95 protein-coding genes and 1 riboswitch (1 of these 96 running past the window's edge) are annotated in these 115,343 nt (G+C 69.3%); of the genes, 36 read left to right on the forward strand and 59 right to left on the reverse strand.

Going from position 1 to position 115,343, the window contains the following annotated elements; all coding sequences use genetic code 11:
* Positions 1-136: 136 nt before the first annotated feature.
* From DFR74_RS20195 to DFR74_RS36080, 4 genes are all read right to left on the reverse strand, one after another.
* Entirely contained in the window at positions 137-979 is an 843-nt protein-coding gene (locus DFR74_RS20195) for a hypothetical protein (protein WP_067512355.1), read from the reverse strand.
* Between the two features lie 2 nt (positions 980-981).
* A complete protein-coding gene (locus DFR74_RS35470; protein WP_147265859.1) occupies positions 982-1,335 on the reverse strand; it encodes a hypothetical protein in 354 nt (117 codons plus the stop codon).
* A gap of 395 nt (positions 1,336-1,730) precedes the next feature.
* Complete coding sequence (locus DFR74_RS20200) at positions 1,731-1,925, reverse strand: hypothetical protein (protein ID WP_067512353.1); 195 nt, start codon at positions 1,923-1,925, stop codon at positions 1,731-1,733.
* A gap of 1,442 nt (positions 1,926-3,367) precedes the next feature.
* Positions 3,368-3,544 (reverse strand): hypothetical protein, encoded by a 177-nt coding sequence (locus DFR74_RS36080; protein ID WP_157115863.1) that lies wholly within the window; start codon positions 3,542-3,544, stop codon positions 3,368-3,370.
* Positions 3,545-5,095: 1,551 nt separating this feature from the next.
* Here DFR74_RS36080 and DFR74_RS35475 point away from each other — a divergent pair.
* Entirely contained in the window at positions 5,096-5,443 is a 348-nt protein-coding gene (locus DFR74_RS35475) for a hypothetical protein (RefSeq protein ID WP_147265860.1), read from the forward strand.
* A gap of 879 nt (positions 5,444-6,322) precedes the next feature.
* A complete protein-coding gene (locus tag DFR74_RS37250) occupies positions 6,323-7,297 on the forward strand; it encodes a transcriptional regulator (protein ID WP_232331854.1) in 975 nt (324 codons plus the stop codon).
* 35 nt (positions 7,298-7,332) lie between these two features.
* On the opposite strand, the gene DFR74_RS35480 is transcribed toward DFR74_RS37250, so the two are convergent.
* Both DFR74_RS35480 and DFR74_RS20210 read right to left on the reverse strand, forming a co-directional pair.
* Positions 7,333-7,752, reverse strand: a complete 420-nt coding sequence (locus DFR74_RS35480) for a hypothetical protein (protein ID WP_147265861.1) — start codon at positions 7,750-7,752, stop codon at positions 7,333-7,335.
* A 79-nt stretch (positions 7,753-7,831) separates the two neighbouring features.
* On the reverse strand, positions 7,832-8,665 hold the full coding sequence (locus DFR74_RS20210) for an exodeoxyribonuclease III (RefSeq protein WP_113975212.1): 834 nt from the start codon (positions 8,663-8,665) through the stop codon (positions 7,832-7,834).
* A gap of 69 nt (positions 8,666-8,734) precedes the next feature.
* On the opposite strand from DFR74_RS20210, the gene DFR74_RS20215 reads away from it, so the two are divergent.
* Positions 8,735-9,616, forward strand: a complete 882-nt coding sequence (locus tag DFR74_RS20215) for an alpha/beta fold hydrolase (RefSeq protein ID WP_084538003.1) — start codon at positions 8,735-8,737, stop codon at positions 9,614-9,616.
* Positions 9,617-9,956: 340 nt separating this feature from the next.
* Here DFR74_RS20215 and DFR74_RS20220 read toward each other — a convergent pair whose 3' ends face one another.
* The 8 genes from DFR74_RS20220 to DFR74_RS20255 all read right to left on the reverse strand — a co-directional run bounded on the left by DFR74_RS20220 (position 9,957) and on the right by DFR74_RS20255 (position 19,131).
* Positions 9,957-11,183: a serine hydrolase gene (locus DFR74_RS20220; protein ID WP_067512347.1), complete on the reverse strand. Its 1,227-nt coding sequence runs from the start codon at positions 11,181-11,183 to the stop codon at positions 9,957-9,959.
* A 255-nt stretch (positions 11,184-11,438) separates the two neighbouring features.
* Positions 11,439-12,686 (reverse strand): acyl-CoA dehydrogenase family protein, encoded by a 1,248-nt coding sequence (locus DFR74_RS20225; protein WP_067512345.1) that lies wholly within the window; start codon positions 12,684-12,686, stop codon positions 11,439-11,441.
* A gap of 27 nt (positions 12,687-12,713) precedes the next feature.
* The gene (locus DFR74_RS20230; RefSeq protein WP_067512343.1) at positions 12,714-13,592 is read right to left on the reverse strand and encodes an SDR family oxidoreductase; all 879 of its coding nucleotides are present in this window, start codon (positions 13,590-13,592) and stop codon (positions 12,714-12,716) included.
* Positions 13,593-13,712: 120 nt separating this feature from the next.
* Positions 13,713-14,588 carry a MaoC/PaaZ C-terminal domain-containing protein gene (locus tag DFR74_RS20235; RefSeq protein WP_067512341.1) on the reverse strand — a complete coding sequence of 292 codons (876 nt, stop codon included), beginning with the start codon at positions 14,586-14,588 and terminating at the stop codon, positions 13,713-13,715.
* Positions 14,589-14,597: 9 nt separating this feature from the next.
* Positions 14,598-15,032, reverse strand: coding sequence for a type II toxin-antitoxin system Rv0910 family toxin (locus DFR74_RS20240; RefSeq protein WP_067512339.1), 435 nt, complete (start codon positions 15,030-15,032; stop codon positions 14,598-14,600).
* Between the two features lie 42 nt (positions 15,033-15,074).
* Positions 15,075-16,280: a lipid-transfer protein gene (locus DFR74_RS20245; RefSeq protein WP_067512372.1), complete on the reverse strand. Its 1,206-nt coding sequence runs from the start codon at positions 16,278-16,280 to the stop codon at positions 15,075-15,077.
* A 1,043-nt stretch (positions 16,281-17,323) separates the two neighbouring features.
* The gene (locus tag DFR74_RS20250; RefSeq protein ID WP_067512336.1) at positions 17,324-17,962 is read right to left on the reverse strand and encodes a TetR/AcrR family transcriptional regulator; all 639 of its coding nucleotides are present in this window, start codon (positions 17,960-17,962) and stop codon (positions 17,324-17,326) included.
* A complete protein-coding gene (locus tag DFR74_RS20255; RefSeq protein ID WP_084538006.1) occupies positions 17,959-19,131 on the reverse strand; it encodes an MFS transporter in 1,173 nt (390 codons plus the stop codon). The genes DFR74_RS20250 and DFR74_RS20255 overlap by 4 nt, the downstream gene beginning before the upstream one ends.
* A gap of 456 nt (positions 19,132-19,587) precedes the next feature.
* On the opposite strand from DFR74_RS20255, the gene DFR74_RS20260 reads away from it, so the two are divergent.
* Positions 19,588-21,012: an FAD-binding oxidoreductase gene (locus DFR74_RS20260; RefSeq protein ID WP_084538002.1), complete on the forward strand. Its 1,425-nt coding sequence runs from the start codon at positions 19,588-19,590 to the stop codon at positions 21,010-21,012.
* Between the two features lie 114 nt (positions 21,013-21,126).
* Here DFR74_RS20260 and DFR74_RS20265 read toward each other — a convergent pair whose 3' ends face one another.
* Positions 21,127-22,344 carry an NADP-dependent isocitrate dehydrogenase gene (locus DFR74_RS20265; protein ID WP_067512329.1) on the reverse strand — a complete coding sequence of 406 codons (1,218 nt, stop codon included), beginning with the start codon at positions 22,342-22,344 and terminating at the stop codon, positions 21,127-21,129.
* A gap of 342 nt (positions 22,345-22,686) precedes the next feature.
* Positions 22,687-22,799, forward strand: a riboswitch (SAM riboswitch).
* Between the two features lie 90 nt (positions 22,800-22,889).
* Between DFR74_RS20265 and DFR74_RS20270 the strand changes: the two genes are divergently transcribed.
* Together DFR74_RS20270 and metX are read left to right on the forward strand one after the other, a co-directional pair.
* Positions 22,890-24,218, forward strand: a complete 1,329-nt coding sequence (locus tag DFR74_RS20270; protein WP_067512370.1) for a bifunctional o-acetylhomoserine/o-acetylserine sulfhydrylase — start codon at positions 22,890-22,892, stop codon at positions 24,216-24,218.
* A gap of 71 nt (positions 24,219-24,289) precedes the next feature.
* Positions 24,290-25,393 carry a homoserine O-acetyltransferase MetX gene (metX, locus tag DFR74_RS20275; protein WP_067512368.1) on the forward strand — a complete coding sequence of 368 codons (1,104 nt, stop codon included), beginning with the start codon at positions 24,290-24,292 and terminating at the stop codon, positions 25,391-25,393.
* Positions 25,394-25,514: 121 nt separating this feature from the next.
* Here the strand turns inward: metX and DFR74_RS20280 are convergent, their stop codons facing one another.
* Positions 25,515-25,760: a DUF3017 domain-containing protein gene (locus tag DFR74_RS20280; RefSeq protein ID WP_228790757.1), complete on the reverse strand. Its 246-nt coding sequence runs from the start codon at positions 25,758-25,760 to the stop codon at positions 25,515-25,517.
* A 142-nt stretch (positions 25,761-25,902) separates the two neighbouring features.
* Between DFR74_RS20280 and DFR74_RS20285 the strand changes: the two genes are divergently transcribed.
* Complete coding sequence (locus DFR74_RS20285) at positions 25,903-26,367, forward strand: tRNA (cytidine(34)-2'-O)-methyltransferase (protein WP_067512325.1); 465 nt, start codon at positions 25,903-25,905, stop codon at positions 26,365-26,367.
* Between the two features lie 154 nt (positions 26,368-26,521).
* Here DFR74_RS20285 and DFR74_RS20290 read toward each other — a convergent pair whose 3' ends face one another.
* From DFR74_RS20290 to DFR74_RS20305, 4 genes are all read right to left on the reverse strand, one after another.
* Positions 26,522-26,752 carry a DUF167 domain-containing protein gene (locus DFR74_RS20290; protein WP_067512366.1) on the reverse strand — a complete coding sequence of 77 codons (231 nt, stop codon included), beginning with the start codon at positions 26,750-26,752 and terminating at the stop codon, positions 26,522-26,524.
* Between the two features lie 319 nt (positions 26,753-27,071).
* Complete coding sequence (locus DFR74_RS20295) at positions 27,072-28,136, reverse strand: DUF4349 domain-containing protein (protein WP_067512323.1); 1,065 nt, start codon at positions 28,134-28,136, stop codon at positions 27,072-27,074.
* 60 nt (positions 28,137-28,196) lie between these two features.
* The gene (locus DFR74_RS20300) at positions 28,197-31,631 is read right to left on the reverse strand and encodes an error-prone DNA polymerase (RefSeq protein WP_067512321.1); all 3,435 of its coding nucleotides are present in this window, start codon (positions 31,629-31,631) and stop codon (positions 28,197-28,199) included.
* Positions 31,632-31,647: 16 nt separating this feature from the next.
* Positions 31,648-32,100, reverse strand: a complete 453-nt coding sequence (locus DFR74_RS20305) for a hypothetical protein (RefSeq protein ID WP_067512318.1) — start codon at positions 32,098-32,100, stop codon at positions 31,648-31,650.
* 156 nt (positions 32,101-32,256) lie between these two features.
* Here DFR74_RS20305 and DFR74_RS20310 point away from each other — a divergent pair, with 156 nt between their 5' ends.
* Positions 32,257-33,225 carry an SDR family NAD(P)-dependent oxidoreductase gene (locus tag DFR74_RS20310; RefSeq protein ID WP_067512316.1) on the forward strand — a complete coding sequence of 323 codons (969 nt, stop codon included), beginning with the start codon at positions 32,257-32,259 and terminating at the stop codon, positions 33,223-33,225.
* A gap of 170 nt (positions 33,226-33,395) precedes the next feature.
* Here the strand turns inward: DFR74_RS20310 and DFR74_RS20315 are convergent, their stop codons facing one another.
* Positions 33,396-34,820, reverse strand: a complete 1,425-nt coding sequence (locus DFR74_RS20315; RefSeq protein ID WP_067512364.1) for a carotenoid oxygenase family protein — start codon at positions 34,818-34,820, stop codon at positions 33,396-33,398.
* 312 nt (positions 34,821-35,132) lie between these two features.
* On the opposite strand from DFR74_RS20315, the gene DFR74_RS35485 reads away from it, so the two are divergent.
* Positions 35,133-35,957: a hypothetical protein gene (locus tag DFR74_RS35485; RefSeq protein WP_147265862.1), complete on the forward strand. Its 825-nt coding sequence runs from the start codon at positions 35,133-35,135 to the stop codon at positions 35,955-35,957.
* A gap of 98 nt (positions 35,958-36,055) precedes the next feature.
* On the opposite strand, the gene DFR74_RS20325 is transcribed toward DFR74_RS35485, so the two are convergent.
* The 4 genes from DFR74_RS20325 to DFR74_RS20340 all read right to left on the reverse strand — a co-directional run bounded on the left by DFR74_RS20325 (position 36,056) and on the right by DFR74_RS20340 (position 40,618).
* Positions 36,056-36,982, reverse strand: a complete 927-nt coding sequence (locus tag DFR74_RS20325; protein WP_067512312.1) for a sucrase ferredoxin — start codon at positions 36,980-36,982, stop codon at positions 36,056-36,058.
* Positions 36,979-37,731 carry an alpha/beta fold hydrolase gene (locus tag DFR74_RS20330; protein ID WP_067512362.1) on the reverse strand — a complete coding sequence of 251 codons (753 nt, stop codon included), beginning with the start codon at positions 37,729-37,731 and terminating at the stop codon, positions 36,979-36,981. The genes DFR74_RS20325 and DFR74_RS20330 overlap by 4 nt, the downstream gene beginning before the upstream one ends.
* Positions 37,732-37,966: 235 nt before the next feature.
* The gene (locus tag DFR74_RS20335; RefSeq protein ID WP_233444447.1) at positions 37,967-39,529 is read right to left on the reverse strand and encodes a DNA polymerase Y family protein; all 1,563 of its coding nucleotides are present in this window, start codon (positions 39,527-39,529) and stop codon (positions 37,967-37,969) included.
* A gap of 354 nt (positions 39,530-39,883) precedes the next feature.
* Positions 39,884-40,618 (reverse strand): hypothetical protein, encoded by a 735-nt coding sequence (locus DFR74_RS20340; RefSeq protein WP_113975214.1) that lies wholly within the window; start codon positions 40,616-40,618, stop codon positions 39,884-39,886.
* 419 nt (positions 40,619-41,037) lie between these two features.
* Here DFR74_RS20340 and DFR74_RS20345 point away from each other — a divergent pair, with 419 nt between their 5' ends.
* Entirely contained in the window at positions 41,038-42,162 is a 1,125-nt protein-coding gene (locus DFR74_RS20345) for a serine/threonine-protein kinase (RefSeq protein WP_067512308.1), read from the forward strand.
* Between the two features lie 23 nt (positions 42,163-42,185).
* On the opposite strand, the gene DFR74_RS20350 is transcribed toward DFR74_RS20345, so the two are convergent.
* Together DFR74_RS20350 and DFR74_RS20360 are read right to left on the reverse strand one after the other, a co-directional pair.
* Complete coding sequence (locus DFR74_RS20350; RefSeq protein WP_067512361.1) at positions 42,186-42,821, reverse strand: response regulator; 636 nt, start codon at positions 42,819-42,821, stop codon at positions 42,186-42,188.
* A gap of 244 nt (positions 42,822-43,065) precedes the next feature.
* Positions 43,066-44,445 (reverse strand): ATP-binding protein, encoded by a 1,380-nt coding sequence (locus DFR74_RS20360; RefSeq protein ID WP_084537999.1) that lies wholly within the window; start codon positions 44,443-44,445, stop codon positions 43,066-43,068.
* Positions 44,446-44,801: 356 nt separating this feature from the next.
* Between DFR74_RS20360 and DFR74_RS20365 the strand changes: the two genes are divergently transcribed.
* The 5 genes from DFR74_RS20365 to DFR74_RS20385 all read left to right on the forward strand — a co-directional run bounded on the left by DFR74_RS20365 (position 44,802) and on the right by DFR74_RS20385 (position 52,117).
* Positions 44,802-45,440, forward strand: a complete 639-nt coding sequence (locus DFR74_RS20365) for an MspA family porin (RefSeq protein WP_067512303.1) — start codon at positions 44,802-44,804, stop codon at positions 45,438-45,440.
* Between the two features lie 110 nt (positions 45,441-45,550).
* Positions 45,551-49,447 (forward strand): WD40 repeat domain-containing protein, encoded by a 3,897-nt coding sequence (locus DFR74_RS36085; RefSeq protein ID WP_067512301.1) that lies wholly within the window; start codon positions 45,551-45,553, stop codon positions 49,445-49,447.
* Positions 49,448-49,616: 169 nt separating this feature from the next.
* On the forward strand, positions 49,617-50,255 hold the full coding sequence (locus DFR74_RS20375) for an MspA family porin (protein ID WP_084537998.1): 639 nt from the start codon (positions 49,617-49,619) through the stop codon (positions 50,253-50,255).
* 82 nt (positions 50,256-50,337) lie between these two features.
* Positions 50,338-51,912 carry a PspC domain-containing protein gene (locus DFR74_RS20380; protein WP_067512297.1) on the forward strand — a complete coding sequence of 525 codons (1,575 nt, stop codon included), beginning with the start codon at positions 50,338-50,340 and terminating at the stop codon, positions 51,910-51,912.
* Positions 51,905-52,117, forward strand: a complete 213-nt coding sequence (locus DFR74_RS20385; RefSeq protein ID WP_067512295.1) for a hypothetical protein — start codon at positions 51,905-51,907, stop codon at positions 52,115-52,117. The genes DFR74_RS20380 and DFR74_RS20385 overlap by 8 nt, the downstream gene beginning before the upstream one ends.
* Before the next feature lie 144 nt (positions 52,118-52,261).
* Here the strand turns inward: DFR74_RS20385 and DFR74_RS20390 are convergent, their stop codons facing one another.
* Positions 52,262-54,841 carry a hypothetical protein gene (locus tag DFR74_RS20390; RefSeq protein WP_067512293.1) on the reverse strand — a complete coding sequence of 860 codons (2,580 nt, stop codon included), beginning with the start codon at positions 54,839-54,841 and terminating at the stop codon, positions 52,262-52,264.
* Between the two features lie 39 nt (positions 54,842-54,880).
* Positions 54,881-56,461 carry a glutamine-hydrolyzing GMP synthase gene (guaA, locus tag DFR74_RS20395; protein WP_067512290.1) on the reverse strand — a complete coding sequence of 527 codons (1,581 nt, stop codon included), beginning with the start codon at positions 56,459-56,461 and terminating at the stop codon, positions 54,881-54,883.
* Between the two features lie 60 nt (positions 56,462-56,521).
* Between guaA and DFR74_RS20400 the strand changes: the two genes are divergently transcribed.
* Positions 56,522-57,322, forward strand: a complete 801-nt coding sequence (locus tag DFR74_RS20400; protein ID WP_067512358.1) for an alpha/beta fold hydrolase — start codon at positions 56,522-56,524, stop codon at positions 57,320-57,322.
* 72 nt (positions 57,323-57,394) lie between these two features.
* On the opposite strand, the gene DFR74_RS20405 is transcribed toward DFR74_RS20400, so the two are convergent.
* Complete coding sequence (locus tag DFR74_RS20405; RefSeq protein ID WP_067512288.1) at positions 57,395-58,555, reverse strand: GuaB3 family IMP dehydrogenase-related protein; 1,161 nt, start codon at positions 58,553-58,555, stop codon at positions 57,395-57,397.
* A gap of 382 nt (positions 58,556-58,937) precedes the next feature.
* Entirely contained in the window at positions 58,938-60,482 is a 1,545-nt protein-coding gene (guaB, locus tag DFR74_RS20410; protein WP_113975215.1) for an IMP dehydrogenase, read from the reverse strand.
* Positions 60,483-60,716: 234 nt separating this feature from the next.
* Here guaB and DFR74_RS20415 point away from each other — a divergent pair, with 234 nt between their 5' ends.
* Entirely contained in the window at positions 60,717-61,130 is a 414-nt protein-coding gene (locus DFR74_RS20415; protein WP_011207424.1) for a DUF5319 domain-containing protein, read from the forward strand.
* A gap of 196 nt (positions 61,131-61,326) precedes the next feature.
* Here the strand turns inward: DFR74_RS20415 and DFR74_RS20420 are convergent, their stop codons facing one another.
* The 3 genes from DFR74_RS20420 to DFR74_RS20430 form a co-directional block, all read right to left on the reverse strand.
* Positions 61,327-62,376, reverse strand: a complete 1,050-nt coding sequence (locus DFR74_RS20420) for an anti-sigma-D factor RsdA (protein ID WP_084537997.1) — start codon at positions 62,374-62,376, stop codon at positions 61,327-61,329.
* Positions 62,369-62,947 (reverse strand): sigma-70 family RNA polymerase sigma factor, encoded by a 579-nt coding sequence (locus tag DFR74_RS20425; protein ID WP_067512282.1) that lies wholly within the window; start codon positions 62,945-62,947, stop codon positions 62,369-62,371. Before DFR74_RS20425 ends, DFR74_RS20420 begins: the two co-directional genes overlap by 8 nt.
* Before the next feature lie 126 nt (positions 62,948-63,073).
* Positions 63,074-63,934, reverse strand: coding sequence for a hypothetical protein (locus DFR74_RS20430; RefSeq protein ID WP_113975216.1), 861 nt, complete (start codon positions 63,932-63,934; stop codon positions 63,074-63,076).
* A gap of 648 nt (positions 63,935-64,582) precedes the next feature.
* Here DFR74_RS20430 and DFR74_RS20435 point away from each other — a divergent pair.
* From DFR74_RS20435 to DFR74_RS20445, 3 genes are all read left to right on the forward strand, one after another.
* On the forward strand, positions 64,583-64,876 hold the full coding sequence (locus DFR74_RS20435; RefSeq protein WP_067507208.1) for a WhiB family transcriptional regulator: 294 nt from the start codon (positions 64,583-64,585) through the stop codon (positions 64,874-64,876).
* 424 nt (positions 64,877-65,300) lie between these two features.
* Complete coding sequence (locus DFR74_RS20440; RefSeq protein ID WP_067507211.1) at positions 65,301-65,876, forward strand: sigma-70 family RNA polymerase sigma factor; 576 nt, start codon at positions 65,301-65,303, stop codon at positions 65,874-65,876.
* A gap of 1 nt (position 65,877) precedes the next feature.
* A complete protein-coding gene (locus DFR74_RS20445; protein WP_067507214.1) occupies positions 65,878-66,129 on the forward strand; it encodes an RskA family anti-sigma factor in 252 nt (83 codons plus the stop codon).
* Between the two features lie 257 nt (positions 66,130-66,386).
* Here DFR74_RS20445 and groL read toward each other — a convergent pair whose 3' ends face one another.
* Both groL and groES read right to left on the reverse strand, forming a co-directional pair.
* Positions 66,387-67,997, reverse strand: a complete 1,611-nt coding sequence (groL, locus tag DFR74_RS20450; RefSeq protein ID WP_067507217.1) for a chaperonin GroEL — start codon at positions 67,995-67,997, stop codon at positions 66,387-66,389.
* Between the two features lie 180 nt (positions 67,998-68,177).
* Entirely contained in the window at positions 68,178-68,480 is a 303-nt protein-coding gene (groES, locus tag DFR74_RS20455; RefSeq protein WP_014349218.1) for a co-chaperone GroES, read from the reverse strand.
* Between the two features lie 664 nt (positions 68,481-69,144).
* Between groES and DFR74_RS20465 the strand changes: the two genes are divergently transcribed.
* Positions 69,145-70,749 carry an Hsp70 family protein gene (locus DFR74_RS20465; protein WP_067507454.1) on the forward strand — a complete coding sequence of 535 codons (1,605 nt, stop codon included), beginning with the start codon at positions 69,145-69,147 and terminating at the stop codon, positions 70,747-70,749.
* 260 nt (positions 70,750-71,009) lie between these two features.
* Here DFR74_RS20465 and tsaD read toward each other — a convergent pair whose 3' ends face one another.
* The 7 genes from tsaD to DFR74_RS20500 form a co-directional block, all read right to left on the reverse strand.
* Complete coding sequence (gene tsaD, locus DFR74_RS20470) at positions 71,010-72,053, reverse strand: tRNA (adenosine(37)-N6)-threonylcarbamoyltransferase complex transferase subunit TsaD (protein WP_067507225.1); 1,044 nt, start codon at positions 72,051-72,053, stop codon at positions 71,010-71,012.
* Positions 72,050-72,523, reverse strand: coding sequence for a ribosomal protein S18-alanine N-acetyltransferase (gene rimI / locus DFR74_RS20475; protein WP_067507456.1), 474 nt, complete (start codon positions 72,521-72,523; stop codon positions 72,050-72,052). Before rimI ends, tsaD begins: the two co-directional genes overlap by 4 nt.
* Positions 72,524-72,561: 38 nt before the next feature.
* Positions 72,562-73,248 carry a tRNA (adenosine(37)-N6)-threonylcarbamoyltransferase complex dimerization subunit type 1 TsaB gene (tsaB, locus tag DFR74_RS20480; protein WP_067507229.1) on the reverse strand — a complete coding sequence of 229 codons (687 nt, stop codon included), beginning with the start codon at positions 73,246-73,248 and terminating at the stop codon, positions 72,562-72,564.
* A 76-nt stretch (positions 73,249-73,324) separates the two neighbouring features.
* Positions 73,325-73,771: a tRNA (adenosine(37)-N6)-threonylcarbamoyltransferase complex ATPase subunit type 1 TsaE gene (tsaE, locus tag DFR74_RS20485; protein ID WP_067507232.1), complete on the reverse strand. Its 447-nt coding sequence runs from the start codon at positions 73,769-73,771 to the stop codon at positions 73,325-73,327.
* A 295-nt stretch (positions 73,772-74,066) separates the two neighbouring features.
* Positions 74,067-75,122: an alpha/beta fold hydrolase gene (locus DFR74_RS20490; protein ID WP_067507235.1), complete on the reverse strand. Its 1,056-nt coding sequence runs from the start codon at positions 75,120-75,122 to the stop codon at positions 74,067-74,069.
* Positions 75,123-75,246: 124 nt separating this feature from the next.
* The gene (alr, locus tag DFR74_RS20495) at positions 75,247-76,398 is read right to left on the reverse strand and encodes an alanine racemase (RefSeq protein WP_067507238.1); all 1,152 of its coding nucleotides are present in this window, start codon (positions 76,396-76,398) and stop codon (positions 75,247-75,249) included.
* A 175-nt stretch (positions 76,399-76,573) separates the two neighbouring features.
* Complete coding sequence (locus DFR74_RS20500; protein WP_067507459.1) at positions 76,574-78,007, reverse strand: NAD(P)H-hydrate dehydratase; 1,434 nt, start codon at positions 78,005-78,007, stop codon at positions 76,574-76,576.
* A gap of 240 nt (positions 78,008-78,247) precedes the next feature.
* Here DFR74_RS20500 and DFR74_RS20505 point away from each other — a divergent pair, with 240 nt between their 5' ends.
* The gene (locus DFR74_RS20505) at positions 78,248-78,667 is read left to right on the forward strand and encodes a cupredoxin domain-containing protein (RefSeq protein WP_067507462.1); all 420 of its coding nucleotides are present in this window, start codon (positions 78,248-78,250) and stop codon (positions 78,665-78,667) included.
* A gap of 45 nt (positions 78,668-78,712) precedes the next feature.
* Here the strand turns inward: DFR74_RS20505 and glmS are convergent, their stop codons facing one another.
* Entirely contained in the window at positions 78,713-80,593 is a 1,881-nt protein-coding gene (glmS, locus tag DFR74_RS20510) for a glutamine--fructose-6-phosphate transaminase (isomerizing) (protein WP_067507240.1), read from the reverse strand.
* Between the two features lie 36 nt (positions 80,594-80,629).
* On the opposite strand from glmS, the gene DFR74_RS20515 reads away from it, so the two are divergent.
* Positions 80,630-81,490, forward strand: coding sequence for a poly(ethylene terephthalate) hydrolase family protein (locus tag DFR74_RS20515; RefSeq protein WP_067507243.1), 861 nt, complete (start codon positions 80,630-80,632; stop codon positions 81,488-81,490).
* 5 nt (positions 81,491-81,495) lie between these two features.
* On the opposite strand, the gene DFR74_RS20520 is transcribed toward DFR74_RS20515, so the two are convergent.
* The 6 genes from DFR74_RS20520 to DFR74_RS20545 form a co-directional block, all read right to left on the reverse strand.
* Positions 81,496-83,166 carry a serine/threonine protein kinase gene (locus DFR74_RS20520; protein WP_067507246.1) on the reverse strand — a complete coding sequence of 557 codons (1,671 nt, stop codon included), beginning with the start codon at positions 83,164-83,166 and terminating at the stop codon, positions 81,496-81,498.
* A 97-nt stretch (positions 83,167-83,263) separates the two neighbouring features.
* Positions 83,264-83,650, reverse strand: a complete 387-nt coding sequence (locus DFR74_RS36705) for a hypothetical protein (RefSeq protein WP_067507249.1) — start codon at positions 83,648-83,650, stop codon at positions 83,264-83,266.
* A 41-nt stretch (positions 83,651-83,691) separates the two neighbouring features.
* Positions 83,692-85,269: a hypothetical protein gene (locus tag DFR74_RS20530; protein ID WP_067507251.1), complete on the reverse strand. Its 1,578-nt coding sequence runs from the start codon at positions 85,267-85,269 to the stop codon at positions 83,692-83,694.
* A 61-nt stretch (positions 85,270-85,330) separates the two neighbouring features.
* Entirely contained in the window at positions 85,331-85,630 is a 300-nt protein-coding gene (locus DFR74_RS20535) for a hypothetical protein (RefSeq protein ID WP_067507259.1), read from the reverse strand.
* Positions 85,631-85,919: 289 nt separating this feature from the next.
* A complete protein-coding gene (locus DFR74_RS20540) occupies positions 85,920-86,228 on the reverse strand; it encodes a DUF6802 family protein (RefSeq protein WP_067507262.1) in 309 nt (102 codons plus the stop codon).
* A gap of 119 nt (positions 86,229-86,347) precedes the next feature.
* On the reverse strand, positions 86,348-86,539 hold the full coding sequence (locus DFR74_RS20545; RefSeq protein ID WP_067507265.1) for a PspC domain-containing protein: 192 nt from the start codon (positions 86,537-86,539) through the stop codon (positions 86,348-86,350).
* 169 nt (positions 86,540-86,708) lie between these two features.
* On the opposite strand from DFR74_RS20545, the gene DFR74_RS20550 reads away from it, so the two are divergent.
* The gene (locus DFR74_RS20550; RefSeq protein ID WP_067507268.1) at positions 86,709-88,361 is read left to right on the forward strand and encodes an ABC-F family ATP-binding cassette domain-containing protein; all 1,653 of its coding nucleotides are present in this window, start codon (positions 86,709-86,711) and stop codon (positions 88,359-88,361) included.
* Between the two features lie 68 nt (positions 88,362-88,429).
* On the opposite strand, the gene DFR74_RS20555 is transcribed toward DFR74_RS20550, so the two are convergent.
* From DFR74_RS20555 to DFR74_RS20580, 6 genes are all read right to left on the reverse strand, one after another.
* Positions 88,430-89,278 (reverse strand): type IV toxin-antitoxin system AbiEi family antitoxin domain-containing protein, encoded by an 849-nt coding sequence (locus tag DFR74_RS20555; protein ID WP_067507271.1) that lies wholly within the window; start codon positions 89,276-89,278, stop codon positions 88,430-88,432.
* Between the two features lie 197 nt (positions 89,279-89,475).
* Positions 89,476-90,852 (reverse strand): phosphoglucosamine mutase, encoded by a 1,377-nt coding sequence (glmM, locus tag DFR74_RS20560; protein WP_067507274.1) that lies wholly within the window; start codon positions 90,850-90,852, stop codon positions 89,476-89,478.
* A 208-nt stretch (positions 90,853-91,060) separates the two neighbouring features.
* On the reverse strand, positions 91,061-91,573 hold the full coding sequence (gene rpsI, locus DFR74_RS20565) for a 30S ribosomal protein S9 (protein WP_084537476.1): 513 nt from the start codon (positions 91,571-91,573) through the stop codon (positions 91,061-91,063).
* Complete coding sequence (gene rplM, locus DFR74_RS20570; protein WP_067507465.1) at positions 91,570-92,013, reverse strand: 50S ribosomal protein L13; 444 nt, start codon at positions 92,011-92,013, stop codon at positions 91,570-91,572. Before rplM ends, rpsI begins: the two co-directional genes overlap by 4 nt.
* 177 nt (positions 92,014-92,190) lie before the next feature.
* Complete coding sequence (locus DFR74_RS20575) at positions 92,191-93,618, reverse strand: hypothetical protein (protein WP_232331700.1); 1,428 nt, start codon at positions 93,616-93,618, stop codon at positions 92,191-92,193.
* 163 nt (positions 93,619-93,781) lie between these two features.
* Positions 93,782-96,307 (reverse strand): ATP-binding cassette domain-containing protein, encoded by a 2,526-nt coding sequence (locus DFR74_RS20580; protein WP_067507280.1) that lies wholly within the window; start codon positions 96,305-96,307, stop codon positions 93,782-93,784.
* 179 nt (positions 96,308-96,486) lie between these two features.
* On the opposite strand from DFR74_RS20580, the gene DFR74_RS20585 reads away from it, so the two are divergent.
* A complete protein-coding gene (locus DFR74_RS20585; protein ID WP_407675227.1) occupies positions 96,487-97,851 on the forward strand; it encodes a neutral zinc metallopeptidase in 1,365 nt (454 codons plus the stop codon).
* A gap of 4 nt (positions 97,852-97,855) precedes the next feature.
* Here the strand turns inward: DFR74_RS20585 and DFR74_RS20590 are convergent, their stop codons facing one another.
* Complete coding sequence (locus tag DFR74_RS20590; protein WP_067507286.1) at positions 97,856-99,163, reverse strand: FHA domain-containing protein; 1,308 nt, start codon at positions 99,161-99,163, stop codon at positions 97,856-97,858.
* A gap of 108 nt (positions 99,164-99,271) precedes the next feature.
* Between DFR74_RS20590 and DFR74_RS20595 the strand changes: the two genes are divergently transcribed.
* From DFR74_RS20595 to DFR74_RS20645, 11 genes are all read left to right on the forward strand, one after another.
* Entirely contained in the window at positions 99,272-100,510 is a 1,239-nt protein-coding gene (locus tag DFR74_RS20595; RefSeq protein ID WP_228790604.1) for a DUF7373 family lipoprotein, read from the forward strand.
* Between the two features lie 71 nt (positions 100,511-100,581).
* Positions 100,582-101,823 (forward strand): DUF7373 family lipoprotein, encoded by a 1,242-nt coding sequence (locus tag DFR74_RS20600; protein WP_067507292.1) that lies wholly within the window; start codon positions 100,582-100,584, stop codon positions 101,821-101,823.
* A 2-nt stretch (positions 101,824-101,825) separates the two neighbouring features.
* Positions 101,826-103,013, forward strand: a complete 1,188-nt coding sequence (locus DFR74_RS20605; RefSeq protein ID WP_067507295.1) for a DUF7373 family lipoprotein — start codon at positions 101,826-101,828, stop codon at positions 103,011-103,013.
* 196 nt (positions 103,014-103,209) lie between these two features.
* Positions 103,210-104,385 carry a DUF7373 family lipoprotein gene (locus tag DFR74_RS20610; protein WP_232331701.1) on the forward strand — a complete coding sequence of 392 codons (1,176 nt, stop codon included), beginning with the start codon at positions 103,210-103,212 and terminating at the stop codon, positions 104,383-104,385.
* A gap of 5 nt (positions 104,386-104,390) precedes the next feature.
* Positions 104,391-105,584, forward strand: a complete 1,194-nt coding sequence (locus DFR74_RS35490) for a DUF7373 family lipoprotein (RefSeq protein ID WP_147265863.1) — start codon at positions 104,391-104,393, stop codon at positions 105,582-105,584.
* A gap of 286 nt (positions 105,585-105,870) precedes the next feature.
* Positions 105,871-107,076: a DUF7373 family lipoprotein gene (locus DFR74_RS20620; protein WP_067507303.1), complete on the forward strand. Its 1,206-nt coding sequence runs from the start codon at positions 105,871-105,873 to the stop codon at positions 107,074-107,076.
* Between the two features lie 10 nt (positions 107,077-107,086).
* Positions 107,087-108,289 carry a DUF7373 family lipoprotein gene (locus tag DFR74_RS20625; RefSeq protein WP_067507306.1) on the forward strand — a complete coding sequence of 401 codons (1,203 nt, stop codon included), beginning with the start codon at positions 107,087-107,089 and terminating at the stop codon, positions 108,287-108,289.
* 86 nt (positions 108,290-108,375) lie between these two features.
* On the forward strand, positions 108,376-109,605 hold the full coding sequence (locus tag DFR74_RS20630; protein ID WP_232331702.1) for a DUF7373 family lipoprotein: 1,230 nt from the start codon (positions 108,376-108,378) through the stop codon (positions 109,603-109,605).
* Positions 109,606-109,714: 109 nt separating this feature from the next.
* Positions 109,715-111,367 carry a serine/threonine-protein kinase gene (locus tag DFR74_RS20635; RefSeq protein ID WP_067507312.1) on the forward strand — a complete coding sequence of 551 codons (1,653 nt, stop codon included), beginning with the start codon at positions 109,715-109,717 and terminating at the stop codon, positions 111,365-111,367.
* 346 nt (positions 111,368-111,713) lie between these two features.
* Positions 111,714-112,043 carry a WXG100 family type VII secretion target gene (locus tag DFR74_RS20640; RefSeq protein WP_084537478.1) on the forward strand — a complete coding sequence of 110 codons (330 nt, stop codon included), beginning with the start codon at positions 111,714-111,716 and terminating at the stop codon, positions 112,041-112,043.
* A gap of 33 nt (positions 112,044-112,076) precedes the next feature.
* The gene (locus DFR74_RS20645) at positions 112,077-112,367 is read left to right on the forward strand and encodes a WXG100 family type VII secretion target (protein ID WP_067507318.1); all 291 of its coding nucleotides are present in this window, start codon (positions 112,077-112,079) and stop codon (positions 112,365-112,367) included.
* Between the two features lie 797 nt (positions 112,368-113,164).
* Here DFR74_RS20645 and DFR74_RS20650 read toward each other — a convergent pair.
* Together DFR74_RS20650 and eccCa are read right to left on the reverse strand one after the other, a co-directional pair.
* The gene (locus tag DFR74_RS20650; RefSeq protein ID WP_067507321.1) at positions 113,165-114,616 is read right to left on the reverse strand and encodes a type VII secretion-associated protein; all 1,452 of its coding nucleotides are present in this window, start codon (positions 114,614-114,616) and stop codon (positions 113,165-113,167) included.
* Positions 114,616-115,343, reverse strand: partial view of a type VII secretion protein EccCa gene (gene eccCa / locus DFR74_RS20655; protein WP_067507324.1) — the end only. The gene runs 3,316 nt beyond the window's last position; only the last 728 of its 4,044 coding nucleotides appear in the window; the start codon falls outside the window, past its right edge — the gene reads right to left on this strand; it ends in the stop codon at positions 114,616-114,618. Before eccCa ends, DFR74_RS20650 begins: the two co-directional genes overlap by 1 nt.

Here is a 115,343-nt window from a genome sequence, read left to right on the forward strand (position 1 = left end):
AACAGGAGGACACCACCCCCGCAGAACTCACCGCCTGACCGAACAACCGATCACGCGGTGACCAACTCCGTTACACCACACCCCAGGACTTGACCAGGAATTCTGATCGCTCAGAGGAGGCGAATACAGGTATGAATCACTGCTTATCCACCTTGATACTGTTGTCCTCGGAGTCAACCAAGAACTGTTGCATGCCGCCCCATTCTGCCTGAACCGTCTTCCACTCCGAGGTAGGCCGGTCGTAAGCCGTGTATTCACGGACGGAGCTAATAGGCTTCAAGTCGATACCCGCCTTGATGAGAGCACCCCAACGACCCGTGCGCTTATCCGAGTCCCATGCGTCCCACAGCTCGCGACGTTCGGCACCTGTGCCTGTAGTCGGGCACACAAGCCCGATAGCCTGATCATTCCTGGTCAACACGCGACCCTCCAAAGCTGCGGCAGCTTGGAACGCAGCGAATGCCTTGTCAATCCCATTGACGATGTCGCCGGCCTGCATCCACGCTTGCTGAATCTTCATCGGTTGGCCAACAAGCGCCGATGGATCGGCATCGATATCGACTACATCAGACAACACCTTAAGTTCTGTGATCTTATCGAGCAGCCGAGCACCAACAGCCTTGAAGTTCTGGGCACCGGTCTTGGCGTACTCCTGTACCAGAGCGTTCGTAACCTGCTGCCTTACCTCACGATCGATCAGCGCTTCCGCTGTGCCTGCTACCGAGTAGCGGTCTGTGCCCTGCTGACCACCCATAGCCGAAGCGATTGCCAGCGTATGCAGCTGGTTGAGCGTGGCTTCATCCTCGCCGTTGATCACCGCGTGTGTCAGATCATGCACAAAAGACACCTGGCGATACCTGAACGCCTCGTAGTTAGCATCGATGGCCAGCCATTCCTTACTCAGGGTTCCACCGTTGGTGGCAACCAGACGCGCGTTATCGGTGTGGGTAGCATAAGCATCGTAGAATTCGTTAAGCATGTTCAGTATCCTCCGTTATTGTTCAGGTAGTTCTCAAGATTCTTGAATGAGCTGTTCAGATCGCCTTCACCGGCGATGCGGTGTGCCAGCTGTCCGGGTTCCGCCTCCCGCTGACGGCGAATGCTCTCGGCAAGATCCAACAGGTTGTCCACCGCCGGATTGGCTACCGGAACGTCACGGCTGTGGACGTGGTTATTCGTGCTCGCTCCGGTGTCAGCAAGGGCGTCCAGCAATTCTTGCCGGAGACTCTGTCGAGAACCTTTCGATCGCGTGTTGGAGCGGTCGGGCTTGGGTTGACCGTCGTTCAGCATCTGTTCCAGCATGCTTTTCAAGCCGCTTGCTTTGTTCTCAAACATTGTTGTTCTCTCTGTTGGGGCAGGAATCGGAATACCATCCCGCTGATTCGCCACAACGGTTGCATGGTTCCTGCCATCGCACTGGTTCGCGGGTCATGTCCTTGACGTTGTCTGCATGCGAGAACACCGGCGCTAGGGCGGACTGGATATCGTCAGCGCGTCTCCCCACCTCCTCCGCCGGCGGCGAATCTGACTCGCCCCGCATACGGCGGGAGCACTCGCGAAGCGCTTCCGCGAAGTCGTCCCTACTACTCATCTCGCCACCCTCTTCTTGGCCCATATCGGTTTCAGCGCCTGCCGACGCTGTTTTTCGATCTCTCTCGCCTCACGAAGCCGAAGTTCCTCTGCCTCGCGCCGTAGCCGTTTCTGGTTGCCGATGTCGTGCCGCTGACGGCTCATTGCTCCCTGTTCCGTTCTTCGTATTCATCGATGAGGTCTTGCGCCGCGTCCATGAGTCGGTACACGTCATGCATGCGCAGCATCACCCGCGCCCGGGTTTGATAGTCGAAAACATAAAGACCGGGCGCGGTGCCTCCGCCCGGATGGCGCGGCGCGATCCAGATACGCTCCCGGCGCTGATACTCGGTCATGCCGCTTGCTTCTTCCGGCATCTACCCGACGCATGCCGGGTTAGCTCCGTGGCGCTTACGTTCGTGTGCGTGTAGTAGTGCGCCATGCAGAACGGGCACTGAGACGATCCCGGGGATTCTTGAATACGACACGATGGGCAGACCGCCTGATTGATCCGGCGAGCCTCAAACCCTTCCTCGCATCGCTCGCATTCTTTGACGATCAATATTCAGCCTTTCTAAGCGCTTCCAAGTTTCTAGGTAGTAGGGGGTGGATTTGGCGATTTCGCGCGTCAGCGTGGACGCTAGGGGGCAGCAAACGGCCACCAGGAATCGCTATCGTCAAGTGGCGGAACCGGGCGGACCCATCGCCGGAAGAACAACGCCCGACGCTCCCCCTCGCTGGAGAACCACGGCGACCCACCACGCTCCGCGATCGCCCGGAAGTACGGTTCAGATCGTTCGAGATAGTTTTGGTACGCCGCTTCTCTGTCGGCGGTGGTCGTCGCCTTCCAGTGGGTCATGTACGGCTGTGTCATCGATTCCTTTCCCCGGACACGACAAAGGGCCCGACAGCCGAAGCTGTAAGGCCCTGATGGTTGATTAGTGGCGGAGTGCCCTTTGGCTAGAACGGCGCTTGGTCAGAAGCGGTGGCGTGCACCTCGCACCACGGGTCACTACACGATGAACGGATGCACTTCGACCTACGCGGCCAGGGCGACGAGCCCGTTGCACTGCCCGTGTTGGGTGAGTCCCACGGCGAACCCATCTCCGTTGACACTCGGTCGTTTCCTTCGGGGTTGATGTTTTCCAACCATCCATCGGTCTTATCCCAGTCTGGGACGCCCGGGAGGGACCTACGAAGTAGGGAAGGTCCCTCGCGGGTGTTCGAGGGATCACCAGATCCCATCGCCTCTGCGCTGGTATCAGGGTCCATAGACCCAATCTCCTCTACTACTTTCTCTACTTCTTCTGAACTACTACATCTACTACTATGGTGGCCGTTTTCTCCCCATGGGGGTGGGGAGTTCTTCCCCATGGGGGTGACCGCTTCTTCCCCATGGGGGGTGGGGATTTTCTCCCCATGGCCGAACTCGACGCGGCGGGACAAAGACCCGATCTGCCCTGGAGTGAACGGAGTGTTAGACATCTGAAGGTGCCACACCTCAAACGATTGACGCCCCTGCCCCGTCCTAAAGTACGACTGTCGAACCAACCACCCGTTGTCCTGCAAATCCCCCAATGCCTTAGCGACGGTCTTCCGGTCCATCGCCAGATCGTCCGCAACGACCTTCGCGGACTGATGACGCGACGGCTTATGAGACCAGACGTACAGAGCTACCGACCTAGCCGCGTGGGATAGCCTCGGATCACGGGCAAGCCCCATCGGCAACGAGGCGTATAGCTTGGTGCCATCCGGATTGGCCCCCAGGCCACCATGGTGAACAACATCGAATCGGGCGTTACTGGGTCGATTGGTCATTGCGGGTGCCTCCCAGGGCATCGATGGATTGGTTCGCTAGTTCGAACAGTTCTTCAGGGCTCAACAGCAAGAAGGCTGATGTTCCCTCGCGGGTCACCTTGAAATAGATGCCCCCGGTCTCACGGTTGACCCGGCGCTCAACCTTCGGTTTCTTCATCACTCGCCCTTCCAGCGGTTTATAGCGTCTTCGGGGATCTCTCGCCCCTTGCTCAGAGCGTCTACGATCTTCAGCGCTGCCGAAGCTCGTTGGCGTTGTCGGGATAGGTGTCCGTTGTGGCACTTGCGGCATCGACCTTCCTTGGTACGGTCTGCGCTGCTGCGGATCTCGTGGTTATGCAGGCAGTACTCCACGCGGGGTTCCTTTCCTTAGCAGTAGGGCTACTGATGAGAGGGCATAAAAAATCCCGGTCGCCTTAAGACGCCGGGTGCTTCACTTGTATATGCATGAGTATTTCGAGGTTTCCACAGGGATGTGAGTCACCTCACAGAGGTGGGTACGCCTCTCCCTCACTTATATAATGGTGTGATAATCATGGTTCTGACCCCTACTGTGAGCGAGGTCACAGAGGAACCCTTGACCGTTTCTCGATCGTTGAAATTTAGGAAAAACAACCCTGTTTCGATGTCGCCAGAATCGACCGCGCCGTCAGCGACTGGATTGCCAGCGAAGCAGCTAAGGGGCTTTGATCCCCTCTCACCCTTGCCGAGGGGGTCAAAGTCTCTAGGGTGATTCGATGGGATTGAGGCGGCGACCAACAAGAGACCGCCACGTTGCCCGTGGCTTCAAAGGGTCCAAAGGACCCGTCTAGGTAGTTAGAGTTAGAACCCCTAAAGGGGTTCTTTAACGCGTGCGTACGCGCGGGCGTTCGCTCGCTCTATGCGCGCGGGGGTAGTCCCCCGGGCGTGTCGGACGGGTGAGGGGCCGGTTCCACGTGCAGGCTTCCGCCGTCCATCGCGGCAGCAACGACCAGGCCACGACCGGTTTGCAGGAAAATCTACCCACTCTGACCAGCGGGGATGCCGTAGCGAGGCGTGCAAAACACCAGGTCGCGCGATGACTCCCGAAATCATGGCTCTGTGTCGGCACCAACTACCGAAACCGTCCACGGGTGCCACCTAGCCCCTATTCGTCGCTCTCCGTGGACGCTGGGCGGGTGTATCGATGTCCCCGCTTCCGAGCGCGGCCGGTATGTAGGCCGATTCGACGGATCTGGGCCGGCGAGGCGGGCAGGACGGCCACGCCGCGAACCGGCGGCTCGGAGCCCGTCGAAGGGCTCGGCAACTGCTCATGCGGCCCCGCCGGGAGGGTTCGCCGATACAGCGGCGGCCTACTGCGGTGCCACCAATCCGACCCGAGATTGGAGGTAGTTTCTTCGCGTGGCCGGTCGGAGTCTTTGTAACACCTATCTCACGCCGGCCGGCCCCGACCGGCGAGACATATTCGCAGTTCAGGATCTTTCCCGCGAACACTCACCCGATCAGGGTTAAGCATCTGCCACACATACTAGGCGACGCTGAACTTCGCTCGAGGGCTTCCGGTCGGGCTGGTTCTTCGATGGCGTTCGTCACCGACACGCGGTTATGCGACCGGGTTCACGGCGAAGTGGCCGATGTCCGAAAGCGAGAACGGACCGCGCCCGCAATAATTGAGACTCCAGGCGGAATCGAGAGTTTCTTACCGCCGCGAACAACAGAAGGAAGGTGGTCCGTGAAATCGAGCGAGACCCCTGTCTTGAAAGAAATCCACAACCTCCGGCGGATGGTGGAGCGCGTGGAGCAGCAACGGAGGTGGGTGGAAAGCCTCCCCGCCGTCCAGGAAGCTCGGCGATGCGACAACATGCGGCGGAATCTCCAGACTCTGGCGCTAGAAGAAGCGCGCCGTCGAATGCGGCTCATCGAGCAGATCGAGCGGACCTGGATCGCCCCACTCCGGCGAACCGAACCCCCGACGCATGAGGCGGCTCACCGCCGCTTCGCGGACGAGCAACACGAGCGATTCGCGGAATCCGTGCGCAAGCTGGAAGAGCTGAGGAAGGACAACCCCCGCATCCGGTAACCCGGAAACCAAGAAGCCCCCAGCTTTCGAGCTGGGGGCACCTCGGGGGTATTCAATCAGTGTCAGGCCGAACATGGGTTGTTGGTAGACCCGGCAAGCTTAGCCGTCACCCGGCCAGAGAATCGCGGCCACCAGGACGACGGCAGGCACAGCGAACGCAACCAGTAGACCGAAGCTCATCAATGATCCGCGCTCATCCCGGGTACACGCATCGGACACGCGGCGTCTCGTTGCTCCGCAGCAGTCAGCCACGCATCCAGGTTGTCCAACGACCCTCGACACACCACCCGATACGGAGAAGCCAGCTCCCACCCATACGGCGGCTCAGGGGCCCGCCGAATCGAGAGTGACCGCAGTGCCGCCCGCTGGGTCAACGCATCCAATCGAGCCCGTATCACTGCGCTCATGACGCCTGCTGTTTCGGCTGCCACTTGTCGAGCGCTTCCAACAGCCGGCGTATGACAGCCGGCGGGGCAACCTCGATCGGGTGTGGACGTTTCGTTTTCGGTGTGCGTTGCGGCAGTGGCACGGTTACCCCTCCAAGCTGTGGCCGGGCTCCACCCGAACAACCAAATCTCAAGTCGTCCGGGCGGCCCGTTGAGTGTCGCGCCCTCTCTGCGCTCCGCTGTCAATCGTTCAGCGCATACAGGTTCTGAGGCAGTGGCACACCTAGTGCCATGGGGTGGCATTCCTAGTGGCACACAAGCGAACAGACACGCGCCGGGGCATCATGGATTCATGCACACGGGCAAGCTCATTCGCGATCTGCGGCAGGCTCGCGGGTGGTCACAAGGTCGCCTTGCTCACGAACTCGAAAAGCACTCGGGGCAACCGATCACGCGCGAATACATCTCGCGCCGGTGGGAGTCGTGTAAGTCGGTGCCGTCGCCGTTCTGGCTCAGGCACCTCGCCGCCGTTCTAGATGTGCCCCTTGCTGTGATGGAGTCCGACACCGTGCAACGCCGACAGTTTCTATCCTCGATGGCCGCTACCGTGGTGGCCCCCGTTGTGGCGTCTGATCTGCTCGCTGAGGGGTTCTCAGCGCGTCTGAGGGGTAAGGGCCCCTCGGTCGACCAGTGGGCCCACACGCTCACCGGATACGGAGCCGATTACATGACCTCCGGGGCGGCTGAGATTCAGCAGCGGCTAGCCGTTGACCTGGCAGTGATCCAACAACAATGCGACACCCCCCAGATGTGGACACACGCCGCCCGACTCATGACCCTTTTCGCCAAGACATTCCCCGGCTCGGATGGATCGAAAGCTGTTACGTGGTACCGGATGGCGGCTGAGTCCGCCGACCATTCCGGCGACGTGGATACGCGGGTGTGGGTACGTGGCCGGGCGGCAATCGCCCTGGGCTACGAAGGTGCCTCACTGCCGGTTGCAACGATGTTCGCCGACCAAGCGCTAGCCATCTCAGACAAGCCATCTCTTGGCCGATTGAACGCCATCTACGGCAAGGCTCATGCCGCAGCGATCACCGGCGACGTAGACACTGCAAGAGCGCTTGATACCGAAGGAAGACGAGTGTTCGACCAGGCAGGCTCAGACGATGCCGAAGCATCGGATTACGCCGTGCCGTATTGGCGTCTCGGGGTGTTCCGGTCGCTGCTCCGTGCACGTCTCGGTGACGAAGCAGAAGCCGTAGATGCTCAAGACGAAGCACGGCGGTACCTCCCGCCGACACTCCCTAGGTTCGCTACACACCTCGAGATGCACCGGGGATTGATGCTAGTCCGTGCCGGAGACCGCGAGGGAGGCACGACGTATGCCCGTGCAGCGCTGAATGCGCTACCGCCGGAGAAGCACTCTCTTACGCTCCGGATGCTCATGGATGAGATAGAGGGGTAAGAACTGGTTCCAAAGGTCCACCCCACGGGGCATATCTACCGATTAAACAATTGCTCCCTTGCGAGGCGGAGCGACTTCAACGCACCGTGTTCCACAGTCGCTTGGTCGGCAGGGCTGCCAGTGACTCCGTAGTGCGTCCAAAGTGCTTCCATAGAGGTGGCGGCATCGTCAAACCCGAAAAGCGACAACATCTCTCCCGCGTTGCGAAGTCGGTCTAGTGCCTCCTCGTGACACTGACGCGCGGCCGGAGAGCCCTCCATAATCAGGCGTGCGTTGGAATCCCCCACCGAGTTCTTTGCAGCCAGGGCCTCAGTGAGTACATCCATCGCCGCTTTTCGGTGTTCGCTTCGACGCTGTTCACGGATGTTCATGAGCACACCGCGATATGCGATGGATGCCGCGAGGATGGCAAGAAGCGCTGCGATTATGGTTGCCCAGGGCTGCGTCAACGTCACCCTTCCAGGGTATCCGCCTAAGCCACCGTTCGTGCGTAAGCCGTTCTGGGACAGCGCCATTGGGCAACCTTCATCACCCCTAAGCCCGGCTAGCCACCAGGTCTGAAGTCTTTCCACCGATCAGCCCCGGCAACCCGTCGAACCGCACCGTGACGGGGGCATGGTCTGACCAACGCTGGTCATAGGCAGCAGCACGCTCTACCTGCGCCGCAGTTGCGTGCGGTGCGATATCCTCTGTAGCCAGAACCAAGTCGATGCGCCAGCCCGAATCGTTGTCGAAGGCGCGGCCGCGGTAGGACCACCAGCTGTACGGACCGTCCACGCCGGGGTGCAACCGCCGCACCACGTCGGCGTAGCCCGCGGCCAGCAATTCATCGATCCAGGCGCGCTCCTCGGGCAGGAAACCCGCCGACTTCAGGTTGCCCTTCCAGTTCTTCAGATCGAGTTCGGTGTGGGCGATGTTCCAGTCGCCACACACCACGACGTCGCCGGTGCGCACCTTCAGGTAGGCGCCGAGTTCGGCCATGAACCGGTACTTCTCGTCCTGGCGCGGCGTGCCCGCGTCACCGGAGTGCACGTAGACGCTGGCCACGGTCACCTCGCCGAATTCGGCCTCCACGTAGCGGCCCGCGGCGTCGAACTCCTTGCTGCCGAATCCGATTCGCACGGCGGTGGGTTCGCGCCGCGAGAGCAGCGCGACACCGGCGCGGCCCTTCGACTCCGGTTCGGCGTTGGTCAGAAACCAGCCGTCGGCGAGCGCGGGAGCCAGCGCGGCACGGGTCTGGTCGTCGGTCGCGCGGGTCTCCTGCACGCAGACGACGTCGGCCTCGGTGTCCGCGAGCCAGGCGAGCATGCCCTTCCCCGCGGCGGCGCGGACGCCGTTGACGTTCACTGTAGAGATGATGTGCGGCACGTATCGACCGTACAATGCTGGTCAGACATACCGCCCCCGGACACCGCCGTCCAGGAAGGGGTGCCGACGATGAAGTCCGACGCCTCCAAGTCCCCGGCCGCCCGCGCACACCGCGCCCCGGCCGAAGTCGCCCGGCCGACCCGCGCCCTGCACCTGGGTTCCGGTGATCCGCTGCTGTTGCTGCACCCGTTCATGCTGTCGCCGCATGTCTGGGAGCGCACGGCCGCCCGGCTCGCCTCGCACTGCGAGGTGTACGCGCCCGCGCTGCCGGGACATTGGGGTGGCGCACCGCTCACCGGCCGCACCACCGACCCCCATGCCCTCGCCGACGCGATCGAGCGGCAGCTCGACGAAATGGGTTGGCGCACCTGCCATATCGCGGGCAACTCGCTCGGCGGCTGGATCGGCGTGGAGCTGGCGCGCCGCGGCCGGGCGCGCACGCTGACGTTGATCGCGCCCGCGGGCGGCTGGCATTGTCCGTCGTTCGCCCAGTTCCGCATCGGGGCGAAGTTCCTGTCCCTGGTGCCGGCCGTCGAGCTGGGGAAACGGCTGGGCTCGTTCGCCACCGACAATCCGGCCGTGCGGCGGCTGGTGTTGTTCCTGCTGAACAAGAACGCGTCGGTGGTGCCGCGCCACGAGGCCGCCACCACCATTCGCGCCGCCCTGCACTGCCAGGCCATGCTGCCGCTGATCGTCGGCGGCCTGTTCGCCGACGCCATGCCGGACCTGTCCACCCTCACCACCCCGGTCCGCCTGCTGCTCGCCGAAACCGACCGCATCATCCCCAACCGCGTCTACGCTCGCCGCTACCTGCGCGAACTCCCCGACTCCGCCGACCGCATCCTGGTCAACGGCGTCGGCCACGTGCCGATGCTCGAGGCCCCCGACCGGATCGCGACGCTCATCGCCGAACACGTCTACGCCAGCCGCACCCGCTTGCGCGCGGTGTAGGGAAGTCGTTGCACCGCAACGCCGATCGAGCACGGAGTTCGGACGCCGCGTGATCGTGTCGGACTGTCTCCTGGAGAACGCCACGCCGTCGGCGGAGAAGTACCGCCAGTACGTGGGCGGAAGTTCCACCGCCCGGACAGCTGCGTGCACCTCGGATCTCCGAGACCGGACTCGGTCACCGGGCGGATAGTCGTCCCGTTGTCACGTCCGGCGGCCGGTAGCCGGTAGCCGGTAGCCGGTAGCCGGTAGCCGAGCATCATCGGGCGGCCCGAGGTGATCAGCTCGCCGGGGGCGCTCCATCGATCAAGTGCGCCGTCGATCGGGTATTCGGCCCGCGGAATCATGTCCGGCGGGTGAGGTCGGAGATCTGGGCGACGAGCCGCCAGGGTCGGTCGGTGTCGATGGTCGCCTTGCCGCTGGTGAGTACCGCGCCCGACAGGCCCCTTTCCTGGTCGGCCCAGCCGTACTGCGTGGTGAGGCCGCTGCGACCGAAGTGCGCGCGGGTGTCGCGGCCGAATTTCGAGCGGCGCCCGCCCAATTCGAAGCCGGCGCGCGAGACCCGCCCCGCCGCACCGGGGATGCGCGGCGCCGGTGCCACCGCGTCGCGCAGCGCTTCGGGTGAGAGGATCCGTACGCCGTCCAGTTCGCCTCCGCGCGCGAGTATTTCGTAGAAGCGGGAGAGCTCGGCGGCCGTGGTCACCAGGTTCCCGGACGGGAGTTCCGCGGTGAGGAATGCCGTCAGCGCCTCGTCGGACATGGCTCGGCCCATGCCGCCGCCGAGCGCCTTGCGCGCCAAGAACTTCGAGATCCGCGAGGGACCGGGGCCGGTCTTGACGCTCGGGATCACCTTGTCCACGTCCTCGGGCCGGACGCCGAAGTTGTTCCAGCGGAAGCCGAGTGGCTCGAGGACCTGTTCGGCCAGGTGCGCGCGCAGGGGTTTGCCGGTGGCCCGGCGGACCAGCGAGCGCTGGATGAGCCCGCCCGTGAGCGCGTGGTAGACGCGGAAGCGGCGCGGCGGCCAGCTGGGTTTCAGGTCGGCCAGCGCCCGCACCGCCAACTCCTCGTCGGTGATCACGTCGAGCGCCCGGTAGGGCGGTGGCAGAAACGGGATGCCCGCCGAGTGCGAAAGCACGTCGCCGATGGTGATCGCGGCCTTGCCGTTGGCCGCGAACTCCGGGATGTACTCGCACACAGGGTCGTTCATGCCGAACGCGCCCTGTTCGGCGAGCATCGCCAGCACCGTCGCGGAGACGCCCTTGGCGGTGGAGAAGCCGCAGAACGGCGTATCGGGCGTGGCGAGCACCTTCTCGGTCTCCGGCCCGTCACCGGGCGCGTTACCCCACCCGTGCCCGATGGCGCGGTTCAGGACGACCGCCCCGTCGCGCCGTACGCAGAGCTGGATCGCCGGGGTGGTCCCCAGCCGGTACCAGTCCCGCACGGATTCCCACACCGCCTCGACCCCGGCCCGGTCCAACCCGGCCGCGGCGGGCTCGTCCTCGTGCCCGCGCGTGGTCACCGCGTCGAGGTCGTCGGCGACCGTGATCAGCGTGTCCGCTTGTGCGTCCATTCGCCCGAGCCTAACGACCGCACCTGAAAGTCCACTGAGTCGCGCACGGCCCCGACCGGCTGTTATCCCCAGGCCGCGAGTTGTCCACATCCGCCGGTCGGGCGGGCATCGCCGCGGTCGCGGCGGCCTACCGTCGGTGGCATGACCAGCACAGACGAGCGGCACCCGCACGGTCCGCGAACGTCCGTACGGGTGCCGTCCCGGCCACGGGCCGCGCTCCCGGCGCGCCACCCCGCCCACCTGGGCGCACGTCGGCTAGGCCAGCAGCGCTTTGGCGATGTGGGTGACCTGGATCTCGTTGCTGCCCGCGTAGATCATCAGCGACTTCGCGTCGCGGGCCAGCTGCTCCACGCGGTACTCGGTCATGTAGCCGTTGCCGCCGAACAGCTGCACCGCCTCCATCGCCACGTCGGTCGCGGCCTCCGAGCAGTACAGCTTCATCGCCGACGCCTCGGCCAGCGTGGGCGGTTTGCCCGCGCGGCCACGCTCGAGGGCGTTGAAGACCATGTTCTGCACGTTGATCCGCGCGATCTCCATCTCGGCCAGCTTCAGCTGCACCAACTGGAAGCGACCGATCTCCTGCCCCCACAGCTTGCGGCTCTTCGCGTACTCCACGCAGAGCCGGTGACATTCGTTGATGATGCCCAGCGCCATGAACGCCACACCGATGCGCTCGGCGGTGAAACTCGACCGCGCGCTCTCGCGCCCGTCACCGCCCTTGTGCTCCTCGGTCTCGCCGAGCAGCCGGTCGCGGCCGAGGCGGACGTTGTCGAAGAACAGCTCGCCGGTCGGCGAGGCGTGCAGGCCCATCTTCTTGAACGGCTTGCCCTGGGTGAGCCCCTCCAGGCCCTTGTCCAGCACGAAGGTCAGCACCTTGCGCTCGCGCTTGTCGGCGCCGTCGCCCTCGTCCAGCTTCGCGTACACGATCATCACGTCCGCGTACGGGCCGTTGGTGATGAAGGTCTTCTGGCCGTTGAGGATGTAGTCCTCACCGTCGCGCCGCACGTAGGTCTTCATGCCGCCGAACGCGTCCGAGCCCGAATCGGGTTCGGTGATCGCCCAGGCGGCGACCTTCTTCATCGTCACGATGTCGGCGAGCCACCGCTCCTGCTGCGCGAGCGTGCCGCGCGAGAGTATGGTGGTGGCGCCGAGACCGATGCTCACGCCCATCGCGGTGACCAAACCCATACACACGCCGGACAATTCGCCGACCAGCACCGCCATCAGCGATTCCTGGCCCGCGAACGGGCTGGCGCCGGAAGACTTCTCCTTCTTCTCCGCGCGCGGCTCCCCCGCCTCCTTGGCGCGTTTGCGCGCCAGCAGTTTCTCCACCGCTTCCGCGCCGAGGGCGTCGATCCCGAACTCCGCGAACAGCTTCCGGATGATCGGGTACGGCAGCATCTCACCGCTGTCGAGGGCGTCCAGGTGCGGCCGGACCTCCTTGTCGATGAACGCCCGCACCGCGTCGCGGATCATCACATCGGTTTCGGACCATTCGAACATCGTTGTCCTCCCAGCCTTTCCGGACGATCAGGGCAGCCGCGCGGCGATGTCGTCGATCTCCCACGGCCCTTCGGTCTCGATGGTCTTCACGTCGTGCCAGCCGGCCAGTTCGGAGATGGCGCCGCCCTGCACGGCGAACACCTTGCCGGTGATCTCGCACTTGGCGCCGGCCAGGTAGGCCACCAGCGGGGAGATGTTGGCCGGGCTGAACGCGTCGAACCCGCCCTCGTCCACCGACTCGGCCTCGGCCGCCATCATCTCGCCCATACCGGGCGTGGCCAGCGTGAGCCGGGTCCGCGCGATCGGCGCGATCGCGTTCACCCGCACGCCGTAGCGGGCGAGCTCGTCGGCGGCCACCAGGGTCAGCGCGGCGATGCCCGCCTTGGCGGCGCCGTAGTTGGCCTGGCCCGCGTTGGGGATGGTGGTGCCGGAGGCCGAGGCGGTGTTGATCACCGACGCGTCGGGCTGGTTGCCCGCCTTGCTCTGCGCCTTCCAGTAGGCGGCGGCATGGTGCAGCACCGCGGCGTGACCCTTGAGGTGCACGGCGATCACCGCGTCCCACTGGGCTTCGTCCATACCGGCGATGAACGCGTCGCGCAGGATGCCCGCGTTGTTCACCACCACGTCGAGCCCGCCCAGGTCGGAGACGGCCTGCTGCACCAGGTTCCGCGCGCCCTCCCAGGTGGCGACGTTGTCGGTGTTGGCCACCGCGGTGCCGCCCGCGGCCCTGATCTCGTCCACCACCTCCTGCGCCGGGCCGCTGTCCGCCCCCTCCCCCGCGTTGCTGCCGCCCAGGTCGTTGACCACGACCGAGGCGCCCTCCCGCGCGAACAGAAGGGCGTGCTCGCGTCCGATGCCGCGGCCCGCGCCCGTGATGACGGCGACACGTCCTGCCAATGCGCCCATGTGTGTTGCTCCTCTTGTGCTGTCTACTGTCCGCCCTCCGCGCGACGAGCGGAGCGGAACGGGGGAAGGTCGGGGGCCCTGTGTGGTCACGCCGCACTACCGCCGTCGGGCCCGGCCCGGTCAGTCGGCGATCTCGGCGAGTCCGTCGCTCAGGACCACGTCCGTGCCGCGCACGGTCTCGAAGGCGTAGGTGGTCACGCCGTCGGCCGAGCCCGCCCGCCACACGCGGGTCTCGAGATCGTCACCGGGGAAGACCAGGCCGGCGAAGCGCACCGTGAACCGGCGCAGCCTGGACACGTCGGACCCGGCCACCTCGGTGAGCACCGCCCACGACGCGAACGCCATGGTGCACAGCCCGTGCGCGATGATGCCGGGCAGCCCGGCGTCCTTGGCGACCTGCTCGTCCAGGTGGATCGGCACCGGATCGCCCGAGGCGGGCGAGTACCGGAACGTCTGGTCGTCGTCCACGTGCTGGGCCACCGCGGCGAGCGGTTCCCGCTCCCGCAGCGCCTCGTCGAACTTGTGCGGCGGTGCGGCCTCGCCGACGGACTTGCCCGCGTCGATCCCGCGGAAGAACGCCGTGAGGTACTGCTCGTTGACGAGTTCGCCGTCCTCGGCGCGGCATTCGATGTGGATGGTGATGGTGCTGCCGTTGGACCGCGCCGCGTAGCCGATGGCCCTGGCCCGCGACACCAGCTTGTCACCGGGCCGGATCGGGCGGTGGAAGTGGAAGTCCTGCTCGCCGTGCACGACCCGGCCGAAGATGTCCATCGGCGCGACCTCGATCACCGGCATCATCATGGCCTCGAAGACCGGGACGATCGCGAACACCGGGGAGGCGATCGCGCCCGCGCGGTGCGCCTCGATCGGGTCGTTGGTGGCGGCGGCGTATTCGGCGATGCGCTCGGCGGTCACCTCGAAACTCTCGTCGTCGGACCAGGTGTTCAATCCCGCGTCGTCGAATTCGACGACGCGGGCGGTGGTTTCGGCGGTCATCGCGCGCCCCTACGCCGAGGCCAGCGCGTCGAGTTGCTCGAGCGAGCGGTCCAGCTGCCGGATGCCGTCCTTCTCGACCGCCTTGCCGAGCGCGCCCTTGATGAGGGCGCCCTCGAAGTCGCCGGACACCACGATCACGCTGCCGTCGCCCTTGGGCTGGATATCGAAGGTGAATTCGGTCTTCACCCCGGCCATGCCGGTGCCGCCGAGGGTCAGCTTGCTCGGCGCGTCCACCGACTTGATGGTCCACTCCAGCTTGTTGGCCATTCCGAGCATCACGATCTTGGCGACCAGCTTCGAGCCCTCGGTGAGCGTGGCGGGCGGCTCCTCCATGAACCGTTCGTGGATGGTGAACCACTTGTCCCAGGTCTGCGGGTCGGCGACGACGGCCCACAGGGCCTCGGGGGTGGCGCTGACGTCCTTGGTGGCTTCGATGTGTCCCATGGCGTGACTCCTGTGTCGAACGATGCTGGGGTACTGGAGGTTTCAGCGCTCGGCGCGCTGGTAGGCGGTGACGACGGCGGCGCCGCCGAGGCCGATGTTGTGCTGGAGCGCGGCGGTGACGCCCTCGACCTGCCGCTTGTCCGCGGCGCCGCGCAGCTGCCAGGTGAGTTCGCTGCACTGGGCCAGGCCCGTCGCGCCGAGCGGGTGCCCCTTGGAGATGAGCCCGCCGGACGGGTTGACGACCCAGCGGCCGCCGTAGGTGGTCTGCCCCTCGTCGATGAGCTTGCCGGCCTCGCCCTCGGCGCACAGGCCCAGCGCCTCGTAGAGCAGCAGCTCGTTGGCGGAGAAGCAGTCGTGCAGCTCGATGACCTGGAAGTCCTCGGGGCCGAGGCCGGCCTGGTCGTAGACCTTGCGCGCGGCCTGGACGTTCATGTCGTAGCCGATGAGGTTCTTGGCGGTACCGTCGAAGGTGGAGCCGAAGTCGGTGGTCATCGTCTGTCCGACGATCTCCACGGCCTGCCCGGCCAGGCCGTGCCGGTCCACGAAGGCCTCGCTCGCGAGGATCACCGCGCCCGATCCGTCCGAGGTGGGCGAGCACTGCAGCTTGGTGAGCGGGTCGTAGATCATCCGCGAGCCGAGGATGTCGTCGAGGCTGTACTCGTCCTGGAACTGCGAGTACGGATTGTTCACCGAATGCTTGTGGTTCTTGAACCCGATCTTGGCGAAATGCTCGGCGGTGGTGCCGAATTCCTTCATATGCTCGCGGCCCGCCGCGCCGAACATCCACGGCGCCACGGGGAACAGCACCTCGGAGATCTCGGCCAGCGCCATGATGTGCTTGGCCATCGGCTGTTCTCGGTCGTCCCAGGTGGACCCGAGCGACCCTGGCTGCATCTTCTCGAAACCGAGCGCCAGCGTGCAGTCGGCGAGCCCGCCGCGCACGGCCTGCGCCGCGAGATAGAGCGCGGTGGATCCGGTGGAACAGTTGTTGTTCACGTTCACCACGGGGATGCCGGTCATGCCCAGCTCGTAGACGGCGCGCTGCCCGGAGGTGGACTCACCGTAGACGTACCCGACGTAGGCCTGTTCCACCTCGCGATAGTCGATGCCCGCGTCGGCCAGGGCCTTGGTCCCCGACTCGCGCGCCATATCCGGGTAGTCCCAGTCGCTGCCGTTCTCGTTCTTGCGGCGGCCCGGCTTCTCGAACTTCGTCATGCCGACGCCGACGACGTAGACCTTGTTCGCCATCGAACTCCTCATTTCCCGCCCGCGCGCCCTGCCGCAGGCGGAGATCGCTGCCCGATCCCGACCGGATCGACTGAAAACAAACATACGGATATGTATGTAAGTGCGCAAGGGTGCGCGGCCGACACACGCCCGAGATCGCGAGCATCCTGCGAGTTGCTGGACCGACACGACGTACAGATGACCTTGTTCTGGAAACCATCGGCCGGAGTCAAGCAACGCGCCGACCGGATGCGACCTTCAGCCGGGCGCCACCGGCTTCCACCACGGCCCCGACTCGCGACCCCTGCGACGCGCGCGACGCTCGCCGCAATCGAAACCGCCGCCGCGCCGATCGCCCGCGGGGCGAGTCCGCGCGGGCGCAGGCTCAGGCGCAGGACGCCGCCGTCCGCATCTCGCCACCCGCCCGGCCCACTCCCGAAGCAGATTTCGCCCGAGCGTCCGAGTCCCGGTGGGCCGGTACGGCCACCGTTGCACTATGTCCCGCATCCTCGAGGCTTGCGCCGAGATCGTCGACGGAATCGGCTTCCGTGCGCGATGGCACCGAGTTCGTCGACGGGGCGGAGGGATCGACAGGTACCGTCGCGCACACATGGCCGTGGACGCGGCCCGCACGTTCCAGCGACGGGCACCCGCATCACGTACGCGTTCAGGAATGGGCTCGGCCGAGCGCTATCCCGCGCGCACCGGAGCGCCCACCGCCGGATCCGGTGCGACCGGGCGCAGAGGGCGTCCATCAGCTGCGGGGCCACCGCGCGCAAGGGCGTCCGCTGCGGCCGGGTGAAGTTCTCCGGGCCGGTTCTTCCATTTCGCGGGCGAGATCAGGTCAGCGCGATGTACTCGGTCGAGAGGTACTCCTCGATGCCGGGTCAGAGCATCGAACGAATCACGAAAGGCCGCAACCGATCTCGGGCCTGCCTCGATCGGACTCGATCACGATCCACGCCGGGATGCCGAACTTCGGCGATCTGCCCGATGCGGCGGAAGCGCCCGCCCGATCGGGCGGGACAGGCAACCCGAGCCGGCGGGCAGCAGCGAGTGGTAGCTCAGTCCGTCACCCGGACGAAGGCCGCGTCGGCGGCCGCGCGGAGGTTGGCGCAGGCGCGGGACCAGCGGCGGCGGGCGCGGTCGGGATCGGGTTCGATGAAGTTGGAGATGAGGATGCCGCGCAGGGCGTCCATGGCGGTGTACACGAAGTCGCGGGCGTCCTTGCGGCGCACCTCGTCGGGGACGAACCGGGCGACCGCCATGAGCACCGCGTTATTGACGAACGGCTCGACCTTCTCCATCGCCGAGGCGAGCGCCGGGTCGGTTCGGCCCGCCACCCACAGCTCGACCGTCGCGATGTACAAGGGCCCCTGGTGCAGTTCCCACAGGAAGTCCAGTGCCGCGCCCACCGGGTCGGCGCCGTCCTGCACCCGCGACATCTCGCGCATCGCGGATTCCGCGCGCCGCTGCGCGAGGTGGCTGATGGCGGCGATCACCAGGTCGGTCTTGGAACCGAAATGGTGCACCTGGGCACCGCGGGTGACGCCGGCGCGTTCGGCCACGCGCGGCGTGGTGGTGCCCGCGTATCCGTACTCGACCAGGCAGTCGATGGTGGCGTCGAGCAGGCGCGTGCGCATCTCGCTGCTGCGCTGCTCCTGGGTCCGGCGCTGCGGCCGGTCCGCCGCGGTCCTGGTCATTCCGACGATTCTACGCTTACATGCACAGCTGTATGTGTTGGGCGGCGCGCGGCCAGCACGGTCACGGCGAACAGCGCCAGCCCGGCCACCGCCAGAGCGGCGCCCACGGCGGCGGGCGCGGTGTAGCCGAGTCCGGCGGCGATCACCACGCCGCCCAGCCAGGCCCCTGCCGCGTTGGCGATATTGAGGGCGGCGTGGTTGAGCGCGGCGGCAAGGGTCTGGGCATCGGCGGCCACGTCCATCAGACGGGTCTGCAACCCCGGCGCGAGCGACGCGCCGGTCGCGCCCACCAGGAACGCGCCGATCCCGGCGGTGACCGGGTGGTGCGCGGCGGCGATGAAGCCGGCGAGCACCACGGCCATGGCGATCATGGCGTAGAACACCGCGCGGTCGACGCCGCGGTCGGCCAGCACGCCGCCGACGATATTGCCCGCGACCATGCCCAGCCCGAACAGCATGAGCACCACCGGCACCAAGCCGAGGGACATGCCCGCCACATCGGTGAGGGTGGTGGTGATGTAGGTGTACACGGCGAACATGCCGCCGAAGCCGATGGCGCCGACGCCCAGGGTGAGCAGCACCTGCGGGCGGCGCAGCGCGCCGAGTTCGGTGCGCGGGTCGGAAGTGCGCAGGCCGGTGAGGTCGGGCACGTAGCGAACGAGCGCCGCTACCGTGGCGACGCCGATCACCGCGACCACCACGAACGCGTCCCGCCAGCCGAGGTGCTGACCGAGCCAGGTGGCGGCGGGAACGCCGACAACGTTGGCGGCGCTCAACCCCAGCATAACTGCGGCAACCGCTTTCGCGCGCTGCCCCGCCGGTGCCAGAGAGGCCGCAGCCAGGGAGGCGACACCGAAGTACGCGCCGTGCGGCAGCCCGGAGACGAACCGCGCCGCGATGAGGGACTCGAACGTCGGGGCCAGCACGGTGGCCGCGTTACCCAGGGTGAACGCCACCATCAGTGCGATCAGCAACCGCTTGCGCGGCACCCGCGCGCACAGCGCGGCCAGCAGCGGCGCGCCGATCACCACGCCCAGCGCGTACGCGGAGACGGCATGCCCCGCGGTGGGCTCGGAGACGCTCATGGCCGACGCGATATCCGGCAGCAAACCCATGGTGACGAACTCGGTGGTGCCGATGCCGAAGCCGCCGAGCGCCAACGCCAGCATCGCGGGGATGTGCCAGGAGGTGCGCTCGAGCTCGGGCGGGGCGGTGGGCTGGGTGGTGGCTGCCGGACTCGTCACGGGTTCTTACAACCACCCCGCCCTCGCGTCCGCATCCCCGGATCGACGTGAGTTCCGACACCGCCGACCAAGATCATTCCCGCAGCTCACCGACATATCCGGCAAACCGGACGAGACCGCGACACTGTCGGCCACCGCCGGCGGCCACTCCCAACCCAGCTGAACCGTCGAGGCGACTCGACGACATCGGCACACCACGGCGGGCACGGTTTCCAGCATCCGGGCCGACGGGCCCGTATCCGCGCCGCCCCACGCTCCGTGCCCCCACACAAGAATCCACCCTCACCGACCGGACACCCCTCCGGATTCCCCTCGGAATGACGCGATCCTGCGCCGCGCGCCCCTAGACTCCCGCCCATCGTCACTCGATTCTCTCGCGGCGTGTTCCTGCGCGCGGCGCTCGGAGCCGGGGCGGCCACGGCGGTCGGCTCGGTGCTCGGCGCGCCCGCGGCGGGCGATCCGGTCACCTCCGGGTCGGGCGGCATGCCGGACTGGGAGGGCCTGCGGCGCGGACTGCGTGGACGGTTGCTGCTGCCGTGGGAGCCGGACTACTTCCCCGCGAAACTGCTGCACGACACCCGATTCGACGCCATGCTGCCCGCCGCCGTCGTGCGCGCTGCCGACGAGGATGACGTGTCGGCGGCCGTATCCTTCGCCGCCGCCCACCACCTCACGGTCGCGCCGCGCGGCGGCGGCCACTCGTATGTGGGCGCGTCGGCCGCCGACCGGACGCTCGTCCTCGACCTGCGTGACCTGAACGCCGTTCGTCTCGACTCCGGGAACGCGCACCTCGGCGGCGGCGCGCTCATCGCCCAGGCGCAGGACGCCCTCGGCGCGCACGGGCGCACGATCCCGCTCGGCACCTGCCCGACGGTCGGCGTGACCGGGCTGGCGCTCGGCGGCGGCATCGGCGTCGATTCCCGGGCGCGCGGCCTCACCTGCGACCGACTGCTCGGCGCGCGGGTGGTACTACCCGACGGGACCAAGGCCGAGGTGTCCGCGACCGACCATCCTGACCTGTTCTGGGCGTTGCGCGGCGGCGGCCGCTGCGCAGTCGTCACCGAACTCACCGTCGCCACCCATCCCGCCGAATCGAAAGACCTGACGCGCCTGAGCTTTCCGGGTGAAGCGGCCGCGCGGACGCTGCTCGGCTGGGCGAACTGGCTCGCGACGGCGAGCCGCGCACAGTGGGCCAACGTGGAGGTCCGCGCCGACGGGCACGGCGGCGTGGCGTGTGTCGTCCTGCTGGTCGGCCCAGCGGGAACGGGCTCCGGCGCGGCGGCGGGCCTGGCCCGAGCGATCGGTGCCCAGCCGACTACCGCCGAAACGCGCACCCTCGAACACGCGGCCACCGCACTCGAATTGGCCGGCGGCACCCGCACCCCGTCGCGCACCAGCCTCGCCGCCGGATCGGACGTCCTGACCGACCTCACCCCCGACGCGGCGGACGCTCTCGTCGCCGCCGTGACCGACCGCTCCCGCACCGGCGGCTCCGGCGGCGCGCTGGTCGACCCCCTCGACGGCGCGGTCCGCGACATTCCGGCGAACGCCACCGCCTTCCCTTGGCGCACCCACACCGCCCTGGTCCAGTGGATCGTCTACAACCCCACCGACCACGCCGCGGCCACCGAATGGATAGCGCGAGCGCATCACAGAGTCGGCCCCCACTCGGCGGGCGGATACCTCAACTACCCGGAAGTGAGCCACCCCGCGCACCGCTATCTGGCCGGTAACCACGCCCGCCTGCGCGATATCGCGAACACCATCGACCCGGACCACCGCATCGGCGTCCACCCCGCACTCTGATCAACCGGCAACCGCTCCACCCCCGAAAACACGTCGGGCACCCGTTCGCCGCAAGGGCGGGCGGGTGCCCGGTTCACCCGGGGTCGGGCGCACGGCCCGGCCCCGGTGCACAGATCAGCGCAGTGCGCGCGCCAGGTTCGCGTCGAGCGCGCCGAGGAACTCCTCGGTGGTCAGGTACCCCTGGTCGCCGCCGACGAGCAGCGCGAGGTCCTTGGTCATCTGGCCGCCCTCGACGGTCTTGATGACAACGTCCTCGAGCGTCTGCGCGAAGCCGATCACCTCGGGGGTGTTGTCCAGCTTGCCGCGGTGCTCGAGACCGCGGGTCCAGGCGAAGATCGACGCGATCGGGTTGGTCGAGGTGGGCTTGCCCTGCTGGTGCTGGCGGTAGTGCCGGGTGACGGTGCCGTGCGCGGCCTCCGCCTCACAGGTCTTGCCGTCCGGGGTGAGCAGCACCGAGGTCATCAGGCCCAGCGAGCCGAAGCCCTGCGCGACCGTGTCCGACTGCACGTCGCCGTCGTAGTTCTTGCAGGCCCACACGTAGCCGCCCTCCCACTTCATGGAGGAGGCGACCATGTCGTCGATGAGGCGGTGCTCGTAGGTCAGGCCCGCGGCGTCGAACTGGGTCTTGAACTCGGCGTCGAAGATCTCCTGGAAGGTGTCCTTGAACATGCCGTCGTAGGCCTTCAGGATGGTGTTCTTGGTCGACATGTAGACCGGGTAGTTCTGCTGCAGGCCGTAGTTGAACGACGCCCGCGCGAAGTCCACGATCGACTTCTTGAAGTTGTACATGCCCATGACGACGCCGCCGTCCTCGGGCATCTTCACGACCTCGTGCACGATCGGCTCGCTGCCGTCCTCGGGGGTGAAGGTCAGCGTGACCGTGCCGGCCTGGAACACCTTGAAGTCGGTGGCGCGGTACTGGTCGCCGAAGGCGTGACGACCGATGATGATCGGCTTGGTCCATCCGGGCACCAGGCGCGGCACGTTCGAGATGATGATCGGCGCGCGGAAGATGGTCCCGCCGAGAATGTTGCGGATGGTGCCGTTGGGCGAGCGCCACATCTTCTTGAGGCCGAATTCCTCGACCCTGGCCTCGTCCGGGGTGATGGTGGCGCACTTGACGCCCACGCCGTGGCGCTTGATGGCCTCGGCCGCATCGATGGTGACCTGGTCGTCTGTCTTGTCCCGGTACTCGATCCCCAGGTCGTAGTACTCGAGGTTCACGTCGAGGTACGGGTGGATCAGCTTGTCCTTGATGAACTGCCAGATGATCCGGGTCATCTCGTCGCCGTCGAGTTCTACGACGGTGCCTTCAACCTTGATCTTGGACATGGATCTTCGTGTCCTCCTAGGATGGTGCCCTCATTGCACGGCCAGGCGAACACGCTTGTGAGCGGACCCCAGCTGTTCAACAGACAACGTATATGCCCCGCGGTGTTTGCGGGACGCGTGGTGCAAACAAGACAAGCGTACTGCTGTCGGAGTCCTCACCGCTCGGGGAGGGCCCGTTGTGCGGACTGTGACGAACCTCCGACCCGCGGATCACCTGTGATCCGCACCACCTTCACCATCATGACATCCGGCCGCGACCTGCGCGTCGCGGGTGCGGCCGGTGCGCGGCCTATCCGGGGAGGGATTTCGGCCGACGGCGGGCGCCAGCTAACATGTCGGTCAGGTCATGAGTGCCAACGCCAAGCCCCGGCTCGTTGGCCGGCAACCCTCCAGCTGCGGTGGGGTGCTCCGGGTGAGGACCTGGCCACCCGACGGCCGGGTGGCAAGCGCACCAGCAGGAGGTTCCCGGAAATGTGTTGCTGTAGTCGATAGACCGCATCCTCGATTCCCTTGAATTCCGGCGAAACTCCGTGGAGACCAACACCATGACCGACAACGCATCGGCCGAGTTCGACCCTGCCCAGTGGTCCTTCGAGACCAAGCAGATCCATGCGGGCCAGGCCCCCGACGCCGCCACCAACGCCAGGGCGCTGCCGATCTACCAGACGACGTCCTACACCTTCCGCGACACCGATCACGCGGCGGCGCTGTTCGGCCTGGCCGAACCGGGCAACATCTACACCCGCATCATCAACCCCACCCAGGACGTGGTGGAGCAGCGCATCAACGCGCTCGAGGGCGGCGTCGCGGCGCTGCTGCTGGCCTCCGGCCAGGCCGCGGAGACCTTCGCCATCCTGAACCTGGCGAACTCGGGCGACCACATCGTCTCCAGCCCGCACCTCTACGGCGGCACCTACAACCTCTTCCACTACTCGCTGCCCAAGCTCGGCATCGAGGTGTCCTTCGTCGAGGATCCCGATGATCTGGAGCAGTGGAAGGCCGCGATCCGGCCGAACACCAAGGCCTTCTTCGGCGAGACGGTCGCCAACCCGAGCAGCTCGGTCCTCGACATCCCCGGCATCGCCGGTGTCGCGCACGCCGCGGGCATCCCGCTCATCGTGGACAACACCGCCGCCACCCCGTACCTGATCCAGCCGCTGAAGCACGGCGCCGACATCGTGGTCCACTCGGCCACCAAGTACCTCGGCGGGCACGGCACGGCCATCGCGGGCGTGATCGTGGACGGCGGCACCTTCGACTGGACGGTCACCGACGAGCAGGGCGACGCCCGCTTCCCCGGCTTCACCACCGCCGACCCCAGCTACCACGGTGTGGTGTTCGCCGACCTCGGCGCGCCGGCGTTCGCGCTCAAGGCGCGGGTGCAGCTGCTGCGCGATCTGGGTTCGGCCGTGTCGCCGTTCAACGCCTTCCTGATCAGCCAGGGCATCGAGACGCTGAGCCTGCGCATCGAGCGCCACGTGCAGAACGCCAAGGCCGTGGCCGAGTTCCTCAGCGAGCACCCCGCCGTGGAGAAGGTCCACTACGCGGGCCTGCCGTCCTCGCCGTGGTACGAGCGCGGGCAGCAGCTGGCGCCCAAGGGTGTCGGTTCGATCGTGTCGTTCGAGCTGCGCGGCGGCGTGGACGCGGGCAAGAAGTTCGTCAACGCGCTCACCCTGCACAGCCACGTCGCCAATATCGGCGACGTGCGCTCGCTGGTGATCCACCCGGCGTCGACCACGCATTCCCAGCTCACGCCCGAGGAGCAGGTCACCACGGGCGTCACGCCCGGCCTGGTGCGCCTGGCCGTGGGCATCGAGGGGATCGACGACATCCTGGCCGACCTGCGAGCCGGTTTCGAAGCGGCCACGACGTGACCGTGAGCACCGATCAGGGCTACGCCCGGCCGTCGCGGCCGGCGGACGGTTCCGCGCCTTCGGGTGCGGAACTGCTGCCGCCGCCCGACGGCAGGCTGGGTCTCGTCGAGATCGGGGACGTGCGGCTGGAGAGCGGCGCGGTCATCCCCGATGTGCATCTCGCGGTGCAGCGGTGGGGCGAGCTGTCGCCCACGCTGGACAACGTGGTGCTCGTCGAGCACGCCCTGACCGGTGACTCGCACGTGGTCGGCCCGCCCGGCGGTGTCCACCAGCAGCCCGGCTGGTGGGACGGCATGGTCGGGCCGGGCGCGCCCATGGACACCGGCGAGTGGTGCGTCATCGCGGCGAACGTCCTGGGCGGCTGCAAGGGCAGCACCGGCCCGTCTTCGCTCGCGCCCGACGGCACTCCGTGGGGTTCGCGTTTCCCGTCCATCTCCATCCGCGATCAGGTGCGTGCCGAGGCGGCGCTCATGGACCGGCTGGGCGTCGAGCGGCTGGCCGCGGTGGTCGGCGGCTCGATGGGCGGGATGCGGGTGCTGGAGTGGATGATCGGCGCGCCCGAGCGCGTGGCCGCCGCGCTGGTGCTGGCCGTCGGCGCGCGCGCCACGGCCGACCAGATCGGCACCCAGACCACCCAGATCGCCGCCATCAAGGCCGATCCGGACTGGCAGGGCGGCGACTACCACCACACCGATCGCGCGCCGACGACCGGTATGGGCATCGCGCGGCGCATCGCGCACCTCACCTACCGCACCGAGGGCGAGCTCGACCACCGCTTCGCCAACCAGGCGCAGGAGGGGGAGGATCCCCTGGCGGGCGGCCGGTACGCGGTGCAGAGCTACCTGGAGTACCAGGCCGAAAAGCTGTGCAGGCGTTTCGATCCCGCCACCTACGTGTTGCTGAGTGAGGCCATGAACCGCCACGACGTGGGGCGCGGGCGCGGCGGTATCGAGACCGCGCTCGCCGGCACCCCCGTGCCGTGCGTGGTGGGCGGTGTCGACTCCGACCGCCTCTACCCGCTGCACACCCAGCAGGAGCTGGCCGATCTGCTCCCCGGCTGCGCCGGCCTCGAGGTGGTGCACTCCCGCGACGGCCACGACGGATTCCTCACCGAGGCCGCCGCCGTGTCGAAGCTGCTCACCGAGACCATGCGGCTGGCGCGCGAGAACCGCTGAGCGCCGGACGTTTTCGTCAGCTCGTCGCGCGAGTTCCGTTCGGCGCACGATGGTTTTCCCGAGACCGACGTACCCGCCGATGGTGGGTGGCGATACCTGGCGTGGGCGCTGACGCCCGGATTCAGCCGACGCCGAGAGTGTTGATCGTCGCCGCGAGGAAGACGATCGAAGAGCCGAGCAGGCTCAGAGCCGCCACGTCGAAGGGCTTGCTGCGCACCGCGAGCAGGCCCACCCGCACGGTCGGCAGGCAGAGCCGGAAGGCCGCGGCGAGCAGGGCCGCGCCGCCGAAGAACAGCGCGCCGCGCCGCCAGCGGTCGGAGGCGACGAAGACGATCGCGACCACGATGACGAGCGAGACCACGACCATCGGCAGGTGACAGCGCAGGAAGTGCGCGGCCCGTCCGCCGCCCGTGTTGCGCCCGGCCGGCGCGTCGAGATCGGTCACGGCACCGATTCTCGCAGACGCCCACCCGAGACCCGTCCCGCCCCGCATGACAAGCTGATGTGCTGTGCTGAAGCTGATGTTCCACGAGCCGTGCATCCCGGGCAACACCGGTAACGCGATTCGGCTGGCCGCGGGCACCGGGTGCGAGTTGCACCTGGTGGAGCCGCTGGGGTTCGACCTCTCGGAGTCGAAGCTGCGCCGCGCGGGCCTGGACTACCACGACCTGGCCTCGGTCACCGTGCACAAGGACCTCGAGGCCGCGTGGGCGGCGCTGCGCCCCGACCGCGTGTTCGCCTTCACCACCAAGGCCACGACCCGCTACACCGATATCGCCTACCGGCGCGGTGACGTGCTGCTGTTCGGCGCCGAGCCCTCCGGCCTGCCCGATCACGTGCTCGCCGACCCGCACATCACCGACGAAGTGCGCATCCCGATGCTGCCGGGGCGGCGGTCCATGAATCTGGCCAATGCCGCATCGGTCGCCGTGTACGAGGCGTGGCGGCAGTTCGGGTTCCCCGGCGCGGTGTGAACGGCGGACGATCTCCGTCGCCCCGACGCGTGCTCCTCGTGCGCTGCACGGTGCCTGGCTTCTACCGCCCGGTCCGGTGCCGCGCGTCAAGGGCTTCCGCGAAAGCCGGACTCGACATCGTCGCGCGGGTTGTGGCGGCCCCGCCGGGGGCCCGTCAGTCGGCGATCTCGAAACGTTTGAAGCGGGAGGTGGCGCCCGCCGCGAGCCGGATGGACGACTTGGGCACGCCGAAGTGCTCGGCGAGGAGTTCGATGGCGGCCTTGTTGGCCTTGCCCTCCACGGCCGGGGCGCGAACATAGAGCTGGAGGGTGCCGTCGGGTTGCGTCTCGACCAGCGGGCCCTTGCGACTGTTCGGCTTGATCGTCACCCGCACTACGGTCGGCACCAGGGGCTCCTTGATTCGTGCTCGCACAGGGGGAATCGGCGGGTGCGCCCGTGATTCAGCGCGCCCGTGATTCAGCGCGTCCGCATTTCGGTGCGGTCGCCGCCGTTGCGGTCGGTGCTCCGGCAGGTGAGGCGCCTTCTCGAAGCCGGCGTCGGCGGGCCGGCGGGGCAGCGGCCTGAACCGCCGTGTGCCCGCGTCGGCGCCGCCGTTGGCGTGGTGCGCGTCCGCGGCATGCCAGACCGTGCGGCTGCCGGATTCGACCGGCATGGTGGCGATTTCGGCGTCGGCACGTCGGTGCCGGTGGGGCGTCTTCGGCACGTCAAGACTTTTCGGTGCGGTTCTCGCCGTTCTCCTGGTCCGCGCCGGAACCCGCCGCATCACCTGCGGCAGTGCCGGATTCGGCGGGGGCGGTGCCGGACTCGGCAGGCGCGGTCCCCGACCCGGTAGGCGTCGCCGTGCCTGATCCGGCAGGGGCACCGGTTTCGGTGGGCGCGGAGGCCGGGGCGCCCGCACCCTGCGCATGAGCACCACGCGACGACCGCGACTTGCGGCGGATCACGCGGACGAGGGCGTACCCGATCGCGCCGAGGACCGCGAGGAAACCGACCCACGGAATCGCCTTGCCCACGAACACGATCGCGTCCTTGCCCCAGTCCACGAACGAGTTCCAGCCCGCGGCGAGGCCTTCGAAGAAGTTGCTCGGATCGTCGGAGGAGGTCTCGGCGTCGGTGGTGATCTGAATCGTGAGGGTGGACAGCGCGACCTGGTCGTCGAGGCGGCGCTTCTGCGCGACGAGACTGTCGAGTTCACCCTGCCGATCCGACAGCGCCTCCTCGGCGGCGAGGAGATCGGCGGTGTCGGCGGCGGTTTCGATGAGGGCGCGCAAGCGGTCCACCGAGGCGCGCAGCGCGGCGATCCTGGCGTCCAGATCTTCCCACTGCATGGTGACGTCGTCGCGGTTGACGGTCACGCTGGTGAGCGTGCCGAGGCCGCCGAGCCCGTCGAGGAACTCGTCGGTCTTGTCGGCGGGCACGCGCACGGTGAGCGAGGCGCTGGGATCGAGGTCGTCGGTGCCCGGCTGTTCGGTGCGGCTGTCCACCCGCCCGCCCGCCCGCCGCACCTGGTCGATCACCTGCGCGGCGGCGCCGATCGGATCACCCGAGGTGATCTCGACGTTGCCGCTCACCACCTCCTTGCGGTCCACGGTCTCGGGCGCCTGCTGCCGCTGGTCCGGCACCCCCTGCTCGCGCAACCCGGGCGGTGCGACGGGCGCGACCGTGGCGAGCCCCGGCGCGCTCCCGTCGGACCGCTCGTCGTCCCCACCGCACCCGACCAGCAGCCCCATCCCGAGCAGTCCGGCACACACCACCGCAAGCGTTCGCATACTCGCAGGGTAACCGCCCCGGCGAACCCGGTCACCGATCCGCGCGCAATCCCGTCCGCATCACTGGAAGTCGCGAGATTTGGAGTGGATGCGCAGGTCGAGGGGCTGGAGGTGTTCGGCGAGGACGCTCACCGCGCCCTCGGCGTTCTGGACGCGGCCGCGGATGAGCAGGGCGGGGGCGTGCTGGGCGAGGCGGCGGTGGCGCGCCCACAGGCCGACCGAGCAGACGACGTTCACCATGCCGGTCTCATCCTCCAGATTGAGGAAGGTGACGCCCGCGGCGGTGGCGGGCCGCTGCCGGTGCGTGACCGCGCCGCCGACCAGCACGCGGGACCCGTCGCGCACCGCGAGCAGTCCGGACGCGGGCACCACGCCGAGCGCGTCGAGGCGGGCGCGCAGGAATTCGGTGGGATAGCTGTCCGGGGAGACGCCGGTGGCCCACACGTCGGCGGCGGCCATCTCCAGATCGCTCATGCCGGGCAGGGTGGGCGCGGTGGTCGCGGCGCCGGTGCCGGGCAGCAGGCCCGCGCGCTCCCCCGCGGCCGCGCCCGCCGCCCACAGCGCCTCACGCCGGGTGAGGCCGAGGCTGCCGAGCGCGCCCGCCGTGGCCAGCGATTCCGCTTGGGCGACACTGAGTTCCACGCGTCCGGTGAGGTCGAGGAACGAGGTGTAGAGGCTGCGGTCGCGCGCCGCGACAATGCGTTCGGCCAGGTCGGATCCGATGTGACGAACGGCGGCAAGTCCCAGCCGCACCTGCTTCCCGCCCCCTTCGAGGGTGGCCTCGGCGAGGCTGGCGTTGATATCGGAGCCGTGCACCACCACCCCGTGCCTGCGCGCGTCGGCCACCAGCGACTGCGGCGAGTAGAACCCCATCGGCTGCGCGCGCAGCAGCCCGGCGAGGAACGCGGCGGGATGGTGCAGTTTGAACCAGGCCGAGTAGTACACCAGCGCGGCGAAGCTCTGCGAATGGCTTTCCGGGAAGCCGAAATTCGCGAAGGCATAGAGCTTCTCGTAGATGCGGTCGGCGACCTCTCCTTCGATGCCGTGCCGCTCCTTCATCCCTTCGTAGAGGCGGGCTTTGAGCCGCTCCATGCGTTCGGGCGAGCGTTTGGAGCCCATGGCGCGGCGCAGCTGGTCGGCTTCGGCGGCGCTGAAACCGGCCACGTCGACGGCGATCTGCATGAGTTGCTCCTGGAACAGCGGCACGCCGAGGGTGCGGCCGAGCGCGTTGATCAGCGACGGATGGTCGTAGTGCACCTTCTCCTGTTTGTTGAGGCGGCGGATGTAGGGGTGCACCGAACCGCCCTGGATCGGACCCGGCCGGATCAGCGCCACCTCCACCACCAAGTCGTAGAACTTGGTGGGCCGCAACCGGGGCAACGTCGCCATCTGCGCGCGCGACTCCACCTGGAACACGCCCACCGAATCGGCGCGCGAAAGCATCTCGTAGACAGCGGGTTCGGCCAGGTCGAGGGCGTGCAGATCCACCTCGACGCCCTCGTGCTCGCGCACCAGATCGATCATGTAGTGCAGCGCGGAGAGCATGCCCAGCCCGAGCAGGTCGAACTTCACCAGGCCCGCGGCGGCGCAATCGTCCTTGTCCCACTGCAATACGCTGCGCCCCGCCATGCGCGCCCACTCCACCGGGCACACATCGGCCACGGGCCGGTCACAGATCACCATGCCGCCCGAATGGATGCCGAGATGCCTTGGCAGGCCCTCCAATTCGGCGGCCAGTTCGAGCACCGGGGTGGGGATGTCGGTGCCGGCCTCGGTCTCGACACCGGTCCAGCGACTCACCTGCTTGCTCCACGCGTCCTGCTGGCCGGGCGAAAAGCCCAGTGCGCGTGCGGCATCACGCACCGCGGACTTACCGCGATAGGTGATCACATTGGCCACCTGCGCGGCGTAGGCGCGGCCGTACTTGGCGTAGACGTGCTGGATCGCTTCTTCCCGGCGGTCGGATTCGATGTCGATATCGATGTCGGGCGGGCCGTCGCGCTCGGGCGAGAGAAACCGCTCGAACAGCAGCTCGTTGCGCACCGGGTCGACGTTGGTGATGCCGATGGCGAAGCAGACGGCGGAGTTGGCCGCCGAACCCCGGCCCTGGCACAGGATGTCGTTCTCCCGGCAGAACTCGACGATGTCGTGCACCACCAGGAAGTAGCCGGGGAAGCCGAGCTCGGCGATGACGCGGAGTTCGTAGTCGATCTGCCGGTAGGCCACGGGGTTTCCGGACGGCGGTCCGTAGCGACGGGCCGCGCCCTTGTAAGCGAGATCGCGCAGCCAGGAGTCCTCGTCGTACCCCTCCGGCACGTCGAACGGCGGCAGCTGCGGCGCGATGAGCCGCAAATCGAACGCGCATTCGCGGGCCAGGGCCGCGGCGTCGGCCACCGCGTGCGGCGCGGCCGCGAACAGCCGCGCCATCTCCGCGCCCGACCGCAGGTGCGCGCCGCCGGTGGGCGCGAGCCAGCCCGCGATGTCGTCCAGGCCGCGCCGGGCCCGGATCGCGGCCAGCGCCATCGCGCGGCGGCGCTGCGCGGGACTCGCGAAATGCGCGCCGGTGGTGGCGACGGTGGGCAGGCCGAGCCGCCCGGCCAGGGCGAGCAGCAGGGCGTTGCGTTCGTCGTCCTCGGGGATGCCGTGGTGGGTGAGTTCCACCGCGACGCGGTCGAGGCCGAACCGCTCGGTGAGCTCGCGCAGCGCCGCCTCGGCGCGCGGCAACCGGGCGGCGCCCTCGGCCAGGTCCCGCGCCAGCGCCCGGCGCAGATGTCCTTTGCGGCAACCGGTCAGGATGTGCCAGTGCCCGCCCGCGGCGGCGGTGAGCGCGTCCAGGTCGTAGCGCAGCACGCCCTTCTCCCCCGCCGCCAGGTGCGCGGCGGAGATCTCGCGGGACAGACGGCGATACCCCTCCTGGCCGCGAGCCAGTACCAGCAGGTGCGGGCCGGACGGGTCGGGCTCGCCGGTGCGCGGCGCGGAATCCGGCGCGGCGGCGTGCACCTCGAGATCAGTGAGACCACCGGACAGGAAACCCGTTGCGGCGGAACTGTTCACACCGGAGGTGAACCGGCTCTGCGCACCGGCCTTGCGCTCCCCCGAAACACCCTCGCCCAGTGACAGTTCCGCCCCGAAGACCGTCGGCATCCCCCATTCCTTCGCGGCCTCGGCGAACCGCACGGTGCCGTAGAAGCCGTCGTGATCGGTGAGCGCGATCGCCTCCAGGCCGAGCCGCACCGCCTCCTCCACCAACTCCTCCGGCTGACAGGCGCCGTCGAGGAAGCTGTAGGCCGAATGGGCGTGCAGCTCGGCGTAGGGCACGACCGGGCCGTCGGGGCGGCGCACCGGATCCGCTTCGTACGGTTCACGTTTGCGCGTCCACGCGGGACTGTCGCCGCCGTCGCCGGGGTACATGATGTCGGGGTTCGTCCGGCCCGGCCGGCCCGAGAGCACCCGTTCCATCTCCGCCCAGGAGGGCGGGCCGTTGCCCCAGCCCACGCGTCGCCACCTCCGCTCAATCGGTGAACCGCTCGGTCGATCCGCTCCCGACCGCCGCATCCACCCGGTCCAGGCCGGAGCGGATCATCTCGCCGTAGGCGTCGTCGGCCAGGATCCGCAGGTGTCCGCGCGCGATCGCCAATTGCATGCGGGCCGAGTCGAATTCGCCGAGCCTGCGGTGACTGTCGGCCAGGTTCAGGTAGAGCGAGGGCAGGAAGCAGCGCAGCCCCTCGTCGAGCGGGATACCGGGGCCGAAGACGGCGGCGAGCGCGCGCTGATCCCAGGCCAGCGCCTCCGCGTCGTTCTCTTGCAGGACGGCCAGATGGTGGGCCACCACGCACCGCTGTAGCGGGTAACCGGAGGGGTCGAGTTCGTCCCAGAGCGCGCGCAGCGCCCGCCGGGCCGCTTCCGGGTTCACGCCGCCGAGCCGCACCGCGGCAAAGATGTCCGCCATCCGATCGTCCGCCATGCGCACGAGTATCGCACATATGTTCGATTGTTTCGAGGTCGATTCGCACACCGGAATGACCCCTCGAGTATGTGACGATCGCCACTTGGCAGGTAAACTTACTTCGGAGTAAGTTCGTGCCATCCGGGCAGTGCCGCCGACCGAAGGAGCAGCGAGATGACCCAGGCTTCCGACGAGGCCGCCCGCGGGCGGCGCGACCGTCGCGATCTCACCGGCAGGCACGTCGTCATCACCGGCGCGTCCTCCGGCATCGGCCGGGCCGCCGCGATCGCCGTCGCCGAGAAGGGCGCCACCGTGTTCCTGCTGGCGCGGCGCGGGGAGGAACTCGACGCCGTGGTCGCGGAGATCCGGGCGGCGGGCGGTTCGGCGTACGGATACCAGTGCGACGTCACCGATTCCGATTCCGTCGACCACACCGTGAAGACCATCCTCGACGAGCACGGTCACGTGGACATGCTGGTGAACAACGCGGGCCGTTCCATCCGCCGCGCCATCCACCGCTCCACCGACCGCCTGCACGACTACGAGCGCACCATGGCGGTGAACTACTTCGGCGCGCTGCGCATGACGCTGGCGCTGCTGCCGCAGATGCGCGAGCGCAAGTTCGGCCACATCGTGCAGATCAGCAGCGCGGGGGTGCAGGTCGCCACGCCGCGCTTCTCCGCCTACCTGGCCAGCAAGGCGGCGCTGGACAAGTTCACCGAGGTGGCGGCCGTGGAGACGCTCGCCGACGGCGTCACCTTCACGACCATCCATATGCCGCTGGTGCGCACCCCGATGATCACGCCCAGCGGCGATCAGGGGCCCGCGGAGTCGCCGGAGTGGGCGGCGGCCACCATCGTGCGCGCCCTCACCGAGCGCCCCAAGCGCATCGACGTCCCGATCGGCACCATCGCCGAATACGGCGCGCTGCTCACCCCGAAGATCCGCGACCGCATCCTGCACCGCTACTACCGCGCCCTCCCTGACTCCCCCGCCGCCAAGGGCGAACCGGGCGACGAATCCACGGAACCCCCGAAACCCGTTGCCCCCCAACCCCGACCCCGCCCCCAATCCCCCGTCCGCAAAGCCACCGGCGCCGCCCTCCGCCGCGCCGCCCGCTGGGTCCCGGGGACCCATTGGTGAACCTCGGCCGGTTCCGCTTCTCATGCAGCAACGAAATCAGCCGAGCAACAGTGTGATGGGGCCCGGCCCGTGACCAGGCCCACCGCTACCTACCCGAACCCGGCGCCGTCCTGAACTGACACTCCGGGCCGGAACGGCCGCTACGAGGAGCGCGTCGCTGATTCCCTCGCTCACTCGCGCGGCGACAACAGGTCACTGTCGGTGGGGAGCCAGGTGCCGTGGAGGCCGGCGGGGACTCGGAGGGGCACGCGGATCGAGGCGAGGGGGCCCGAGGCGGGGTCGTCGGCGGGGAGGATGTGGAACCAGGACGTCATGTCGGAAGGGTCGGTGCCGAGGGTGCCCCAGTAGGCGCGGTCGGTTCCGGGGAGGAAGACGGGCTCGCCGACGGCGAACTCTCCGGCGTTCCACCATGTTTCGGTACCCGCGTGGGTGTCGAGAAACATCAGGGCGTTCTTGCCCGGCCCGGACGCGCCCGCCCCGCCCACGGTGGCGATCACGCCGTGGTCGCCCGTGAGCCTGCGGTCGTCGATCCGGGGGAACTCGATCGAGGCCACCGCGAGATCGGTGCGATCTGCCGCGCCGGTCGCGGGGTCGATGACCGCGCGCACCAGAGCGCCGCGCTGCGGGGTGTCGACGTCGGCGAGCCCGCCGGGGTACGCCCACTGCACATAGTCCACGACAACCTCGCCGTGCTCCCCGTCGAAGGCGTTCGCGAAGTGCCACACCCAGAACGGGTCGGTCTCGGTCCAGCGCACCGGCCCGCCGTCGCGGGGAATGAGCGCGATCCGGGTCCCCCGCGCCGGGCGCCAGTCCAGCAGCGACCCGCCCCGCAGCAGACCGGGGATGTCGAACACCAGCGGGCACAGGAACAGCACTATCCAGCGCGCGGTGAGCGCCATGTCGTGCACCATCACGGGTTCGTCGACACCGTCGAGCGGAGTCGGGGCGCGACGCTCGGTGCCGTCCGGAGCGACCACCGACCAGGCCAGGTACGGCGGTTCCAGCCGGTAGGTGAACAGCACCAGCTCGCCGGTGCGCGGATCGACCTTGGGGTGCGCGGTGCTGCCGAGCGCCATCGCGCCCCCGCAGTCGTCGCGGCCGAGGGTCGCCAGATCGCCGGGGTCGATCCGGTACGGCAGATCGCTCTCGGCCATGGCGAGTAGTTTCCCGCCGTGCGCCACCACGTTGATGTCGGGCAGTTCGCGGGTGGTGCCCGCGAGTTCGGGGCCCACCTCGTCCGCGCCGGGCGTGTACGGGTCGGTGACGCCCGCCCACAGCGCGCGACCGGCGCGTTCCTCGGCCAGCACCATCGGGGTGCGGACGAAGCGGTTGGTGTAGCGGACGCGTCCGTCCTCGAGGTGGACGCGATGCACCATGGCGTCGCCGTCGATCGGGTACAGGTAGCGCCCGATCGGGTCGAAGCGCGGATTGGGACCGTTGCGGTAGTAGGTGCCGTTCAGGTCGGCGGGCAGTTCGCCGACAACCTCGAGTCCGTCCACGTCCACCTCCTCGCGCTGCGGGGTGAACACGCCGGACAGGTGCGCGTGATGCAGGGTGTCGACCGGAGCGGGCGGCGCGGTGGTGTAGGGAACCATCGGGTCCTCCTCGGGTGGGGTGCCGGATTTCACGATCCTCCGCCGCGGAACGGACGACAAGCCCCTGCATCGGGCGGCACCCGGTGCCACGGGCGCGCGGTGATTCCGGCGGAGGGCGTAGGGTGCCCTGGTCACCACAATCGCGGCCGTGTCAGGGAGGGAGCGCCGATGTCGACACCTTCGTGGGGTTCGCCCCAGCATCCGGGTTCGCCGGGGTATGCGGGCGGAGCGCATGCCGGAGCGGGCGGACAGGTGCCGGGCGCCTCGGGAGGACATGCCGTTCCGCCGGCACCCGGCGCGCACCCCGGGCACGTGAGTCCTTCGGCGGGAGCGTCATTCGCACCGCAGACGCCGATCGGCGCGCGTTACCCGGGTGGGCCGCAGTATCCCGGTGGTCCGCAGTACCCCGGTGGTGGACCCCAGTACCCACCGCAGTATCCGGGTACGCCGCAGCAGCCGCACTATCCCCAGCAGCCGCACTACCCCGCTCCCCAGCATCCCGGGTACCCGGCTCCGCAGTATCCGAACGCCCCGTATCCGGCTGCGCCACAGCACCCGAGCGCCCCGCACCCGCAGGCCGCGCCCCAATACCCCGGCGCCCCGCAACAATCCGCCGCACCCCAGCCGGGCAGCCCGAAAGACGAACTGTCACAGCGCTATCTGGCGGCCGTCACCCACCACATGATGCGGGGGCAGCTCCAGATCTCGCAGAACTGGCTCGGCCCGCTGTGGGGATTGATCGGCGTGGGTTCGGTCATCGCGAACGCGTTGAACCCCATCGAGCTGGCGGTGTGCGTCACGGCGCTGGACGAGATCACGCCCGACGCGGTCAACGCCTTCCCCCGCCACGTCGACGCGTTCGCCAAAACGCTGCGCAGGCAGAGCGCGTTCATCGTGAAGGGCGGCGCGTTCGGCGTCGCCGCCCTGGTGGCGCCGCGCGTGCACCCGGCGGCCCTGCAAGCGGTGACGAACCGGCCCATGAGTTTCGGCTCGGTGATCGTCCCCGCCGTCGTCGACCTCGGCACGCGCCAACTGCACGTCGCCTCCAACACGCCGTTCGTCGGCATGGCGACCTGGGGTGCGGTGCGCAGCCAGGCCCGCATCTACCTGCCCGAACCGCGCGCGGTGCTGGGCTGAGGAGCGCGGCGCCCGCGGTCGGCCTCGCATCTAGTTATTGCTAGCACGCAGCGCCCGCAATCGGCCATGCACCGACGGGATCGCACGGGCTCGGACGCTCAGGCGCCGACGGCTTGCGCGGTCAGCTGCTCCACACTGTCGGCGACCAGGGCGGTGGCGGGTTTCGGCGCGGCGCCGCAGCTGGCTTGGCGCGGGGCGAACGGCACCGTGCGGGCGGTGACGCGCCAGACGCGACCGTCGCGGTGGTGGACGAGTGCCGCGCCGGCGTAGGTGGGGTCGCCCGTGGCGTCGATGTGCTCCGAACGGACGGTGAGATCGTCGAGGTTCGCGGTGATCTCGGCGCGCACGGCGAGTTCGGCGACCTGCTCGACGGGTTTGTGACCGGCGCGTCCACGCAGCCCGGCCAGGGAAACCTCTTCGCGCGCAACGGCTTCGACAGCGGCGATCGCTTCCGCCGCGTCCACGCGACCGTAGGTGAGCCCGGAGGGCAGCACCACCATGGCGGGCGCGAACCGGTGCCCACCGGTGTGCGAGCACTCCCACACCCGCCCCGGATAGCGCCGCGCCAGCGTCGCCGCGATGGGCCGCCCGAGGCGCGCGCAGCACTGATCGCGCTTGCCGTGCGCGCACACCAGCACCGGAGGTTCCTCGACGCGCTCACCGAGACCCGGTGGCGCGCCGTTGATCAGGTGCGGGTCCAGATCCAGGAGCTGGGCGAGGTCGGTGATCTCCAGGCGTTCGCACCAGCCGCCCTCGGCGTGCGAGTTGACGAGCAGAACCGTTCGCGCGCCGGTGAATTCGTACCGTCCCGGCCTGCGGATCAGGGTGGGGCGCACCTTCGCCGCCGACGTGCGCGCCGCGAGTTCGGCGGTGAGTTCCGGGCCGAGCACTTCATCGCCGATCACGTCGCGCCCCCACGCGCCGGGGTGTTCGACGCACAACCACGCGCCGATCCGGGTCGCGGACCCGGGCAGCGGCACCTCGGCCGCGGCGGTCGAGCAGGGCAGTCCGTCGAAGGCGCTCACGGTTCGGCGAGGAACGGCAGGACCGTGGCCTCGAACTCGCGGTAGCGGTCGCGGTGGATGCTGTGGCCGCAGGTGAACGGGACGGCGGTGACGTCGGGGATCGCGTCGAGCAGCACGGCGAGCTTGTCCGGGTCGACCATGCCGCCGGGGCCGCCGCGCAGGATCAGGGTGGGTGCGGTGATGTCGGCGAGGCGGTCCCACCATTCCGGGTTCGGTTTGCGGAACTGTTCGAGCGCGGTCCCGGTCATGGAACGGTCGAAGGCGAGTACCGCGCGCGGGTGACGGATCAGGCTCGACGTGGCGTGCCACAGTTCGGGGACGGTCGGGAAGCGCCTGGTCAGCCGCAGTTCTTCGGTGCCGGACCGCAATGGGAGCGGGCACTCCTCGATGACCAGCCGCCGCACCAGATCGGGCCGCTCCTGCGCCACACACGACACCGCGTACCCACCGAGCGAATGCCCCACCAGGTCCACCCGGTCCAGCTCCAGCCGCTCACACAGCCGCAGCACGTCCTCCCCGAACTCCCCGAACAGGTACGAGTCGGTGTGCGCACTCTTGCCGTGCCCGCGCAGGTCCGGCACGATCACCCGCCGCCCGTCCCGAATCAGCCTGCGCGCGAACCGGTTCCACGTATGCCCATCCCCGCCCATGCCGTGCACGAGCACGACGGGCGTCCCCCCGGCCACCCCCGAGTCCCGGTAGGCGACCCGCACCGCCCCCACCGTAACCTCGGAAAACGTCAGATCCACGATGTTCGAGAGTACCGACCGGCACCGGGGTCCCGCCCGGGGTCTGTCGGGAGGATCACAGGGTGCCCGGGACGGACGGGCCACGATCGCCCGGTCGGAGCGTTGATCCGGCGGGTTGAACGCGCGGATGTTCTTGGTGAGTCCGTAGCGGACGCGTTCGTCGGCCCCGCGCCCACAGTCCCCGACCTGCGCCGCGCTGCCCCGCATGTCCGAGGCGATCCAGGCGAAGAACGCTTCAGTCGTAGAGCCCTTCGGCGTGCCAGCCCTCGGCGCGGTACAGCAGGAGCAGGGTGCGGCTTTCCGGGGATTCGAGGTGTACTTGGACGCGGGCGACCGGGGTGGCGCCCGGCGACCACCAGTGGTCGTCCACGGGCCAGGGGCCGGCCCAGCCGAGCAGGGGCCAGGTGCGGCGTCCCCAGCGCAGGAGGGCGGGGTCGGCGCTGAACAGGCCACGCTCGTCCACGAAAACCGTTGTGCCGTCGGCGGTTTCGAGGAAGACGGGGGGATACTCGGGAAACAGGACGACCGGGGAGGGCTCGGGGAGGCGGCCCGGCCACGGGAGAGCGGGGTCGGCGGTGGGGACGTGTTCGTCGCCGAGCGCGACCAGGGTGACGCGTTCGGCGGGGCCGCGACCGCCGCTGAGCACGCCCACCCGCACCGCTTCCCCGCCCAGCAGGCCCTGCACCCGGATCAGGGCGCGGCGGGCGCGTTCGTCCCCCTCGCCGACGCCGCCCCACAGGCCGAGCTGGAGCGCACCGGCCCGCACCACCTCGACGGGCTCGAGGCGCAGCAGCGTCACGGGGGCGGTGGGGCGAGCGCGGTGGGTCAGCCAACCGTCGAGTTGCCAGCGCACCCGGTCGGCGGTGCCGTCGGGGGTGAGGGGTTCGGCGCAGCGCCAGACCCGCGAGAGTTCTTCGCCGGATTCGGTTTTCGCCGACACCGCCAGACGCGTGCAGGCCAGTCCGGCGGCGGCGAGCCGTTCGTGCAGGCGCACGGCGAGCATGCGGCCCGCGAAAGCGGCGGCGTCGACGCGGTCTACGGGCGGGTCGCAGTGCTGCTCGACCGCCAGGTCGGGCGGGGGGCGGCGCGCCGAGGGCGGGCGGCCCGGCAGCGCGCGGGCGATGCGGTGCGCGGCGACGGCGTCGGCGCCGAAACGAGAGGCGACGTCGGCCGCGGACACCGCCGCGAAATCGCCGATGCGGCGCAATCCCAAGCGGTGCAACAGGTCCGCGAGTTCTTCACGTTCCGGCGGGGCGAGTGCCGGTTCGAGGGCCAGCTCGCCCACCGGGAGCGGGGCGAGGAAGCGGGCGTCGCCACCGGGCGGGACCAGCGCGCCGCGCCGGGCCGCGATCACCGCCGTGGCGAGTTCGTCGGCGACACCGATCTGCGCCTCCACACCCAGCGCCGCGACCGCGTCGACGAGCCGTTCGGCGGCCACCTCCTCGGAGCCGAAGAACCGCGCCGCACCGCGCGCGCCGAGCACCAAGAGCCCCGGGCGCAGCACTTCCACCCCGGGCACCGTCTCGTCGACCGCCGCGACCACCGGTTCGAACAGCCGGGCGTCTCGATCCGGATCATCTTGCGCCAGAAACAGATCCGGGCACACCGCCTGCGCCTCGCGTCGCCGCAGGCCCCGCCGCACCCCTTCGAACCGCGCGACCGCCGAACTCGCCACCACCCGGCTCCCCGCCAGCACCGCCACCGGCCGCGTCGACGGCAACTCCGCCAGCACCGCCGCCGCGACCGCGGGCCAGTCCCGGCACCACACCGCGACCACCCGGCTCCGCGACCGGCTCACGGCGCACATCTCCCGCGGGCCGGCAGCGCATGGCCGGGGCCCGACGGACACGCCGCCGAGCGGGACACCCGGCCCATCACCGCGCCCCCGAACGGGTCCGCAGCCGGCGGATTCCGGCACCGGCCGAACACACCAGCCGGCCCGGCACCCTGCGCCGCGCCCCGCTTCACGACGCACCGGTCGGCAGCTGATGAACTCCGGGCACCCTGACGACCGCACCCAACGGCGTGATCACCGCCCGAACCCGATGCCCGGCCGCAGCCGGATCGCGGCGCATGTCGCTGGAGCACCGGCAGCCGACCGTGCCGGGCGAGGCCACACTCCGACGCCGCCGACCGGCACAACCCGCCCAGCTCACGACGCCACCTCCCGCGCGATCGAACTCACCGCCGCACCCGGGGCGACCCACTCCACCCGCCCGCGCTCCGGTCGCAGTTCGACGCGGGCGCGGCGGGCGGCGCCGGCTCGGTGCCGCACCGCGATCTCCAACCCGAGCGAGCGCAACCGCCCGTGGCCGCGCCCGAGCCCCTCCTGCCCGGTGACGCGGGCATCCACGCGCAGGGTGGGGTTGGGCCAGGACCCCTCGGTGACCACCAGCGCCGAGCCCTTCGCGCGGGCGCGGGCGGCGAGCACCCGGGTGCGCGCCGGGGGCACCGCCGCGCCGCGCAGGCCGAGCACCACCAGGTCGAGGCCGTCCAGCAGGACCGCGGCCACCTCGACGGGGTCGGGTCCGGGGTCGGCGACCACGGCCAGCCGCTCCAGCGCGGCCCCCATCTCCGCCGCCGCGAGCAGGCCGAACCCCGGCATCCCGACCAGCGCCGCGTGCCCGCCCCGCTCGGTCACGCTGGCGAGCAGGCCGGCCAGCAGCGACCGCGCACCCGTGTGCACCACCACCGACCCCTTGCCGAGCCCGCCGCCCGGCAGCAATTCGGCGAGCGGCGCGGGCACCGGCAACGGCGCGCGACCGGGGTCGTCGGCGAGCGGGGAGCGCGCGGCACGTTCACCCCGCGCCGGGACGGCGGCCATCGCGGCGCGCAGTTCCTCCAGCTCACGCCGCTTTTCCGCCGCCGGCCACACGTCCGAACCCATCACAACCACCTACTTCCCGCGATCGACTCCGAGGCGAAGCGAGCGGACCCGGCACCCATCCAGCTATCGATCTGCAATCGAATATACGTTCGATTGTCGCTCCAGTAGACCCCGCCCCCCGAACCCCGTCAAGACGCGGTCGATCACCCCCGGCGTGGCGGCCCAGCCACCCGCTTCACCCGCGCCGCGAGTGCCGCACAGTCGACCGGCCGGCTCGTATCGGCGAACACGGTCGGCGCGAGCCCGAGCGGCACCGCCCCCTCCACCCAGCGGTCCCAGTCCTCGGCCGAACGCTGCCCGTCACGGCCGACCGTCCTCCGCGCGATCGGGCGAGTGCCGCAGGGGGATTCGCTGGGAGACCTCCTCGAGCCGATCGAGTTCGCGGAGGTGTGGCGAGATATTCGGATACCCTGCACAGCATGATCGATCGCCCCCGTCCCATCGTCGGCCCGGACTATCTGGTCGCAGGCCGCTACCGTCTCCAGTCGAAGATCGGCGGGGGCGGTATGGGCGCGGTGTGGCTGGCGCACGACCGGTTGCTGGACAGAGACGTCGCCATCAAGCAGGTGCTCTCCACGGCGGGCCTGCCCGAGGCGGAGGCCACCGAGATCCGCAACCGGATCCTGCACGAGGGGCGGGTCGCCGCGAAACTGTCCCATGAGCACGCCATCGCCGTGTACGACGTGGTGCTGGAGGCGGGCGAACCCTGGTTGGTGATGGAGCACTTACCCTCGCGCAGCGTCGCGCGGGCGCTCTCGCTGGCCGACACGCTGCCGGTGATCGAGGTCGCCCAGATCGGCGCGCAGGTCGCCGACGCGCTGGCCGCCGCGCACGCCGCGGGCATCGTGCACCGCGACATCAAGCCGGGCAACATCCTGGTCGCCGACCGTGGACCCGCCGTCGGCATGGCCAAACTCAGCGACTTCGGCATCTCGCGCGGCGCGGGCGAATCCTCCGACGAGCCCGATGGCATCATCACCGGCACCCCCGCCTACCTGCCGCCGGAGGTGGCGCGCGGCGCGCAGCCCACCGAGGCCAGCGACGTGTTCTCCCTCGGCGCCACGCTCTACACGGCCATCGAGGGGCAGCCGCCGTTCGGCATGGAAGAGGACAGCGACATCCTGGTGCAGCGGGCCGCGATGGCGCAGATCATCCCGCCGGAGCGCAGCGGCGCCCTCACCAACGCCCTGCTGCACATGATGGAACCCGCCCCGCAGCGCAGGCCGACCATGGCCGAGGCGCGCGACGAAATCCTCACCGCCGCTTTCGGTCCCGGCACCGCCCCCTACATCCTCGGTGCACCGGTGCGCACCGAGGACGGCACCATCCCCGCCTGGGCGGCCCGCAATTCCGCCGCCGGACTGCGCAGCCCACACTCCGCGCCCCTGCCGCGCCCGCACCGCCCCGTCGCGGGCCCGGTCGCCACCCCCGCGGCCCCGCAGCGCCCCGCACCCCAGCAGCCGAGCAACGCCCCGCTCGCCATCGCCGTCGGCCTGCTGATCGGGTTGCTCATCATCATCGCGGTCATCGTCGTCGCTATGTGAGAAGTGCTGCGCCGCAACACTTCTCAGTCGATGCGGCGGCGGTGCGCCCAGCGGGTGAGCGCGTTGCGATTGGACTGCTGGGTCTTGCGGAGGACGTTGGAGGCGTGGGTTTCCACGGTTTTCACGGAGATGAACAGGTTTTCGGCGATCTCGCGGTAGGTGTAGCCGCGGGCGAGCAGGCGCAGCACCTCCAGTTCGCGCGGGGTGAGGGAGTCGAGTTCGGGGTCCAGCGGCGGTTCCGGCACGGGTGAGCGCCCGGTGAAGGAGTCGAGCACGAAACCGGCCAGCCGCGGGCTGAACACCGCGTCGCCGCCCGCCACGCGGCGGATGCCGTCGGCCAGTTCGGCGCCGGAGATCGTCTTGGTGACGTATCCGCGCGCGCCGGCTCGGATCACGGCGATCACGTCCTCGGCGGCGTCGGAGACGCTGAGCGCCAAGCACACCGGGCCGTCCTCGATCCCCGCCAGCACCGCGACGCCGCCCCCGTCGGGCATGTGCACGTCGAGCAGCACCACATCGGGTTTCGCGGCCTTGATCCCGGCGATGGCCTCGGCGACACCGCCCGCCTCGCCGACCACCTCCATATCGGGTTCCCTGCTCAGCTCCGCGCGTACCCCCGACCGGAACACCGCGTGATCATCGACGAGAAAGACCCGCACGCTCACCTACTTCTCCTCACCACTCGGTGGACCTCGAGTACACACCGACCGTCCCCCATCGGTACCACATCCGTGCCCCGGACGCCGCGCACCTCGGGCGCGCCCGTTCCGCGAACCGATCGAGGAGGGGAAACCCGCGCCTCCCGACTCGGAGCACGCCGCCCGCATCGCCGATAACCGGCACCGCGCCCAACGCCGCCACGCCGATCCCGCTCGGAACCGCGCGCATCAACCCCGCGCACCCCTACTTCCCCGTCGACACCGACTGCCGCAGCACCTCGGTGTCGGCCTCCTCGGCCTCGTCGACGGCTTCGGTCTCGGAGTCGTTGCGGGGCATGACGATCCGCACCTCGGTCCCGCGCCCCGGATTCGAGATGATCTCCACCTGTCCGCCCCGGCGCTCGATGCGCCCGCGAATGGACTTGGCCAGGCCCTGCCGGTCGGCGGCGACGGCGGCGACGTCGAACCCCGCGCCCCGGTCGCGCACGAAGACGCTCACCTGGTGCGGTTCCACTTCGGCGAACAGATCCACGGTCGGCACGCCCGCGTGTTTGGCGGCGTTCACCATCGCCTCCCGGCTCGCGCCGAGCAGCGCCGTGAAATGTTCCTTGGGCAGGCCCGCGCCGGTGTCGTCGACATCCATCGACACGTCGCCCACCGTGACCGGTGTGACCTTCACGCCGTGCTGGTCCTCCACCTCGCCCGCGATGGTGCGCAGGGCGGCGGCCAGGCTGGACTGCGCGGGCCCGGTGTCTTCGAACAGCCAGCGGCGCAGTTCCCGCTCCTGGCTGCGGGCCAGGCGCGTCACCTCCTGCGGGTCGTGCGCCTGGCGCTGGATGAGGGCCAGCGTCTGCAACACCGAATCGTGCAGGTGCGAGGCGATCTCCTCGCGCTCCTCGTTGCGGATGCGGGCGGCACGCTCGGTGTTCAGCGCGCGCATCATGCGCAACCACAGCGGCACCGTGAGCAGGCCCGCGCCGACCAGCGTGACCGCGACCGCGATCAGCGCCGACCCCAGCGAACCCAGGTCGATCCTGGCCAGCACCACCACGCCGAGCCCGAGCACCACCATCGTGGTGCCCGCGACGATGCGCGCCCACGTCACCACCGTCGGGCGGGCGGGCAGGCCGAGCAGCGAGCGCGGGCCGTCGGTGTCGTATTCGCGCCAGACCAGCGCGGCGCCGACCGCGACGACGACGATCGGCACGATCACCTTGGCCGCCACGGTGCCGTTCATCAACCAGGACACCGCGACCGCGAGCCCCAGCCCGAGCATCGCCAGGCCGATGGCCTGCCTGCGCTCGGCGGCGGACGCCTCGGTGGAGTCGCCGCCGCCCGGGGTGAACACCCACAGCAGCCCGTAGGCGAGGATGCCCGTGCCCGCCAGCGCCGACAGCAGCACGAACGCGATGCGCACCTTGAACACGTCGACGCCGAGGTGGTCGGCCAAGCCGCCCGCGACGCCGCCGACGATCCGGCCACCGGACCGCCGGGTCAGCCGCAGCCGGGGGTGGTGGCCGATGTCGAGGACGGGCGCGGGCCCGCCGAGTCCGGGCCCGCCGGTGAATCCCGGCGCGACCGAGGGCCCACGGGCGACGTCGAACGCGGGGCCAGTCGGGTACATGCTTTCGATACTGGCACGCTGCCCCCGCACCCGGCCATCAGGAATCACCCTGATCTCGCCCCGGAGCGCCCCCAACCGGCGAAACGCCGTCCGGTCCGGACAGAAAACCCTCCTGAACTGCACGGATGAATCCTGGACCTGCCGCGCTCCGGCCCCGAGGAACCGGCCGGTCGCCGCCGGACCGGACATTTGCCCTCACCCCGCTCCACCAGGGCTTTTCCCCGATTCGAGCCCTCCGGCGGCTCGTCCGCGGCACCGCCCCGCTCCTACGTTTTCGGTGGGCCGAGAACGCCCCGCCGGACCCCGACAGCCCGGCACCCGCCACCCGGCGGCCAGCAGATCCAGGGGAGGAACGCATGAACACATCGACAGTCCGCAAGGCGCTGGGCACCATCGCCCTCGCACTCGGCCTCACCGCCGTCACCCAGGCCGGCGCCGCTCCCATGGCGCCACACGAGAAGACGGTGCAGGCCCCCACCGGGTTCACCTTCACCGTCGGGCACACCGATCAGGCGTTCCGTCCGATCGCGCCGCTCAACGGCATGCCGACCAACCGCGAGGTGTTCCTCGACGACACCTTCTACGGCCGGGTCGATGCCGGCGGCACGGGCACGCTGAAGGCCGGCTACCTGGTGGCGTGCGCCGTCGACCTCACCGTCGGCATCACCCTGGGCGCGGGCGTCGGCTTCGACGCCGGATTCCAGGTCGGCCTCGGCGGTGCGACCGAGCCGACCCTGCACGCCGGCTTCGGCCCCGACCTGAGCGCGGGCGCCGGGATCGATCTGTCGATCGCGCCGGGCGAAGTGCAGCCGTTCGAGGTGGGCGTCAAGGAACTGGCGCCGGGCGGCACCGGCTATCTGGTCAGCCGGGACTTCCACGTCTCGGTGCACCGGTGCGGAGGACCTCTCACCATCCGGTCGTACACGATCCTCGAGGTCGATTCGCCGGAGGTGAGCGGCAGGGAGGCGGTCTACGGGGACCCGATCTTCCTGTGACGGAGGGGAGGTGGCGGTGCGGCCGAAAACCGCACCGCCACCGCGTTTCCGGTGGGCGGGCGGTAGATTGGGCGGGTGTTCGCATTGCCCGGATTCGGCGGGCACACGGGGTGAGCGGGGACGTCACGGCTGCGAGCCGGGGGGAGATCCGGTCGCCGCGTGCGGTTTTCGCCGAACGTTTCGCCCAGCTCCACGCGGCGGCGGGGAACCCGACCCTGCGCCGGGTCGCCACCCTCGCCGAACAGCGGATGCGCGCCGCCGCGGGCAAGAACCCGAATTCGCCGTCCGCCCAGCGGATCAGCGATTGGAAGGCGGGGCGCAATGTGCCCGCGCGCTTCGAATCCCTGCTGCCCGTGGTGCTCACGCTCGCCGACCTGACCAAGAAGCGCGGGAACGCCGCGCCCGCGGTATTGCTCGACCCGCAGGAGTGGCGGCGGCTGTGGACCGCGTCGAACTCGTGGACACCCGCCGACCCCGAGGACATCGCCTGCCCCTACCCGGGATTGCAGCCCTACCGGAGCACCGAGCGTGACTCGTTCTTCGGAAGGCGGCGCGCCACCGAGGAACTCGTCGATCTGGTCCGCACCGTCGAGGGCATCGTGGTCCTGGTCGGCGCGTCGGGGGCGGGGAAGTCCTCGCTGCTGGCGGCCGGGCTCGCCGCGACTCTCGCTGCGCCGCCGGACAACTGGGGCGTGCTGTCGATCACGCCGGGCAGCCGTCCACGCGACACCCTGGCCGAGGCCCTGGCTGCGCAGGAGGGCACCGCGCGGCTGCTGATCGTGGACCAGTTCGAGGAACTGTTCACCGTCTGCGCCGACGAACACGAGCGCGACGCCTTCCTCGCCGACCTCGACCGCCTCGCCACCGACCGCGCGGTCGTCCTGGCGCTGCGCGCCGACTTCTACGCCCGCTGCCTCGACTACCCGGTCCTGCAGGAGTCGCTGGAGAAGCGCAGCTATCTGCTCGGCCCGATGCGGATCGACGAATTGGCCGCCGCCGTCACGGGTCCCGCCGAGCACGCGGGCCTCGAACTCGAACCCGGGCTCGACGAACTCGTGATCACCGAACTGTGCGGCCTGGGCGATCACGAAGCCCGCCAGAGCTACGACCCGGGCGCCCTGCCGCTGCTCTCCCACGTCATGGCCGCCACCTGGCAGCACCGGGAGCGCCGCAAACTCACCCTCGGCGGATACCGCAAGGCCGGCGGCGTGGTGGGTTCGGTCGCCGCCACCGCCGAACAGGCGTGGAGCGAACTGTCCGACGCGCAGCAGGAAGCCGCCAAGGACCTGCTGCTGGGATTGGTCACGGTGGCGAAGGATTCGCGCGACACCCGTCGCATCGCCTCCCGCCCGGCCCTGCTGCGACGCGGCGGCGATCCGGACGCGGCCGCGGCGGCGCTGGAGGTGCTCTCGCGCGCCCGGCTGGTCACGCTGGACGCCGACTCGGTCTTCCTCACCCACGAGATCGTCCTCGACGCCTGGCCGCGCCTGCGCACCTGGATCGAGGAGAACCGCGTCGGCTATCTGGTGCGCCAACGCCTGGAAAGCGATGCCGCCGAATGGGATTCCGCTGGCCGCGATCCAGAGCTGCTGTACGGGGGCGCTCGTCTGCAAACGGCCGCCGACCACGCGGGCCCCGCCACCGAAGGGCAGGTGCACGACTTCCTGCACGCCTCCCGCTCCGCCCACCGCCGCTCCCGCCTGCGCAACTCGTCCACGAAAGCCCTGCTCGCCCTGGCCGGGGTGATCCTGCTCGTGTTCGGCCTCGCCGCGTACACGCAGACGCGGATCGCCGAACAGCAAAGGAACGAACGGAATTTCGCGGCGGTCCTGGTGGAGGCGCAGCGGTTGCGCGAGAGCGACCCGTCCCTGGCGGCCCAATTGCTCATGGTCGCCGAACGGATGAAACCCGGGGACGAGACGGTGTATACGAATCTGCTGGGGACGCAGAGCTGGCCGCTGGCGAGATCCGTCGCGGGTCACACGGAAGCCATCCGGGAGGTCGTCCGCAAACCCGGTGGAACACTGCTTCTGACAATCGACTTCCAGGACCGAGCGACACTGTGGGATACCTCGGCACCGCTGCATCCGGCACGGATCACAGACCTGCCAGGAGTCGTCGCCGACGCGGAATTCGGACCAGGAGACGGAATCCTCGCCGTATCGTCCAGGGACGACGTGCGTTTGGTGGACATTCGCGATATCGACGCACCGAAGACCTTGTCCGCACTACCCGGCGAGGGGCCGCACTACAACATCAGCATCAGCGCCGATGGCCGGGTGCTGGCCGCAGGCGGGGATCGCGGTATCACCCTCTGGGACGTAAGCACTCCGCAAGAGCCGAAACCCGGGGTGACGCTGGCCGCAGGGGAAAACAGGGCGAGCAACCCGCGATTCAGCACGGCCGGGAGGATGCTGGCCGTCACGACGTTCGACAGTTCGACTGCGGCTGAGTGGGTACAGCTGTGGGAGATCGACAGCCACCAGAATGCCACGCAGGTCGGCCCGCCGCTGAGCGCTGCCACAGAGCTGGTCCAAGCCACGACGTTCAGCCCGGACGGCGAGATCCTGGCCATCGGAAGCGGACACGGCTCCGTCTCCACCGACGGCAGGACACACGTGGCGACCGTGCAACTGTGGCGTGTTACGGCACAAGGACCCACACCGATCAGCGGTCCGGTGACCGTGGGCCGGACCGCGCTGGAGTCGCTCGAGTTCGGCGCGGACGGCCGCACCATGGTGGTCGGTACGGATGACAGCGCAACGCTGTGGAATATCGACGAACCATCGCGGCCGGAGCAGATCGGCGCACCGCTGGCCGTCTCTCCGGTCATGTGCCGTTCGATCTACGAGAGCTCGACCCCCTGCGGCGGCGGCCCCACCTCCCTTGCTATCGACCCCCACACGACTGCCCTATACGCCGGCGGAATGGATGGCGCCCTCCGAGTATGGTCGTTGCCGCCCGCGCTCGTACCGAGCACCGTGGAGAACGGTTTACCGCCCTTGTTCGACGCGCACGGCAAGAGAATGGCCGTCGTCGCGAGCCCGGACCGCGTAGACCTCTTCGATACCGGCGTACCCGGCTCCTGGAAGCGGATCGGCGCTGTCGCCGTGAACACCACCCGCACGATGCCACTGCTCAGTCCGGATGGGAACACTCTGTTGGCCATCGGTCACTACGACCTCAGCTTGGCGGCGTTCGACTTGACGGACCCGCGTGCCCCGCGCCCCCTCGGCGATTGGCGTACAGCGCTCGGCGGCAACAGCTTCGCCATAGCCTCCGATTGGACGATCGCGGCCACCAACGACGACACCGTGGTCCGGCTGTGGGACATGTCCGATCCGGACAACCCCGAGCCCGAAGGGAAACCGATTGAACCGCATGGACAACCACTGCGGATGCAGTTCAGTATCGACGGCAGACTCCTGGTCGTGACGACCTACCTCCTCGACGGCGAGAACTCTGATTTCGCACAGGAGTTATGGGATCTCGAGGACCCGGAACGCCCGTACCGGTTGGACACCGAGATCCCGCAGCTGTCGAACGGGAGGAACAGCCTCGTATTCGCGGACGACCACACCATGGTGGTGACGAACAACGAGATCGCCCAATTCTGGGATGTCGGTGACCCCCGACGGATGCGGATCCTCAGCGATCCGGTCGCCATGGACAGCACGCTGACCAAGCACGTCCGGTATTCCGCGCAGTCGGGTAGGGCGGTGATCGTCGGTCACGACAATCGAATATCGCTGTGGGACATGCGAAGCACCGAAGCACCACGACGCATCGGGTCCGAATTGACCGTACCCGCCTACGACGCGATCCTCAATGCGCAGCTCCTGCCCGGTAGCGATGGTCTCCTGATCTCAGGAGACACTCTCCATCTCTGGGATCTGAACGTGGACACCGTGATCGCCCGAATCTGCGACGTCACCGGCGACCTGCTCACCCCCGAGATCTGGCAGCGCCACCTCCCCGACCTTCCCTACGCCCCGCCCTGCGACTGAATTCCCCTCTCCCCCAGCGACTCACCGAACTCAACGCCGAAACTCAGTCCCCCGCAGGGACTTTCCAAGGTTCCTATCAGTCCCTCTTGACAGGATGAGTCCATCGCCGCGCGGGCAGTGCGCGGCGGCCTCGCGTAGGGAGCGCGAGGGTGAGTGAGGGGGAAGCCCGATGATGTGGAAGTCCGGGTTGGTCGCTGTCGCGATCGGCATGGGATGGGTGTCGGCGGCCGGGCAAGCGGTGGCCGTCGACGGGGCCGGGCACGAGAAGACCTACTCGGCGCCCGGCGGGCTGGAGTACACGGTCGGGCACACCGAGCACGCGGCCCGGCCGGTGGGATCGCCGAACGGGATGCCGACGAACCGAGTGGTGTACCTCGACAACACGGTGTACGGGGAGGTCTCCGACGGCACCGGCTGGTTGAAGACCGGGTACTTCGTGGCGTGCGCGGTGGATCTGTCGGCGTCGCTGAACGTGGACGCGGGGATCGGGATCGATGCCGGGTCGGGTGCGCACGTCGGGCTCACCCCGGCGGGCCTGCTGCCCGGCCTCGATGTGAGCATCGGCCCGAGTCTGGGCGCGGGCGTCGGCGTCGACCTGTCGATGGCGCCGGGCGAGGTGGTCGACGTGCCGGTCGGCGAGCGGGAGCTGGTTCCCGGGAGCACCGGATACGTCGTCAGCCGGGACCGGAGAATCCAGGTCCAGGACTGCGCAGGCCCGCTGACCGTGCAGGCGTACGCGCTGATCACGGTCGACACGATGGACGTGACCGCCGAGGGCGCGGTGTTCGGGGATCCGTTCGTGCTCTGAGCGGCCCCGACACGATGATCGGGTCGATTTTCAGGGTTCCCCCCGATGCGCCGGGGCACCGATCCGGCCCACCATGGGAACCATGACGAGAACGAGCTTCGGCGAGCAGCTTCAGCAGATGTGGCACACCCGCCCGGTGCGGTTGTCGCGGCACGGCCCGATCGCGGGCGTCGCCGCGGGATTCGGGCAGCGCTACAACGTCGATCCGGTGCTGGTGCGGGTGGCGTTCGTGGTGTCCACCTTCTTCGGTGGGGCCGGCATCGTGCTGTACCTGCTCGCCTGGCTGCTGTTCAACGAGGCGGGCGACCGGTCCTCGGCCGCCGAATCGCTGTTCGGGCGCGGGCAGAGTTCGCAGTCGCAGACCAAGACGGTCGTGCTGATGGTGGCGCTGGCCATCGCGCTCACCACGGTCGGTCCGATCGGGGTCGGGCTGGCCGGGTCGGGGATGATCAGCCTGGCGCTGATGCTGGCAGGCTGGTGGATGCTGTTCATGCGGTGCCCGCAGCCGCCGCCCGGCACCAGCGCGGCCGACCTCGGCTTCGCCGACGGGCTCGCCGCCACCGGCTACCCCGGCGCGGTGTTCCCGACCGGTCCGGTGCGCTCGGCGGGCTACTACCCCGACACCATGTACACGCCGTACACGAAGCTGCCCGACGCGTATGTACCGGCACCGCACGTGCCGGTCGATCAGCCCACCGACGTGCTCCGGACCTCGTCACCGGACGCGTCGGCCGGGTCCGCCTCGCCCGCATCTTCGTCCCAAGCCGCAGCGACCGTGTCCGAAGCCGCCGTCTCCTCGTCATCGCCCCGGTCGTTCCCCCTGACCGAGCCCGCCTCGGCCGGGTCATCGTCGGAGTTCACGAAGTCCGAGCCCGGGGCGGCGGACCCGGCCTCCGTGGCATCCCCGAGGTCTGATGCCGCGAAGGCTCCTACCTCGCTGACCAAGGAACCGTCCGTGGACAAGCCCGTCTCCGTGTTCGCCGACCGCACCCCGCCCTCGTGGGACCCGCTCGGTGTGGCCCCGCTGGCCTGGGATCTGCCCGAGCCCACACCCACCCACACGGTGGTCGCTCCCCCGCCGAAGCGTCCGCGCTCCCGGTTCACGCCGGTCGTGCTCGGCCTGGCCATCCTGGCCGCGGCCGGTGCGGGCGCGATCGCCGCGGCGGGCGCGGAGTGGATGACGGCGAGCCGGATCGCGGCGGTGGCGCTGGCGGTGGTCGGCTTCGGACTGGTGCTCGGCGCGTTCCTGCGGCGCGGATACGGACTGCTGGTGGTGACCGCCCCGCTGGCCGGGTTCGTGCTGCTGGCCTCGATGGTGGGCCCGATCGAGTTCGACCGCACCACCATGGGCGAACAGCTCTGGACGCCCGCCACCATGGCCGACCTGCAGGACGAATACCGCGTGACGATGGGTTCGGGCACGCTGGATCTGCGCTCGCTGAACCTCACCGAGAACCGCGCGGTGACCGTCGACGTGCACCTCGGCGAAGGGCGCGTGCTGGTGCCCGAGGGCATGACCGTACGCGCCGACTGCACCGCCAATATGGGCGACGCCCTGTGCCCGGAGGGCGTGGTCGGCCCCAACACCCCGGGCGCCCCGGTGCTCGATCTCGATATGAACGTCCGGATGGGCAGTGTGGAGGTGCGGCATGGCTGAGCATGGTGAACTCGAACGTACCCGGGAGCGCGGCCCCTCGGCCTCGCTGCTCATCGTGGGTCTGCTCGCACTCACGGTGAGCACCGTGGGACTGATCGGATCCGCGGCGACGCTGGGCGGCGCCATCTCCTTCGGCTGGGTGGTGGTGATCGCGGCGATCATCATCGGCCTGATCCTGGTGATCTCGCCCCGCAAACGCTCCTGAAGATGTGACGCCGAGAGGCCCGTCCGCGCGGACGGGCCTCTCGGCGTTTTCGGCCGGGCACGACATCCGCCGCGTGGAGCCCGAATTCCTGTGCGGCCGTCGGCGTTCGAGCACACGCGCCCCTCCCGCGCGGGGCCGTCCGAACTATCCCCGATCCGAACGCGCTTCCGACCGCATCGTCGCCACCCGAACGGAAAGCTGTTCCCGGTGCCGCAGCACCGCCGCCGCTCGCGCACCGAAGGCGCGGATCGCGTCGGCGAGCACGGGATCGGTGACCTCCGCGGGGACCACGCCGTCGCTGATCAGCGCGGACGCGGCGGTGCTGTCGAACCGCCGCAAAGCCCGGGAACCGGCGGGATCGCGCGGACGGAGGAAGTGCCAGAACGCGGGCGGCGGCATCATCGCTCGCCCGAGCGGGTCCGGCTCGCGGTACGCGCGCGGGTCGGGGAACGAACGCACCTCCCACAGCGGCGAATCGTCCACGTGCGCGCGCATCGGGGCGAAGACATCGACGACGTCGTGAGTGACGACCACGCCGGTATCGCCGCCCGGCATCCGGACCACACCCCACGGTAGGTCCCGGTGCGCCCCGCCCGCGAACGTCGCGGTCCGGCCGTCCATCCCTTCGAGGACATACTCGCGTTCCGACGCACGGTCCCGCGTGACACGAAACCCGGTGAGCCCGTTCGCCGAACCCAATGGGGAGTCGACCCCGTCGGGCAGCGGCGCATACGACAGCTGCGTCCACGCGAGCTGTCGCCCTTCCGGAACGTCGTCGGGCGCGAAGAATTTGGGGAGCGAGAAGGTATCGGTGCGTTCCCCGGTGACCGGATCGACCTCCGACCATTCGTTCCTACCCCCGACGCTGTACTGCGCACTCCACAGGCGCACACCGTCGCTGAGCTGCATGTCGTATCGTCCGACGCCGTGCTGATCGCCGGGCCGCAGCACGTGATCGCCGTCGTGGCGGCCGTCGCCGGTGGCGAACTGGTAGCCGAGCGCGCCGCCGCCGGAACCGCGACAGATCAGTCCATTGTCCTCGTCGGGTTCGAAAACCTCGCCCGGCGCCGAAGCCCAGAACGCGTAGGGCGCGCTGTGTCGCCAACCAGCGGTGGCGTACGCGACGAGGAAATCGCCGCCGACGCCGAGCACCAGATGCCACGCCGCCTCCGGCGGCAGCCGGAACTCGGTGCGCGCGAGCACCTTCTCGGCACCGACGGTGACGGCGCGGTCCACACCGAACACGGTGAGCGCGGGCCAGGTCGCCGTCGCACCGACCACCTCGCCCACCTCGGTGAGCGCTTCTTCCAGTGCGGGCCAGTGGAATTCGGCAGGGATGCCCGCGCGCACCGTGCGCAGCAGCGGCCCGGTCCCGTCCAGCCCGGCCAGCGCACCGTCGATACCGTCGAGCGCGCGCACCGTCGGCGCGTCGAGCAGGCCGTCCAATTCCTCGATCGCGTGCTCGGCGGTGAGCAGTCCGCCGCCGCGGACCCGCTCCAGGACGGCGAGTACGCGCGCATGCACACTCGCCTCGATGCCGGGGTTGTCGGGCAGCTTTCCGATCGCCGAACCGTGCGTGCCACGGTGGGCGTGGATCAGGCGCTCGAGCTGCGGGCCGTACTCGGGGTGCGCGGCGAGCGCGTGCAGGTCACGGCGCGAGTTACCGCCCCGGTAGGACAGTTTCGACCGTCCGGTGTCGAGCGGGATGCCCTCGGCGAGCAGGGCATCGGCCAGGTCGGTGTCCACGTGGCTGTGCGTGAATCGGCTCTCGCGCAACCGAACCGGCGCACCATTCGCGCGCAGTCTCGGCGCCCAGCGCCGCACGGCGTCGAAAAGCTCGGCGGGCATGGGCTGTTCGATGATGCCGCCGTACGGGACCTTCCGGTAGCAGTACAGGTGATAGAACCTGCCCAACCACTCGGCGGGATCGAGGTCGGGCGTGCTCTCCGCATCGGCCATCGCGTCGACCGTGCCCGCCGCGTCCAGCATGCGCAGGAGCGCACCGCCGTCGGTGTTCGTCTCCGGGAACAGCGATAGCAGGCCGGTGGCCGGCGCGGGCTTCGCCGAGGCGAAAACGGCTGCGGCACCGTCGAGTAGACCGTCGGGCACCTCCCCGCCCCGGCCTACGCCGAGGACGGACGCCAGCACGCGGGCGTCCTCGTCCACCGGCAGCCCGGCCGCCTTCGCCGACGCCCGCACCCGGCGGTGCCAGTCCGCGCCCAGCGGTCCGCCACCCGCCGACCACGCCTCGAGCAGTCGCACGAACTCGGTGTGCGCGTCGCCGGGTGGAAATAGCTGGGCCAGCCATTTCTGCTGCGGTGCCAGCTCTTTGACCGGGATCGCCCCGTGCCGGGCCATCAGCAGCGCGTTGCGCACGCGGAAATCCGCGTCGATCGGCAGGTCGTGCTCCCGTTCGGCTTGCCGCGCACGGGAATACGCCGCACCCGCCGCCTTGCGGAAGCGCCCGCCCAGCCGGGAACCGTCCGCGTTCGCGGCGAGCCGGTGTGCGACCGTGTCCCAGAACCAGGGCAGATGCCCGGCGGGCAGCCCGCGCGCCGACGCCGCGATATCACCCACGTACCGGGCGGGCTTCTCCCAGCCGCGGCGCAACCCGTCCGCGATCTCGGCCACGACCCGCTCGGCGCGCGCTACCGCACCGGGCTCGGCACCCCGCACCCAGTCGAGGTAGAGCGTGGAACCGGACAGCACCGCGGGCGCGGACATGGCCGAATCATGGCATGCCACAGCGACATCCCGCGCCGCTCACTCCCACTCGATGGTGCCCGGCGGCTTGCTGGTGACGTCGAGGACCACGCGGTTCACTTCCGCCACCTCGTTGGTGATGCGCGTCGAAATGCGTTCCAGCACTTCGTAGGGCAAGCGGGTCCAGTCGGCGGTCATGGCGTCCTCGCTGGAGACCGGGCGCAGCACGATGGGGTGGCCGTAGGTGCGGCCGTCACCCTGCACGCCGACGCTGCGGACATCGGCCAGCAGCACCACCGGGCACTGCCAGATCTGGCGGTCCAGACCGGCGGCGGTGAGCTCCTCGCGGGCGATCGCGTCGGCCTGGCGCAGCGTGGCCAGACGGTCGGCGGTCACCTCGCCGACGATGCGGATCGCCAGACCCGGACCCGGGAAAGGTTGGCGGGCCACGATTTCCTCGGGCAGGCCCAGTTCGCGACCGACGGCGCGCACCTCGTCCTTGAACAGCAGGCGCAGCGGCTCCACCAGCTCGAACTCGAGATCCTCCGGCAGGCCGCCGACATTGTGGTGCGACTTGATGTTCGCGGTGCCGCTGCCGCCGCCGGACTCCACCACGTCGGGGTAGAGCGTGCCCTGCACCAGGAACTCGACCTCGGGCGCCGCGCCGTCCTCGGCGCCGTGCTCGGCCACGACCTCGCTCACCGCGTCCTCGAAGGAGCGGATGAACTCCCGGCCGATGATCTTGCGCTTCTCCTCCGGGTCGGTGACGCCCTTCAGCTCGCCCAGGAACTTGTCCACCGCGTCCACGGTCACCAGCTTCGCGCCCGTCGCGGCCACGAAGTCCTGCTGCACCTGCTCGCGCTCGCCCGAACGCAACAGGCCGTGATCGACGAACACACAGGTCAACCGGTCGCCGATGGCGCGCTGCACGAGCGCGGCGGCCACGGCGCTGTCCACGCCGCCCGACAGTCCGCAGATCGCGTGCCCGTCACCGACCTGCTCGCGCACCCGCTGCACCAGCGACTCGGCGATGCTCGCCGGCGTCCAGGTGGCCGGGATGCCCGCCAGCTCGTGCAGGAAGCGGCTCAGCACCTGCTGACCGTGCGGGGAGTGCAGCACCTCGGGGTGGTACTGGACGCCGGCCAGGCGGCGCCGCTTGTCCTCGAACGCGGCGACCGGCGCGCCCGCCGTGGTGCCGGTGACCTCGAAACCCTTGGGCGCGTCGGTCACCGCGTCGCCGTGGCTCATCCAGACCGGCTGGATGGTGGGCAGGCCGCCGTGCAGCAGACCGCCGTCGATGTTCAGTTCGGTGCGGCCGTATTCGCGGGTGCCGGTGTGCGCGACCGTGCCGCCCAGCGCCTGGGCCATCGCCTGGAAGCCGTAGCAGATGCCGAAGACGGGCAGTTCCAGATCGAACAGCCGCGCGTCCAGCTGCGGCGCGCCCTCGGCGTACACGCTGGACGGACCGCCGGACAGGATCACCGCGAGCGGCTCGCGCGCCGCGATCTCCTCGACCGTGGTGGTATGCGGAATCACCTCGGAGTACACGCTCGCCTCGCGCACGCGCCGGGCGATCAGCTGAGCGTATTGGGCACCGAAGTCGACGACGAGGACCGGTCTCTGGGATTCTGCCACCGCCACAGTCTAGTGAGCCCGCCAAACCCCCTTCGCACCCCGCCACCGCTGGTTATCCTCTTGCTCGTGCCCTTCGCCCACGCGGTAGACGCCGACATCCACTACGAGGACAGCGGGGGCGGCGGACCGGTGGTGCTACTCGCGCACGAATTTCTCATGGACCACACCATGTTCGCTTCACAGATCGCCGCGCTGGCACCGGAATTCCGTGTCGTCGCCTGGGACGCGCGCGGCCACGGCCGCACCACCGACCAGGGGCTGCCCTTCACCTACTGGACCTCCGCGCGCGACGCGCTCACCGTGCTCGACCACGTCGGCGCCGAACGGGCTGTGGTCGGCGGCACCGCCCAGGGCGGGTTCACCGCGCTGCGCACCGCGCTCATCGCGCCCGAGCGGGTGGCCGCGCTCATCCTCATCTCCACCGAGGCGCACGGACCCACGCCGCACCAGGCCAGCGCCACCCAGCAGTTCCTGGACGAGTGGTGCGACGACGACGCGAAGGAACGCGCCGTGCACCGGCTGGCCACCTGGCTCATCGGCGACGACGAACACCACCGCGGCGTCTGGACAAGGCGCTGGCTGACCAGCGACCGCCGCGGCCTCGACGCCGCCGCCGGCGCGCTGCTGGCCCGCGACTCCGTGCACGAGCGGCTGGCCGAGATCACTTGCCCGGCCCTGGTCATCCACGCCACCCGCAGCGGTATCGGCCGCGACCGCACCACCCAGCTCGCCGACGCCCTGACCGACTCGACCTACGCGGAGATCGACGGCGCGCGCCTGGCCGTCACGATGACCCACGCGGAATCGGTGAACCACACCATCCGCCGATTCCTGCGCGAACGGGTGTCACCGCTGCGGGTGCGCTGAGCGGGTCGGCTCGCAGGCCGTGCCCGCCGAAGCCGCTCCCCCAGCAAAACCGCGGCGCACCAGGTCAGCCGCTCAGGCGCGGACGCTGAGCCCGACCTTCTGGAACTCCTTCAGATCCGAGTACCCGGCCTTCGCCATCGAGCGGCGCAGGCCGCCGACCAGGTTCAGCGAGCCGAACGGATCATCGGACGGGCCATACAGCACGCGCTCCAGGCTCGGACGCACCTGCTCGACGGGCTCGCCACCCAGATCCCACGGATCGGCCACGTGCAGCAGCGAGCCGCGCGGCACCGACGGGTGCGCGGCGGCCGACGGCCAGTACCAGCCACGACCGGGCGCCTCGGCCGATACGGCGAGCGGCACACCGAGCACCGCCGCGTCGGCACCGCACGCGATGGCCTTCGCGAGCTGGCCCGAGGTGGCGATATCGCCGTCGGCGATGACGTGCACGTAGCGGCCGCCGGTCTCGTCCAAGTAGTCGCGGCGCGCGGCCGCCGCGTCGGCGATCGCCGTGGCCATCGGCACCCCGATGCCCAGCACCTCGCCGGTGGTGGTCGCACCGGGATACGAGCCGTAGCCCACGATGACGCCCGCCGCGCCCGTGCGCATCAGGTGCAGCGCGGTGCGGTGATCGCTCACCCCGCCCGCCACCACGGGCACGTCCAGCTCGGCGATGAACGTCTTCAGATTCAGCGGCTCGCCGTCGCCCACGTGCTCGGCGGAGATGATCGTGCCGTGCACCACCAGCAGGTCCACACCCGCCTGCAACAGTCCGGGCGTCACGGCGCGCGCGTTCTGCGGGCTCACCCGCACCGCCACCGTCACCCCGGCCGCGCGCACCTCCGCGACCGCCGCCGCCAGCAGATCCGGCTGCATCGGCGCGGCGTGCAGCTCCTGCAGCAGCGCCACCGCGCGCTCGTAACCGCCCTTGCCGACCAGCTCCAGCAGCTGCTCGATCTTGGACTCCACATCGGCGTGCCTGGCCCACAGGCCCTCGCCGTTGATCACGCCCAAGCCGCCGAGGCGCCCCAGCTCGATGGCGAACTTCGGCGAGACCAGCGCGTCGGTGGGATGGGCCAGGCACGGGATCTCGAAGCGGTAGGCGTCCAGCTGCCACGCCAGCGACACCTGCTTCGACGACCGGGTCCGCCGCGACGGCACGATGTCGACGTCGTCCAGTTCGTAGGTACGCCGGGCCGTCCGGCCCATGCCGATCTCGACCATGTCGCGCACGTGATCCTCCTGTGTGGTTGGCGCGCCGGGGCGCGCGTGTTCGCGCCCCTTCCTGTCTCGCGTCCCGGCGATCGAGACTCGCGCTGACGCGCGTGCGCTTCGATCGCCGGGCCACGAGACGGGCCGCGAACGGTCGCTCGTCGGGCTCGCTCCGTGCGTGGTGGCGAGGGTGAGAGCGTTCGATGTGTTCTGTTGTTCACCCTGCCCCGGGTGAGTTGGACGCGTTCGTCTGGCGGATGTGCGCCGAACGCGAAAGTCATGGGAGATCGGCCCTGTTCCGGGCAGGCGGAAACCCGACTACGAACCTAGTCGCCTGTCGTCCGATGGAGAAGGGCCACAGGTCTACGCGAGCCGGGGTCCTCCGGCCCGCGCAGGCCCGCGCTCAGTTGCGGCCGGTGTAGTTCGGGGCCTCGACGGTCATCGTGATGTCGTGCGGGTGGCTCTCCTTGAGACCCGCCGCCGTGATCTGCACGAACTGCGCCTGCTGCAGGTCGGCGATGCTCTGCGCGCCCGTGTAGCCCATGCCCGCGCGCAGGCCGCCGACCAGCTGGTGGATGACCTGGTTGACCGGGCCGCGGAACGGCACCCGGCCCTCGATGCCCTCGGGGACCAGCTTGTCCTCGGCGAGCACGTCGTCCTGGAAGTAGCGGTCCTTGGAGAACGACTTGGCCTGGCCGCGGCCCTGCATCGCGCCCAGCGACCCCATGCCGCGGTAGCTCTTGAACTGCTTGCCGCCCACCAGGATCAGCTCGCCCGGCGATTCGGCGGTGCCCGCCAGCAGCGAACCCAGCATGACGGTGGACGCGCCCGCCGCGATGGCCTTGGCGATGTCACCGGAGAACTGGATGCCGCCGTCGGCGATGACCGGCACACCGTGCGGCTTGCACGCGGCCACGGCCTCGAGAATCGCGGTGATCTGCGGCGCGCCGACACCGGCCACCACGCGGGTGGTGCAGATCGAGCCGGGGCCCACACCCACCTTGACCGCGTCGGCGCCCGCCTCGACCAGCGCCGCGGCACCCGCGCGGGTGGCGATATTGCCGCCCACCACCTGGATGCGGTCGCCGACCTCGGCCTTGACCTTGGCGACCATCTGCAGCACCTGCGCCTGGTGGCCGTGCGCGGTGTCGACCACCAGCACGTCGACACCGGCGTCGGCCAGCGACATGGCGCGCGACCAGGCGTCCGCGCCCACGCCGACCGCGGCGCCGACCAGCAGGCGGCCGTCGCGGTCCTTGGTGGCGTCGGGGTACTGGTCGGTCTTGACGAAATCCTTGACGGTGATGAGCCCGCGCAGGCGGCCGTTGCCGTCCACGATCGGCAGCTTCTCGACCTTGTGGCGGCGCAGCAAGCCCAGCGCGGCCTCCGCGGTGACGCCCTCCTGGGCGGTGATCAGCGGGGCCTTGGTCATCACGTCGGCGACCCGGCGCTCTTGGTCGACCTCGAAGCGCATGTCGCGGTTGGTGATGATGCCCACCAGCGCGCCGGTCTCGTCCACCACCGGCAGTCCGGAGATGCGGAAGCGGGCGCACATCGCATCCACCTCGGCGAGGGTGTCGGAGGGGCGACAGGTCACCGGATCGGTCACCATGCCCGCCTCGGACCGCTTCACCGTCTCCACCTGGGCCGCCTGATCGGCCGCCGACAGGTTGCGGTGCAGCACGCCCATCCCGCCGGCGCGCGCCATCGCGATGGCCATCCTGGCCTCGGTGACGGTGTCCATCGCCGAACTCACCAGGGGGGTCCGCAACCGGATCTCCTTGGTGAGCAGGCTCGAGGTCTCCACGGAGCTGGGGATCAGATCCGAGGCGGCGGGCAGCAACAACACGTCGTCGAACGTGAGCCCGAGCATGGCGACCTTGTTCGGGTCGTCGCCACCCGTAGGGGGGCGGACTGCGAGCCGTTCGCCCGATACGGGATTACTCATTCGGATCGACCCCTCCTGGACGTCGAAAGCGAGAGACGCCGGCGAACCGGCGTCGCGCACAACTGATGGGATGGACGGTGGCGGCGAGGTCAGCGTGTCGGGAACTGTCCGGCGCCTGCCGTCCATGGTATCTGTCCCGCAAACCCCGCCGACGACGGGCCGAGCCGGGCGCTTCGCGAAACTGGCACCCGCCATCGCTGGCGCAGACCGCCCTGTTCTGCGTACCGTGGGTGTGTGCGTGACCATCTACCACCTGGCTTGCCGCCGGATCCGTTCGCCGGAGACCCCTCCGACCCGTCCGCCGCACTCGATGCCATCGAGCCCGGCGAACCGCTGGATCCCCACGAGCGCCTTGCGGTCGAGGAGGATCTCGCCGACCTCGCGGTGTACGAGGCCCTATTGGCGCACCGCGGTATCCGCGGGCTCGTCGTGAGCTGCGAGGACTGCAGGCAGGATCACTACCACGATTGGGACATGTTGCGCGCCAACCTGCTCCAACTGCTGGTCGACGGCACGGTGCGCCCGCACGAGCCCGCCTACGACCCGACGCCGGAGGCGTACGTCACCTGGGACTACTGCCGCGGTTACGCGGACGCGTCCATGAACGAGGCCTTCCACGGCGACGGGTTCGACGGTTTCGACAGCTGATCCCGGCTCGCGCACACCGACACGAAAAAGCCGACCTCCCGTGGAGATCGGCTGCGGCCCGGCTGTTTCCGGGCGCCCTCTTCACGACATCCCGCACAACGCACGCATCGATGTGATGTCGCTCGCCCCGCCGGCGACGGCCGACGGGCCACCCACGGCGAACCGCCGCGGACTGTGAGATCGATTACCCCCGAGGTCACCTCGGCGGCGTCTGCTCGCCACCGGGCAAGCCGGGGATGTTCGGGATCGGGATGGTGATCGTGCCCGGCCCGTCCTCGACATGCGTCCGGGTGGGCGCCACCGTGCCCGCCGACGTCGGCACCGCGGTGGGCGGGGTCGTCGGCGCGGACGTAGGCGGCGTGGTGGGCTCGACCGGAGGCGTTGCCGGGGCGGTGGTGTCCACGGGCGGCGTGGTCGGCCTGGTCGGCGGCTCCGTCGGCTCGGTCTCGGACGGCTCCTGCGACGTCGACGACTCCGGCGGCACGCCCATGATCGTGTTGGTCACGTCGCTGGTCGGCGGCACCGGCGCGGTCGAGCCGGGCGTGGTGGGCGCGGTCGGATCGAGCGTCTGCTCGAGCTGGGCCGCGATCTCGGGCGAGATGCCCCGCAGCTCCGCCAGCAGGCGCTGCCACTGACCGGCCAGATCCCGCTTGGTGCTGTCGTCACTGACCTGGGAGACGTTGACCTGAGCCCGCTCCAGCAGCGCACGGGCCTGCGCCGCGTTGCCCTGCTCGATCGCCTGCCGGGCCTGCGTCAGCTCGGAATCGGCACGCGCCACCACGGTGGTCTGCGCCTGTTCACTGAACACGACCTCCTTGACCCGCCACAGCGGATCACCGGGTTCGGCGTTGTAGGAGAACGCCGTCACCCCGCCGAAGACGAGAGCCAGTGCGGCCGCGGTACCCGCGATCGGGCCGACCAGGCGTAGCCGGCCACGATTGGCCGCGCTCACCCGGACTTTACGGGCGCCGATCTCCTGGTTCACCGCGGCGAACACCGTGTCCAGATCCGGGTCCGCCGGTAGGTCGGGAGCCACGAGCTCCGCGCGCCAGTCCGCCAGTAACGAGGCGAGCTGGAACTCCTCCGGGTTGTCGGTCTGCACCGGCCCACCACCGGCGATGGCGTCGATCAGAGCATCGTCGCGGCGTACCGCGACGATGTCGACCGGGCCGCTGTCGCCGGCGCCCTCGGCGTAGGGACCGCTGTTACGCGATCCACGTCGCGCCTTCCAGTCATCCCTAGCCATACATTTCACCTGCCCTCGCCACTTGTGACTTCAGTTTCGCGAGTGCCCTGTGCTGGGCCACTCGTATCGCACCCGCCGTACTGCCCACGGCGACCGCGGTTTCTTCCGCTGACAAACCCATGACCAAGCGCAGGATCAGGATCTCCCGATGCTTCTCAGGAAGCGTTGCGAGCAGACGGTTCATCTGCCTGCTCGTCTCGGATTCGAGAGCTCGCTGCTCCGGGCCTTGGTCGGTGGATATGACATCTGGTACTTCGGCCATCGCCTCCGCCTTGTTACGAGCGGCGTTGCGATGTGCGTCGGCGACCTTGTGCGAAGCGATTCCGTATACGAAGGCCATGAAGGGCCTGCCCTGGTCCTGATACCTGGGCAGCGCGGTCATCACGGCCAGACATACCTCCTGCGCAACATCGTCGGCGGAAAGCTGGCCCCGCTCGGCCGCACCGATACGCGCACGGCAATACCGGACAACGAGCGGGCGGATCAGCTCGAGTACCTGAGCTAAAGCGGATCTGTCGCCCTGCGCTGCGGCAGTGACGGCGAGGTCCAGCTCTTCGCCCGAGTGAGTCATCGTCAGAGATATTCCTGGCGTTACAAGTGGCACCGGCCCGATGACCTGTGCTCCCGCAAGTGTTTGCGGAACGGGTCTAACAATAGCGACACCCGGCGCGCGGCCGGGCAACATGGTCGGTTGTCACTACAACCCGAGCGGTCGGAAAGTGCCCCCACGACGGGCTATCTCGGCCGAGCAGGCCCGCGCCTCCCTCTCCGCGGATGCCTCGCCGAGACCGGATCGCAGCATCGCGCACGCCCACCGCAACGGCAGCAGATCGCGCTCCCGGCAGTCGGCCGCGACTATGTCGGCCATCACCTTCGCGGTGCCGAGATCGCCCGCCGCGGCACTCGCGGCCGCGAGCAGCAGCCGCGATTTGATCCGGTGCCGTACCGAAGACGCATCGTCGGCGGCCGCCACGGCCGCGCGCGCGTGCGGCAACGCCGCCTCGGCGGCGCCCGCGGCGAGTTCGGCCTCGGCCGACACCCAGTGCCGCCGGATCCCGGCCCGCCACCGGTCGTCGGGCACGGTGGCGGCGCAGCGCGCCAGCAGCCGCCGCGCCAGGGCGATCCTGCCGACGCCGAGCGCGTCGGCCGCGAGCCCGGTGAGGGCGTCGGCGGCGGCGTCGTACGCGTCAGGGCGGTACGGGCGCCCGAGCCCGGGCAGCGGTCCCTCGTCCGAGCCTGAGGCAGCACGCGAAGCGATCAGGGGCAGCGCCAGGCCCGCCGCGTCACCGTCCGGGCCGGAGGCGAGGGTGTGCCAGCCGAGCTGGCGCAGCAGCGAGCCGCGGGTGCTCGCGGCGAGCGAGAGCAGCACCGGATCGGCCCCGCCCGCGCGCACCCGAGCGAGTTCGGCGCGGGCCGCGGCGTAGCGGCCCTGTCCCCCGAGCACCACCGCGCGCAACCAGTGGCCGTAGGCGTCGTGGGCGGCTGGCAACTCGGCAGCGGACATGCCGGGGCGGCCGCCGAACGCGGCGTCGGCGAGGGCTTCATATCGAACATCCACAGGGGGATCTTGCGCGAATACGGCCCGCGCACCAACCCCGGCCCACCGCCGGTCGCCCTCCGGTTCCGGGGCGCCCGAAACCTTCCGGCAACCCTCCAGCATTTCTTGCACGGTATTGATGTTTCCATCACGTAAATCTCGTCCGGCGCCCCGGGATCGGCGACCACTCGAATTCACATGCGTTTCGCGCAATTAACCTCGGCGCCGCGTTTCCGCCATCTCATAGGCTCTCGACATAGCAGCCTCCACCACTCCCTCGAGGGCGCCCCGACGGCCCCGCACACCCCTCCGATACCGGAACGTACCGAGAAAAATATGAACTGAACTGCGCAAACACTCGGCGCATGCGAGCAGGGATCAGCGCGCCGCCCACTGGCCAACCGGCCAGTATTACCGGATGACCTGTTAAATGTAAACAGCGCCCAGGTTAAATCTCGCCATTAAGGATTCAGAAAACCGGTGCGCCGAACTATTGACGGAATTTCGCGGCTGGACCTAACGTAGCTCATCGCCACGGACGGCGCCGCGCGAAATGGCAGCGACCGCGAAGGGCGAGCCGCGGGGCATCGCCGATCGCGATGTGGCCCACGACTGTTGCAGACACACTGCTCGACAACGCCGACGAGCTCGCACTACGAGGAGTTCACCATGCCCATGCCCACCCACCTCCCCGGACCGAACGCCGATGTCTGGGATTGGCAGATGCGCGGCTCCTGCCGCGGCGTGGACTCGGCGGTGTTCTTCCACCCCGACGGCGAGCGCGGCCGCGCCCGCACCGCCCGCGAGATGCGCGCCAAGGAGATCTGCCGCACCTGCCCCGTCCTGATGCAGTGCCGCAGCCACGCGCTCAAGGTCAGCGAGCCCTACGGCATCTGGGGTGGCATGTCCGAGACCGAGCGCGAGATGCACGCCCGGCGCAACCGCAGGCGAATGGCAGTCTGAACAAGCGACCCATCCGCGCGTTGCGGGGCGCCGAATGACTTCCCAAACAACCGGCCCCTGCTACACCGGATGCTCGATCACCGGCCGGGCGCCCGACGGCCCATCGCCGAGCGCGCCCGGGACCGACGTCGAGGTACGGCATCGCGATATCCGCAGGCAGCGCTCCTTGCGAGCCGCCCGCGGACGCACGGACGTCGGAGCGGAGCCGCGCGTCGGCTCCCGGTGTGCCACAGCTGAATCGCCCGGCGTGTCGCGCTCGCACGGCACCGTAGCTGGGCCGTTGCCATTTCTTGCCGACCCCGCCGGAAGGAGGCGATAGCAACGCGCTACGGTAGTGACCGATGACACAGAATGGAGCGTTGTGACAACGCGGCCGCCGGCCGCAGAGGGCGACTCGTTCCGTAGAGAAGCCATCCCACCGAGCGTGGAATCTGCGGTGTCGGCACGCGCAGCCGAAAGCATCGAGCTAGCCGCTCTCTTGCATCGTTGCGGCGAGTCCGACCAGGAAGCTTTCGCCGAACTGTACGACCGAACGTCGGCTCGGGTGTTCGGTCTGGTGCTCCGGGTGCTCCACGACCCGGGGTACGCGGAGGAGACGACACAAGAGGTGTATCTCCAGATCTGGCGAACCGCAGCCAGCTTCGACCCCGCGAAGGGGTCCGCCGTGACGTGGTTGATGACGCTCGCCCACCGGCGTGCCGTCGACCGGGTCCGCGCCGAACAGGCGCACACCGTGCGGGAAGTCGCGTACGGGGTGCGGGTGCTCGGCAACGAGTTCGACGAGGTGACCGAAGAGGTCGAGCGCAGGCTCGAACAACAGGCCGTCCTCGCCGGGCTCACCGGCCTGACCGAGACACAGCGGGAAGCCATCTCGCTGGCCTACTACGGCGGCCGGACCTACGCGGAAGTGGCCACCCATCTCGGCGTAGGGTTACCGACCGTTAAGTCCCGGATTCGGGACGGATTGACACGACTGAAGAAAAGTTTGGGGGTGACGTGAGATGAACGAAGGCCAGGTCGATCTCGCGCACACCGTCGCGCTCGGATCGATCGACGACGAAGACCATCACGCGGTACAGGAATTGCTCGACGGTGAGGATCCGGTACTACGTGCCGTGTTCCTCGCGGAGGTACAGCAGACCAAAGACGCTCTGTGTACCCTCTCCGCCGTGACGGCCACCGCGCCGCCACCCGCATTGCGCGCCCGGTTGCTCGCGGCCATCGCCGCCGAGCAACCACCAGTGGCCTCCTGATCGAGATTCACCGGTTCCGCCCGGGCCCGAGGAGACGCTCCCGGCTCGGTTGCTCGCTCCCCCGGACCTCGTGCGCGTCCGAGCGCCGGTCCCCACGATCACCGTCGGTGCCAGGGTGACGGTGCGGTTCCCCCGTCACTTCTCGCGCACGCCGCGCAGGCCGTCGAGATCCGCCTCCCGCGGACATCCGCCCTCGCGCACATCCCCGAAACGACAAGGCCCCCGGAACATGTCCGGGGGCCTTCGCCATACCGCGATCAGTGCGCGTGACCGTGATGTCCGTGGTCGTCGGCCTCCTCGGCCGGCTTGTCGACCACGGCGCTCTCGGTGGTGAGCACCATGCGCGCGACCGAGGCCGCGTTCACGACGGCCGACCGGGTCACCTTCACCGGGTCCACGACGCCGTCGGTGAGCAGATCGCCGTAGGTGAGGGTGGCGGCGTTGAAGCCGTCCTTGCCCTCGGCGACCTTGCCGACCACCACGGCGCCGTCCAGGCCCGCGTTGCTGGCGATCCAGTACAGCGGCGCCTCGAGCGCCTTGCGGACCACCTCGACGCCGACGGCCTCGTCACCGGACAGCGAATCGCGCAGCTCGACCAGCTTGGCCGCGGCCTGCACCAGAGCGGTGCCGCCACCGGGCACGATGCCCTCGTCAACGGCGGCCTTGGCCGCGCTCACCGCGTCCTCGACGCGGTACTTGCGCTCCTTGAGCGCGGTCTCGGTGGCCGCGCCGACCTTGATCACCGCGACACCGCCGGACAGCTTGGCCAGGCGCTCCTCGAGCTTCTCGCGATCCCAATCGGAATCGGTGGCCTCGATCTCGCGGCGCAGCTGCGCGCTGCGGGCCGCGATGTCCTCGGCGCTGCCCGCACCGTCGACGATCGTGGTGTCGTCCTTGGTGACGACCACGCGACGCGCCTTGCCGAGCAGCTCGATGCCCGCCTCGCGCAGGGTGATGCCGAGATCGGGGTTGATCACGGTGCCGGCGGTGACGACGGCCAGGTCGTCGAGGAACGCCTTGCGGCGGTCGCCGAAGAACGGAGCCTTGACGGCGACGGCCTTGAGCGTCTTGCGGATCGCGTTGACCACCAGGGTGGACAGCGGCTCGCCCTCCACGTCCTCGGCGATGATCAGCACCGGCTTACCGGATTCGGCGATCTTCTCCAGCAGCGGCAGGAAGTCGGGCAGCGAGGTGATCTTGTCCCGGTGCAGCAGCACCAGGGCGTCCTCGAGCACGGCCTGCTGGGTGTCGGTGTCGGTGACGAAGTAGGGCGAGAGATAGCCCTTGTCGAACTGCACGCCCTCGGTGACGACGAGCTCGGTCTGCAGCGTCGAGGACTCCTCGACGGTGACCACGCCGTCCTTGCCGACGGTGGTCAGCGCCTTGCCGACCATCTCGCCGATCTCCTCGTCGCGCGAGGACACGGTGGCGACCTGCGCGATGGCCTGCTCGCCCGAGACCGGGGTGGCCGCGGCCAGCAGCGCCTCGGAGACCGCGTCGGCGGCCTTGGCGATGCCCGCGCCGACGGTGATCGGGTTGGCACCGGCCGCGACGTTCTTCAGGCCGCCGCGCACCAGCGCCTGGGCCAGCACGGTGGCGGTGGTGGTGCCGTCGCCGGCGACGTCGTTGGTCTTGGTGGCGACGCTCTTGACGAGCTGGGCGCCCAGGTTCTCGAACGGGTCCTCGAGGTCGATGTCGCGCGCGATGGTGACGCCGTCGTTGGTGACGGTGGGGCCGCCGAAGGCCTTCGCGAGCACCACGTGGCGACCGCGCGGGCCGAGGGTGACCTTCACCGCGTCGGCGAGCTTGTCGACGCCGCGTTCCAGAGCCCGGCGAGCCTTCTCGTCGAACTCGATCTGCTTTGCCATAAGTCCTTTTCCTCGGATTCCGGGGCGGCGCGGCCCGGTGGGGCCGTGACCCGCCGCCCGGTTGGGGGCTGAAACGACAGAGCCCCGGCCCCGTGGAAGGGGAACCGGGGCACCGTCGTTACGACTCGATCCCGGACGAGGCCGGGAAGCGCGGGCCGGTCGGGCCCGCGCCGAGCGCGGTCACTTGCTGACGACAGCCAGCACGTCGCGCGCGGACAGGATCAGGTACTCCTCACCCTGGTACTTGATCTCGGTGCCGCCGTACTTGCTGTAGATGACGGTGTCACCCTCCTGGACATCCAGCGGGATCCGCTTCTCGCCGTCCTCGTCCCAGCGGCCGGGGCCGACGGCGACGACGGTGCCTTCCTGCGGCTTCTCCTTCGCCGTGTCCGGGATGACCAGGCCGGAGGCCGTCGTCGTCTCGGCCTCGTTGGCCTGGACGAGGATCTTGTCCTCGAGCGGCTTGATGTTCACGCTCGCCACGTTGAGCCCTCCACTTTCAGGGGATTACGGTCGTCCGGGACTGTTGTCCCGGACCGTCGGTTCGGTCACGGTGCACGACCCCTGCGCACAGCCCCGTCGTCGCGGGTGCCGGGACCCGGCCCAGTGGTCACAACTGCCTGACACCGGCGATACGCGGGGTGGACGATCGCCCGGCCACCACGTTCACCAGTGCCACTAGCACTCTATACATGAGAGTGCCAGCGCTCAAGGCCGGGTTCTGCCAATCCGGCGCCCGCGGCCGCGCCGAACCCACACTGAGCAGTGTTGGTTACCCCGGGGCCCGGGGGCTTCCCATCGGTTCCGGAAATCTGTAACGTTCGGATAACGGATTGTGACAGTATTGACGACGGTTGTTCCCGCCTCTGGTCTCTCTCACGAACCGGCGCCCGCGGGGGCCATCGTCAGGTAACGAAATACGAAGTACGGCGTCACAAGAGCTTCACCACAGTGCGATCCCACATCACCACCGTGCGAATCCACACAGGGCAAGTCCACACGTGATCCGGAGCGGCTCCACCGTCCCACCAGGCCGAACGGAACGACCGGGTCCCGAGTCCGGAGCGCTCGCCGACCACGCGGCGTTGCGGCAGTCCATTCGAGATGGTCGGCGACACCGTGACCATCCGCTCGAAGGGAGGTGAACATGCGAACAAGCCTCGGTATCTCCGCCGGGAACGAGGTCGTGTGCTCGGCGCTGGTCGCCACCGCGTCCAACGGTGCGCAGAGTTTCGACTACCGCGTCGTGTCCGCCGATGCCGCGCATTCCGACATCGGCGATCTCGTCGCGTCCTCCATCGATCTGATGACCACGCAGTTGCCCGTCCAGCAGACACCGCACGACATCGCATGGCCCAGCCATCCCGTCGGCGTCAGCTTCGCGGGGTCGCACCCGCCCGGGCTCGAGGCCGCCGCGGGCAAGCCGCCCACCTCCGTCGCCGTCGCCTACCGCAACAAGGAACAGGCGCAGGTGATCCGGTCCGCGACCGGCAGGCAGCGCGCGCTGGAACTGGTGCCCGAGGGCGTCGCCGCGCTCACCTACCTGCGCCACACCGGTCTGCTCGACCGCTACGAGACCGTCGCCGTCGTCGACCTGGGCGCCACGGGGCTGAGCGTCACGGTGGCCGATCCGGCCGACAGCACGGTCCTGCACTCCCAGCGCACCCACGCGGTGAGCGGCAACGCCATCGACGACCTCATCTACCACCACCTGGTCGACGTGCACTACGCCCGCCGCGGTACCCGGCCGAATCGCGGCATGCTCACCAACCGGGGGCGCGCCGCCAAGGAGCATCTGTCGATCGCGCCCGCGGTCACCATCGACCACGTCGCGGGTCGCCCGCTCAAGCTCACCAGGGCCGATTTCGAGGAACTGATCGCCGATCTGCTGGGCGAGGCCACCGGATTCGCGCAGGCCGTCTTCGCGCGGGCGCCCAAGTTCCCGCAGGCGGTCGCGGTGATCGGCGGCGGCGCCAATATCCCCGCTGTCGTCGCGGCGCTGGAGTCCGACCTCGAGCTGCCCGTGATCACGGTCGATGACCCCGAGGCCGTGATCGCCAAGGGCGCGGCGCTGGTCGCCGACTCCGCGCAGCCCTCGGTGTTCCCGGTGGCCGCGCTCGGCGCGGAAGCGTCGTCGGGCACGTTCACGAAGGTGGTCGGCACGCTGGCCGGCGCCATCGTGGTGGTCGGCCTCGTGATCGGTTACGGCTTCAAGACATTCGCGCCCACCTCCGAGGAGGAGGTCTCCCCCGCGGGCACCACGAGCAGCGCGCTGGTGCCGCCCGCCCCGCCGGTGACCGTCGCTCCGCCCACGGGAGCGGGCACCGTCACCACGGAGGACCGCGAGCCCACCGTTTATCCCACGGGCAGCGTGCCGACCACGGTGCCCGCCACTACCCAGCCGACCACGCCCACCAGCACGGTGGCGACGCCGTCGGCCACCACCACCACGCCCACGCCCACGCTGCGGCCCGACCCGAATCTGCCGCCGATCCCGTTCCCAGAGCTGCTCGGCCCGCTGCTGAGCCCCACCACGCCGACCACGCCCACACCGGGCGCGAATCCGGCCGCCCCGGGCGGTTCCTCGCAGCTCGATCGGAACCCGAACAACACCGAGTCGCCGACGACCACCGGCCCCACCACCGCGCCGGCGCAGACCCGTATCCCGTTCCCGTTCCCGCGCGCCAACTCCGGCTCGTCCACCCCCGATTCGGCGGAGCCCAGCCCGCTCCAGCTCGCGCCGACGGACTGAGGGCCGAATCCTCGGTCGCGCGCGGGTGATTCGCGGGCGCATCGCTCCCGGACTCGGCTGTGTCGCCGACCCGCATCAGGGTCACCGCGACCACGCGGCATCCGCCGAGCTGTCCGGCCCGTCGGCATCGTCACCGTTCGCGCCATGGTCGAGCAGCCTCTCCCTCGGTCTGCCGATCCAGACGCGAGGCTCCCGGGTGGTCGGCAGGGGGCTGTCCCCGGCAGCGCGAAACCAGATGTGTGAGCGTGATTCGCGGACCGTCAGGCGATCTGGCTCACCGACACCGGCAGCCCCGGATCGGTGGCGACCGTCAGCGAGGACGGCGCCGCGCCACCCGCGATGACGTGGGCGCCCAGGGCCGCGATCATCACGCCGTTATCGGTGCACAGGCGCGGTTTCGGCACGCGCAGCGTGATACCGGCGGCGGCGCACCGCTCCTCGGCCAGCGAGCGGATGCGGGAGTTCGCCGTCGCGCCGCCGCCGAGCACCAGCGTGCTCACGCCGACGTCCTGCGCGGCGCGCACCGCCTTCAGGGTGAGCACGTCGGCGACGGCTTCCTGGAAGGACGCCGCGATATCGGGGATCGGCAGATTCTCCGTCGTGTTCCCTTGGCGCTGCGCGCCTTCCACATACCTGGCCACAGCCGTCTTGAGTCCGGAGAAGGAGAAGTCGTAGCGGGCGTCGCGCGGCCCGGTCATCCCGCGCGGGAACGCGATCGCCTTCGGGTCGCCGTACGCGGCGGCCGCGTCCAGCGCGGGCCCGCCGGGGAAGCCGAGCCCGAGCAGCCGGGCGACCTTGTCGAACGCCTCACCCGCCGCGTCGTCGACGGTGCTGCCCAGCTCCACGATCGGCTCCGCCAGATCCGTGACGTGCAGCAGATGCGTGTGCCCGCCCGAGACCAGCAGCGCCACGCACGGCGGCATCGGGCCGTGCTCGAGCGTGTCGACCGCGACGTGTCCGCCCAGGTGGTTCAGCGCGTAGAACGGCACATCCCACGCCGCCGCATACGCTTTCGCCGCCGCGACGCCCACCAGCAGGGCACCCGCGAGGCCGGGGCCGATGGTCACGGCCAACGCGTCGGGTTTGGCGATCCCCGCCGCCGACAGCGCGCGGCGCATGGCGGGCACGATCGCCTCGAGGTGTGCGCGCGACGCGATCTCCGGCACCACTCCGCCAAAGCGGGCGTGCTGGTCGACGCTGGAGGCGACCTCGTCGGCCAGCAGCTCGCAGCTGCCGTCGGGCAGGCGGCGGACGATGCCGACTCCCGTTTCGTCGCAGGAGGATTCGATGCCCATGACGATCACGACAGCACCTCGTCAGGGAGCGGGAGCGCGGTCAGTTCCGGCCTGCGCATGGTGTAGGCGTCGGCGCCGCTGGGGTGGTAGTAGTTCTTGCGCAGCCCGATGATGTGGAAGCCGTGCTTGGCGTACAGCCCGATCGCGGGCGCGTTGTCGGTGCGCACCTCCAGGAACACCGGCCCGCCGCGCTTACCCGCCTCGGCGAGCAGCGCTTCCAGCAGCAGCGTGCCGATGCCCGCTCGGTGGTACTCCGGGTCGACGCCGATGGTGTGCACCTCGGCCTCAGGGTGTTCGGCATCACCGAGCAGCGCGACACCCGCGTACCCGACCATGCGGCCGCGCTCGTCGCGGGCGGTGATGTAGCAGTTGTGCGGGCCCGCGAGTTCGGAGCGGAACGCGACCGCCTGCCACGGATCGTCCTCGGGGAACAGCAGGTGCTCGAGTTCTACGCAGCGCTCGATGTCGGCGGGCGTCATCGGGGCGATGCGGATTCCGGGGGTGGGGTGGTCCACCGTCACGCCCCCGTCCGGTCGAGGGCGCGGTAGCTGTTCTCCACGGCGTCGGGCCTGCGCAGGTAGAGCGGGGTGAGCGGTTCGGGCACGGTGCCCGCGAGCAGCTCGGCGGCCGCGACGCGCACCAGTCCGGCGGGCGAGGGCGTTTCGACGGGCAGCACGGCCAGGTCGAACAGGTCCACGTGCGAGGCGGACCCGGCGATCGCGGCGGCGCCGGCCACGTCGAGCTCTCCCGGCTTGATCACGTCGGGCCCGGCCACGCGCGCGCCCGCGTGGTAGCGCGCCCAGTACACCTCGCGGCGGCGCGCGTCGGTGACGACGAGCAGTTCGCGCTCGCCGAGATCCTCCTGCGCGCACACGTCGGCGGCGATGGCGTCGAGACTGCACACGCCGTACACCGGAATGCCGAGCGCGTCACCGAACGCGGCGGCGGTGGCCATGCCCACCCGCAGGCCGGTGAACGGCCCCGGCCCCACGCCCGCGACGACGGCCCCGATATCGGTCCTGGAACGCCCTGCCTCGGTGAGGCATTCGAGGATCTGCGGCGTCAACGCCTCCGCGTGCGCGCGGGCGTCGACCCGGACCCGGGCGGCGACGGTGCGCAGCGCGACGCCGTCGGCGGCGGGCTCCAGATCCACCAGTCCCGCTGTAACGGCGGGCGTCGCGGTGTCGACAGCGAGTACAAGCATGATTGGCCCCACGATACCGGGTGGTACTCGGCCCCGACGCGGAGCTACCGGATAGCTACGCCGGTGTGACCGGCGTCTATTCGATCCACTCCCACACCGCGGTCCGCGTGTCGGATTCCGGTTCGCGGCTCAGCCGCACGCGCAGGTGCCGGTCGGCGAGATGCTCCACCACACCGAGTCCCCACTCCACCACGACCACGGCGTCGTGCAGGTCGGTGTCGAGGTCGAGCGCGTCGAGTTCGTCGAGGTCGCCGCCCAGCCGATAGGCGTCCACGTGCACCAGCGGCACCGCGGGCCCGTCCGCGCGTTCGCCCGCGCGATGCTGTCTGGCGATGATGAAGGTGGGCGAGCTGACCCGGCCCCGCACCCCGAGCCCGGCCGCGATACCGCGCGTCAGCGCCGTCTTGCCCGCACCCAGCGGACCGTCGAGCACGACGAGATCCCCCGCCCCGAGTTCCGCCGCCAGCTCACGCCCCAGCGCCTCGGTGTCCTCGACGGTGGGCAGAACCCGCCGCTGCTCCACCCTTACCTCCCAGTCACGACTTCCGGAGAACTGGTCCGAGCGTACCGACGGGGCGGGAGCAGGTCCGTCACCGGGCGCATGCGATAGGGCCGCGGTCCCCCGGATATCCGGCGGGCGCCGGTGTGGCCCGCCGGGTGACGGGCTCGTGGAGCGGTGTCCGGCGTCTCGGTGGCCGGCGTCACGGTGTTGTCCCAAGGGGACGCCCGACAGCGTGGACAACCTGGCGGCCGTGCGGGCAAGGTGAGGACTACGGCGTCCTCGATCCGGTAGGCCGTCCCTCGCCGAACGCTATTGCTCACGCTCCGCCGGTGTGGCGCAACGAAACATCGGGCTCGTCGGCGAACATGCCCGCGCGCAGCATCAGCGCGTGCAACGCGTCGTTGACGGTGTCGGGGAACTGGAGATGCGGCATGTGGGCGGCGCCCGCTAGGCGGATGAGTTCGCTGTCGGGCAGCGCCCGCGACAGGGCGCGGGAGTTGCGGAACGGGATCACCAGGTCGTGCGCGCCGCCGAGCACCAGCACGGGCAGACCGGCCAGCGTGGGCAGGGCGGCCGATTCATCGTGCAGCTCAATCGCCTTCAAGAATTTCACGATCGTCTCCACCGGGGTGCCGTCGATCATGAGGGTGGTGAAGCGCGAGAGCGTGGGACTCACCGGGCCGTGGAACGAGCTGACGTGCAGGATCGGCGCGATGAGGTGGCGCACCGTGGAACGTCCGGCCTGCACGAGTGCGGGCGCGGTGTGCACGGCCAGCCGGAAACCGTCGATCGCGGGATTGCGCAGCAGTTGGGTGATGCCCGCCGCCGTCACCTCGGCGGCCGCGGTGGAGAGCAAGCCCACGGCCACGACCCGCCGCGCGAACAGGTCCGGGAACTGGGCCGCCGCGGCGAGCACCGCCATTCCGCCCAGCGAATGCCCGACCAGCGCGACCGGGCCGGCGGGCGCCACGGCCTCCACCACCGCCGCCACATCGCGACCCAGCTGGGCGACGGTGCAGCTCTCGGTGGCCGGCGTGCCCGAGCGGCCGTGCCCGCGCAGGTCGAAGAACACCAGCCGCGCGGCGTCGCCCCAGCGCCGCGCCAGATCCCGGCGCTGGAAGTGGAACGACTCCATGCTGTTGCAGAACCCGTGTACGAACACCACGGTGAGCGGTGCCTCTGGCGGCCCGCACTCGCGAACGGCCAGGCGCACACCGTCTTCGGTGACCACCGCGCCGGGGCGGTCTGCCTCGATCAGGCCGAAATCCTCGTCGCGGTACTCGTCGCGGCGCGCGGGCGACAGCACTCTCGCCCCGGCGCGGCGCAGCGCGTGGGCACCGGCCAGCGCGCCGACCACACCGGCGGTCGCCATGCCGCCGCGCCAGATGGTCGAACGATTATGGTTGCCCCGCAAGATATTCGAACGCCGCGACCTCATCGTGAACCCCTTCACGTATCGGCGGACCACACGCCGTCGAGTCCAGCACACGCGGCCCTCACGGGCAAGCGACTCCCCCGCCGACGTGTCGGCGCGTCACCCGGCCGCGCGGCGAGCACACGATCTCGTAGTGGATGGTGTCGAGCCGATCGGCCCACTCCTGGGCGCGCGGCTCGGCCGGGCCGCCGCCGAACAGCACGGCGGTGTCCCCCTCGGTGACGCCCGCCGCGTTGTCGCCGAGGTCGACTACGAACTGGTCCATGCAGACCCGGCCCACGTTAGGCCGCCGCTCGCCGCCGAGCAGCACGTCGAACCGCCCGCTCAACGGGCGGAACACGCCGTCGGCGTACCCGGCGGGGATCAGGGCCACGGTGGTGTCGCGCGGGGCGATCCACCGGTGCCCGTACGACACGCCCTCGCCCGCCGCGACCCGTTTGACCAGCGCGACCTTCGCCTGGAACGTCATCGCGGGCCGCAGGCCGAGATCCAGGCCCGGCACCGGGTCCAGCCCGTATACCGCGATCCCGGGACGGACCATGTCGAACGCCAGATCCGGCCTGGTGATGGTGGCCGCCGAATTCGACAGGTGCGCGATCTCGGGTGCGAGGCCGTGTTCCTTCGCCGTCGCGAGGGCAGCCAGGAAGCGATCGCGCTGCACGTCGATGAACGGGTGCTCGGGTTCGTCGGCGTGCGCGAGGTGGGAGAACACGGCGCGGAAGCGCACCACCTCCTCGCGTACCAACTCGCGCAGCGCGCTCAGCACCTCGGGGTATTCGTCGGGGGCGACACCGTTGCGGTTCAGGCCGGTGTCGACCTTGAGGGTGAGGATGGCGGTCCGGCCGGTGCGGCGCGCCGCGGCTTCGACCGCGCGCAGGTGCGCCAGGGAGGACACGCCGATCTCCACGTCGGCGGCGATCGCGGCGGCGAAATCGGCGTCGGTGTTGTTGAGCCAGCACAGGATCGGCGCGGTGATCCCCGCGTCCCGCAGCGCCAGCGCCTCGGCGACCGTGGTGACCCCGAGTTCCCGCGCGCCCGCGGCCAGCGCGGCCCGCCCCACCTGCACGGCGCCGTGGTTGTAGCCGTCGGCCTTCACCACCGCCATCACCGCCGCGTCGCCCGCGTATCCGCGCAGCACCCGCACGTTGTGGGCAATGGCATCCAGATCGACGACCGTCTCCACTTGCGCACTCACAGCTTGCGATCCTGCCACCTGCGCGGTTCGCCGCGGGAAGGTGTCCCGGACACGCGCGCCGAAGCAGTGGCCCCAGTACCCGGCTCACCAGCATCAACGCCGCGCCCACCGGTACGAGGAGTCCGCGACGGCACCGGGCGAATACGTGACCACCGCTATCCCGACACACCGGATCGGACTGCCGCAGCCCACCTCATACCCCCGACAGCGTCCGCAGAACGCGGACAGCGGGCCGGATGTGCTCGAGCAGCGGGGTGGCCGAGGTCGGGGCGGCGGCGTGGTGGTCCTCGTGGGCGGCGAGGTTGGCGGCCAGCGAGTGGACGCGAGCGGCCGCGGCCGCGGCCCACAGGGGGTCGCGACCGGCGGCGAGCAGCGCGCCGATGACGCCGGAGAGCACGTCCCCAGCACCGGCGGTGGCTGCCCACGAACCGCCCGCCTCGTTGACGAGAACCCGGCGGCCGGGTGCCGTGATCAGGGTGGCGCGCCCCTTCAGCAGGAGGGCGACCTGCCACGCCTCGGCGAACTCACGCACGGCCGCGACGCGATCGGCCCCCACCTCGCGCCCGGCGAGTCGCGCGAACTCGCCCGCGTGCGGGGTGAGCACGGTGGGCGCCGTGCGGTGGTGCAGCAACGCCGGTTCGCGGGCGAGCAGGGTGAGGCCGTCGGCGTCCACCACCACGGGCACATCGCTGGCGAGCACCTCCGCGAGCCGGTCGCGTGCCTCGTCGTCGACGCCAGCGCCGGGGCCTATCACCCAGCACTGCACGCGTCCCGCCTTCGAAATGTCTTGGACGGCAACCACCTCCGGGAAGCGGGCGAGCACGTCCCCCGCCGCGGTCCCCACGTACCGCACCATCCCGGACGTCGCCGCGACCGCCGCACCTGTGCACAGCACCGCCGCACCCGGATACCGGGCGCTGCCCGCGACGATTCCGGTGACGCCCTGGGTGTACTTGTCGTCGGCGGGCCCCGGCACCGGCCACTCCGCGCCGATCGACATCGGTTCCAGCGCCGCGAGTTCCGGGTCGGGCAACCGTAATCCGATGGGCACCAGTTCGATTCGCCCGCACCACGGCGCGGCCAGCGCGTGCACCGGCTTGTACGCGCCGAACGCGACCGTCACATCGGCCCGCACGGCGGGGCCTTCGACCGCGCCCGTGTCCGGATCGACGCCGCTGGGCAGGTCGGCCGCGATGATCGGCACGTCCACGTCCGCCACGAGTTCGGCCGCGCGCGGACGCAGCGGTCCGTGTCCCGAGATCCCCACGATGCCGTCGACCACCAACTCCGGCGCGCCCAGGTCCTCCCCCACGCGCCCACCCGAAGCGCGGAGCGCGGCAAGCCCTTTCGCGTGCGCGCGGCCGGGCGCGAGCAGGACGGCCCGCACGTCGACCCCGCGCCTGCGCAGTTTCGCACCCGCCCACAACGCGTCGCCGCCGTTGTCACCCGAGCCGACCAACAGCGTCACGGCCCGCCCGGCGATCCCGCCCGTGCGCGCCCGCAGTTCCGACGCCACCACCGTCGCCAGCCCGTGCGCGGCGCGCTGCATCGGCATGCCCTCGGGCACCCTGGTGAACAGCTCGGCCTCGGCCGCCCGCACTTCATCGGCGGTGTAATAGCCCCGCAAGACCGACATCGGCGCGCCTCCACTGGTGTCGAACGGCACTGTGCGCGGGACCGGCGTGTTCCCGCACTTCCGGACGTTACTCGCCCCCACCCACCGGGTGCCGCCTGCCGAGCGCGTCCCCGACGGATTCGCACGTCATCGACCGGCGCATCCCCGCCGGAAAGTGCGTTCCCTCTCACCGGCCGCCGCGGCCGTGGCGAATGCCGGTGCGCGCGAGCGCGGCGACTAGTGTCGGACATCATGCCGATCGTTCGCCACGCCAAGTCCGCCCAGGTCGTCACCGCACTCGCCCTGGCGGCGTCGCTAGCGCTGGCCGGCTGCGGCTCCGGCGACGACAGCGCCGCCCCGGCCACCACCACGATCGACGCCGCGGCGACGTCCACCGCCCCCATCGAACGCCCCGCCACCACGGTCTTCGTCGAGGTGAACGACATGACCTTCTCCCCCGCGAACCTGACCGTCGCCCCAGGCGACACCGTCACCTGGCGGTTCCGCGATTCCGCGCCGCATTCGGTGCAGGGCATCGGCGATCGCGCCATGGGGATCAACAGCCCGATCATCGACCAGGGCGAATGGAGCTACACCTTCACCTCGCCGGGCTCCTACCGCTATCTGTGCACCCTGCACCCGGAGATGCGCGGCACCGTCACCGTGGAGTGAGCACTCCGGCAGGCACACGGACGCCCGACTCACGACGGGTGAGCCCTACTCGACCGTGACCGACTTCGCCAGGTTGCGCGGCTTGTCCACGTCGTAGCCGCGGGTCTGCGCCACCTCGGCGGCGAAGATCTGCAACGGCACGGTGGACAGCAGCGGCTGGAAAAGCGTGGGGGCCGAGGGGATTTCGATGAGGTCGTCGGCGAACGGGCGGACCGTGTCGTCGCCCTCCTCGGCGATCACGATGGTGCGGGCGCCGCGCGCCTGGATCTCGCGGATATTGCTCAGCAGCTTCGAGTGCAGCACCGCGCGGCCCTTCGGGGAGGGCATCACCACGATCACCGGCAGCCCGTCCTCGATCAGCGCGATCGGCCCGTGCTTGAGCTCACCCGCCGCGAAGCCCTCGGCGTGCATATACGCCAGCTCCTTGAGTTTGAGCGCGCCTTCCAGTGCCACGGGGTAGCCGACGTGCCTGCCGAGGAACAGCACCGTGGGCACGTGTGCCAGCTCCCGCGCGATCTTGCGCACCTGCGGCGCGGTTTCGAGCACACGCGCCACCAGCTTGGGCATGGCCTCCAACTCGTGGAACTCGCGCGCCACTTCGTCGGGGTACTTGGTGCCGCGTGCCTGCGCCAGCGCCAGACCCACCAGATAGTTGGCCGCGACCTGCGCCAGGAACGCCTTGGTGGACGCGACGCCGATCTCGGGGCCGGTCCGGGTGTAGACCACCGCGTCGGACTCGCGCGGGATCTGCGCGCCGTTGGTGTTGCAGATCGCCAGCACGCGCGCCTTCTGCTCCTTGGCGTGGCGCACCGCCTCCAGCGTGTCGGCGGTCTCGCCGGACTGCGAGATCGCCACCACCAGCGTCGACCGGTCCAGCACCGGGTCGCGGTAGCGGAACTCGCTGGCCAGCTCCACCTCGACGGGCAGGCGGGTCCAGTGCTCGATCGCGTACTTGGCCAGCAGGCCCGCGTGATAGGAGCTGCCGCACGCCACCACGAACACCTTGTCGAACTCGCGCAGCTCCTGGTCGGCGAGGCGCTGCTCGTCCAGGACGATGCGCCCGCCCGACTCGTCGACGGTGAAGTGCCCGATCAAGGTGTCGGCGACCGCGGTGGGCTGCTCCTCGATCTCCTTGAGCATGAAGTAGTCGTGGCCACCCTTCTCGGCGGCGGCCAGATCCCAGTCGATGGTGAACGGACGGGTCAGCACACCCTCGGTGGCGCCATCGAAATCGGTGACGAGGTAGCTGTCGGCCGTGATCACCACGGCCTGGTTCTGGCCCAGCTCCACGGCCTCGCGGGTGTGCTCGATGAACGCGGTCACATCGGAGGCGAGAAACATCTCGCCCTTGCCGACGCCCACCACCAGCGGGGTGTTGCGCCGCGCGGCGACGATCATGCCCGCGTGGTCGGCGTGGGTGAAGACCAGCGTGAACGCGCCCTCGAGGCGGCGCACCACGGCCAGCGCGCTCGCGGCGAAATCGCCCGCGGTGGGACCGTCTGCGTAGGCGCGGGCCACCAGGTGCACCGCCACCTCGGTGTCGGTGTCGCTGAGCAGTTCCACGCCCGCGTCCTCGAGCTCGCGGCGCAGCGGCGCGAAGTTCTCGATGATGCCGTTGTGCACCACCGCGACCTTGCCGGTCTCGTCCCGGTGCGGGTGCGCGTTGCGGTCGGTCGGCGCGCCGTGCGTGGCCCACCTGGTATGCCCCATGCCGGTGGTGCCCGCGAACACGCCCGCCGCCGACTCGCCGAGTTCGGCCTCCAGATTGGCCAGCCGACCGGCCTTGCGTTCCACCGCCAAGCCGCCCGAACCGTCCAGGATCGCCACGCCGGCGGAGTCGTATCCGCGATATTCCATGCGGCGCAACGCATCGACGACAACGCCGAGCGCGTCCCGGTACCCGACGTAGCCAACGATTCCGCACATGGCTCCCCAGACTACTTATCGGATAACGTTCACGTCGTGTCGGCGTCAGTGAAATCGCTTCTGAGCACCTTGACCAGCCGCGGCCCGCACCGGGTCCTGCGGGGGAACCTGGCCATCGCGGGTCAGCCCGGTGTCGTGTTCACGCCCGAGAGCGGGCGAGGGCTGCCCGCCGTGGTGTTCGGCCATGGCTGGCTGACCGGCGTCGGCAACTATCGTGAGCTGCTCGAACACCTCGCGTCCTGGGGTTTCGTCGCCGCCGCGCCCGACACCGAACGCGGGCCGATCCCATCACATCTGGGGTTGGCCACCGACCTGCTCACCACCGTCGACATCTGCACCGGCGTGCGGCTCGGCGACGGCGAGATCAGCGTCAACCCCGAGCGCATCGCCCTGGCCGGGCACGGCATGGGCGCCGGCGCGGCCGTGATCGCCGCCGGCCAGCGCCGCGTTGCCGCCCTCGCCGCCCTCTTCCCCGCGCCGACCGCACCCTCCGCCGAAACCCTCGCCCCGAACATCGACATTCCGGCCCTCGTCCTGGCGGGCTCCACCGACATCGCGTCGGTCAACTCCAACGCCCTCCCCCTCACCTCCGCCTGGGGCGGCCCCGCGCTGCTGCGAGCCATCGACGGCGCGAGTCAGAACGGGATCATCGAAGGCCGCCGCGCCCTCGCCGCCCTCGGCGCGGGCAAACACCAGCCCAAGGTCTCCCGCACCACCCGCGCCCTCCTCGTCGGCTACCTCCGCCACACCCTCCTCGACGAGAAGACCTACAAACCGTTCACCGACCCCGAAGCGCAGATCCCCCACACCCACGTGATCGATCCCGACGCGCCGCGGGAAGAGGAGTCGAAGCCGAAGCTGTCTGTGGGGACCATCGCCTCCTTGCTGCGGAAGTAGGGCGGTCAGCCGCAGATCGGGGCTTCGGCCCACCAGTTCGCGAGGGTCCGCTCGAGAGTGGAACCTTCCGGAATCTCGACGCCGACCAGGTATCGGGACAGTGTGGGGTCATCGGGGAACGCGGTGAAGAAGTCGCCGTCCCCGATCGGTGCGATCGCGTTCTCCGGTGGGATGAAGATCGTCGGATCGATCGCGCAACCGTCGTGCGGGCGCCGCATCTGCTGTGCGGCGCCGCGCGTATAGCTCTGCTCGCCATATGTTTCCAGCTTCGCGCGGACGCCTGCAGAGGACTTGTAGTCGTAGATGGTGAACCCGGTGGCATCGTCGGCGCCGCCCAGGCACTGGAAACCGAGGCGGTCCGTCGAATTGGAGAAGGTACAGAAGACGTCGCGCCAGCCCTTCGCGGAGATTCCCTCGCCGGCGGGCAGCATCTTCGGGAACGCGTCGACGACACTCTGCTGTTTCTGCGGCCACGCGGCCGTGGTGAGCCCGACCCACGACGACGTCGCCGAATCGGCGGTCTTGGCCACCAGAACGACCACACCCACCACGGCCACAAGCAATATCGCCAAGCCGACGCCGATCAGCGCGACCAGCTTGCCCGAACCACCGGAGCTCGACCGCGCCGGAACCGCGTGCCTGAACTGCTGCTGAGCGGGATAGGGGGCGGCCTGCGGAGCGGAATACGGTTGCGGCGCGGGATGCGGCCGAGCGGGATGCCGCACTGGTGGTGCAAACCCCGGGTTCGGTGCCCCGTAGCTCGGAACAGGTTGTGGCGACGCATGATTGGCCGGCTGCTGCCAGGCGGGAGCAGACGCCGCGCGCGGTTGCGACACCTGCCCGCCTGTCCTCCATGCCCGGCTCACCGCGGCCGCGAACTCACCGCAGCTGGAGTATCTGTCGTCGGGCCGTTTGGCGAGAGCCTTCGCCAGCACCGCGTCCAACGCCTGTGGCAGCCCCGCACGGCGGGTGCTGATCGGCGGTGGCGGATCCGAGAGGTGCGCGCGAATCACGGTGACCGGATTGGTCGCGTCGAACGGGGCCTGCCCGGTGAGCAGCACGAACAGCGTGCAAGCCAGCGAGTACTGGTCGCACCGATGATCCAGCGGATTCCCCGTCAATTGCTCGGGCGAGGCGAACGCGAGCGTCGCGGTGAACGTGCCGGTCTGGGTCAGGCCGTTCTGTTCGTCGCGGAACCGCGCAATCCCGAAGTCCGCCAGGAACACTCGCGGCGGACGGCCCGAGTCCATTTCCCCGAGCAGGATATTGGCCGGTTTTATGTCGCGATGCAGCACACCCTGCTGATGGGCGTAGTCCAACGCGGAGGCCGCGTCGGCGATGATGCCCGCCGCGAATGCCGGTTCCATCACGCCGAACTCGGCCGCATCGGTGCCCGCGATGTACTGCATCGAAATCCACAGGCTGCGCCCCTCCGCACCCCGGTCGTACACCGCGACGATATTCGGATGCTCGAGCCGCGCGACCAGATCCGCCTCCCGCTCGAACCGAGCCCGGATCTCGCTGTCGCCGAACACTTCCTCGTTGAGGAGCTTCAGCGCCACCTTCCTCGGCAACCGGGGATGCTTGGCCAAGAACACCGTGCCCATCCCACCCTGCCCCAATACCCGCTCGATCCGATACTCGGCGAACACCTCACCGGGCCGCAGATCGGTCACAAGCCTCCCCCTTCGATCCCTCACCCACCGTCGAGCACGGCCATGCTAGCCGAAAGCGACGCGCCGGACCCTCACGAGCCCAACGCATCCCACCCGCTCACACCAGCCAACTCTGCCGCCGGTAGTACTCCCCTTCGGGGTCATCATCCTCATCGATCGGCGTCACAACGTTCTTCGACTTCCGCGCCGCGATCGCCCGCGCCACCGCCTCCCGCTGCTCCCTCTCCTCGGCTTCCCGGCGTTCGCGCTCAGCCCTCTCCTCGGCCTCTCGGCGCTGCTGTTCCTCTATCTCAGCGACCTGCCTCCGGAACTCCTCGCCGTGCTCCTCCATGAATTGCCGAAGTTCAGCTCGCGAACGAGCCTCCAGCTCTTGACTTTTCGCAGCTGTACGCCGGTTGATCTCCTCCAGATCCTCCGAGATGGCTGCCGAAATACGTCGGCAGTCGTCGATGATCCGCTCCATCTCGGAGCGATAGTCGACCATGGTTACTCTCCTAACCAACGATGCCGGTCACGCCACAAGGCTCACAACGGCCCCGCCTCAGCCAGTCGTGCGCCGCTGTCGAACGGCGGCTCGGGCGTGGGCACCGGCGCTTCCGGCTCTTCCTCGACAGTCGGAGCGGGAATGGGCTGGGGGGTGTGTTCGCCGTCCTCTTCCTTCTTCGAGCCCGGTACCGAGGGGATCCCACCCGGGCCAGGTGACCCCTGGTCGTTCTGCGAGCCTTCGTTCGGCTTGTCCTCCGACTTCTCACCATCCGGCTCAGCGTCCTGACCGACGATCACGGGGTTCCCGTTCTCGTCCAGCTTCACGCTGTACTCTTGCGAATTGCCCTCGGAATCGGTCGCAACGAGCTTGAGTTGGCCGTCCGGGCCCATCTCCAGCTTCAGGTTCTTTCCAGCAAGGTCGAAGGCGGACTTGTCATCATCCTTCTCCTTACCTTCCTCTGTCTGCTCTTCTTCCTCTTCTTTCCCGGCAGCGTCTTCCTGCTGCTCCTTCAAATACTCCAGTGCATTGTCGACCCCATCCTCGATAACGCCGCTCAATGACGTGAGCCCCGTGCTCAGGCTCTGCGCCAGTGTGCTCACCAGAGGGGACAGAGTCTGCGCGGCGCTGGTGAGCCCTTCGAGCAAGTCGGCGGCACTGGGGTTCGTGGACGTGTCGTCATCATCCTCGTCGTCATCCACCGATGGGTCATCCGTGGTGCCCGGCCCCGGGCTGGGACCAGGGGTACTCGGGCCAGGAGTGCTCGGACCCGGGGTGCTGGGTCCCGGATTGCTGGGGGTTGAAGGGCCGACAGGGCAGGGGTAGGACTCCTCCGCGATCCCGCCCATCGCAGTGGTGATCGCGCCGTAGACTTCCTTGACTTTTCTGTCGGTACCGTCACATGCCTCCAGAAACTTATTCACCTTGTCGATGTAGTCACCCTTGAACACCTCGTCCAACCATTTTTGGCAACGCTCCTTCGCCGCCCGCTCCCACTCCGAACCCGGGGCCACGATCCCCGCATGATTCACGAAGTTAAAGAACTTTCCACTCAGGCCCATCTCTTGGCCAATATCCGGAAATATGTTGTGAATCCTATTGGCCTCGCTATCACCACTATAGAAGTTCGACCAAGAAATCCCGCCCGCTCCGTTGATGATATCGTCTACATTCTCCGGAGTCTTCCCGTCGATCTTCTCGTAAAGTCCATGCTCGCGAATTTGCAGCACCACATCGGCCTTTATTTTCGCGGCCTCACGAAGCCCTTTCGGCGCCAATTCGAGGGCCGAAATCACAGACTTCGCTTTCTCGATGTCAGTCCAGGCGAGTGTCGACTGTTTTGTCATCATTGCCTGAGCGGATGTGCCAGCGTCTCCGGTCCACGACTGCGAGATACTCTGCTGCGTCGTCTTCTGCTGCGCATGTTGCTGCTCCGCCGTTGTCACGGCTTCCTTCAAAGCTTCAGTGGCCTCGACGAGCTTCGCCTCATCGAGGCCGTTCTGTTCATAGAATCGCTTGTGCAGTTCGTCGTAGGTCTGCGTACTGCCCGGCAGTTGCCCGAAAGCCTTGATGTAGCGCGGTTCGAAATTCTCGAAGTACAGCAGCGACTTGGAGCCCATCCGAAGGTACTCTTCGACGCTCGCATCCCCCGGAACTGTGTATTCCACGACAATCCCCCACTTACTGCTTGTTGGTTTCGCTGGCGCGCCGGTCGTCTACCGTTGTGTAGCTGACGCTGGCCGCACCGATCACATCCGCAGTCGTGTCGGTCGCCTTCGACCAGTCATCGATCCGCTGCTTCAATTGCTCCAAGCCGCTCTGGATCTTCTTCCCCTCGGTCGCATAGTTCGCCCCCGCCTCCCCTGGCCCGAAGAGGTTGTCACCGATCTTTTTCACTTGCTTCGCGACGATATCGCCCGATGTGCGGAGCTCGTTGGCGAGCTTGCCCAGATCCCCCGTCGATACACCTAGTGTGCTCATCCGTGCCGGCACCTCCCGTAGTCGCGTGTCGTCCGATCCCCCGGCTCGGAGTCCCGTGCGTGCCGAGTATCGCCATACTTTCTTGGACGCACGTGGTCGGTGATCGGTTCCATCGGAACCGGTGCCCGCCCGAGGTGTTCGGAGTCAATCTACTGGGGTGGTCGTTGACGCCACAATCGGGCGCGGTGGCGTGGGCCGGCACGGGGCAGGGATCCACGAGGCCGACCTGGGCTCAGGGCGGAACAGCGGCGGCCGGCATCGGGATGCCGGCCGCCGGGTGAGCTACTACCTATTCACCGATCTTTCCCTGGTCGGTGCGCTTCCATTCGGAAGAGCCGTCGGGGTGGCGGTGGAACTCCCAGGCGGCGTAGTCGCCGTCGTTCTCGACGATGGTGACCTGGTCGGCGATGCCGTCCTGGTCGAAGTCGGTCCAGACCTGCATGGCGTCCTCGCCCTGGGTGGTGATGCTGTCGAGGATGCCGTCGCCGTCGATGTCCTGGGTGGGGTGGTTCAGTTCGACCGCGCCGAGGCCGCCCAGGGAGGAGGAGGTGTCGATGTCGGGTAGATCCAGACCCGGGAACTCGCCCGAGGTGATCATGTGGCTCCTCCTCAACGGGGACTCATGCGGTGGTGTGGAGATGCCCGCGGAACACACGGGCAATCACCATCCTGACATCCGCGCGGCTCCGGCGCAGCCCCCTTACCCGATCGAGAACGTCACTTTTTCGGGATGACCAGCCACAGCACCAGGTAGAGCAGGAACTGCGGGCCGGGCAGCAGGCAGGACAGCACGAACAGCAGGCGGACGATATTGGCGTTCCAGCCGAAGTACTCGGCGATTCCACCGCAGACGCCGGCGATCCACTTGTCGGTGTCGGAACGGGTGAAGCGGCGGGTGGGGGCAGTCATCGGTAGATCCCTCTCTGACGTCGAATCTGTACCTTCCACTCTCCGGACCTGGCGCGCCCCGCGCATCGGTCGCGGGCCCCATCCACACCCTGATTTCCGACGGGCGAATCTCAGGGTGCAACCCCGAGGCGGGTGCGGCCGCGCCACGCGCACCCGGCAGACTTCTCCTGTGAGCACGACTCTGCACGCGCGCGGCCTGTCCGCCGCACACGGCGAACGCACCCTCTTCGACGACCTCGACCTCACCCTCGCCGACGGCGATGTGATCGGGCTGGTCGGGGTGAACGGCGCGGGCAAGTCGACGCTGCTGCGCATGCTCGCCGACGGCGCCGCCCCCACCGGGACCATCACGCTGAGCCCACCCGACGCCACGGTCGGCTACCTCGCCCAGGAACCGGAGCGGGTGCCGGGCGAGACCGTGCTCGAATACCTCGGCCGCAGAACGGGAGTCACCGCCGCGCAGGCCGCGATGGACGCGGCGGCGGAACGGCTCGCCGACGGCGGCGAGGACGAGTACACGCCCGCCCTGGAACGCTGGCTCGCCCTCGGCGGCGCCGATCTGGACCAGCGCGCCGAGGAAGTGGCCGCCGACCTGGGGCTCGCCGACAGCCTGGCCGACGGACTGCGCACCCCGATGACGGCACTGTCCGGCGGGCAGGCCGCCCGGGCGGGACTGGCCGCGGTGCTGCTCTCGCGCTACGACATCCTGCTGCTGGACGAGCCCACCAACGACCTGGACCTGGACGGACTCGCCCGGCTGGAGCGCTTCGTGAACGGCGTGCGCGCGCCGCTGATGGTGATCAGCCACGACCGGGAGTTCTTGGCGCGCACCGTGAATCGCATTGTCGAGCTGGACCTCGCGCAACAGCAGGTCGGCCTCTACGACGGCGGGTACGAGTCCTACCTGGCCGAACGCGAGATCGCGCGCAAGCACGCCAGGGAGTCCTACGAGGAGTACGCCGGTACGCTGGCCGACTTGCAGGCCCGCGCGCAGATGCAGCGCAATTGGCTCGAGCACGGCGTGCGCAACGCCCGCCGCAAGGCCCGCGACCCGAAGAAGGTGGACTCGGACAAGGCGGGCCGGAAGATGCGCGCCGAATCGACGGAGAAGCAGGCCGCCAAGGCGCGCCAGACGCAGCGCCGCATCGAGCGGCTGGACGTGGTGGAGGAGCCGCGCAAGGAGTGGGAATTGCGCATGTCGATCGCCGCGGCCCCGCGCAGCGGCACGGTGGTGGCGACCGCCGCCGGCGCGACGCTCACCCGCGGTGAGTTCACCCTCGGCCCCATCACGACGCAGATCGACTGGGCCGACCGGATCGTGCTGACCGGTGCGAACGGCTCCGGGAAATCGACCCTGCTGGCGCTGCTGCTCGGCAAGGCCGCCCCCGACAGTGGCACCGCGGCGCTCGGTTCCGGCGTGGAGATCGGCGAGGTCGACCAGGCGCGCGGGCTGTTCCGCGGAAGCGCTTGCTTGGCCGACACTTTCGCCGCGCAGGTGCCGGACTGGCCCGACGCCGAGGTGCGCACGCTGCTGGCGAAGTTCGGCCTGCGCGGCGGGCACGTGAGCCGCGCGTGCGACACGCTCTCGCCGGGGGAACGCACCCGGGCGGCGCTGGCGCTGTTGCAGGCGCGCGGGGTGAACCTGCTGGTGCTGGACGAGCCGACCAACCACCTCGACCTGCCCGCGATCGAGCAGCTCGAGCAGGCCGTCGAATCCTTCACGGGCACCATGATCCTGGTGACGCACGACCGCAGGATGCTCGATTCCGTGCGCGCGACGCGCCGCTGGCACATGGAGAACGGGCAGCTCTCCGAAGGCTGAAGCCCGGCGGCGCCATTCCCCCACGAACCGCACGGTGCGGCGCACCAGGAGGCGAATCCCCATCCCGCTCACCGCCGTTCCATGGCGAAGCGGATCGGCTCGAGCAGGTTCTCGGGGCTGCGGCATGCTTCGGTGGCGACCAGGAGGACCACCCAGCCGTCGGAGGTGGACGCACCCGCCACCGGCTGCCCGTCGGACGTGGGCGCCGTCAAGCAGCGGATGCCGATCCGCTTGTCCGGCCAGCCCAGATCGACCCGCTGCGGACCCTCGCCCATCCGCACCTGCGGCACCGGATGCGGCAGCCCGGCATCGATGCACAGCAGCCGGACCCGCGACTGCGCCGGAGATTCGGCGCGTCCGTCGGCCAGCCCGACCAGCTCACTCGCCTGTCCGCCGCCGCGCCTGCCGCGCTGACGCTCGCATTCGTCGGTGAGGGCGGCGATGGAAACCCCTTGCCGGACAGCCGCGTCCAACGTGGCGAGCGCGTCGGGGCGGTCGGCGGTGCGCGCGACGTCGATCGCGGTGCGCACGGCGTTCGTGGCGACCACCCCGCCGACCAGCTCCAGTTCACCGGGGTCGGCCCGCATGCGGTGCACGATCAACCGTGACGACCGCGCCTGACGCGGCCCCAGCACGTGGGTGACGCCGCTTCCGGTCACCCCGAATCCGTGCAGTTCGGCGGCCGTCTCGAAGGCGGCCACCACGGAGGGCGCCCCGATCGACAGCCGCGCGGCCTCGACCCGCAGGCGCGCCGTGGGTGGCGTGGTGACCTCCCGGTACACGCCGCGGAAGACGCGCACCCACCGCCCGCTCTCCACCCGCGCACGCAGCTCGGCCCTGCTGTACTCGCACAGCGCCTGCCAGCTGGTGAACGCTCCGAATTGCCTGTCTCGAACTTCCGTCAGTCCCGGTCGCATGCGACCAGAGTCGAGGAAAACCTCTCCGGCCCCGTCCCCCCCGACCTGGGAAAACGGTTGTCCTGTGGACAGATTCGCGCCTGTGGACAACGGGCCGCTCGGCAGGGAGGTCGGCACCCCCGTCGCCACTTCCCTTCCGAAAATCGCTGCCGCCGAACGACCCGTGTTCGACCCGGCCGAGCAGCGCCGTCGGAGGCCTAGACGGACGCGACTCGCTTCGCGAGGTCGTCGGCGACCTGGCGGGCCTGGGACAGGTCGGAGGCCTCCACCATGACGCGGACGAGTTGCTCGGTTCCGCTGGGGCGCAACAGGACTCGGCCGGTGTCGCCGAGGATGCGTTCGGCTTCGGTGACGGCTTCGCGCACCTCGGGGGCGGCGGCGACGGCCGCCTTGTCGGAGACGGGGACGTTGACGAGGATCTGGGGCACGGTGCGCAGCACGCTCGCCAGGTCGGCCAGGGACCGCCCGGTGGACGCCATTCGCGCCATGAGCCGCAGGCCGGTCAGGACCCCGTCGCCGGTGGTGCCGTGCTTGGGGAACACCACGTGACCGGACTGCTCGCCGCCGAGCGTGAAACCGCCCGCGCGCAGTTCCTCCAGCACGTAGCGATCGCCGACGGCGGTGGTGCGCAACGCGATTCCCGCCTCGCGCATGGCGATGTGCAGGCCGAGGTTGCTCATGACGGTGGCGACCAGCGTGTCGGCGGCCAGCTCACCGGATTCCTTCATCGCGATGGCCAGCACCGCCAGGATGGCGTCGCCGTCGACCACAGTGCCCGCGGCGTCCACGGCCAGGCAGCGGTCCGCGTCGCCGTCGTGGGCCAGACCCAGGTCGGCGCCGTGTTCGACCACGGCGCGGCGCACCTGATCGAGATGGGTGGACCCGCACCCGTCGTTGATATTGAGCCCGTCGGGTTCGGCGTTGATCGCGATCACGGTGGCGCCCGCCTCGCGGTAGGCCGTGGGGCCCACCTCGGCGGCGGCGCCGTTCGCGCAGTCCACGACCACGGTGATGCCGTTCAAGTCCTGGCCCGTCGCCTCCACGAGGTGCTCGACATAGCGCTCGTGCGTGCCCTCGACGCTGTAGTGATCGGGGATGACGAGGCCGTGGTCGCGCGCGCCGGAGGCGTTCAGGACGCGCCCGATGCCCGCACCGGTGGGACGGACGGGGGCTGCCTCGGCCATGGCGGCCTCGATGCGGTCCTCCACCGCGTCGTCGAGCTTGTGCCCGCCCGCCGCGAAGATCTTGATGCCGTTGTCCGGCATGGGGTTGTGCGAGGCGGAGATCATCACACCGAGGCACGCGTCGTACAGGCCGGTCAGATAGGCGATCGCGGGCGTCGGCAGCACGCCGACCGCGAGCACGTTCACCCCGGCCGCCGTCAGGCCCGCCGTGACCGCGGCCTCCAGCATCTCGCCGGACGCGCGCGGATCGCGGCCCACCACGGCCAGCGCCCGCTTCTTGCCGCGGCCGAGCACCTGCGCGGCCGCACCGGCGACCCGCAGCGCCAGCTCCGGACTCAGCGATTCGTTGGCGAGACCGCGTACCCCGTCGGTGCCGAACAGACGTCCCATACCTAAGCCCCTCATCGGTGGTTGATACAGCACGAGAGCAGGCCACCAGCGATGCTGGAAGCCTGCTCTCGTACAGCTGCCACGCCGGCCACGCCGTATCGGACGGCGACCGGCGCCGAGGCGGTGCGTACCACCCCGGCGCGATCGGTCGCCGAGCCGACACCGGCACCACCAGGGTGCCGGATGACGGGGGCGGGCGGTGCCGGAATCAGCGCTTCGAGTACTGCGGCGCCTTGCGCGCCTTCTTCAGACCGTACTTCTTGCGCTCGGTGGCACGCGGGTCACGGGTCAGGAAGCCCGCCCGCTTCAGCGCGGGACGATCATCCGGGGTGACCTCGATCAGCGCGCGGGCGATGGCCAGGCGCAGGGCGCCGGCCTGACCCGACGGGCCGCCGCCGACCAAGCGGGCGTACACGTCGAAGGACTCGGTGCGCTCGACGGTGACCAGCGGCGACTTGACCAGCTGCTGGTGCACCTTGTTCGGGAAGTAGTCCTCGATGGTGCGGCCGTTGAGCACGAAGTTGCCCGAGCCGGGCACCAGGCGGACGCGGACGACGGCTTCCTTGCGGCGGCCGACGGTCTGCACCGGGCGGTCGATCAGGACCGGGGCGTAGGTGGCGGGCTCGGCCTCGTAGCCGTATTCCTCTTCCACGACCTCGGCGGCGCCGTCCTCAACGACGACTTCTTCGGCGAACTCGTTGAATTCTTCGGGAGCGGTCACTGGGCCACCTGCTTGATCTCGAACGGAACGGGCTGCTGGGCCGCGTGCGGATGGTTCGGGCCCGCGTAGACCTTGAGCTTGCCCGCGATCGCGTTGCCCAGCTTGTTCTTGGGGATCATGCCCTTGACGGCCTTCTCCACGAGACGCTCGGGACGGGTCTCCAACACCTGACCGACAGTGCGCGACTTGAGGCCGCCCGGGTGCCCGGAGTGGTGGTGGATGAGCTTGTTCTCACGCTTGTTGCCGGAGATCGCGACCTTCTCGGCATTGATGATGATGACGAAATCGCCACCGTCGACGTGCGGCGCGTAGGTCGGCTTGGTCTTGCCACGCAGCAGATTCGCTGCCTGGACGGCAAGACGGCCGAGCACTACGTCAGTGGCATCGATGACGTACCACTTGCGGGTCACGTCACCAGCCTTGGGGCTGTACGTAGGCACAGTGCTTCCCTGTCTGTAGTCGGTGCTGCCGGCCACGGCGTGCGGTCGAGGGGTTCCCGGCGGCCGGTGGAGACCCGGGCCTCGGTCGGCGGCCCCGGTATCCACAGCGGAATCCCGAGGCCGTCCACACGCCGAGGAGCCACGATACCAGGGCGGTATCGACGGCGGAGAATCCGGTCAGATCTGCACCGGCGGGCCCGGATCGACGGCGCCCGGCGGGCCGGGCACCACGTAGCGCAGGGTGTCCATGTTCGGCGCGCACTCGGCGTCGGCGTCGGCGAAACCGCGCACCGTGGTGATGCCCTGGCGGGGCTCCCCCAGGATGGCGCGGGGCGTGAACCCACAGGCCACGGGCGCCGCGACCGACTCCGCCGCCGACGCGGTGAGCTCGACCTGTCCGCCCTCACCGGGCAGGGCGACGATGGCCAGCGCCACCGCGCCGACCACGGTCTGCGCGCCGAACAGGTTGTCGCGCACCTTGTTCCAGACCTTGCCCTTACCGCCGTCGTGTTCCTCGGGCTCGTCCCACACGCTGGCATGCCTGCCGCGCGGTGAACCGGGGTCCTCGGGCGGTCTCGTGAACCGGCCACCCTCGTCCGGGGCGTTCGGCGGCAGGCCGCGCAGATCTTCCCGGGTGACGCGCCTGGTGGGCTCGTCACCGGAGTCGGGCGCACCGGGGCCGACCGTCGGATATCCCGGGCCGTAGCTCACGACCGGCGATCCCGACGGCGGACCGGCATCCGGCCCCCGCCGGCCCGGATCCACCGGCGGCGCGGGGCGCGGCGGCTGGGGCGGGTAGTCCTGGCGCGGCGGCTCGGCGTGCCTGCCCGAACTCTGCGGCTCACCGGCATCGCTGTCGGTCACCAGCAGGTGCGTCGCGCCGAGCACCAGCGCGTGCATCGGGTGGTCGGCCACGTGCAGGCGATGGCCCAGATGGTTCTGGAAGGCCAGGCGCAGCGCGTCGTTGAAGCAGACGTTGCCGGTCAGCAGCACCGTGGAGGTGTCGGCACCGATCGCGCGGGCCGCCGCCATCACCTCGATCACCACGTTGTCGGCCGAGCGGGCATCGCGCATGGCGTCGGGACCGACGGGCACGTCCACCGATTCGGTGGGCTGCTCGTCGTCGCCGTGCACGGCCACCACCAGCATGGTGCGGCCGTCGGAGTAGACGCCGGTCGCGCCGATGCCGTGCGGCATGCGCCCGTCGGGCGGGCGGACCAGGCCGAGCGCGCGCACGTACCCGGACAGCGCGACGCTCTCCGGCAGGGGTTCCACCGTCACGTCGAGCGTCTCGACCAGTTCGGCGTAGGCGTCGACCTTCTCGTCCGGCCAGCCGTCCGGGAAGGGCAGCGCGACCACGTCGGGCTTGCCGCGCAGGTACTTGCCGATGGACGCGAGCGGGTTGTACATGCGGGCGCGGAACACCATCTCCGCCGGCCACGTCGCGCCGGCCACCACGATCTGCGAGTGCCCGATGATGTCGCGCACGTCGGCGATCGCCATGCCCAGGTCGGGGCGCTGCCGGTCGACCCCCGCCGTGTGCAGCCGGCCGGACGCGTCCGCCAGCAGATACGCCGGTGGCGTGAACGTACCCTCCACCTGCACCGGGCGGATCGGAGTGCTTCCGCCGCCCGCTGCCACGGACACCACATCCCATCCGAGATGCACTGCCCCTACTCGCACTGTCACAGGCATAAGTGTGCCTGCTGTGTGAGAGACATGCGCGCGATCCCAGCCATCACCGGGTCGCGCCGGGTGCGGGCGACGCTCACGCCGACGACTTCTTCAGTCGCAGGCGCTGCCAGGTGATGACCGCCAGCACCGCGGTGATCGCCAGCAACAGTCCGATATCGAGGAACCAGATGCCCGCTTCGTGGTTCCAGAGTCCGTCCGGTTGCGCGTTGACGAAGATTTCCCGGATGTTCACCGTCGACGCGCCCGCCGCATACCCCCAGCGGGCCGGGAACAGCCACGACAGCTGTTCCAGCACGACGCGTCCGGTGACCGGGATGAGGCCGCCCGCCATCACCAGCTGGACCATGATCATCACGACCAGCATGGGCATGACCTGCTCGTTGGACTTGGCGATGCTGGAGATGAGCAGGCCGAACACCACGCAGCAGACCGCGGTGAGCGCGATGTCGAGGTACAGCTCGATGCTGCCGTTGGCCAGCACCGACCCCTCGCCCGGCGGCTTCTTGCCCGCCAGCGTGATGCCGACGAGCACCGCCGACTGCAGGAACGCGGTGACGCTGAACACGGCGATCTTCGCGATCAGGTACGCCGAGGGCAGCAGGCCGACGGCGCGCTCCCGGTAGAAGATGGTCCGTTCGCCGACCAGGTCGCGCACGGTGAGCGTGGCGCCCATGAAGCAGGCGCCGAGGATCAGCACCACCAGGAGTTGCTGGGTTTCACCCCCGCCCGTGCGCACGATCTCGCCACTGGGCAGGGTGGTGAATCCGCCGGGCGCGAACCCGTTCTCGCCGGGCACCACCAGCGACAGCACGCCGAGGATGATCGGCAGCAGCACGAGGAAGACCAGGTAGCCGCGGTCGGCGAGGATCAGGCGCAACTGCCTGCGCACCAGCGTCGAGAACTGTTTGAACCCGCTGGATCGCACGGGGCTGCCCGACGGGCCGTAGCGCGGCGGGGGCGGAGGCGGCGGCGCGAACGCCTGCCGGGAGCGGTACGCGGCGAAGGCCTGGTCCGGGTTGGCGGCCACCTGGGCGAAGATCTCCGCCCAGTCGCTGGTGCCGAGCGCCGCGCCGACGCCCGCGGGGTGCCCGCAGAACGCGGTCTTGCCGCCGGGCGCCAGCAGCAGCACCTGGTCGCACATGTCCAGGCAGGCCACCGAGTGGGTCACCACGATGACCGTGCGGCCCGCGTCGGCCAGCTCGCGCAGCATCACCATGACCTGGCGGTCCAGCGCGGGGTCCAGGCCGGAGGTCGGCTCGTCCAGGATGAGCAGCGACGGGCCGGTCAGCAGTTCCAACGCCACCGACGCACGCTTGCGCTGGCCGCCGGAGAGCCGGTCCACCCGGGTGTCGGCGTGCTGGGTGAGCGAGAGCTCTTTGAGCACACCGTCGATCACCTGCTGGCGGTCGGCCTTGCTGGTGTCGGGCGGCAGCCGCAGTTCGGCGGCGTAGCCCAGCGCCTGGCGGACGGTGAGCTGACGGTGCAGCACGTCGTCCTGGGGCACCATGCCGATGCGGGAGCGCAACGCCTCGTACTCGGCGTGCAGGTTGCGGCCCTCGAAGGTCACCACGCCGCCGGAGGGCTGGGTGTTGCCCGCGATCAGCTTCGCCAGCGTCGACTTGCCCGCGCCGGACGGGCCGATGAGCGCGGTGAGCGTGCCGCGGCCCGCCTGCATGTTGACATCGACGAGCAGTTGCTTGTTGCCCTCGACGGTGAAGCCGACGCCGTGCACGTGCAGGCCCTGTTCGGCGACCGGCTTCTGCCGGTGCACCAGGGTGCCCTGCTGGACGACGAAGTCGACGTTGCCGATGGTGACGATGTCGCGTTCGCGCAGCACCGTGCGCTGCTGACGGGTGCCGTTGACGAAGGTGCCGTTGGCCGAGCCGAGATCCTCGAGGGTGAGGCCCTCCGAACCCGCCAGCAGGCGGGCGTGCTTGCGCGAGGCCAGCGGGTCGTTGACGACGATCTGGTTGTCGGTGGTGCGGCCGATGTCGAGCCCGCCGGGCGGCAGGCGGTCGGCGCGGGCGATCGGCGCGGTGGACGCGCGGGCCCGGACCGGCGGCAAGGCCGAGGTGTCGGCCTTGGTGGTCATGTTGACGTTGACGGGCGGAGTCTGCGGTGTGGGTTGCGACGGCGGCTTGTACTGCGGTGTCGGCGGTGGTTTGGGGGTCGGCTGGTGCTGCTGTGGCGGCGCGGGGCGGTTGGGATGCCGGTAGCCCGGCCGCGGCGGCGCGGCCTGCTGCGCCTGCGACGGCGGCATCGGCGGCCGCCCGTGCCGCGCCGCAGGCGCGGTGGGCAGCAGATGCAGCAGCGGGCCGCTGATCGCGTCACCCAGCCGGACCTGTGTCGGCCGGTCGATCGTCACGGGCTGAGCGAGTCTGCGCGCGTCGACGAAAACGCCGTTGGTGCTGCCGTTGTCGGTGAGAACCCAGCCACTCCCCTGCCAGGCCAGCGTCGCGTGCACCCGCGACACCAGCGGGCTGTCGACGAACAGCGTCACCTCGGGCGCGCGGCCCATGGTGATCTTCTGGTTCGCCTCGAATACCCGTTCAGTTCCATCATGGCGCACGGTGATGGTCTGCGCCCCCGGTAAAGACATGCGGGCGATACTATGCGATCGACCGGACATCGGCGGTGCCCCCGACGCGCCTTTCTTCCCGATCCGGCGACCGATGTGAACTTTATACCGGCCGACGAGGGGGAGCTTTGCCGAAACTCCAAGCGACCGCTGTGATCACAGCCCTACTGTGCGCCATCGCGCTGACCGGGTGCACGAGGATGGTCGACGGCCGCGCCGTCTCCGTCTACGACGACCCGTTCAAGGTGGCCGGGCTGCCCACCACCAGCGGACCGAGCGGGCCCCGGCCCAATGTCGAGGACAGCACCCTCACCGCGATCAACGGCGACGGCGGGGAGGTCGATCAACTGGCGCTCAACGCCGTCGAGGACATCCAGACCTACTGGAGCACCGAGTACGGCAAGGAGTTCGAGGGCGAGTTCGAACCGGTCGAGAAGCTGATCTCGTGGAGCGCGAAGGATCCGCGCGCCGAGGCCCCCGAGTTCTGCAAGGAGACCACCTACCGTCTGGTCAACGCCGCCTACTGCCGCCTGGACGATTCGATCGGCTGGGACCGCGCGGTGTTGCTGCCCACCATGGAGGAGGCCTTCGGCAACATGGCCGTGGTGATGGTGCTGGCCCACGAGTACGGCCACGCCATCCAGAATCAGGCGGAGATCGTCAAGCCGAAGGACCCGGTGATCGTCAAGGAGCAGCAGGCCGACTGCTTCGCGGGCGCGTTCATCCGCCATGTCGCCGAAGGCAAGTCGAAGCACTTCACCATCAACACCTCCGACGGCCTGAACAACGTGCTCGCCGCCACCGTCGCGATCCGCGACTCCGATCCCGACGATCCGGAGAGCGTGCACGGGTCCGCGTTCGAGCGGGTGACCGCGGTACAGATCGGTTTCACCGACGGACCCAAGGCGTGCAAGGGCATCGATATCGACGAGATCAACCAGCGCCGCGGCAATCTCCCGCAGACCCTCGGCGGGCAGAGCGGTGAATACGAGATCGACAAGGCCAGTCTGCTCGAACTGACCAAGGCGCTGGCGGCGATCCTGCCGGTGCGGAACAGCCCGACCTACGAGTACAACGGCGCGACCATCACCTGCACCGACGGCGTCACCACCGAGCCGGTCTCCTACTGCCCGGCGCGCAACCTGATCGCCACCGACATCCCCAAGCTGGCCGAGCGCGGCACCGCCGACGTGGACGACGACAATCCGTTGCCGCTCAAGGTTTCCGGCGACTACAACGGCTACGTCGTCTTCATCTCCCGCTACACGCTGGCCGTGCAGCAGAACCACGGCCAGTCGCTGGTCGGCCCCAAGACCGGGCTGCGCGCCGCCTGCCTGGCGGGCGTGGTGACCGGCAAACTCGCCGACCCGAACCGGGGCGCCGACCAGGGCGACATCACCCTGGCCGCGGGCGATCTCGACGAGGCGGTCTCGGGCCTGCTCACCGACGGCCTGGCCGCCAGCGACGTGGAGGGCCAGACGGTGCCGAGTGGATTCGCCCGCGTCGACGCGTTCCGCGCCGGCGTCCTGTACGGCGAGAACACCTGCATGTCGCGGTATTCGTAACCGCTCAGCCGAACGGGGGCGGGGCGGCCGGTTCGAACCGCAGCACCCGGTTGCCGATCATGATCTCGGTGCCGGGCACCAGCGTCATCGGCTGGTTCGGGTGCAGGCGCACCCAGTCGCGGTAGCCGGGCAGCCTGCTGCGGGTGCCGTTGGTCGAACCGCGGTCGACCAAGGTGACGTCCCAGTTGACCAGGCGGATCTCGGCGTGCGCCCGGGACATGCCGCCGGAGGTGTCGTCCACCTTGAGCGGCACCAGGCCGCGCTGGGCCGCCTCGGAATGCTCCGGATCGCGGCCGATCACGGCGTCGGCGGCCAGCATGTAGGTCATGCCGTCGTCGAGCACCAGCATGCCCAGCGGCGGGCGGATCACCTCGATCAGCGACTGCGTCTGGTCGACCGGCATGCCGCAGACCGTGCAGAACGCCGACCGCGGATCGCTGGGATGCGCACGCGCGCACTTGAATCCCATCACCTTGACGGTGAGCGCGGTCGCCTTGGCGGTCGCCTCGAGGCGCCGTTGCAGGTCCGGGTCGGGTTCCGGCGCGGGGTTCGTGCCGCCGATCATGGTCTGCGCCAACTGCGGGTCGGAATCCTCGCCGACCTGGTCCATCATCGAGGTCGACGCCTGCGTCGCGGCGTGGTGCGGGCCCGGTTCGGGCGCGCGCCGCGGCTCGCGGGAGTCGGATTCGCGTCGGGGTTCGGCGTCGATGCGCGCCGTCGGCACGGGCGGGCCGGACTCTTGCGCGGGTGACGCGACCGGGCGGTGCGCGCGGGCGCCGTCGGTCCAGAGGACGGCGCCGCCGGCCCGCGCGATTCCTTCGACCAGCCAACCGATTCCGCGCGCGCGGGGCACCTCCGGGATGCGGCCCTTCTCGTCATCGATGAACAGCGCCACCCCGCGCGCGGGCGCCGCCGCGACCCGGTCGACGGTGAACGCGGCGTCGCTGCCCCGGTAGCGCTGGTCGCCGTTGTCGCCGGCCAGCACGGCCGTGACCGCGCCGTGCAGGAAGATCGCCACCCCGCCGTTCTCGGCCGCGGAGAGGATGCCGAAATCGATGGGCACGCCGGGACTTATCTGCTCGGCGTGCTTCATTAGCCAGCGGGTGGCCTGCCGCGCGACCTGCGCGCCGGGCCCCTCCGGGTGCAGGTGCGCGGCCTCGGCGACCAGTTCAGCCAGCGACTCCAGCGCCAGCGAGGCCGTCGAGTCCGCCGTCGGCTCGCCCGGCCCGCGGTGCGCGACCACCAGCACCGCACCCGCCACCCTGGCGACCGCATGGTTTCCCGCGACGACCTCGACCTGCCGATCTTTCACCGGTATCGGCCTCCGCCGAGCGTGCGGTTCGTGGTCGTCGCCATGCTCCCAGCGTATTGCAATCGCGTCGGCAAGGGTCGCTGTGTGCGGCGTTCGTCCGGTAACTTCATGAGCACATACGGGAGGAACGAGGGGCTCGTCATGGTTCGCAGGCAGCGGTGGGCGATCGTGGTGGCAACGATCGTGACGGCGGGCGTACTGGCCGGTTGCAGCAGTGTGGCGGGAACCGCGCTGCCGGGCGAACCGGATGTCAGAACGCTCGAGGTGGGGCCGTACCCGGTCGACCGGCACCGCTACGACCAGGAATCCGGCGGCGCGGGCGCGCTGCTCGAGGGCATGCGGATGAGCGAGGCCGTGGTGCCCACCATCCAGATCGACCCCTCGCTGGTCTACGGCCGAGGCAGCACCGTGGTCGCCGACAGCGAGGAAGCGCTGAAGTTCCTGGCCAACGTGTCCAAACCGGTGCTGGACAACCACGACATGATCGTCGGGTTCGCGGCCAGCGGCGCCGACAAGGCCGACCCGCCGGGCCAGACCCGCCCGGCCACCGACACCACCGCCATCACCACGGTGGTGCTGCGCTTCCGCGACGAGGCCACCGCCAAGCTCGCCGCCCGCGAACTCGAGGACGCCGATATGGGCGTCTCCCCCGACAACCGCAGGCTCGGCTCCACCGAGTATCCCGACGCCTACCTGCACTGGCGTCCCGGTGTCGCCAGCGTGGGCGCGTTCCTCGCGCACCGCGAGTTCGTGATCTCGCTGTACGTCCAGCGCCCGAGGGCCGACAGCGACGATCTGGTCACCTGGGCCGACAAGACTTTCGACGCCCAGGTCCCCGCGCTCGACCGCTTCCAGCCGACTCCGGCCGACAGGCTCGATACGCTGAAGGTCGACCCGGAAAACCTGCTGGCGCGCGTCGTCGTCGACGACCGTTCCGATCTCGAACCCGACGCGCGGGCCTTCGCGATCTTCGACGCGTACCAGGCCATCCACGCGGCCGACGACGAAGCCGCAGTCGCGCGCCTGATCGAGGAGACCGGCACCGACAAGATCGCCGTGGCCGAGGCCAGCTCCGTCACGCGCGCCCGCGACGCCGAGGCCGCCGTGAAACTCCTGGACGGGCTGATCGAATCGGTCTCCGACCTCTTCGACCCGCACCCGGCCCCCAACGACGTGCCCGGTGCGAAATGCTTGCAGCTCAACAGCTCCGGCGATCCGGAACGCGAGTACAAGTACCGCTGCTACGTGCCCTACAAGCGGTACGTCGGCCTGGTGACCAGTGACAAGGAGCCCGACGTGCGCCAGAAGGTCGCCGCCCAGTACGCCCTGCTGGCCAACAGCCTCTGACCCTGTCGGCGCGGCGGGCTACGATGTCGGGACACTGAGCGGTCTGAACGTCCGAGGGGTGGGGGAATCCGTTGGCGAAGTCTGTCATCGCCCGTGCGCGCACGTGGCGACAACTGAAGGTGGAGCTGACAGCCACCGTCGTCGTACCGATACTGGCGGCGTGCGCGTCGACGGTCGGCGGGCACGCGGTGCCCGGTGCGACACCGGTCGACCTGGAGTCGCTGAACGTGGGTCCGTACGCGACCGAGGCGGTGGACTACGAACCGGAATACGACTCCAAGGCCGAGGTCTTCCGCATCGAATCCCGCCGCATGCTGGGCTTTCTCGTCGCGCCGTTCGAGGTCGACCCCAATCTGACGAACCTCGAAGCCACGCAGCTCCTCGAGGCGCGCAGCTCGGTGTTCAGCGATCCGCCGTTCGGGGTGCTGCCGAGCGAGTTCCTGCCGGTCGCCGAACGCAACTATCTGATCGCCGGCGCGGCGACGACTCGATCGAACGGGTCCGTGCGGGAACTGAAGAACATGGTTCACACGGTGATGCGGTTCCCCTCGGAGGCGTACGCGCGCACCGCCTCCGCCGAGTTCGCCACCGCGCTCGGCGAACGCGTCCCCGGGCTGCGCCAGGTGCCGCTGCCCGGTCACGACGGTCTCACCGTCGTCACCGCCAACGACCAGAAGGGCTACGTCTTCGCCGGCCGCGGGTCCTACGCCGTCGTCACGATGGTGACCATGGCGCGGCCCGATATCGACGCGCTCACCGGCCAGTTCCGCAAGCTGATCGACCTCCAATTCGAGCGCCTGGACGCCAACCCGCCGACGCCGATCGACGAGATCCTGGACCTGCCCCAGGATCCGGAGGGCTACATGCGGCGCGTCCTGCCGCCCGGGCCGAGCGAATACGCCACCAGCTATGAGGAACTCGTGGGCGTGTACGGCCCCGCGCAGCAGATCCACTTCGAGCACGACGGGCCGGGTGCGAAGCAGATCTTCGAGGAGACCGGCGTCGACCTCGTCGGCCAGCACGACGCCCGTCTCTACCGGGCCCGCGACGCGGAGGCGGCGTTTCGCCTGCACACGTTCCTGTCCCAACCGGGCAAGGACGACGAAGAGGTAGACAACCCACCCGGCATCACCGACGCGCGCTGCCTGGGCAGCGAACTGCGCGATCCGATCCGCGACACCAAGTTCCGGTGCGTCCTGGTCTACGGCCGCTACGTGGCGGTGGTGTTCGCCAATACTCAGGGGTTCGGGTTCGATCCCTCGCTGCATCAGCGTGCGGCCGCGCAGTATTCGATGCTGGCGAGGAGCGAGTGACCATGACGAACCGCCCGCGCAAACTCGCCTACGCCGCGATCGCCGCGTTGATCGCCGTCACCACCGCCTGCGGTGACGGCGACGATCCCGCCATCGCCGCCGCCGTCGACACCGCCCAGCTCGATCCGGGCAACTACCCCACCACACCGCGCGATATCGAAGGGCAGCGCACCGCGGCCACCGGCTCCCTCCAGGAATCTGTGCGGCTCGGAGAGCACGTGCCGCTGATGTTCGATATCGACCCGCGAATGATCCACGGCGCCAGTTCGTCGTCCGCCAAGCACATTTCGGCCGAGCGTCCACCCAGGATCGGCGATGTCGAAACCTTCAACGAACGGGTGCCGGGGCTCGTCGCGGGCTGGCGGACCGGTGGCTCGCAGCGCGAGGGAATGACGCCGGGTCTGTCGGCCTCGTCCTGGGTGATGCGGTTCCAGACCGCCGCCCAAGCCGAACACGCTGCCGACGTCATCTCCGCGGAGGAGAACAGGCAATATCCGCCGAAGGGGGAGCTCGACATCCCCGGGTTCCCGGCGGGGCGCACCTTCCACAGCCAGTACGACGCCGTCCAGTCCTGGACGCCGCACAACGAGTATCTGCTGTACGTCTACGTGTCGAACAGTCTCGCCACCCCGCCCGACCACGTGCCACTGCTCGACTTCGCCAAGAAGGTGTTCGACGCCCAAGTCGAACGTCTCGCCGCGTATCAGCCGACGCCGGCGGATCAGCTCTCGACCGTCCCGTCCGACGTCGACGGACTGCTGGTCCGAACCTTGGCACCCGAACGCGCCGGCACCTACGACGACTACAGCGGCGTCTACCCGGTCCAGGTGTACTTGCACCTGGAAGCGCGCCCCGACCTCGCCGCCCGCGCCTACCAGGACGCCGGCGTCGACTACGTCGCGATCAGCGGCTCCACCCTCTTCCGCGCATCGGACGCGGCGGCCGCGGAACGCCTGGCCGCCTTCCTCGTCACCGCCGAGACCGAGATGACCCCCGACGCGAGCCCACCCGGTTTTCCCGGCGCCAAATGCGTGAAGGGTGACGAGGGCACGCCGACGGCCCCACGCCCGATCGTCGACCGCCTGTGCTTCCTGCCGGTGGGCCGCTACGTCGCGGCGGTGGTGTCGACCCAGCCGCAGGACCTGCACCAGCGACTGTCCGCCCAGTATTTGCTCCTGGCCGAGAAATGATGAGTCACCGCTGGTCCGCCGGGGTTCGGCCGTACTGGGTCCACCCGATCCGTCGAGTAGTATCCGGCGAGAACACGGCCGGGGCTGGGTGGAGAACGACGCGCGCCGGACTGGGATTGCCCTGCGCCGAGCCGGCCGGACGTTTCGAACAGGGGGAAGCATGAGGTTCCGTGGGCTATCGACCACTCTGATCGCCGTGACAGCGGCCACGTGTGTGGGCTGCGCGTCCACGATCGCGGGCAATCCGTCGCCTGGCTTGACTCCGGTGGACATCGAATCACTGGCGACAGGCGTGTTCACGCCCGAGCCCACCGCGTACGACCCGGATTATTCGATCCCCCTGATCCGCAGACTGGACGCCTATCGCATCCTCGCCAAACTGGTGCACTCGTATGAAGTCGACCCTGAAATTGATGAACTGGGGACAATCGAGGTTTTCGAGAGTCCCGGGGTGATGATCCAGGAGGATACCTTTCCGCCAAAATATGAACGCGCCTCGGTCGACAATAGACTGCTCTCGGGGGTATACGTCTCACGCATCAACGACAGTCTGCGTAGCCGCAAGAAACTGATCATCTCCGTGCTGCGGTTCCCGACGGAAGAGCTGAGCCGGAAGGCAGCCGTCGACTTCGACCAGATCACCAATGACGAACCGGGACGACATGTCATCCCGATCGATGGCTACCCCACCGCGCTGACGAGTTCCGCCGATGACATCACGGCAATCTCGTTCATCGCCCACGGCCCGTACGTGATCATGGTCAATGCCGGTATACCGCAACCGGATCAAGCCGCTCTCGCGGAGGTGCTCCGCAAAACACTTTCACTGCAGATACCCCGGATCGACGAATTGGAAATAATCCCGCTGGACGAGATCCTCGACTCACCGATCGACCCGGACGGCATTCTCCGACGCGCATTGCCTCCCGCCAGCGACTACAAGGACTACAGCGACCCGTTCAAGGGGGATAGGGACTTCGGCGCCCTCGCCCCGTCCGCTCAATTGCATTTCGAACGCAACCCTGCAGCGGCAAAACAGGCGTTCGATGAAGCCGGAGTCGATCTCGTGGCCCGACGGGGTGGCGTCGTCTACCGCACCCGCGACCTGGAGGCCTCGTTCGCGCTGCAGTCCGCACTGATGAAGGCGGAACAGAACGATGAGGAACTCCCGCCGCCACCCGGACTACCCGATGTGCGGTGTCTCCTTCTCGAGGAATTGGACCCCGCCCGCTCGTACAACACTACGTGTGCCGTAGTGTTCGGACGTTACGTAGCAGTGGTTTATTGGGCTCTGCCGTACTATTCCCGCTCCACCGCGAACCTATACGAACGGGCTGCGGCACAGTACGCGATCCTGGCGAGAAGCGAGTAACGACTATGCGAATTCACTGCATAGCCCTGGCCACCGTCGCCTCCGCGGCGTTGATCGCCGGTTGCGGCGGTCAGGAAGTTTCGAGCCCGTACGAGTATGATGTCGCGACGCTGAACTCGGGCAATTATCCCACGCAGCCGCGCGACATCTCGACGATGAATCTCGACAAATCCGGACAGCTTCAGGAGGCGGCACGGCTCGGGGCGGTCTTGCCTATCGCGGCCGATATCGATGCCATTTTTTCCTACCGAACCGGCGCCTACATCGATCGCCGTGTGACACCTACACGCTTCCCGACCGGCATGATAGCCCCCAATACGCCAGAAGCGTTCGCCACACTGGCGCCCGGTTTCGTAGCCGGCTGGCAGTCCCATGGAACACGACGCATGGGAGGCGTGGGGAGAACTTTGGAGATGCAGACGTTTCGATTCGAATCTCCTGACCAGGCACGGGCCGCGGCGCCGCGCTTCGCCGACGTTCTCGACCGCGAAGCACCCGGCGAGCAGGCCACGATTCCCGAGCACCCCCAGGCCCGTGCGACATGGTCACCAACCGGAAAAAGTCTCGACAGTCTGCTGGTCCATGACATCTATCTGCTCAGAGTCCGCGTGGAGGAACCGGTCAACGATCCACCACAGATGTCCGCGTTGCTCGAGTTGACCCAGAAGGCCCTGGTGAAGATGGTGGAGGGTCTGCGGAACTTCTCCCCTACGCCTGTCGATCAACTCGCGTCGCTGCCCGGCGACACCGAAGGCATGCTGGCGCGCACCCTCCCGATGGAGGAGTCCAACGCGGGAGACGGCCCCGACCCGTCGATGGTTCTCACCAGGCAAGCTTGGCTGCATTCGGACAACTATCCGCTGTTGAGTAAAGCGGCATATGCCGATGCAGGTGTCGACTTGGTTAGCGTTTCCGGTACGACACTGATCCGCACTCGTGATACGCCCAGCGCCGAACGTCTCGTCGCTGCGCTGATCGCGCGGGCGCCGGAGAAATACCGGACAATCGACAGCCCGCCGAACATGCCGGGCGTGCGCTGTTTCGAACGCAAAGATTTGAACGCCATGGATGTGGTGAGCTATCCAACGCACTGCTACCTGATAAGCGACCGATACGTCGCGTACATCTCGGGTTCCAATACACAGCAAGTGCACCAGGTGACAGCTGCTCAGTACAAGATACTCGAGTGGGGATCGTGAAAATGCGTGGGCTGGCGGACGGTGGTCGCGGCCTCGGTCAGATCCGCTCCCGCCGATCGAGCGGCGCGGGCGAAAGGAACCTGTCAGAAAGACCGTTGGACCAGACACCGCGCTGCTGTCATGGAGCGTGCCCGCGCTGCGGCCCCGGACCTGACGCTATCGGAACCACCCGGTCCGTCGACTATCATCCGGCGGAAGCAATCGGAGGGACGGGGGCAGGGATGACGCACGCTGACCTGGTGGTGCGCGGTTCGCACGTGGACGGCCGTTCCGGAAAGGGCGACAAGTGAGGTTCCGACCGGTACTCACCGGCCTGATCGCGGCCACCGCGGCGTTATCCGTCGGCTGTGCGTCGACGATCGCGGGCACCCCGCAGCCGGGGCTCGCGCCCGTGGATGTGGCGGCACTCAAGACCGGGGCGTACACGCCCGAGCCGAGTGCGTACGACCCCGATATCACCATGATCAACGAGCTGCGGATGGTCGAGGCGCGCAGGCTGCTCGGCTATCTCGTCGCGCAGACGGAGATCGATCCGGAGATCTCCGACGCGGGGCCGGTCGATCTGTTCGTCAACGGCGACTCGATCGTGAGCGAAACGACCTTCCCCGAGACCTATAAGGCGGCCGCCAATGAGAACAACCTGCTGCTCGGCGTGTACTCCTCACGCACGAACGGCAAGTTGCGCGAGCTGAAGAAGCTGATCATCTCGGTGCTGCGCTTCCCCACCGACGCCGAGAGCCGCAGAGCCGCAGAGCAATTCGATCAGGTCACGAACGAACCACGGGACCGCCATCCCATACCGATCCCGTCGCAGTCCGACGCCAAAGTGTCCTCGCGCGACGACATCACCGCCATCGGCTTCGTCGCGCACGGTCCGTACGTGATCATGGTCAACGCGGGCCTCCCGACCCCGGACCGCGACGCGCTCGCCACCTTCGTCGGCACCACGATCGAACGCCAGAAGGCGCGGCTGGACGAGACCACGCCGACGCCGCTGGACGACGTCCTCGACCTGCCGCTGGACCCCGACAGCATCATGTGGCGTGCGCTGCCCGAAGCCCCCGACTACAGCGACCCGTTCATCGGCGACGACGATTTCGGCGTGTACAGCCCGCAGGGGCATCTGCACTACGAGCGCAATCCCGCCGAGATGAGTAAGGCGTTCGACGAGGCCGGCGTCGACCTGGTGGCCCGGCGGGCGGGCATCGTCTATCGCGCACGCGATCTGCAAGGCGCGTTCCAAGTGCAGACGGCACTGATGCAGGCGGGCAAGAACGACGAAGAGCTGCCCGTTCCCCCCGGACTGCCCGACGCACGCTGCCTCAAGCTCGACACCATGATGACCAGCCGCCTCTATGACGCGTTCTGCACGGTCGTCTTCGGTCGCTACGTTGCCGTCGTGCTGGCGAAGGCCAATATGAGCGGCCGGGTCGGCGAAGTCCTGTACCAGCGAGCCGCGGCCCAATACGCGATCCTGGCCAAGAGTGAGTGAGGACGCACCCATGCGATTCGGACGCACCCTGTGCATCGCGCTGATCACCGCGACCACGCTCACCGCCTGCGGCGATTCCGGCGACGACGGACCGGCGACCCCGACGATCGATATCGCCGCCCTGGATTCCGGCAACTTCCCGACCGAACCCCGCGACGTCGAGGCGACCAGGCGAGACGACTCCGGCTACTTCCTCGAGGCGATGCGCATCGGCGCCGTCACGCCGGTCGCCGTCGACATCGATCCGAGGCTCACTTACCAGCGGAGGTACTCCCGATACGACCGCAGGAACACGCCCACCTCCGCGCCGACATTGTTCTCGGTCCCGGAAGAGTTCGAGTTCGGGCAGTTCGCCGAGGGGTTCATCGCGGGGTGGGAAGCCAACGGCGAACGGCGGTCGACCCCGCTGCTCGGCAAGGAGATTCAGACCTACAACCTGCGCTTCGGCACCGCCGCGCAAGCGGAGACCGCGGCGCGCGGACTCGCCGACGAACAGCAGAAGGTCTATCCCGGGGTCCCCGTTCCCATCGACGGGTTTCCCGGTGCGGTGACGAGGTGGTCGCACGAGAAGCGCTACCTCGACGTCTGGCTGCCACACGGCGAGATGCTGCTCGGTGTACATCTCCAGGACCCGGTCACCGAGCCCGCCGATCCGACCGCGCTCGCGGAGATCGCGAAGAACGCGTTCACGAAGCAGATCGAGATGTTGAAGTCGTACGAACCGACGCCGGTCGACCAACTCGCGTCGCTGCCGGTCGATATCGACGGCATGCTGTCCCGCACGTTGCCGACCGCCGAGCGCGACCGGCCCGGCCACGGTCACAGCACCGAGGTGATCGCGACCGACCAGGCCGCGCTGCACTCCGAGAAATCACCCGCGCTCGCCAAGGGCGCCTTCGCCGACGCGGGCGTGGATCTGGTGGCCTCCGACGGCGCTCGGGTCTATCGCACCCGCGACGCCGCCAGCACCGTACGGCTCATCGCCGCGCTCACCGCCATGCGAGCCGACGGATACAAGGAGGCCGACAGCCCGCGGGACATGCCGGGGGTCGAGTGCTTCGACATGTCGGACCCCAAAGGGAGCTGGACTACCACTCCCCCGACGTGCTTTTTGGCCTATGACCGATATGTCGCCATCGTGCAGGGCATCAACCTGCAGGAGGTCCATCAGAAGGCCGCCGCCCAGTACAAGCTGCTGGCGCACGACCGATGAGCGGCGAGGTCCATCGTGAACCCAGAGCGAATCCACGCCCGCGACGTAGGATCCCGCGAGAACACAGCGAAACAACAGGGGTGGCCGTGCCGAAACCAGTGAAGTCCTATCCCGGAAGGATCGCGGTCGCCGCGGTGACGGCCGGCCTGCTGGTGGCCGCCGTCGGCGCGTGCGGATCGGAAGTCCCCGGATCTCCGGTCCGTGTGTCGACCGACGTGTCGACGCTCGACGTCGGCAACTACCCGACCGAGCCTCGCGAGATCGGCAACGCGAAGAACGACCGGGAGGCGCGGACCCGGGAATCCCAGCGCCTCGGCGACTACGTGGCGCTGCCCTTCGAGGCCGACCCCAGCTATGTCGAGGACGCTTGGCACATCAGGCCACACGTCGTCCTCAATCAGAAGGCGCTGGGCACCCTCGTCATCAACGACACGTTCGACGAGGTCGCCGAGGACTTGGTGGCAGGCTGGGTGAACTCGTGGTCGACCGGCGGCCCGGTGGACGCGCCGCGGCGCACCATGAACCTCGCGGTGCTGATGTTCCCCGACGCCGAGACGGCCGCCGAAGTCGGGCCGACGCTCGAGCACGACGACTTCACCTACAACCCGGACAACGTCTCGGTGCAGATCACCAAGCATCCCGGCACCACCGCACACTGGCGGCCTACCGTGTCCTCGATCGGCTCGTGGACCGTGCACGACCGGTACGTCATCTTCATCAAGGTCGTCGACGACACCGCACCGCCCGACCTGCCCGCCCTCACCTCCCAGGTCGAGCGCATGCTCGATGTCCAGGTCCCGCTGCTCGACGAGTTCGAGCCGACGCCGGCCGAGGAACTGTCTCGCGTCCCACTGGACCCCGAGGGCATGGTCGCGCGCACGATTCCGAGCAACGTGGAGTCACCGCTGCGCGCCGACCCGGACGGCTACTACACCGGGCGGGCGGCGCTGACGCTGATGGAGTCGGACTCCGAGGATCTCACCATCCTGCGCGACCACAAGATCGATCTCATCTCCTTCGGCGACGCCGTGGTGTTCCGGTCCGAGACAGGCGACGGGGCCGAAACCCTGTGGGAACGGTGGCGGGAGAATCTGAAGGAGACCGACGTCCGGCGTATGGTCGACTCGCCGACCGGGCTCGGGGAGAACGTCTACTGCTTCGCGGACTACTTCCAGCCCTCCGAAGGCGAGCCCATCCTGCAGATGCATATCTGCACGTTCCAGGTGGACCGGTACGCGGTCCAGCTGGCCAGCAAACAGCTGCAGGACCTGCACCAGAAGACGTCGGCGCAGTACGCGCTGCTGACCAGACCGTAGTCGCGCGGCCCGGTGCGATCACGCGGCCGGGTCGAATACGACACGGCAGCTTGCTAGATTTCACCGGAAGGCTCGTTCGCCGGGCGTTCGACATCGTAAGGAGGACCGAATGGCGTTGCGGCCCGGCGCAATCGTGGGTGGGTACCGGGTTATCCAGGTTTTGGGCGCCGGCGGTATGGGCACGGTCTACCTCGCGCAGAACCCCATTCTCCCGCGCCGCGACGCTCTGAAGGTCCTCAGCGCCGAGTTGTCCACCGACGACGAGTTCCGCGCGCGGTTCGAACGCGAGGCGAATCTGGCGGCTGGGCTGGACCATCCCAATATCGTCACCGTCTACAACCGCGGTGAGGAGGACGGCAAGCTCTGGATCGCCATGCAGTACATCGACGGCACCGACGCCTCCAAGGAGGCGAAGAAGGGTCCGTCGGTCATGACCCCGCAGCGCGCGCTGCGGATCATCGCCGAGGTCGGCAAGGGTTTGGACTACGCGCACCGCCGCGGGCTGCTGCATCGCGATGTGAAGCCGGCGAACTTCCTGCTCTCGGCGCCCGACGAAGGCGACGAGGAGCGGGTGCTGCTCACCGATTTCGGCGTCGCGAAGTCGTCGGAGGACGGCCAAGACCTCACCGCCACAGGCAATTTCATGGCGACGGTGGCCTACGCGTCGCCGGAGCAGCTGATGGGCGAGCGGCTCGACCACCGCTCCGATCTCTACAGCCTCGGCTGCTCGTTCTACCGGCTGCTGACCGACCAGAATCCCTACCCCTCGACCATGCCCGCCGTGGTCATGATGGGTCACCTGCACGAGCCGCCGCCCAAGCTCAGCGCCGCGCGCGCCGGGCTGCCGCCCGCGCTGGACGGCGTGCTGGAGAAGGTCCTCGCCAAGGATCCCGCCGACCGCTACAACTCGTGCCGCGAGTTCGTCCAGGACGCCCAGGCGGTGCTGTACGGCGCGCAGTTCCACGCACCCGGTCCCGCGCACATGACCGATCCGCGCCACCCGACGCAGGGCGGGTACACGACCGATTCACGGCATCAGACGCACAGCGGATACACCACCGGTCCAACGCATCAGATGTCCGGCGGATACGGGACCGATCCCCGTCACCAGGTCACGTCCTACCCCACCGAGCCGCGCACGTCGGCGCTGGGTTTCGGCGCGCCCCCGGATCAGAGCACCGTCGAGACCGCCCGCAACGGCCGTGACACCGGCCGTTCCAAGCGGCGCAAACTGCTGATTCCGGCGATCGTCGGCCTGGTGGTGGTGACGGCGGTCGCCGCGGGCACCTTCTTCCTCACCCGTCCCTCCGGCGACAGTGGAGGCGGCGGCGCCGATCTCGCCCAGGTCCGTGCGGACAATCCCCAGTTCGACGGAAAGACGCTGACGGCGTTCAACTTCGGCAACGGCACGCTGTCGGTGGTGCTCACGCCGAGCGACCAGTCGAAGTTCCTGCAGAACATCGGATTCACCTACAACACCGAGTTCAAGGCGGTCGGCGAGGAGAAATCACCGCGGCAGTTGTCGGCCAATTCCTATTCGGCCGACGTCGAGACGGATGTCGTGCTCGTGTTCCGCACCGACAGCGCGGCGGGCAACGGCGGACTCGGCGGATTGCCGAGGACGATCCTGAACAGCAAGGCGAAGATCGTCGTCATCGATGAGTTGTCCACCGTGCAGGCGTTCCAGGTGTGGACCGACCAGTCCGAGCGTGTGTTGATCGACACTATGGTCCCGGTCATCGCGAAAGTCGTCACCCAGTAGGCGTGGTAGCGCGGATTGACTGCTGGCGCGACCGCCACCTAATTCGGTAGGGTGTTGCCAGCCAGCCCCAACTCGCCAGTCAGTGGCAGCGAGCAGGGGGAAGGAGGGGAGCACGGAGCTGGCGATGACCAATGCGACGCCGCCGCGGTCTCAGGTCTCGGGGGGTCACATCCAAGCGTCCTCGGTGCCGACGGACGCTCAGACCTCGGATGAGTGAGCGCGACGCACGGGGCCAGCGAAACTTTCCGAAATTCGATGGAACCGATCCGACCGGCGTGACGTCCAACCTTATGAACCGGTCAGCTGACAAGAGCCGCTGACCTTGATCAGAGCAGGAGCAACCGCGATGAGCAATGGAGTAAATACCGATACAGCGGCACTCAGCGTCAAGGCGAAGGAGTTCCGGGAGCAGCACGACAGCCTGATGATCGCCATCCGGACGCTGAAGGCCGACGAGGACGCCGTCACCAACGGCGCCAACTGGCAAGGCGCCGCGCGTGACGCGTTCAACGCCTTCATGGAGCGGTACTACTTCCAGGCCGACAAGATGAACGACAAGCTGATGGAGACTGCCGACAAGCTCCTGAAGATGAGCGGCTCGTTCAACGACCAGGACCAGGACCACGCCGCCAAGGTGCAGGCCCAGGTCTCCAGCCTCGACCTGCCCGCCGTCTGATACCGCTCGCACCTCACGACAAGGAGTACATAAATGTCGGAACGGAATATCTCAGCCAATTTTGAGGGCGTCGAAGCCGGTGCCCAGGCGATCATCAAGCGCGCCGAGGGGATCCGCGACGAGCTGAACGCCTTCCACGCCAAGGTGAAGGAGTTCGTCGGAACCCAGCAAGGTGATGCGAACGACGCGTTCACCGCGTTCCAGCACCAGTGGGACCAGCACGTCCAGCAGCTGCAGGCCACCCTCTCGGGTGCCGGTTCGCTGGTCAGCACCGGCAACGCGGAGCTGCAGGGCACCGACAAGGCGCTCGCCAACCTCTTCTGAGGTCCACGCTCACCAGTTCGGGCCCCGGCTGTTTCAGCCGGGGCCCGAACTGTTTCCAGGGGTGGATCGAGAGAACCGTGCCCCCACTGAGCTATGCGCCGACTGCTCAGTGCGCAGACGTGCGAGACGGCGCCAAACCGGCTGGCCGGCCGGAAATCTCGGTGAGCAGCAACTGCCCGGCCGAGTACGAGTGGGTCGTACCACTCCGGTGAGGTTTCTCGTCGTAGCTGTGCGCCGAGAGTCGCTCCGGCCAGGGGCGATTACGCGGTTGCCCTGCGGCGCACTCGCTGACGTCGACGCCGTTGAACCTGTCACCACCGATTACGCATCTCCCCGTACAAAGGTCCGAGTACCCGTACAAAAGGTCCGAGCCGTGGCACGCCGACCGACAGCACCGCGTCGGGGTAGCTGAGCTACCCGGGAGAAAGCCCCAACGCGGAGGTCGCGCCTCGAGCAACCGGAGAGATCGTCAGCGGCACAACAGCTTTCGGCACCGGAACCCCGAATACGTACCGACCACCCGAATTCGGCGAATCGCCGAAACGACGCGATCGCCGCAACCGCCCGACGGAGATGCTGCGACGACCCGCACGCCCGCCCTGTCTACCTGATCGGCCCGCTGTCACCGCAACTGCTCACCGGACCGATCTCCAGCGCGGCGTCCGCTCTCACCATCGGCACCGACGTCCTACAGCGCGCCCGCAGCGTACGTACCCCCCGGGCAGCAGAGTCCGCCACCACCGAGCAACAGCAGCGTCTATCGCGCGTGCTTCACGCCCGACACCGAACCGAAACGATCACGGCACCACTTGAACGGTCGCCGCGAGTTCTTCGCAGGTGGTCTGGAATTCGGTCCACGTATTGCCGACGTACTGGCACCCGATGCTGACCTGGATGCCGCGCTCGACAATGACGTGCCACTGCACGATCGAGCCGCCCTCGGGACGTTCCAGGTAGGCGAGGCCGGAGCGGCCACCGAAGACGACATCCCGGCGCAGGTCGCTCATGGCGGGCCGCTCCCGCATCTGGGCTTCGAGATTGGCGGCGACCTGGGCGTAGCCGGCGTCGGCGGCGACCGGGGTCTGGACGATCGTCATGCGGAACCGGCTGCCGTCGACCGGGGAGAGATCAACACGGGTGGCTTGGGCCGTGGTGGGGGCGCCGAGTTTCCAGCCCTCCGGGACCTCGAAGCGCACGCGGCCAACGGTTTCCTCCCCCGCCCCGGACGCGGAGGTCGTCGGTGCGGTGGAAGGCGACCCCGCTCCCGACGGCGCGGCGGATTGCGTCGTCGTGGGTGCCGAGGCGGTGGCATCATCGTCGGAACCGCCGAACACCACCACACCGCCCACCACGACCGCCGCGATCACGGCGACAGCGCCGGCGGCGGCGAGAGCATACTTCGCGGTGGGGCGCGGCGGCGACTGCGCGGCGGCACGCTCACGCAGCGGCTGCAACCACTCGTTCGACGGCAGGGCGGGCGCGGCGGTGGGCCGGTACTCGGGCTCCACCTGTGCACCCCGCACCAAGTCCGGGCCGGCGACGGGACGGATGCCCGTCTCCTCGCCGCAGACCTGGTGCACCACCGCGCGGATCTCCTCGAGCTTCGCCGGATCGGACATCCCGACCAACTGCACGAGATCCGCGGGCCCGCCCTCGAGCAAGCGGCCGAGCAGGGCGGCGAGCGCCTCGGACGCGCGGTTGTCGACGCCGAGTTCGGCGAGCGCGAGGTTCGGCTCGTACTCGCACGCCTCCAGATGCACGCCTTGGTGGTCGCGCGTGACGGTGGAGGCGGTGGTGGCGACGGCGCCGAACTCCAGCACCGCGGTACGCCTGCTGCGCACGGTGCCGTCGTCGGAGGCGACGGCGCGCACCGCCATGTCCTCGAACACCACATCGTGGGCGAACCGGTGTGCGGCCGCGGCGACCACGGCGCGGCGCTGCCCGCCCCATTCGGTCGGGCACACGATCGTGATGCGCTCACACGGCGCCGTGACACCGAGGTTGTCCAGCGCCGTCCCGATCACGGCGGTCAGCGACTCCTCCACCGAAGGCACCCGGGGCAGCAGGGCGATCCGGTCGGCGGGCACGAATTGCGCGGCCGAACTCACCTGCGCGGCCGGGTTCAGTGCTTCGCCGACAACGAGATTCCCGTTGCTGCCGAGCACGACCGAGGGCGGGGCGTCCCAGTGCGTGGCGGGGCCGCGAGCCCAGATCCGCGCCTCCGTCAGAACCAGTTCGACGGTGGGCATCACTCGGCCGCCGGCATCCAGCCGAGCTGGATCAGTTCCTGCGCGTTGCGGGTGATGAACGTGCCGCGGCCCGGGGGCAGCGGGCTCGGGCGGACCGTGCCCATCAGCACGCCCTCGTCCTTCGGGCAGCTCATGATCAGGCCCGCGGATCCGAGGTCCTTCATACGCGCCATGCTCGCCTCGTACATGGCGCGGCTGGCACCACCGGCGCGGCGGGCGACGATGACGTGGAAGCCGAGGTCGCGCGCGTGCGGCAGGTGCTCGACCAGCGCCGAGACCGGGTTGCCCATGGAGGTGGCGACCAGGTCGTAGTCGTCGACGATGACGAACAGCTCCGGACCGCTCCACCACGACCGCTCACGCAACTGCTGCGGCGTCACGTCGGGGCCCGGCGTGCGCTTGGCGACGTAGGCGGCCAAGTCGGCCATGTTCTGGGTGAACTGCGGCGATGTGGAACCGTATCCGGCGAGATACCCGTCCGGCACCAGGCCGAGCATCGTGCGGCGGTAGTCTCCGAGGATGAAGCGCGCCTCGTTCGGCGAGTTCGCCGCGGCGATGCCCTCGATGATCGACCGCAGCAGCGTGGTCTTACCCGACTCCGTGTCACCGATGATGATGAAGTGCGGGCTCTCGTTGAAGTCGAGGTAGACCGGCGCCAGCTCGGATTCGTTGATACCGATCGGGATTCGCAGATTCTTGACGCCCGAGTTGAGCTGCGAGGGCCAGT

Origin of the sequence: Nocardia puris (genome assembly GCF_003315035.1) — a bacterium.
Taxonomy (GTDB): Bacteria; Actinomycetota; Actinomycetes; order Mycobacteriales; family Mycobacteriaceae; genus Nocardia; species Nocardia puris.

Bases quoted from the DNA above. Each gene is read 5' to 3' on its own strand.
- DFR74_RS20195 (WP_067512355.1), bottom strand. From the start codon at position 979: ATGCTTAACGAATTCTACGATGCTTATGCTACCCACACCGATAACGCG.
- DFR74_RS35470 (WP_147265859.1), bottom strand. From the start codon at position 1,335: ATGTTTGAGAACAAAGCAAGCGGCTTGAAAAGCATGCTGGAACAGATG.
- DFR74_RS20200 (WP_067512353.1), bottom strand. From the start codon at position 1,925: ATGACCGAGTATCAGCGCCGGGAGCGTATCTGGATCGCGCCGCGCCAT.
- DFR74_RS36080 (WP_157115863.1), bottom strand. From the start codon at position 3,544: ATGAAGAAACCGAAGGTTGAGCGCCGGGTCAACCGTGAGACCGGGGGC.
- DFR74_RS20215 (WP_084538003.1), top strand. From the start codon at position 8,735: ATGAAGTCCGACGCCTCCAAGTCCCCGGCCGCCCGCGCACACCGCGCC.
- DFR74_RS20220 (WP_067512347.1), bottom strand. From the start codon at position 11,183: ATGGACGCACAAGCGGACACGCTGATCACGGTCGCCGACGACCTCGAC.
- DFR74_RS20225 (WP_067512345.1), bottom strand. From the start codon at position 12,686: ATGTTCGAATGGTCCGAAACCGATGTGATGATCCGCGACGCGGTGCGG.
- DFR74_RS20230 (WP_067512343.1), bottom strand. From the start codon at position 13,592: ATGGGCGCATTGGCAGGACGTGTCGCCGTCATCACGGGCGCGGGCCGC.
- DFR74_RS20235 (WP_067512341.1), bottom strand. From the start codon at position 14,588: ATGACCGCCGAAACCACCGCCCGCGTCGTCGAATTCGACGACGCGGGA.
- DFR74_RS20240 (WP_067512339.1), bottom strand. From the start codon at position 15,032: ATGGGACACATCGAAGCCACCAAGGACGTCAGCGCCACCCCCGAGGCC.
- DFR74_RS20245 (WP_067512372.1), bottom strand. From the start codon at position 16,280: ATGGCGAACAAGGTCTACGTCGTCGGCGTCGGCATGACGAAGTTCGAG.
- DFR74_RS20250 (WP_067512336.1), bottom strand. From the start codon at position 17,962: ATGACCAGGACCGCGGCGGACCGGCCGCAGCGCCGGACCCAGGAGCAG.
- DFR74_RS20255 (WP_084538006.1), bottom strand. From the start codon at position 19,131: ATGCTGGCGTTGGCGCTCGGCGGCTTCGGCATCGGCACCACCGAGTTC.
- DFR74_RS20265 (WP_067512329.1), bottom strand. From the start codon at position 22,344: ATGTCCAAGATCAAGGTTGAAGGCACCGTCGTAGAACTCGACGGCGAC.
- DFR74_RS20270 (WP_067512370.1), top strand. From the start codon at position 22,890: ATGACCGACAACGCATCGGCCGAGTTCGACCCTGCCCAGTGGTCCTTC.
- DFR74_RS20280 (WP_228790757.1), bottom strand. From the start codon at position 25,760: ATGGTCGTGGTCTCGCTCGTCATCGTGGTCGCGATCGTCTTCGTCGCC.
- DFR74_RS20295 (WP_067512323.1), bottom strand. From the start codon at position 28,136: ATGCGAACGCTTGCGGTGGTGTGTGCCGGACTGCTCGGGATGGGGCTG.
- DFR74_RS20305 (WP_067512318.1), bottom strand. From the start codon at position 32,100: ATGGCGGACGATCGGATGGCGGACATCTTTGCCGCGGTGCGGCTCGGC.
- DFR74_RS20310 (WP_067512316.1), top strand. From the start codon at position 32,257: ATGACCCAGGCTTCCGACGAGGCCGCCCGCGGGCGGCGCGACCGTCGC.
- DFR74_RS20315 (WP_067512364.1), bottom strand. From the start codon at position 34,820: ATGGTTCCCTACACCACCGCGCCGCCCGCTCCGGTCGACACCCTGCAT.
- DFR74_RS20340 (WP_113975214.1), bottom strand. From the start codon at position 40,618: ATGGGTTCGGACGTGTGGCCGGCGGCGGAAAAGCGGCGTGAGCTGGAG.
- DFR74_RS20345 (WP_067512308.1), top strand. From the start codon at position 41,038: ATGATCGATCGCCCCCGTCCCATCGTCGGCCCGGACTATCTGGTCGCA.
- DFR74_RS20360 (WP_084537999.1), bottom strand. From the start codon at position 44,445: ATGTACCCGACTGGCCCCGCGTTCGACGTCGCCCGTGGGCCCTCGGTC.
- DFR74_RS20365 (WP_067512303.1), top strand. From the start codon at position 44,802: ATGAACACATCGACAGTCCGCAAGGCGCTGGGCACCATCGCCCTCGCA.
- DFR74_RS20375 (WP_084537998.1), top strand. From the start codon at position 49,617: ATGATGTGGAAGTCCGGGTTGGTCGCTGTCGCGATCGGCATGGGATGG.
- DFR74_RS20380 (WP_067512297.1), top strand. From the start codon at position 50,338: ATGACGAGAACGAGCTTCGGCGAGCAGCTTCAGCAGATGTGGCACACC.
- DFR74_RS20385 (WP_067512295.1), top strand. From the start codon at position 51,905: ATGGCTGAGCATGGTGAACTCGAACGTACCCGGGAGCGCGGCCCCTCG.
- DFR74_RS20390 (WP_067512293.1), bottom strand. From the start codon at position 54,841: ATGTCCGCGCCCGCGGTGCTGTCCGGTTCCACGCTCTACCTCGACTGG.
- guaB (WP_113975215.1), bottom strand. From the start codon at position 60,482: ATGAGTAATCCCGTATCGGGCGAACGGCTCGCAGTCCGCCCCCCTACG.
- DFR74_RS20420 (WP_084537997.1), bottom strand. From the start codon at position 62,376: ATGGCTAGGGATGACTGGAAGGCGCGACGTGGATCGCGTAACAGCGGT.
- DFR74_RS20425 (WP_067512282.1), bottom strand. From the start codon at position 62,947: ATGACTCACTCGGGCGAAGAGCTGGACCTCGCCGTCACTGCCGCAGCG.
- DFR74_RS20435 (WP_067507208.1), top strand. From the start codon at position 64,583: ATGCCCATGCCCACCCACCTCCCCGGACCGAACGCCGATGTCTGGGAT.
- DFR74_RS20445 (WP_067507214.1), top strand. From the start codon at position 65,878: ATGAACGAAGGCCAGGTCGATCTCGCGCACACCGTCGCGCTCGGATCG.
- groL (WP_067507217.1), bottom strand. From the start codon at position 67,997: ATGGCAAAGCAGATCGAGTTCGACGAGAAGGCTCGCCGGGCTCTGGAA.
- DFR74_RS20465 (WP_067507454.1), top strand. From the start codon at position 69,145: ATGCGAACAAGCCTCGGTATCTCCGCCGGGAACGAGGTCGTGTGCTCG.
- rimI (WP_067507456.1), bottom strand. From the start codon at position 72,523: ATGACGCCCGCCGACATCGAGCGCTGCGTAGAACTCGAGCACCTGCTG.
- tsaB (WP_067507229.1), bottom strand. From the start codon at position 73,248: ATGCTTGTACTCGCTGTCGACACCGCGACGCCCGCCGTTACAGCGGGA.
- DFR74_RS20490 (WP_067507235.1), bottom strand. From the start codon at position 75,122: ATGGCGACCGCCGGTGTGGTCGGCGCGCTGGCCGGTGCCCACGCGCTG.
- DFR74_RS20505 (WP_067507462.1), top strand. From the start codon at position 78,248: ATGCCGATCGTTCGCCACGCCAAGTCCGCCCAGGTCGTCACCGCACTC.
- glmS (WP_067507240.1), bottom strand. From the start codon at position 80,593: ATGTGCGGAATCGTTGGCTACGTCGGGTACCGGGACGCGCTCGGCGTT.
- DFR74_RS36705 (WP_067507249.1), bottom strand. From the start codon at position 83,650: ATGGTCGACTATCGCTCCGAGATGGAGCGGATCATCGACGACTGCCGA.
- DFR74_RS20530 (WP_067507251.1), bottom strand. From the start codon at position 85,269: ATGGGCTCCAAGTCGCTGCTGTACTTCGAGAATTTCGAACCGCGCTAC.
- DFR74_RS20535 (WP_067507259.1), bottom strand. From the start codon at position 85,630: ATGAGCACACTAGGTGTATCGACGGGGGATCTGGGCAAGCTCGCCAAC.
- DFR74_RS20540 (WP_067507262.1), bottom strand. From the start codon at position 86,228: ATGATCACCTCGGGCGAGTTCCCGGGTCTGGATCTACCCGACATCGAC.
- DFR74_RS20545 (WP_067507265.1), bottom strand. From the start codon at position 86,539: ATGACTGCCCCCACCCGCCGCTTCACCCGTTCCGACACCGACAAGTGG.
- DFR74_RS20555 (WP_067507271.1), bottom strand. From the start codon at position 89,278: ATGCGACCGGGACTGACGGAAGTTCGAGACAGGCAATTCGGAGCGTTC.
- glmM (WP_067507274.1), bottom strand. From the start codon at position 90,852: ATGGGACGTCTGTTCGGCACCGACGGGGTACGCGGTCTCGCCAACGAA.
- DFR74_RS20580 (WP_067507280.1), bottom strand. From the start codon at position 96,307: ATGTCTTTACCGGGGGCGCAGACCATCACCGTGCGCCATGATGGAACT.
- DFR74_RS20585 (WP_407675227.1), top strand. From the start codon at position 96,487: ATGGTCGACGGCCGCGCCGTCTCCGTCTACGACGACCCGTTCAAGGTG.
- DFR74_RS20595 (WP_228790604.1), top strand. From the start codon at position 99,272: ATGAGCACATACGGGAGGAACGAGGGGCTCGTCATGGTTCGCAGGCAG.
- DFR74_RS20605 (WP_067507295.1), top strand. From the start codon at position 101,826: ATGACGAACCGCCCGCGCAAACTCGCCTACGCCGCGATCGCCGCGTTG.
- DFR74_RS35490 (WP_147265863.1), top strand. From the start codon at position 104,391: ATGCGAATTCACTGCATAGCCCTGGCCACCGTCGCCTCCGCGGCGTTG.
- DFR74_RS20625 (WP_067507306.1), top strand. From the start codon at position 107,087: ATGCGATTCGGACGCACCCTGTGCATCGCGCTGATCACCGCGACCACG.
- DFR74_RS20635 (WP_067507312.1), top strand. From the start codon at position 109,715: ATGGCGTTGCGGCCCGGCGCAATCGTGGGTGGGTACCGGGTTATCCAG.
- DFR74_RS20640 (WP_084537478.1), top strand. From the start codon at position 111,714: ATGAGCAATGGAGTAAATACCGATACAGCGGCACTCAGCGTCAAGGCG.
- DFR74_RS20645 (WP_067507318.1), top strand. From the start codon at position 112,077: ATGTCGGAACGGAATATCTCAGCCAATTTTGAGGGCGTCGAAGCCGGT.
- DFR74_RS20650 (WP_067507321.1), bottom strand. From the start codon at position 114,616: ATGCCCACCGTCGAACTGGTTCTGACGGAGGCGCGGATCTGGGCTCGC.